This window comes from Niallia sp. FSL W8-0177 (genome assembly GCF_038006285.1).
Classification (GTDB): domain Bacteria; phylum Bacillota; class Bacilli; order Bacillales; family Cytobacillaceae; genus Niallia; species Niallia circulans_A.
The window spans coordinates 922,743-1,038,085 of the sequence record NZ_JBBOUX010000001.1; the positions used below are offsets into that span (position 1 = coordinate 922,743).

A 115,343-nucleotide genomic window follows, 5' to 3' on the forward strand; every position below is an offset into this window, starting at 1 on the left:
ATAAAGTAATTTCTTCTCTAACAGAAGAGGACTTAAGAGAATTGTTAAGTTAATCCATTAAAAAAGGAGGCCATTATTTGGGCCTCTTTTTTTCAAAAGATAAGAAAGTATAAAAATTTGGGTCTACCACAGTCATTTAAGCTGTGGTATTTTCATTTTATGGAGACCAATATATTGAGAAGAATATTTTTTGATAAACACCAACATTGGGAAGCTTTCAAAAGAAAACACGGTGCTAAAATCCGCCCTATCGTAATTAAGGAGGTTGAGAAATTTCGAGATTGTGGGGATATCAAAAATGGATTTAAGTTATTTGTGTGTGAAGGTTGTCATGATGTGCGAAAGGTTCCTTACCGATGTAAAGGTCGATTTTGTACCACGTGCTCTGTTGGAGAAAGTGAAGAATGGAGTAGGTTACTTACTGAAGATGTTCTTCAGGTTAATCATCGGCACGTAATTTTTACGATTGATGAAGGACTAAGAGATGTATTTCTCCTTCACCGACATCTATTAAAAGATTTAATGGATGCTTCTGCAAGACTACTTACTGACTTCTTCAAAAAGAAAGCAAAGGTAACACCTGGGATTATTGCTGGACTCCACACTTTTGGTTCAAGGGTCAACTTCAATCCTCACGTACATATGTTAGTTACAATGGGTGGATTAACAGAAAAAGGAGAATGGAAGCAGTATGATTTCTTGCCATTTACGATGCTTCGTAAACAATGGCAAACGGTCGTATTAAAATTAATTAGAAACGGAGTTTCACCAAGAGAAAAGAAAAGAATCCAACCAAGACTTCAAAAGGCGTTCACCAATAATGGCGAAGGCTTCTATGTGTATGCACCTAAACAGAGGGGAAAAATAAAAGAACAACTTCGTTATATTGGCCGTTATATTCGTCGACCAGCGATTGGAATCAATCGGATTGAGGCATATGATGGGCAATTCGTTACGTTCAAATATAAGGATAAAACTGACGGAAAAGACAAATCCGAAACCGTAAGTGTCGAAGAATTTATTTCACGTTTAATTCGCCATATCCCAGACGAGCAATTTAAAACTATTCGGCATTACGGTATGTATTCAAGAAGATCAAAAAACTTGTGTAAAAAAGTGTTGAGTACTTGGCAACAAAAAGCAAGACGTTGGGTTGTAAAAGTTAAGAAAACCTTACGTCGCCAGACGTGGCGTGAAAGAATAGTAGCCAGTGGCAAGAAAGACCCTCTCGTTTGTCAGAGGTGTGAATGTTACTATGAATACAAGGGAGAAGTCTGCCTTGAAAATGGTAAATTAGAAATAAAGGTAGCCTTATGCAAAACTACAAGAGCTTATTTAGAAAGGATGATTAACGATCTCACCGGTATCAAAAACCCGCAAAAAGGGAAAGAAAAAGAAGAAAAACATAAGCCTAAACCAGTCCAAGCAACAGAGCGTCAGCTATGTTTGTTTGGCGTGTCATGAGAAAGAAGAGATTCCTATTAACGTGGTAAGGGATTTCGATTTAATGGATGATGGAGATCCGACAACTCCTCCTATGTTTGCATGTGAAAAATGTGGGGGTGAAATGTATCCTGAGTATTATAAAGGGGTACATGGCATAGAGTACAAATTATCGGATATTCTCTAACCATGAAAAGGACCGGGCTATGCCCGGTTTTTCTTATGTAAATCAATTTTCTTTTTGTTTTGGATACCGCTTGGCTTTTTTGGCAGCTTCACGAAGTAAATACTCAATATGACTATTTATACTGCGGAAATCATCCGCAGCCCATTTTTGCAGGACTTCGTATAGCTCTGGATCAATGCGTAATGGAAAGCTTTTTTTCTTCGTCATTTATACCACTCATTAATATAAAGTACCTGTATTAATTACAGGAGTCGTAGGATTTTCAGAAACAATCGCTACTAGTAAATTATTTACTAATTGTACCTTTCTTTCATCATCTAATTCAATGATTTTATCCTGTTCCAGTTGATTAATGGCCATTTGTGCCATTCCAACTGCTCCTTCGACGATTTTCTGACGAGCAGAAATGATAGCGGAGGCTTGCTGACGCTGTAACATCGCTTGGGCAATTTCAGTAGAATAAGCTAAATGAGTTAATCTGGCTTCAATTACTTCGACTCCTGCGAGATCTAGACGAGCTTGTAATTCGGTCGTTAGTTCATTGGAGACTTCCTCTGCATTTCCCCTTAAGGTTAGTTCTACATTTTCAAATGTATCATATGGATATTTTGTTGCAACATGGCGGATAGCTGTTTCACTTTGTATTTCAACAAATTCTTCGTAATTATCTACATCAAAAATGGCTTTTGCAGAATCAATGACTTTAAAAACAATAACGGCAGCAATTTCAATTGGATTTCCATCAACATCATTTACTTTCAAACGTTTACTATTGAAATTACGCACGCGTAAGGAAATAGTTTTTCGTAAAGTAAGAGGGGTGGTTAAAAATAATCCGCTGCTGCGAATCGTACCAAGGTATTTTCCGAAAAAGGTTACAACAACAGCCTGATTAGGTTGAATAATTGTTATCCCGGTGCCTAGAAGAACAGCTATAAGGAAGAAGGGAATGGCAGCTCCTGGAATTTCCTGTACAAGAAAATAAACTCCAAGAAAAAGGGATATGGCAATAAGTAAAACCCCAATAAACCCATTAAAATGAATCGCATTTTTTTCTTTCAACTGAATCACTCCTATAATTTCAATTTGATATAATTATGATATCACTTCTGTATAAAATTGTAAATCGATTAATGCCAAGATCTTCATAAAAAAAGGAGATAGCTATTAACTATCCCCTGAAAGTTGTACTTTAACTTATTTCTAACAATTCCATTAGTGTTTTGCCAATTATTGTACCAGCCGTTTTTGGTGCAACCTTTGCCGGTAAACCAAGTGCCCAAAGTGTTTCGATATTGTGTTCCTTGGCAGCTGCAAAATCGGTCCCCCCAGGTTTGCTGGCTAAATCAATAATTAAAGCAGTGCTCGATAATTTCTTTATGAGACTAGAAGTTAGAAGCAGTGCTGGAACAGTATTAATAACAATCTGCTGAAGAGGGATTTCTGATTCTAGTGAAGGTTCAAAAATTGCAACTAACCCCATTTCTATCACTCTTGCTTCATCCTCTTTTTTTCGAACTAGAACAGTTACTTTTGCACCGACAGCAGAAAATAGACGAGCGACAGTTTTACCGACTCTGCCAAAACCGAGTACGAGCACTTGAGAATTATGTATTGTAATATCCGTATGCTTGATGGCGAGCATTAGTGCTCCCTCTGCAGTTGGGATGGAATTATGGATGGCCACATCATTTCTTGCAAAAAGAGCAACCAAGTTTCGATGTGTTTCTGTAGCCAATTGTTTTAAATAAGGAGTGATAATGCCGGAATACATAGTACAATTAGTTTTTGTTTTATTAATCATCTCTTTTGTTAAAAAAATCGCCTCTTTAGAAAATAGTGATTCAGCGATACCATCTTCTTGAATGCCCGGAATGGGCAGTAGAATACTATCCACTTCATGAAGCGGAGCTGTTTGCCAATTTACTTTCCTTACATTTTTATAAGAAACAGAGGCATCTTTAAAACCAATTAAATAAATTTTGTTTAGCTTTGGTGCAAGAAGGCGGATTACTTCGAGCTGTCTAGAGTCACCACCGATGATTAATAATACATGATTTTCGTTCAATTTTTTGCACCCTTTCCTTTGTAAATAGTACACCTCCATATAGTAAATATATGGAGGTGTATAATGGTTCAGAATAATTTTTATTGATAGCTAATAGAAAAAAGTGGTGTACTAGGTGGTATGTTTTATTCATTACTCCTAATGTTATGTTATAAGACGCTTGCATTTAACATCCTATTTTTAAATGCTTTAGGCGAGCATTGATTTTCTCTTTTAAAGAGTTTGTAGAATTGCGCCATATTTGTTATGCCGACTTCATAGCTTATTTCTAATATACTTTTGTCGGTTGTTAAAAGTAATAATTCAGCTTTTTTTATTCGCTTTATATTTATATAATCGACAAACGACAATCCCATTACTTTTTTAAAGTACTTGATAAAATAATGATAGCTAAAATTCAGTAGCTTACTGACATCTTCGACAAGTATTCTTTCTTCTAAATGGCTGTCAATATAATCTAAAACGGGTTTAAGTTTGGCAAGGTCTTGTTCTTCTGAATATTGGAGCATATTTTTAGTATCGTTTCTTACACATAAAAGAAGAAGTCGTTTGATGGAATAATTGATAGCAATCTCATAGCCCTTTTCTTTCGTTTGACTTTCTCTATGAATCTCATTTATTAAGGAATGTACTTCTTGTTTTATTTCCTTATTATCTTCAAATATGTAATTTATCTTATCTAATGGATGTGTTAATTCTGAAAAACAATAGAAATAAGGAAGGATACTTTGATCAAAGTGTTTATGTAGATCGATTTGTAAGACAATATAACGCAATTTGCCTTTCTTCACTTTACTTGTTCTGTGTGGTTGTGACGCTCCCATAATAAGAACATCTCCTGAAGTAATCGATAGATACCTCTCTTTTGTTTGTACCGCCAAATCTCCATCAATCATGGCAAGTAATTCTACTTCTTTATGGTAGTGCCAAGGGTAATCATCAACTGGAGTCATTACATGTTCCCTCTCATCATTTATCTCCCACACTTTTAAAGACAATAGAGGGTTTTGATAAATTACTTTTTCATTTACTGGCTGCTTAAAGGTGTGCTTTGTCTCCATTTCCATTTTATGTTCCCCTCCTATTCGACGAGACTATATGGTAAGGTGCTCTTTTCTATTTTAGCAAAAAGCAAGCAAGCAAATGACATAATTGCATAAAAAAATGACAAGATTAAGCATTTTTTTATACGCTTACATTTCATATAATGGAGCCATCATACTGTAAGGGAGAAGGAGTGTTACATAATGATCACAATTTGGAATGAAAATCGGCATGAAAAGAAAAATCCGACCGTAGCAGAAATATATCCAAATGGCATTCATGGTGCGATTGCAGCGTTTTTGGAGAAAGAAGGTTATGAAACACATACTGCAACATTAGATGAACCAGACCATGGATTAACGGAGGAAGTTTTGAATAATACAGACGTATTAGTATGGTGGGGGCATTTAGCACATCACGAGGTAGAAGATGAAATTGTGTTAAAAGTAAAACAGCGTGTTTTAGATGGTATGGGATTAATTGTTTTACATTCTGGTCATTTTTCCAAAATATTTAAAACATTAATGGGTACAACCTGTAATTTAAAATGGCGAGAAGCAGATGATCGCGAACGTTTATGGGTAGTAGCACCTAATCATCCGATTGTGGAAGGAATTAATGAATATATTGAATTAGAAAAGGAAGAAATGTATGGCGAACATTTCGATATACCTGCACCAGATGAATTGATCTTCACAAGCTGGTTTGAAGGTGGAGAGGTATTCCGGAGTGGCTGCACATATGCAAGAGGAAATGGGAAGGTGTTTTATTTTAGACCAGGGCATGAGACATACCCAACCTATCATCATCAAGAAATTCAGCAAGTTATTATTAATGCAGTCAAATGGGCTGCACCAGTGAAAAGAGAAAAGCCTGTTTATGGCAACGCTCAGCCTTTAGAGACAATTTCAGATAAATAATATAGAGGGGGAAAATATAATGGCTTCATTAAAAGTAGGCGTAATTGGATGTGGAAGTATCGCACAACATCGTCATATTCCTGAATATCTATTGAATAAACAAGTGGAATTGGTTGCTGTCTGTGACATCAATGAGGAAAGAGCAACTGAAATTGCGGAAAAATATCAAGCGCAAGCATTTACCGATTATAAAGAATTATTAAAAATGGATGGGATAGATGCGGTTAGTGTGTGTACGCCAAACTATCTTCATGCCCCTATTTCTATTGATGCTTTGAATGCTGGCAAAAATGTTCTTTGTGAAAAGCCAATGGCAACATCAAAAGAAGAGGCTGAGCAAATGATAAAAGCTGCTAAAAAGAGTGGAAAAAAATTGATGATTGGACATAACCAACGTTTTGTTGCATCCCATCAAAAAGCACATCAATTAATTAAAAGCGGAGAAATTGGTAAGGTGTACAGTTTCCGCACAACATTTGGTCATGGTGGTCCAGAAGGCTGGAGTGTTGATGGTAAAGAGAGCTGGTTCTTTAAAAAAGAAGAAGCATTTATTGGTGCTATGGGAGATTTAGGTGTTCATAAAGCAGATTTATTAAGATTTGTATTAGGAGAGGAATTTACAGAGGTGGGAGCATTTGTAGAAACGAATGCAAAAGACTTCTCTACTGTAGATGATAATGCTGTTTGTATATTAAAAACAGATAGCGGCATAATTGGAACGTTGACTGCAAGCTGGGCTTATCGTGGAAAAGAAGATAATTCAACTGTTATTTATGCAGAAAAAGCCGTCATTCGTTTAGAAGATGATCCAAACTATTCGTTAATTATCCAATATACCAATGGGGAAAAAGTAAATTATGAATTAGGCAGAATTCAATCAAATAGTGATGGTGGACAAAATAAGACTGGTGTTATAGATCATTTTGTGGAAAGTATTTTAGAAGATAAAGAGCCACTTATTAGTGGAGAAGAAGGAAAAAAATCTTTGGCGATCATTCTCGCAGCCTTGGAATCACAAGCAACGAAGACTATTACCAAAATATAGTGCATATATAGAAAGAATACAGGAAAATTGGAAGGAATGGGGAGGAGTTCACATGAAATTAGGCGTGTTTACCGTATTATTTGCAGACAAATCATTTGAAGAAATGCTTGATGCAGTAAAAGAAGCTGGCATTCAAGCAGTTGAAATAGGTACTGGCGGTTATCCTGGAAACAAACATTGTAATGTAGATGAATTATTAGAATCAGAAGAAAAGAGAAAAGAATATCTAGAAAAGGTGACAGAACGTGATTTAATCATAAGTGCATTCAGTTGTCACGGAAATCCAATCTCACCTGAAGAAGCATTTGCAAAGGAATCGCATGAAACACTGCTTAAAACAATCAAACTAGCATCTTTGATGAATGTTCCGGTTGTAAACTGCTTTTCAGGAACGGCTGGGGATCATGATGGTGCGAAATATCCTAACTGGCCAGTTACGCCATGGCCAAATGAATATTCTGATGTGAAAAAATGGCAATGGCAAGAAAAGTTAATCCCTTATTGGAAAGAAGTAGGGCATATTGCAAAAGAAAGTGGTGTGAAGATTGGTTTAGAGCTCCATGGTGGATTCCTAGTGCATACTCCATACACCTTATTAAAATTACGAGAGGAAACTTGTGATGCGATTGGTGCAAACTTGGATCCAAGTCACTTATGGTGGCAAGGTATTAATCCAGTTGCGGCGATTAAAATTTTGGCAAAGGAAAAAGCTATTCATCACTTTCATGCAAAAGATACGTATATTGACCAGGATAATGTTAACATGTATGGCTTAACAGATATGCAGCCATACGGTGAAGTTCAGACAAGGGCTTGGACATTTCGTTCCGTTGGATGTGGACATAGTGTTAGTGAATGGTCAGATATGATGAGTGCTTTAAGAACATATGGGTACGATTATGTTGTCAGCATTGAACATGAAGATCCAATTATGTCGATTAGGGAAGGATTAACAAGAGCGGTTACTAATTTGAAATCTGTTTTAATTGAAGATGCTCCTTCTCAAATGTGGTGGGTTTAGATTTATTAAGTATATTTAGAAAATACTTGAACAAATAGACATTCGTTAAATAGTGGAAACGGGGGAGAGAAACATGTCCAAATTAAAGGTAGCGATTATTGGTTGTGGTAATATTTTTCCTATGCATGCTCAATCAATTGTCTCAAGAGAGGATGCAGAGTTAGTAGCAGTTTGTGATGTAAAGCCTGAACGAGCAGAAGAAAAAGCCAAAATTTATGGCTGTGCCGCTTATACAGACTATAAGGAAATGTTTGAACAGGAAAGCTTAGATGTGTTGCATATTTGTCTGCCACATCATTTGCATGCACCAGTGACAATTGAAGCTGCGAAAAAACAGATTCATATATTAACAGAAAAACCAATGTCTATTCATTATGATGATGCTGTTGAAATGGTGGAAACAGCGAAGGAGAATAAGGTTACCCTTGGTGTCATTTTTCAAAATCGTTATAATCCTGGCTCCCAGCTCATAAAGAAAATGTTGGATAATGGAGAACTTGGCAAGATCAAATCAGGAAAACTATCTGTTACATGGGACCGTTCTGATGAGTATTATCAAAAAAGTGATTGGAAAGGGACATGGGAGAAAGAAGGCGGCGGAGTTATAATTGATCAAGCAATTCATACAATGGATTTGATGAGATGGTTTGTGAATGCCGACATTAACTATGTAGATGCATCAATAAGCAATCGTGCACATGAAATTATTGAGGTGGAAGATGCAGCTGAAGGAGTTATAGCATATAAGAATGGCATTGTTACTGCTTTTCATGCTATAAATTATTATACGTACGACGCGCCAGTTGAAATTGAGCTGCATTGTGAAAAGGGAATTGCCAAAATGGTTGCTGATCGGGCAACTGTACGATTAATGGATGGAAGAGAATTTATCGCAGATAATAATCCTCAAGAAACTTTTCATTATGAAAATGGAGTCAAAGGGTATTGGGGAGTTAGTCATGTAAAGCAAATCAATAATTTTTACGATTCGTTGGCAACAGGAATTCCTTTAGATGTCACGGGGGAAGAAGCATTAAAAACACAAAAAATGATTTGTGCCGTATATGAATCAGGAAAGAAAAAAGAACGTGTTTACTTTAAATCGACGGTAGAATCCATACAATAGCAGCATTTTGAAAAAGGCTATATGGCTTCCAGCTTTCTAGGGAGGATATAGCCTTTTGCTTTTAAAGTCAATTTACATGCTTTTAAACATTTGTTATAAAAAACACTTTACAAATCGTAATGGTTACGGTTAATATAATAAAGTCGATAGAACAATCTTTTATATGCTCCATCTAATTTTATAAATCGTAACAGTTTCGATCTGATTGTTTTAAAGTTTATATGGTTAAATAAAATTACATTTGCACGAACAGATGATAGGAGTTAAATTGAGGATAAAAAACTGTCGAGAGATTAAGTGACTTTCTAGTTCTTCCGGAGGATAGTGTAAGGCAAACTGAGAATAGAAGTTTTTGAACAATTGCTATATCCATTGTTTTCATACATAATTTTAACTTTGATCTTACAGCACTTCTTATATCTTGGGTATGAATAAATAAAGGTTTGGTCATTATGTGAGTAAAAAAACACTGGTTTGTACAGAAACAGAGATCGCAATTAAAATTAAGGAGAACAGAATAATCCAAATCGAATGTAGTTTATATTGTTTAATATTATAGAGAAATGCATAAAGAAAGTAAATAAAAGGCAGGGGGATAAAAATGGGAAAAAAATTTAAATTAGTAACGATTATGTTACTTGCAATATTGGTGATAGCTGCATGTGGCAAAGGAGAAAATAATGATTCGAACGGGGCAAATAAAGAGAAACTAAAAATCATGACTACCTTTTATCCTATGTATGAGTTTACAAAAAATATAGCTGGTGACAAGGCAGATGTAACATTACTTATTCCTTCGAATCAAGAACCACATGGATGGGAGCCAACACCAAAAGATATCGCCAATGTGCAAACTTCAGATTTATTTGTTTTTAATAGTATATATATGGAAAATTTTGTAGATACAATTAAATCTGCTGTTGATAATAAAGAAACAGTATTTGTTGAAGCAAGCAAAGGTATTACCTTAAAAGAGGGATTAACAGATGAGCATGATCATGAAGGGGAAGAAGCTGACCATGACCATGAAAGTGAAGAGGCGGAAGATGGGCATAGTCATGAGAAAGATCCTCATGTTTGGTTAAGTCCAGCGTTAGCGATTAAAGAAGTAGAAACAATTACGGAGAGCATAATCAAAGTAGATCCTGATAATAAAGAAACATATCAAAAAAATAGTGAAAAATATATTGCAAAATTAACAGCACTTGATCAAAAATATAGTGATGATCTTAGCAAAGTAGCGAAAAAAGAAATGATTACACAACATGCTGCATTTGGATATTTAGCAAGTGAATATGGATTAACTCAAGTACCAATCTCTGGGATATCACCAGACCAAGAACCGAATGCACAAAGATTAGCGGAATTAAAAGATTTTGCAAAAGAACATGATATTAGCGTTATTTATTTTGAAGAAACGGCTTCGCAAAAAGTTGCAGATACGCTTGCCACTGAAATTGGGGCAAGAACAGAAGTACTAAGCACTTTAGAAGCACTAAGCAAGAAAGATGAAGAAAGTGGAATGGATTATATTAAGGTAATGGAACGTAACTTAGAAAAAATTGTCCAGGCACAACAATAATTGACTCTTCTCTTATAGCCTCTCTTGGAGTTTTTTAAATTCCAATTGAGGCTTTTTGTATGGGAGAAATCGATGGTTGCCTTGCGAAAGAACCACATGCTATTGTATAAATGAAAACGTTCTATGGAGGGATGATTGGGATGGAAGCAAATAAACGATTCTTGTTTATAGGAGATAGTATTACACAGGCGGGAAGAATGGAAGATAGGGAAGGCATTGGTTATGGCTATGTTCGTTATATTAAAGACTACTTTACTATTAATCAACCAGAAGTCTTGCCGAATATTGTTAATAAAGGGATAGATGGAAATAGAATCACTGACTTAGAACAACGCTGGGAAGCAGATGTTCTCACCTTACGTCCAGATCTAGTTTCTATATCAATTGGAATTAATGATGTATGGAGACAATTAGACCAACCTCAACTAGAACAGGTTACTCCAGCTAAATTTAGCGCTATTTACGAACGTTTATTAGAAAAAGTAAAAAAACATACAAATGCCAGTATTTTTTTGATGGAGCCAACCATTATTGAGGAAGCGATTGAAGCAAAAGGCAATATTCTTTTAAAAGATTATGTAACAGTCATTCATCATATAGCAGCCAAATATGATGCAGTGGTTGTGCCTACACATCAAGTATTCATGGAGTATTTACAAAAACAAAATAATCAAGTATTAACGACAGATGGAGTACATATGAATTCTGCTGGTAATATGCTAATGGCGCAAACATGGTTACAGGTATACAAAAAGTTTAAGGAAGATAAAAGTAGTTTTAGATAATCGATAAAAAGAGGAAAGGATTGAAAACATGTCTCTTATCCATAGACTAACTAATTTAAAATCTATTTAAAAGGATATAGAGACATCATCATAATAGAAAAGAAAGTCTTTCCTAAACCGAAATATCAAGGTATGATAGGGGAAATAAATAGAAAGAGAGTGACAACTATCATGACGATGCGACTTAGAGATTGGGATCGGAATTTAAAGATTCGTCTTGCTGGTGAATCAACTGTTAATGTAACATTTTGGATGTTTTTCCCATTTTTAGCGATATACTTTACAGAATCCTTTGGGAAATCAATTGCAGGATTCTTATTAATACTTTCTCAAGCCTTTTCTGTTGTTGCCAATTTGCTTGGCGGCTATTATGCTGATAAATTCGGTAGAAAGAAAATGATGGTAATATCAAGTCTTGCCCAAGGAATTGCCTATTTAATCTTTGCTTTTGCTAGCTCTCCGTGGCTTGATTCCCCAGCTATTAGTTTTATCTGTTTCACTGTTATCAGCTTGTTTACTAGTATTTATTGGCCAGCAAGCCAAGCGATGGTTGCCGATGTAGTAAAAGAAAAAGACAGAAGCAGTGTTTTTGCTATTTTTTATACTTCTACCAATATTGCAGTAGTAATTGGTCCGATTCTTGGCGGTTTCTTTTATAAAGATTACCGTTTTTTCCTCCTTTTAGCAGCTGGACTATTAAATATTATATTGAGTATGGTATTAAAAATTTGGATTGCTGAAACGGCTCCGCCATATAAAGAACTAGATAATAAGAAAAAGAATTGGGCTATGGCGCTTGGGGCACAGTTAAAAGATTATCAGGTGATAGTAAGAGACCGAACTTTCTTACTGTTTATTTTAGCGGGAGTATTAATAGGGCAAACCTTTATGCAACTAGATTTATTATTACCAGTCTATGTAGATGAAATGGTTGTTACACAAAACTTATTTTCTCTTGGCAATTGGTCTCTAGAAATTCAAAGTACACAAGCTTTTGGATTAATACTTGCAGAAAATGGCTTGGTCGTAGCCTTATTTACCATAATTGTTACAAGATGGATGTCTAAATTTAAAGAGAAGAATGTTTTTATTATTTCCTCCTTTATTTATGCGATTGCAGTTATCATGTTTAGCCAAACTAATTTAATTTGGGGGTTAATGTTCGCCATGCTCTTATTTAGTTTTGCAGAGTTGATGACAGCAGGAATTCAACAAAGTTTTATTTCTGAGATTGCTCCCGAGGATCAACGTGGTAAATATTTTGCGGCAGCAAGTCTGCGGTTCACTTTTTCAAAAATGATTGCTCCATTATCCATTCCGATGAGTGCCTGGTTCGGATTTAAATGGACATTCTTCATTATTGCTATATTAGCGATAATAAGTGCGTTCATTTATCAAGTGATGTTCAAACAATTTGAAACAAAAAAAAGAAAGTTAAATATAGTGAAACCACTATGAGGAGTATAAAGGATGGAAATTTCCAGCTTGGACGTGGGCTTTATAATCTGATCATTTTCTAATATAACACTTTCCTAATGGCTATTTTTATAACTAATTAGGAAGGTGTTTTTTCTTTTAAAGGCTTTAATTCTAATAAGGGGATTGATTTACATGATTTTATCCAAACCTTTTTCTCCTGTATGTCGTCTAATTATTAGGTAAGGAGGTTTATTGTTTTGGAAGAATTGTCAGCATGCTGGAAAGAAATAGACAATAAAGAAGAAGTATTTGATGAAATTATGACTACATATGGACAAGAGCTATTACATTTAGTCTTTTCTTATGTCAAAAATGAAGCGATCGCAGAAGAATTAACACAAGATATTTTTGTGAAAGTATATTATTCCATCCATAAATATAAAGGGAAATCTAGTTTTCGAACATGGATTTGGAGAATTGCTATTAACCACTGTAAAGATTATTTGAAAAGCTGGTATACAAAAAATGTTATAAAAGTGGATGACGAATATATTTATGGAGAAGACAGTAAAGAAAATATTGAACAAACCATTGTTCAAAAAGAGGAAGAACAATGGCTTGTGCAGGCTGTGATGAGTTTACCTATTCTGTATCGAGAAATTATCTTCCTCTTTTATTTCGAAGAATTAACGATAAAGGAGATTGCCAGGATAATAGGGGTTAATGAAAATACGATCAAAACCCGATTAAGAAGAGCGAAGCAATTATTAAAAAAGATTGGAGATGAAGAAAAATGGAAAAACGACTAAAAAACCTTCAAGCTGGTTTGAAAAATACTTATTTTAATCATCTTTCATTTACTGCTGAGCATCGCAAAGAAATTATGAAAAAAATTCAAATAAAGAATAAGGAAGAGGAGATTCTTTTAGCAGCTTTGCAATTACTTCATACTAGAAAAACTGGTTTTGAATTAACAGAGTTGTTACGTGCTCGCGGCTTTCAAAAGTTTGAGAATCAAGAAGGATTTATCTATACTTTTCTGCATCGATTGGAACAGAGAAATATAATTGCATCAGAGTGGGACAATAACAAGGTAAAATATTACCATATAGACCGTAAAGGAAAAAAGCTCGAAAAAAAGTTGGCAGCAGAAGGGGGACGCAGCAAAAATATTAGAGAACTGATAGATTGGGTGTACGTAAATGAATAATAAACATTTATTTTTAGATAAAGTGACGGAGCAAGTGAAATCGAAAGAAGCAAAGGAATCGATTAAATTAGAAATGGAGTATCATATCCAACTTGCAAAAAAGGGATGGATGAAAAAAGGGTGGACAGAAAACGAAGCAGAAGAAAAAGCAATTAATGAAATGGGAAGTCCTTCCCAATTGGGACGAGAGTTAAGTGAAATCTATCGTCCAACGATTGATTGGGCTATCGTTATTTTAACAGTGAGTCTGTTAATGATAGGAATATTGCCAGCATTATCTTCTTCTTTTCATTTTATCACGCTAAAGTTATTAATGACTTTCTTAGGGATTGCAATAGTCATTGGTTTTATGTATGTGGACTATCGTAAATTTGCTGATTTTGGATATTTATTTTATTCAATAGGATCGTTGTTATTGATATCTATTATTTTCTTTGGCAATCTTATGATTAATGGAATGAATTATATAAAAATTGGACCAATTATACTCCAAGGCATAATGGCCATCCCCTTTTTTTTATTAGCCTGGGCTTCCTTTTTTAGTAAGAAAGAATTTACATATGTTTCTTTCTTGTGCTTATTTTTCTTTTCATGTGTTTTATTTCTCTTCGGATTTGATAGTATTTCTACTGTTTTTATTTATATTTTTACAGTCGCAATCATGCTATCTTGGAGCCGCTTTTCTAAAAGGAAAGTCCTTATTACATATGGAATAGGAACAATCCTTCTTTTAGGGCTTCTTTTTCTTACAAGAGGAAGTTATCAATTAAATAGACTAATGGCATTTCTATTTCCTGAAAGATATGCCGAAGAAGCTGGTTATTTTTATTTATATCGCCAAAAAATGTGGGCTGATTTAAAATGGGTTGGTTCACCAGATATGGAAGTATTAACTTTTATTAATAATACAGACACAGTTTTTCTGCAAATCACCTATCAATTTGGATACATGATGGCTGTAATTCTTGTATTGTTATTCGGAGCACTTATTCTAAAGATGATCGCCAATGTCAAAAAAATAAAGCATCCATATGCGAAATTTCTATTAATAGGATCTATTACACTGTATAGTGTTCAAGTTGTTTATAATCTAGGAATGTGTGTAGGACTTCTACCGGTTATTTCATTATCCTTGCCATTCATAAGCTATGGTCTTGTTCCAACCGTTATTAATGCTTTATTAATTGGTCTTATCTTAAGTATTATTCGTAGAAAAAACTTTCAATAATGTGTGGGGGGCACGATATGATTAGAATGTATCTTGAGTCAATGATTATTTACATATTGATTGGATCACCAATTTATCTGTTAAGTCGATATTTATACGTTAAATATAAAACACAACAAATAGTATGGATGAAAGAAACCCTCCTCTTCCTGTTTGTGATGTTCTGCACAGGGGTAGCATCCCAGACCATTATTCCCCATTGGTATTTGATAGTGGAGGATGGTAAGCAGCAGCTTTCTATTCAATGGTCTGAGGGATTAAGAAGTATTAATCTTATCCCTTTTGCCACGATCATTTCCTATTTTGCCCTAGAAAATGATCAAGTAAGTAATTGGAATGAAGTGTCACGGATCAATCTATTAGGGAATATTGTTATTTTTGTCCCTTTTGGTATTTTTCTCCCATTATTATGGAAAGCATTCAGAAAGTTTTCCTCCTTATTTTGGATAGCTATTGGTATTCCTCTTTTAATAGAAATCCTTCAATTATTCATAGGGAGAAGTACGGATATTGATGATGTAATATTAAATGCCTTAGGGATTATGTTTGGGTTTAGTCTTTATAAAATCTTCCAGAATTTTTTTCATAAAGGGAAAGATTCTGGCGTGAGAAAGAATAGTAAATAATGCAGCAGGCAATAGGCTAACTTTATGTCAGCCTATTTAAGAACTCTTTAGCTACCTTAGAAATACCTTTGTCTATTGGATAAATATATCCAAAGTAATAGGTATTTATTATGGTATCAACGAAAGGCAGAGTTACATAGCTATCATTGTTTGCTAACCCAGTTATTGTTTTAAATGCATAATCATAGCCAATGTTAATGGCTGTATTTCTTTCTAAGGCATACCGAATAGTTTCCACATTGTTGGTTGTAAATAGAATTTCCATGTCATTTTCGACAATAGCTAAATTTTGCACGAATTCTAAAATAGAATGATCATTATACAAAATAATTGGCTGGTTTATTAACATTTTCTCTGTAATATATTCATTGTTTGCTAAAGGTGAGTTTTTATTTACTGCTACAACCATGCATCCATCATATAGTTTATGGAAACGCAAGCTACTGTTTTTCTTGATATCCTCCGCTGTATAAATAATGAAACCGATATCTACTTCTTCTTTTTTTACTTTTTCAATAATATGCTGTGAGTTATCTTCCTCAATAGATGCCTTTATGTAAGGGAATTCTTTTTTGTATAAAGTAATCTGATCAGCTAATAAATCCAGAGGTCCAGGGAAAGTTGCAATTTTTAACTCACCTTTGAGGATATGGACAAAGCTTTCAGCTTCATCTAAAAACTCTTGTAATTTCTCTAGTACGCCGTTAGCTTTTTGGATGAGTATTTTTCCTTCCTCAGTTGGATAGGTTCCCTTTCTAGAGCGATGGAAAATTTCAATGTTCAACTCTTTCTCTAGCTTTGTTACGGACTGACTAAGCGCAGGTAAAGAAATATTCAACTTAGTTGCAGCTGTCTTTAAAGAGCTGGAATGAGAGATTTCAACAATATATTTTAATTGTTCTATATTCATATGTAGCTCCTTTCTTAAAAACTAGAATATAGTTAAGTAATCGTTAACTATAGTTAATTATAATATAATTTTAAATTAATCATATAAGTACTATAATTAAATTGTTTCTGAAACTTAAGTTTTTTAAGGCCTTAAATAACAAGTTGCTCAAAATAAAAGATACGGCTATAAACCTATTAAGGTCAAAGGGGATGGATGGTAAAAATGAAAGCATTAAGATGGCATAACCAAAAAGATATTCGCTTAGAGAACATAGAAGAACCGCAAGTAGCGCCAGGAAAGGTAAAACTTAAAGTAAAGTGGTGTGGAATTTGCGGCAGTGATTTACATGAATATTTAGGAGGTCCTATCTTTATACCAGTGGATCAACCACATCCTTTAACAAATGAAGTGGCTCCTGTAACATTAGGACATGAATTTTCTGGAGAAATAGTAGAAATTGGAGAAGGCGTAACTGACTATCAAGTGGGAGATCGTGTGGTGGTCGAACCTATTTTTGCTACACATGGTCATCAAGGTGCTTATAACTTAGATGAGAATATGGGATTTCTTGGTTTAGCAGGTGGCGGAGGAGGTTTCTCTGAATATGTTTCTGTCGATACAGAATTACTGCATAAATTGCCAGATGAATTATCCTACGAACAAGGCGCATTAGTAGAACCTTCTGCTGTTGCTTTATACGCTGTAAGATCAAGTAAAATACAGGCAGGGGATACGGCAGCAGTTTTTGGCTGTGGACCAATTGGACTGTTAGTAATAGAAGCTTTAAAGGCAGCGGGAGCAACAGATATATATGCAGTTGAGCTTTCTCCTGAACGCCAGGCAAAAGCAGAAGAACTTGGTGCAATTGTTGTAAATCCAGCTGATTATGAAGATGTAGTTGCAGAACTTGTTCGCCGTACAAATGGTGGAGTAGATGTCTCTTTTGAAGTAACTGGTGTTCCAGTAGTTTTAAGACAAGCCATTCAATCTACTACAATTTCTGGAGAAACTGTTATAGTAAGTATTTGGGAAAAAGGGGCTGAAATTCTCCCTAATGATATTGTTATTAAAGAACGTACTATTAAGGGGATTATTGGTTATCGAGATGTATTTCCAAGTGTGTTAAATTTAATGAGAAAAGGCTATTTTTCAGCAGATAAATTGGTAACTAAAAAGATTAAATTAGATGAAGTGGTTGAAGAGGGTTTCCAATCGCTGATATCTGAAAAAAATCAAGTGAAGATATTAGTAAGTGCAGAATAAACAAAGTAATGATAGCAAACAAGGATGTCCATTAAAGGAACATCCTTGTTTTTTATACAAAAACAGTCAGCGGTTGACGCTGACTGTTTGTTTATTCTACTGCTTCTTTCATTTTCGCTGGACTAGTTTGCTGCTCTGCATCTTTTGGCGGAACAGCACGCTTTACAAATGCTGCGAGAACAAGTGCAACGATGACAATTCCAACAGAAATAAGGAAAGCATCATTAATTCCTTCAAGCATTGCTTGCATTCCCAGCTGCTCCTTCATAGTAGCAATTGCTTCGGGGGTTGGCTGAGTGGTTGTATTACTCATTTCTTGCATTGCTTTAGCAGCCAGTTCCTCACCATGCGTTTTTGTACGTTGTGACATGAATGTAATCATAACTGCAGAACCAATCGCCCCAGAAACTTGAGACAATGTATTATTTAAAGCAGTCCCATGTGGATTCATTCGAGACGGTAATTCATTTAAACCATTTGTCATAATCGGCATCATAACCATAGACATTCCAAACATACGCAAGGAATAGATAAGAACAAGTGTAGTTATCGTAGTGGTCATGGATAATTGACTAAACATATATGTTGTAATGGCAGTCAATGTTAAACCAACTAAGGCAAGCGTCCTTGCTCCATATTTATCAAAAAGTCTTCCTGTAATAGGAGACATAATCCCCATAATAATCGCACCAGGCAATAATAAGAGACCAGAGTGGAATGGTGAAATGCCTCTTACGGTCTGAATATACATTGGCATTAACAACATGGCAGAGAATAGTGCAATGTTTACCACAACAGTAATTACTGCTGATAAGGAGAATAACGGATACTTAAAGATTCGGAACTCTAGCATTGGAGTAGTCATTTTTAATTGACGCAGAACAAAGAAAATAAGGGCTATCACACCAATAATTAAAGTTCCATAAACATGAATATTACTCCAGCCTTTTGTGCCGGCTGAACTGAATCCGTATAGTAATCCGCCGAAACCTAAGCTAGACAATATGACAGATAAAAGATCGATATGAATATCTACTTTTTCCTTTTTGTCTTTAATTTTAAAAATTGCTGATATTAACACAATGATAGCAATTGGTGAAACAACATAGAACAACATTCTCCATTCATAATGCTCTACAATATACCCTGATAATGTTGGGCCGATTGCTGGAGCAAAAGTCATGATAAGACCAAAAACACCCATAGCACTTCCACGTTTTTCAACTGGAAAGCTGGTAAGTAAGAAGTTCATTAAAACAGGCATCATAATGGATGAACCAGAAGCCTGTATCATTCTTGAAAGCAATAGTACTGGGAAAGAATGAGCCATGCCAGCCATTAATGTACCAATTGTAAAAAGGGACATTGCTATTATAAACAATCTTCTCGTTGAATATTTTTGAATTAAAAAGGCAGATGTTGGAATCATAATTCCATTTACAAGCATATATCCAGTTACTAGCCATTGGCCAACAGAAGGATCAATTTTGAAATCCGCACTAATAGATGGTAAAGCGATATTTAAAAGCGTTGAATTTAAAAATGCGACAAAGGCACCTGCCATTAAAATAACGATAATGCCATATGGCGGTTTTTTTTCATTCGATGTTGCATTTGTGTTCATTAAAACAATTCCTCCCTATGAACTTTACGTTCTTTTTATCCATTGGATCTAAGCTTAAATAATAATATACCTGTAGTATAAATAATGCAATAAAAATGTTTAGAATCCCTAAGTAAAAAATAATTTCTTATTAATTCCACTTTTTTTCTTTAGTAGAAACCTTGCTATCACAATAATCCAACGATTCTTTTTTATTGGGATGATTGTAAATCTATTCTAAATGACCTACTATATAAATTGAACCGGTAGTCTAATTTTATATTCAAGGTGGTTAAATGAATAAACGTAAAAAGCAAGTAATGGATAAAGCACATGAATTATTTATTGAAAAGGGATTTCAGCAGACATCGATCCAAGACATATTAACTGCAAGTAAAATTTCAAAAGGTACATTTTATAATTACTTTTCCAGTAAAAATGAATTGTTAATTTCAATTTTTAAAAATATTTATACGGAATTGGAATGGCAAAGAAAACAATTACTAATGGGGCAAGACGAAACAGATAGCACCCTGTTTATCAAACAAATTGAAATGTTGATTCGAACAAATAACCAATATAAAATCATTTCTTTATTTGAAGAAATTCTTTTTACAAAGGATGAAGAATTAAAAAATTATATTAAAAATAGAAGAATACATGAGCTCAGCTGGATTTATAATCGGTTAGTTGATGTATGTGGTGCACAAAATAAAACGTATTTATTAGATTGTTCTATTATGTTAATGGGAATGATTCATTCTAGTATTTTTGTGCATTCATTAATCTATCAAGATCACGCAAATATACATCAAATTGTGCAATACTGTGTAAATCGGGTGCTTGATATGGTTAACCATCTATCTAAATCTAATGAAGTCCTTATAAAACCAGATACGCTTTATAATTGGATTGCCCTTCAATCCATGAGTGATGAGGATGTGGGAAAGAAGGAAATTCTTTGTATGATTTATGCGTTTAAAGCAGATTTAAAAAAAGATAAAGAATTGCTTTCTAGTCAAGAGAAAATAGAACAATTGTTAACATTTATCGAAGAAGAGATAGAGATCAAATACCCGAGGTATTTTTTAATGGAAAGTGCATTAATGTCTCTGATGCAAGAGGTAAAAGAGACACCATATGCTAAAAAGGTCCAAAAACTTAGAGATAGTATAAAAAAGGTATATTCCAAACGGAATCAATGACAGGGTAGAAGGAAAAGTCACAGCTTAAACGTTGACTTTTCCTTGGTTTATTCTGTTTTATAAATTGAAATTTTGTTTATTTTGCACAACCCGCCTTGTTTTTCCCCAATTTATGTCGCATGAAAAAAGTTGCTGATGCGATAATTAGGACAAATGCTAAGCTTACAAAAAAACCGATACGGACTTCTTTTTCAATAATGGTACCTGCGATAGCTGTGATAATAAGTAAAATCCCAAAGGAAGACTTTAGTTTATCCCATAGTTTTCCTTTAAGTATTTTAAAGGAAGAAAGAAGGATAAAAGTCCAGTTATATAGTAAAAGAATTCCAGCAGCTGTTGTAATATATTCGAATATTTTCCCGGGTAATAAAAGGGCAGCAACAACAGATGCAAAGAGCCCTATTCCTCCAAGAATAAAAGAAGGGAGAGGCAGCTCGTTAAACTTTTTAAGTTTTTTTTGGAAAATTCTCGGAGCGTCTCCATCCTTTGCTAAAGTTACTAATAGACTGGTTACACCGAATAAAGAAGCTGTCATGGTAGAGAATCCTGCAATAATGATAGCACCATTAAAAACATGTGGGAAAAAGGTTAAGTGATACTCCGATAACGCTGTTACGAAGGGACTTTCTTTTTCGGAAAATTGATCGAGCGGTGCTAATATTGTTGCTAATCCTAATGAAAGAACATAGATTATGACGAGAATGATGAGCATATTTGTACCTGCTTTTGGTGCATCCTTCTTATCTTTCAATTGCATTGCCATTAACCCAATAACCTCAATTCCTCCATATGCATAAAATGCAAATAGTAAAGAAATCCAAAAGCCTTTGTAGCCTTTAGGAAAAAGGTCGTCTATAGATTTAGGGACAGAAACAGCACCATTGCCTCCATGAATCCAACCGAAAACAGCAGCAGCAGCTAAACCAATAAACATTATAATGGCTGCTGTCTTAATAATAGCCAAATAATTTTCTACACGATCGAATCCTTTTGTTCCTAGAAAAACAACAAACAAAGAAAGAACAGCGTAAATACAAGCGAATACCCATAATGGGACTTTAGGAAACCAAAATTGAGATAACAGGGAGAGAGCGGTTAGTTGGCTTCCCATGATTAGAATGTTAGAAAACCAATAATTCCAGCCACAACTAAAGCCTGCCCATGGGCCAAATGCTTTATTTGCATAATAACAAAACGACCCTTCCTGTGGATCCTCCGCCGTCATTTTTGCCAATTGATTAAAAACAATATACGTACCAATCGCTGCTAAAATGAAGGTGAAAACAATGGATGGGCCTGTTTCCATTATTCCAAGGCTGGAACCAAGAAAATACCCTGTTCCAATCGTACAGCCCACACCAATTAATGATAACTGCCACCATTTAAGATTTTCTGATTTTGAATCTGCTTTTTTATTTGTCATTGTGTTCTCCTCTTTAAGTAATAATGAAGGAATTACAAAATAGATAGTGTAGCCTTTATTAGTATGTCAGCTTTTTCGGCAATTATTTGTATAACTAATAAACATTAAAAAATAGATTAAACTATAGCAACTTTGTAATAAAAAAGAATAATATTTACTGATGAAATAATAGTGGAATGATGGTAACTTAGATACAGGGAGATATTATTTTAGAGGAGAAAAAATGATTAGATTTGACAATTATTTATTTGTTTTATTATTGAATGTCGTACCAATTTTTATTTATTTCTATTATTTTCATAAAATGAAAATTAAGAATACTCGTCTGTTTACAGCTTTTTATTGTTCAACGATATTAATTTTAGCCATGGCATTGTCATTAGAAATTGCTCCAGGACATATTTATGATTTAAGGACGATTCCATGGTTGGTCGCCTTTTTTTATGGGGGCTTACCGGCTGGGTTATTAACTACTATGGTTATGGCGATTTACCGATATATGATTGGATGTAATGAAGGGCTAATGATTACTATTATCATTGTTCTATTAACAGTGCCAGTCTTGTGCTATACGATAAAAATATACAAGCAGGCTAAAACATATGGAAAAAAAATAATGATTGCTTGTTCCACATCACTTATCCCAATAAGTATTGATGTAATTGCTACTTCATTTTTTACAAATAAACTAACTATTATGTTTGTGATTTACTTGTATTTATCACATCTTGTTACCCTTAGTATCGCAATTTATTTAATAGAATCACTTTCTTATCAAGAACGAAAGCAAGAGCAAATGCAACAAACTGAACGTATACGACTGATTGGCGAAATGGCTGCATCTGTAGCTCATGAAATACGTAATCCGTTAACAGTAGTAAAAGGGTATACACATTTATTAAAAGAAGATTCTAATATTACTGGGAAACAACAAGAAATGCTTTTACTTATATCTTCAGAATTGGTGAGAGCTGAAAAAATAATAAATGATTATTTATCACTTGCTCGACCAAATCAAGGGAAAAAAGAACAGATCGAGCTAGCGAAGATTATCAAAAAAGTAGAAGAACTGATGTATCCATATGCTCTTTTAAATAATGTGAAAATTTATAATCAAGTTCAAACAACTTGTATAATTGAAGCTGGGCATGATGAAATCTTGCAATTATTTATTAATATGATAAAGAATGCGATTGAAGCAATCGAAGACAAAGGGGAAGTGATTATTTCTGCAAAACTGTCAGAAAATCATTTAAGGATAAATATTAAGGATAATGGCAAAGGAATGTCGGAAGACGAACTTCAGAGACTCGGAACGCCTTTTTACTCAACAAAAACACAAGGAACGGGAGTTGGAATGATGGTATGTTTTAATATTATTCATCATTTGAATGGCAAAATTAAAATCAACAGTAAAATAAATAAGGGAACGACTTGCTCTGTAATTTTTCCACTTAACCATAAATAAGGAAAAAGGAAGGGGCAGAGATTAAGAACTGCCCCTTCCTTTTTTGTGAAAATAGTGGTAAACGATTACAGGTATTTGTAAGTAGTTTATAGAAGTTTAAAGGAGTAATGGGTACAGTTTGTCGACAGGAAGAGTTTTAATATCCTATTTAAACTTTCGATTATCAAGAGGGGGGTCTACAGATTAAATGAATAGTAACTTGTTTTTTTAGCATAATAGTTTATAGAGTAAAAAATAAGACAATTTTGATTAATAATTTATTTTGTTGGTTTTATGACTTTATTCTCTCTTTTCGTGATAAACATCACTTTTCTTGAAAAAAACTCTGTTTTTTTGTCAAACTTACATTTATTTTTGTTCAAAAAGTGGTATTATATTAGAGGAGTTTAATAATGGAGAGGTTGTACATCTTCTTTTAGTTTGTAGAAAAAGAGACTCAAAAAGTTTTGTACATACCTTCATTTATTCTAACTAGAGTTAGTAAAAATTATCTTTTTGCAAAGTTTTGTGCATAGAATCACAAAACATTTGTTAATAACATTTAAGCTAAGTGCTTATAGTAAAGGAGAATCAGTTATGTCAGAAACTACTGCGCAAACCAATGCTGAAAAACAACTGACTGCAACAAATCAAGACCTATTGGATCAGTTGCTAAAGCCTGAGGTACAAGAATCATTGACAACATTAATGGAGCAACTACCAAAGTTAACTGAAATGGTTAATGGTTTATCTAAAACTTATGATGTTGTTCAATCATTATCCCAAGATGAAGTATTTAAAAGTGATATCGTTGGGGCAACAACGGAAATGTTCGAACCAGTTATTCATTCTGTTAAAGGAATGGCATCCGCTGCTATCGAAGCAAAAGATCGTGCAGATGCAAGCAATGAAACAATTGGTGTATTCGGTTTAATGAAAATGTTAAAAGACCCACAAGCACAAAAGATGTTCCGTTTTTTACAGAGCTATCTTCAAATCATGTCAGAACGCAATAATAAATAATCTTTCAAGTAGTCTTCCTTTAGTCAGTAATGGCGTTAATAAAAGAATTTATTTATGTGAAAACTGACAGGGGAGCCTGCCAATACTTTTAAATGTAATAAGGACGGGGGATTTACTATGTCAAAACATATTGTTATTTTAGGTGCTGGATACGGTGGCCTGTTAGCAGCTTTAAATGTTCGTAAATTTTACAGTAAAGCGGAAGCTACAGTAACCGTTATTAATAAATATCCAACACATCAAATCATTACTGAATTGCATCGCTTAGCAGCAGGTAATGTTTCTGAAAAAGCTGTTGCTATGCCACTAGAAAAATTATTTAAAGGCAAAGACATCGACTTAAAAATTGCTGCTGTTGATTCTTTCAATGTAGATACAAAAGAAGTTGCTTTAGGCGATGGAACTAAATTATCTTATGATGCATTAGTAGTAGCGCTAGGAAGTGTAACAGCATACTTCGGTATCCCTGGTCTTGAAGAGAACAGTATGGTTCTTAAATCAGCAGATGATGCAAACAAAATCTACAATCATGTAGAAGAGCGTATTCGTGAATATGCTAAATCAAGAAAACAAGAAGATGCAACAATATTAATTGGTGGTGGCGGACTAACAGGTGTAGAACTTGTTGGTGAACTTGCTGATATCTTACCAGGATTAACAAGAAAATATGGCGTTGATTTCCGCGATATTAAATTACTATTAGTAGAAGCTGGTCCGAAAATTCTTCCTGTTTTACCAGAAGACTTAATCGAACGTGCTACTAAGAGTTTGGAAAACCGTGGTGTTACTTTCTTAACAGGCTTACCAGTAACAAATGTGTCTGGCAATGTAATTGATTTAAAAGATGGTCAACAAATTGTTGCTAATACATTTGTATGGACTGGCGGCGTACAAGGAAATCCACTTGTTGGAGTTTCTGGATTAGAAGTAAATCGTGGTCGTGCAACTGTAAATGATTTCCTACAATCTACTTCACACCCTGATGTATTTGTAGCTGGTGATAGTGCTGTTTACTTCCCTGCTGATGGGGATGGTCGTCCAGCACCACCAACTGCTCAAATTGCTTGGCAAATGGGAGAATTAATTGGATATAATCTATATGCTTACCTTGAAAATAAAGCATTAGATACATTTAACCCAATTAATTCTGGTACACTTGCAAGTCTTGGTAGAAAAGATGGTGTAGCAATCGTTGGAGGCAGCTCGACTCCATTAAAAGGATTACCTGCTTCCTTAATGAAAGAAGCAAGTAATATTCGTTACTTATCACATATTAAAGGGCTATTCAGCTTAGCTTACTAATAATAAAGAAGAAAAAGATGAGAGACAGTGTATTAGCCCTGTCCTCATCTTTTTTATTTGTATCCACTTGAGAATGGACTATTCCTCTTATTGTCACAACTATCTCTGTTATTTATGTCATTTTCTTAATAGAATTGTAAGGATATAAAGGATAATTTTCGTTCTTTTTCACAAACTATTATTATCTTTGAAAAAGGGGTAATTGTCTGTTTTTCTTGATTCTCTATCATACTAATTAGTGATAGAGGAAGGAAGATATTGACGATACAAAGGGAGTAGTCTAAAAATATGAAGCGCTGTTTATTATGTATATCTATTGTATCCATCTTGTTTTTAGCTGGTTGTTGGGATCATTCGGAATTAAATCAAAATTCGATTGTAACGGGGATAGCAATAGATAAGGGGAAAGAACATAAATACAAACTTTCGATAGAGAGTACTTCTGCTGCTGAATTAAATCCAAGAACTGCTCAAGGTTTAGCCCCTGCGATTGTCTACTCGATAGAAGGAGATACGGTAGGGGAGATTACCCATAAGTTTAATACAGCAATATCAACCCATTTAGTTTTTTCACATACGAGATTGCTTATTATCGGGGAGGATATTGCCAGAGAGGGTATTCTAAGTTTTATGGATTATTTTGATAGGGACAGAGAGATAAGAGATGACTTTAATATAGTTGTAGCAAGGGATACAGAGGCAGTAGATTTTTTGCGAATAACGAATGATTATCAAAAAGTTTCTTCATTGAAAATATTTCCCCAAATAGACAATATGTTAAAGGAATGGGGAGGAACTCCAGGCATTAAATTAAATGATTTTATCCGTACCTATTCATCACCTGGACAAGTTCCTGTTTTGTCCGCTATGAAAATTGACGGGGAAAAAGAAAAAGGGTGGAACCTTGATAACATTAAAACAACAGTACCAGGGGCGATGGCAAAAATTGATTCATTGGCAATTTTTAAAAATGGAAAGCTGCAAGGATATTTGGATTTAAATGATACAAGGATGTTAGTGTGGATTCAAAGTAAGTTGGAACAGACCTCCTTGAGCATCCCCTATGAGAAGAACAAATTTTTCGGCTTGCGTGTTATGCATTCTAAGACAAAGATTAAAGCTAGACAAGTGAATGGCCGACCTCAATTTGATATATTTATTAAAGCTGAATCCATTCTAGATGGCTCTGAGAAAGGGATAAAAGCTGCAAAAGCAAATGCGTTTGAAGATTTTGAAAACAAAACAAACCGTTATCTTGAAAAAGAATTTAGTAAGTTGATTGAAAAAATGCAAAAAGAATATGTCGCAGATATATTTGGATTGGGAGAAATATTTAGAGATCAAGATTACAAGCATTTTAAACAATATGAAGATAATTGGGATACAGGTTTTAAAGATGCGAAGATTAATGTGCACGTAAATGTAGAAATAAAAAGGAGTGGATTTCGAAACAATAGCAATAATATAAAATAAGCAAATGGCTTATTTATAGAAAAAGTTGTTCAGGGAGTCGACTTAAGAAACGTTTTAGTCACAATTAGGATATTTGTCAACGTTCTGAAGGTGATTTTTTTGTATTTTTAGAAAGAGGAATTATTTAAAAAAGTAGAAAATAGGATTATTATAATAAAGAGAAATAAGCAATACTTCACAAAAAGGGGAGAGTTAAAAGTGAATATATCTGAATTAATTACAGGGAGAAGAACAGTAAAAAAATTCAAAACGAAAGATGTAGAGAATTCTATTATTTTGGAATGGCTTCAACAGGCAAAATTTGCACCGAATCATAAAATGACAGAACCATGGAGAATTCTTTTTGTTGGAGAGAAAACCCGAGCAGAACTAAAACATAAAACAAATTTTGGCGGAGCTTCTAAGGTTATTGCTGTTTTATCGCATAAAGGAAGAAACCAAATCGAAAGGGATGAAAATTTAGCAGCAGTTTCCTGTTTTATCCAAAATTTTATGCTGCAAGCATGGGATGCGGGAGTAGGTACGTTTTGGAGTTCTGTCGGATCTTCGGCTTTAGGAAGAAAATCGTTAGGAGTAAGCGAGGACTATGAAGTGGTCGGAGTACTTGCTATTGGCTACCCGGAAGAAATTATGGAACCAAAAGCACGCACGTCTATCGAGGAGAAAATTACCTATTTAGATTAAAACGTGATCTATTAATTTTCGATAAGCGAATAAAAGGCCAAACAATCATACGAATCTGTTTGGCCTTATTTTTGGTCGGACATCTCTGTTCCAGCCATTTTTTTATGTTGCTTTCAGCTAGGAAAATAGAAATAGAGAGAAATAATTTTTTCTGATAAAATGGATAGCATCCTCTTATTGCGGAAATTTCTTTAAGTATATATAATAACGTGGTATATATCGAAAAAGGATATATTTTAAGGCGTATGGCATTTAGGAGGACTGTAAATGAAAAAATTGCTTTTACTTGCAACCGGCGGGACAATTGCCTCAATAGAAGGAAATGAAGGACTTGTTCCTGGTTTGTCTGCAGAAGATCTCCTTCAATATTTTAAGAATGATATTTTAGAAGTTGATGTAACTTGTGAAATCATTATGAATAGAGATAGTACTAATATGCAGCCGGAACATTGGGTTATGATGGCTGAGACCATTGCTGAGCGGTATCATGAATTTGATGGTTTTATTATTACACATGGTACAGATACATTAGCGTATACATCAGCAGCACTTTCTTATATGCTTCAAGGTCTCGAAAAACCTGTTGTAATCACTGGATCACAAGTCCCGATTAGTTTTAAACAAACAGACGCTAAGAAAAATGTTATAGATAGCATTCGCTTTGCGAAAGAAGAGATAGGCGGAGTTTTTGTCGTTTTTGATGGACGTGTTATTATCGGTACAAGAGCAATGAAAATGCGAACAAAGAGCTATGATGCATTTGCTAGTATCAATCATCCATATGTAGCGACGATCGAAAAAGATCAAATTCACTTTTTATGGAAGCCTGACAAGACGACAACTGATTTGCTGTTGAATACAAGCATATGTCCTGATGTTTTTTTATTAAAATTGCACCCAGGTACAAAGCCGGAGATATTTAATTTTATTAAACAGCATTATAAAGGGGTCATTATTGAAAGCTTTGGTAATGGGGGCTTACCTTTTGAGGAAAGAAATCTATTACCAAAGATTGAAGAAATGGTAGAGGAAGGAATTGCTGTTGTTATCACAACTCAATGCTTGGAAGAAGGACAAGACCTCCTACTATATGAAGTAGGAAGAAAAGTGGCGCAATACAATATTATATTATCCGCAGATATGAATACAGAAGCAATTGTGGCAAAATTAATGTGGGTATTAGGAAATGAAGCATCATTAAATGAAATAAAAAATCGCATGGAGAGCCAAATAGCTTATGATTTATCAGTTGATTGGGAAGGGGAAAGATCCAACTACTGAGTGATGAAGCTTCCAATCTATCTTTTTGGTGATAGATTGGAAGCTTTTTTCATTCAGTTTTTGGAGAAATACGGTCTCAATTTCAAGTAGTCCATGATGCCTATTTTTGTTTTTTGTGGTCTTATCTAAATCTTCATGACTATTTATTTCTAGTTAATAATGTTACTATTAGATTAGGTGTGCTAGGTGTATTTGGTATTAGGATGAAACCTTAGACCTAATAAATAAGGGTGTAATAAAAAAAACGTGACTATAGGATTATATACTAGTAGAATAATAGATAATATCATAGGTACTAAAGAATATATAATAGGGGTAATAGAGTTTAGTAGTAACAAGATGATAGATTCAAGAATAACCAAATAATGAACTAAGCAAATAGATCTAGGAGGTATGTAGTGGTGAAAAAAGTAGTTGTACCTGGAATATTTCTAGCAGCATTATCTTCCCCACTTTTTATGGATGAGGCTCACGCAGCTTCCGTTACGAAGTATGTAGAAGTGAATAAAGGATCGGTATTGAATGTAAGAGTCGGTCCATCAATCAGTACAAGTGTGGTAACCACTTTAAAGGCAGGAGAAAAAGTTAGTGTCCTTTCGGAAACGAATGGCTGGTCAAAAGTGGATGTGGATGGAAAGATTGGATATGTATCATCAAGTTATTTGAGAACAAAGCAAGAGAGTTTCGTAAAATATGTTTCTATTGATCCGTCTTCTACTTTAAATGTAAGAGAGTCAGCTTCGACAAAAGCAAATGTAGTAACAAAGCTTAAAAACAATACAAAAGTCGAAGTTATTTCAGAGTCCAATGGCTGGGCAAAAATTAAAGTAAATGGAATAAATGGATATGTATCATCTCAATACATAAAAGCTGTACAATCAGAGGAAAAGAAAACAACGAATAGTTCAAACAAGCAACAAAAAGTGACTAAATACGTTAATGTTGATACTGGTTCCAGTTTAAATTTAAGAAACAGTCCGTCCAATTCAGCTTCCATTATTGTAAAATTGGCTAAAGATGTACCTGTAACGGTTTATTCAGAATCCAATGGCTGGTCGAAAGTAGAAGCGTATGGAAAACAAGGATATGTAGCAACACAATATCTAGCAGAGAAAAAGGGAACTTCAAGTACAGAGAAGAAAGATGAAACTAAAACAAGCGCTAGTAAAGAGGCAACGGCAAAAACAACGGCGAAATATGTCAATGTTGAAAAAAAATCTTCCCTTAATGTTAGAAAGGAAGCGAGTACGAATAGTTCCATCTTAACAAAACTTTCTAGAGGAACAGAGGTAAAAGTTCTGTCGAGTGCAAATGGATGGGATAAAGTAACTGTATCTGGAAAAACAGGCTATGTAAGTAGTAGTTATCTATCGGAGAAAAAAATTACAGAAGCAACAACTAATAATAATAAAGCAACTGAAAAGAACAGCGGTAATACACCAACATTAGTAAGTAAGAAAGTCAACGTTCAGGCGGGTTCTAATTTAAATGTAAGATCTACTGCATCAACAAGCGGATCGATCAAAGGAAAGCTTTCAGCGGGTACGGTGGTAACAGTACTATCCGAGAAAAACGGCTGGTCCAAAATTAAAACGAGTAAAGCAGAAGGCTATGTAAGCAGCGAATACTTAACAAGCATATCTACTCCAGATAAAGGAACAGACAAGAACGAAGCGAAACAGCCAGAAAAAACACCAACTGGAAAAGAAATGAAAGTCAACGTTCAGGCGGGTTCTAATTTAAATGTAAGATCTACTGCATCAACAAGCGGATCGATCAAAGGAAAGCTTTCAGCGGGTACGGTGGTAACGGTACTATCCGAAAAAAACGGCTGGTCCAAAATTAAAACGAGTAAAGTAGAAGGCTATGTAAGTAGCGAATACTTAACAAGTATATCTACTCCAAATAAAGGAACAGACAAGAACGAAGCGAAACAGCCAGAAAAAACACCAACTGGAATCGAAAAAATTGTAAATGTTCAAGCAGGTTCTAGTTTGAATTTGCGATCCACACCATCAACAAGTGGGAAGATTCTTAGTAAGCTCCCAGCAGGTACCGTGGTTATTGTACAAGCGGAGGGAAATGGTTGGTCTAAAGTAAAAGTTAATAATTTAGAAGGCTATGTCAGCACAGAATATCTATCTACCAAAGGCAATGGATCAGCTAATGCAACGATTAATAAAAATTATGTGAATTATAATCTCACACTAGAAGAAATGACAAATATTCAATTAAGTGTGAATCCACAAACAGATAAAAAATATGACACATATATAAGAGAAGATGCGATTGCTTTTAAAACAGCAGATTCAACAAAGGGTACTGTAATCGGAAATGGCTGGAGATTACGCGGAGGTGCTGGAACCGATTATTCTGTTGTCAGTACCTTGACTAGTGGCCAAGTATTAACGATTACTTCTAAAATCAAAGGAACAGATGGTTACTACTGGTATAAAGTGAATTATTCACAATCATGGGTTACTGCTAGTAAGGAAGACACTGCTTACTACCTTAATCCAGACAATTTTATTAATAGTGATACACAATCACTGCAATTTCTAAAATTATCTGCAAAAGCAAACGTAGATGATAAAGAAGTAGATAGTAAGATTTTAGCTGGAAAAGGAATTTTAGCTGGAAAAGCTTCTGCCTTTGTAACTGCCGCTAATGCTTATGGAATTAATGAAATTTACTTGATATCACATGCACTTTTAGAGACTGGAAATGGAACGTCCACTTTAGCAAATGGTGTCAAGGTTAACGGTAAAACTGTGTATAACATGTATGGTATTGGTGCCTATGATGGATCTGCCATTTCAAGCGGTGCACAATATGCTTATAATGCAGGATGGTTTACGCCAGAGGCAGCCATTATAGGTGGTGCCAAATTTATTGCCCAAGGTTATGTTAATGCTGGACAAGATACTTTATATAAAATGAGATGGAATCCTGATGCAGCTGAGAAAACTGGAAATGCAACGCATCAATATGCTTCCGATATAGGCTGGGCTACTAAACAAGTGGGCCAAATTTATAACTTATATAATCTGTTAAGTTCCTATACATTAAACTATGAGATTCCAACTTATAAAGTAAATACAAAGTAAAAATAAACGGTTTCATTGTTTTATAAATGGAAATAGATAGCTACATTTTCCATTTGTAAACATTAGAAGGTAAATCATTAGTCTAGTTAATGGTGTTTGGAAAGAGTGTTTGTAATCTTTCCAAACACTACCCAGATGCATTTATGACCATTCCGCAACTTTATTACTTTCAGGGATTAAATATAATTATAAGAACTGTCTTTTTGAAAAAAATTGATTCGATAATCTTTTTGCAGCAATTGTTACTTTCCTAACTTACCCATTCCCCTAAGTAATCGTTATAATTCTATCCATTTTAAAAATTCCTCGCTTCAAAATAACTGAAAGAAGAAGTATTTATTTGTTTTCTTTTCTAACAAGTAATAGGATAAAAACACAAACTAAAGTTTTCCTTCTGCAATCTATCATTTCTTCTCAGTAATAGAAGAAGATGAACGTTACATAGAATGAAAGTGAACGTAATACAGAACAATTTTAATACGATTATGGTTGAAGAACCATATGTAGAAACTACTATCTATTCTCGTGAGTTTCCAATATGAAGGCGTGTTTTACTCTTTTTTATGAAGAATTTGGGATTCGAAATGGGGAAATAGATGGATCTATAGTATTTAATAAGCAGTGTATGAAAGTGAGTTAGGGAATTTATGATTAGTAAGGTAAATAAAAAGATGAGAGAATATACCCAATAAAAGAAACACTTAACGTTAGTAATACAGAAAAACGTTAAGTGTTTTCATGTTTGAGGCTTGATAATGAAATACAATAAAGCGAATGTACATTATACCCATTCCTGATTCTATCGCTCTTGAATAGAACTATCGATAGAATAGGGAGAAAAGTCGATATCTGATTCAGAATGAAGAAGAAATTTAGCAAGCTGTTGCCCAATAAATGGTCCCATTGTCAGGCCAGATGCACCTAAGCCGTTAGCAAGGGTTAGCCCTTCATAATGCTTTACTTTTCCGAATACTGGAAGGAAATCGTTTGTGAATGGGCGGAAACCTACTTTTACTTCACTCCATATGCCTTCTGATATGCCTGGTGCAAACAGTAGAGCTTTATCAATTATTTCTTTTATTCCTTCAATTGTAACATCGGGAGATAATTCGGTTGTATTTTCGTGTGTTGCCCCAATTACAATCGTATTATTTTCTAAAGTTAATAAGTACTGGTCATGTGGTGGCATCACTACAGGCCAGTTGGAACATTGAATGTCCTTTAATTGGATATGAAGTATTTGTCCCTTTTGTGCTTTTACGTCAAAAGCTAAGTTTAGTGGCTCAAGCAATTCATTTGCCCAAACACCAGCAGCGATAACTACTTCATCTGCATAAATAGATGTGTTGTCACGAAGGGTAACCCCTTTAATTGCATGCCCCTCTTTCAACAGGGTACAAGATGAATGGATAAACCTTGCTCCTAATTGTTTGCTTGCCTCCATGAGGGCGTTTCGTAATGACCAGCCATTTACTCTTGCTGCACCACTTATATGCAATGCCCCATATCCAGGAGCTAATAAAGGGAATAGAGACTGAGCTTCTGAAGATGAAAGAATGTCAATATCTCCAATTTCTGGTGCATCTATTTTTCGTTTTAACGTTCTTTCTTTCATAGCTTCCAATTTAGTAATGTCTGAATGCAGACTAAGCGCACCAACTTTTTTATAGCCTGTATTTAGCTGACGATAGTTTTGTAAGTCATTTACAAGAGTGGGATAGTATTTTGCCCCTTCTCTAGCTAATAGATACCATTTTTTGTTTCTACGTTGGGAATTCCAAGGGCAAATAATTCCGGCAGCTGCTTTTGTAGCTTGTCCACGATCTTCCCTATCGATGACAATAACTTCAGCCCCGCGCTTTGCTAATTCAAAAGCAGTAGCAGCGCCAAGTATTCCGCCGCCCACGACCACTATTCTTTTCATATAATTATCAATTCCTTTTTTAGTTAGTTTCAAGCTGATTTCAAATGATTTTCTGTTTTAAACACAAGTTGGATTAGACAGATACTTTTCTATTTACAATTTCATCAAAAGTAAAAATTGGATAGATTAAATCCTGATTTAAGACAAAATAATATCAGTTTAAAAGAGTGCAATATTTCTGTAGAACCGCAGCTAAAATAAACAGCTATTACTAATATAACATAGTGCAAATATAGTTTGAATTCATCCTTTTGAGGCGGTTGTTCCATACAGTTAGATGTATTATTTAAACTAAAAAGATAATAAGTCTGTAGTCTGGTAATGTGTTGTCTAGTGTTTTGGAAATGGAGAGTAGGGCGAGAAACGTTAGAAAATGTCGATATCATGCGACAAAATACTACTATTAAGAACGACTTAGTACAATATGTTAATTATTAAATCTGCATTTTAATAGGGATTTAATGGAAGTGTATAGGGAAAAAGTTTGGAAAAAATGTGAACAAAGATAGAAAAAAGACATTTGAAACACAATTGTAATATTCCTATTACTTAAATGACAAATTATGATGTTATACTTCTATTTGTGGCGAAAGATGTTTTATATAAAGAACTTTCGTCGAAAGCGGGATTATCGTTTGATTTATAGAAGAGAGAATACTATATTAAAAGAGTCTCTCTACCAATTACAACCATAAACATATAGACAATACATAGACAATTAGATTATAAGAATTCTACATTAGATAAGTGCAGGGGGAAAATGGAAATGTTAAAAAAGAAACTAGTGGTACTAAATACAACGATATTACTTGGGTTAGGGACTAGCCTAGCTGTACCAGGAATAAATGCTCATGCGAATCAATCACCTAGCATTGTTCAACAAAAGGAATCTTTACAAGGCCAAATTTCAGACGCTCAAATTAAGATTGTAGAAACGCAAGAAGAATTAAAGAAACTAGAAGCACAAATTAAAAGAGTGGATAAGGCAATCGAGGAAAATAAAGCACTTATTGAAGAAACAAAAACAAAGATGGAAACAACAGAAAAAGAAATTGCAACCCTTGAGAAAAAGATAAAAGAATTAGAAGATAGAATTGAAAAAAGAAATGATGTATTAAAAGAAAGAGCACGTACCTTCCAAGAAAATGGAGGAAACGTTGATTATATTGAAGTCTTATTCGGTGCAGCTAGCTTTAAGGAGTTTGTTGACCGTGTAGGTGCTGTAGCTACAATCATGGAAGCAGATCAAGATTTAATCGCAAGCAATGAAGCGGATAAAAAAGATTTAGAAACGAAGCAAAACGAAGTAAAAGAAAAGTATGATGAATTGAAAAATACAAAATTAGATCTTGAAGAAATGCAAAAGCAAAATCAAGATAAAAAGAAGAAAAATGAGCAAGCAAAAAATGATTTAAAAGCAAAAGAAGCAGACAATAAAGAACGTAAAGCTAAATTGGAAGAAAAGTATGGTTCATTACAATCTGTAGAACCACAAATTAAAAAGATGATCCAACAAAAAGAACAAGAAAACTTAAATCAATTAGTTGCTACAACAGTTGGAACTAGTGATAATGGAAGTTCTAATAATTCTTCTTCCGCAAGTTCTAATAAATCTAAAACAAGTTCTGACAAAACTACATCAGGCTCAAAGAAAACAGTAAAAGCAAGTGGTAGTAAATCAAAAGCTATTACAGCAGGATATAAATATATTGGTAATTCTACTTATAAATTTGGTGGAGGAAGAACAGCATCTGATGTAGCAAACGGATTATTTGATTGCTCTGGTTTTGTTAGCTGGGCTTATTCACAGGCTGGATATAGTATTCCTGCAAGTACAGATGCTTTGAAAAACGCTGGAACTCGCGTATCTACAAGTGATATGCAGCCAGGCGATCTAGTATTCTTTAACACATATAAAACGGATGGTCATGTTGGAATCTACATTGGTGGAGGCAAGTTCATCGGTTCTCAAAGCTCTACTGGTGTTGCAATAGCATCTATGGACAGTGGATATTGGAAAACTGTATTTAATGGAAGAGTTGTTCGATTCTAATATTTTAGTTTTTATAAAGCATTACTTGATGAAATTTCATCAAGTAATGCTTTTTATTCTGATTCATTATATTTAATATATACCCCAGTATTTAAAATTTATGCATCATATCATAATTTTATTATGAATATTAGCAGAATAATAATAAGGCTGATTAATCATTGGAATCCTTATAATAATGGGGGAAATCGGGTATATAAGAAGTAATTCTTGACCAATAAACAATTTTATTATAAAATTTTTAATCGGAATCGTTTGGATTTATATTGACACTCAACAAGGAAAAGTCTATTATTAAGTGTCATGTATTATAGAAGGAAAGAAATGAAAACTGTTTATCTAGTGTTTAAATTATAATTTTTTCTATTTGAACAAATATTTTAGCCTTTAAATCGTAATGAGTACGAAATGACTGTTTTTGCATGAAACATTCCGAGAATGAAATATATCAATAAATCAAGAATAGATTGCCACAAATCGCAAAAGTTATTAAAGCTAGATAAATGAAGAAATAACAAATAAGTGCTTTGATAAAAATATTTCAAAAAAACTAACCTATCTTTATTTAAAACAGAATTTAAAGAGAAACGATTATAGAGGCGTTATGGATAAGGAAGATTATAAATAAACAAATGGAGAGGAGTAATTACTATATGAAACTAGCGACAGTATCAAAAATTACATTTGGTTATGAACATGTTCCTGCTCTTGAGGATGTATCATTTGAATTAGAATATGGGGAGTTTGTTGGGATTACAGGACCTAATGGCGCAAGTAAATCTACCTTATTAAAGTTATTATTGGGTCTACTAAAGCCATGGTCAGGAGAAGTGAATATAAGTAAGTTAAATGCGAGTGGAAAAAAATTAACAGTAGGTTATGTTCCTCAACAAATTTCTTCTTTTAATGTTGGCTTCCCAAGTACTGTAATAGAACTTGTTCGATCAGGCAGATATCAACGTAAGAAATGGTATGAAAGATTAAAGGAAGTAGATCATGAAGCAGTCAAGAAATCATTAGAAATGGTTGGAATGTGGGATTATCGAAATAAGAAAATTGGAGAGTTATCAGGAGGACAAAAGCAAAAGATTGTAATTGCACGTATTCTAGCGTCTGAACCTGATTTGCTGGTTTTAGATGAACCGACTACAGGAATGGATGCAGATAGCAGGAAAGGCTTTTATGAATTTATGAAGCATCAAGTAAATGAGCATAATAGAACAGTTGTTATGGTAACACATGATCAAGATGAAGTAGAAGATTATTTAGATAAAATTATTCATATTGAGAAAGGAGAAAAAGGCGGATGGAGATGTTTGAGCTTGAATTCATGCAAAGAGCATTTTGGGCAGGTGGGCTCATTGCAATAATTGCACCAATCATTGGAATTTATTTAGTCCTGCGGAGACAAGCATTGATGGCAGATACATTGTCACATATATCATTAGCAGGTGTGGCAATTGGTTTTTTCTTTCAAACGAATGTAACAATTTCTAGTCTCCTCGTTGTAATGGCTGGAGCAATTGGAATTGAATATATGCGACGAGCATATCATACTTATTCAGAAGTATCGATTGCCATTCTAATGGCTGCTGGATTATCGTTCGCTTTATTTCTCATGAGTTTATCTAGTGGCGGAATGACGACAAGCATGGATCAGTATTTATTCGGAAGTATTATTACGATTAGCAAACAGCAAGTAAATATATTAGCAATTGTTACTGGAATTATTCTTCTATTTTTTGTTTTCTTTACGCGACAGATGTATATTATGACTTTTGATCAAGATACGGCAACAACTAGCGGCATTAATACCAATATGTTATCCATAGCATTTAGTATTTTAACTGGTATCGCTATTTCAGTAATTATCCCAACAATCGGCGTGCTATTGGTTTCTGCTTTGTTAGTATTACCATCTGCCTTTTCCATCAAATTAGTAAAAGGCTTTAAATGGGTATTTATCGTGGCTATTTTAGTAGCAGCTGTTAGTATCTTTACAGGATTGTTTTCATCTTATCATTTAGGAACGCCTCCTGGTGCAACCATTACTCTATTATTAGTAGTTATTTTGCTAGTAGGCTTTTTAAGTCAAAGGATTTATATGATGGTTCGCCGTGCGACAAGTCAGAAGAATTATAAAAAGGTTGGATGATAAAAAGAGGAGTGCTTTTTAAGCGAACTCCTCTTTTTATATTTAGGATTAATAACCTTTTTGGTAATCCACAACATTAATTGCTAGATCTTTTTCTTTTAAATAATGCTTTGCATTAAGAAGGAAAATGTCTTCTATTACTCTGCTATTGTAATGTTCTGTAGAGCCCGAAGTGTGGGGAGTTATAATAACATTTTCCAAATCCCATAGTGGACTTGTCTGCTGCAATGGTTCATTTTCAAAAACATCTAAGCCCGCACCTAAAATTTCTCCGTTTTTTAAAGCGATGACCAAATCATCCTCTTTGACTATTTCTCCACGTCCAATGTTAATAAAAAAGGCGGAGTTTTTCATGTGTTGAAATTGCTCTTTTTGGAATAGTTGATATGTATCGTCTGTTAACGGCAGTGTGACTACTACATAATCACAGAGAGGAAGGACGTCGTTTAGCTCTTCAGATGTATATAACGCATCTACATAATCGGTTGGCTTACGTGAATTTCTTACTCCGATAACATGCATATCAAATGCCTTGGCAATTTTAGCTGTTTCTAGCCCAATTGCTCCTAAACCGATAATACCGATCGTTTTTTTGTGTGCTTCCAATTTAATGTCGGTTCCATCCCATTTTCTTTCAAGCTGATTTCGTACATATGTATGAATATTTCTTGTTAGACCAAGTAGGAGCGCAAAAATTGTTTCTGAAATAGGGTAGCCATGTACGCCATTTGCACTTGTAATAACGATATTCTTTTTTCTTAACTGTTCTAAAGGAAGGGAATTCACACCTGCACTCCAAGTTTGAATCCATTTGAGCTGGTCGTTGTCCATAATAGTTTTTAAATCAAAACTACTTCTCCAACCAAGAATGATTTCAGAATCAATCAAATGCTTTTGCCAATCATCTTGTTTTAATGCTTGAATGATTTCCCATTCAGAAAATGTGGACTGTATCTTTTTCAGAAGGGAAGAATGGAGAGAATGGGTAAGTAATAATTTTCTTTTTTTCATTTTGGAGAACACTCCTTTATTTTTAAAATTTATTATTCTATTGTAACAAATATATTGATAATTTGTACTATTTTGTTATTTACTACAATAAACACACATCAAAGAATGCTGATGTGTGTTTATTTGAAATATACTTTTTTTTCTAGGCAATCTTTCTTCTTAGAAATCCACTTATTATATCAATTATGGTTACCATGACAATAATCCCTAATAGGATGATACCAACTCGATCCCAATCTCTTGTACTGAGTGCGAAAATAAGTGGTGTTCCAATCCCTCCTGCACCGATAACACCTAAAATGGCAGCAGAACGAATATTTATCTCAAATCGATATAAGGTATAGGATAAAAAACCAGGTAGAACCTGCGGCAATACTGCAAACCATAAGACTTGCAATCTTGTACCACCGGCTGCTAGCAAGCTCTCTGTTGGTCCCATATCTAGATTTTCAATTTCTTCTGAAAATAATTTTCCTAACATCCCTATGGAATGTAGCCCTAATGCTAGTATTCCAGCAAATGATCCAGGACCAACTGCTTTAATAAATAAAATAGCCATGATAATTTCAGGAAATGTCCGTACGAAACTTAATACAAACTTCCCTGTGCTCGCGATTGTTTTTCCTTTGCTCATATTATTAGCAGCCCAGAATGCAAAGGGAATACAAAGAAATGCTGATATAAAGGTACCTAATATGGCAATTGCTAATGTATCAAGCAGACCACGTAATAAATCCTCGCCATCTGGCAAATATACATATTCCCAATCTGGATGAAAAATGCCTGTGAAGATGGCCTGAGAAATCTGTGCTGAACTATCCTTAATGGAAGTAACCGGTATATCAGAAAAAGCCCATATATATATAAGGATTAACAAGACGAATAGGGTAATATTTCTAAAAGATTTCTTTTTTGGCTTTGTGATTGTTTTTATTGTTTCACTCATAACAGTTTCTCCCGTAGTTTTGTACTACAATAATCGATAATTAAAACAACTAGTAAAGTAAGAATGATAATAGAAGAAGCTCTATCATATTGTAAAAAATTAAGTGTGCGATCATAATATTCACCAATTCCACCGGCACCAACTAATCCTAGTATTGCTGCTGCACGTACATTTACCTCAAATGTATATAATACATAGGAAGTAAAAGAAGCAGTAACCTGAGGAACAATACCAAAAAAAATCCATTGTATTTTGTTAGCACCTACAGCAGTCATTCCTTCTAGGGGGCCAGAATCAATAGATTCAATCGCTTCATATAAAAGCTTTGCGATCAACCCAATAGAGAAAATAATTAGTGCGATAATTCCTGGCAATGATCCAATCCCGAATATAGCAACAAAGATGGAAGCAAGTAATAGGTCCGGAATAGTTCTAATCAAATTTAAGATCATTCGAAATGGATAAAAAATAAATGCGGAGCGTACAATATTACTAGCGCAAAAAATAGCAAGAGGAATGGCTATTATAGCGCCAAAAGTAGTTCCGATTACGGCCATTCGTATTGTCACTAATAATGGTTCCATAATTTTTTGGAAATATTTCCAATCTGGTGGAACCATTTGTAAGAGTACATCAAATATATTGGGAAAGCCTTGAATTAATTCGGTAAGGCTCGCATCTGTTTTATAAGCGCTCCACCATAATAAAACAAGAAGAAGCAAGATGGTTAGTATCAATTTGTTTTTCGCTGGAGGAGTGGGCCTATTTAATAAGGGTTGTTTTATTGCTTTCTCATTCATATCGATTCCCCTAGTAATTCATCTTTTTTTATTTCACGTCCATATATTATTTTAAACACTTCATCGGTCGCCTCTTCTACGGGGCCGTCAAATACTACCTCACCTGCACGAAGACCAATAATTCGTGTCGCATATTGCCGAGCAAGGTCAATGAAGTGCAAATTGACGATGGTTGTAATACCATCTTCTACATTAATTCGTTTCAAATCATCCATAACTTGTTTAGTAGTTAAAGGATCAAGAGAAGCTACTGGCTCGTCTGCTAAGATGATTTCTGCTTCTTGTGCTAATGCGCGTGCAATTGAAACACGCTGCTGCTGGCCTCCAGAGAGTTCATCTGCACGCGAATATACCTTTTCCAATATATTGACTCGATCTAATGCCAGAAGACAAAGATCTATATCCTGTTTCGGGAAAAAGCCTAGAATAGTTCTTAAGGTACCGTGATAACCAACCCGGCCGGATAGTACATTGCGAAGAACAGTTGAACGCTTGATAAGATTAAAATTTTGAAAAATCATTCCGATATTTCTACGTATTTTTCTTAATTCAGAACCCTTCGCTGCGGTAATAGATTGACCATTAATGACAATATTTCCTGCGCTTATTTCATGAAGCCGGTTAATGGAGCGGAGGAAAGTAGATTTTCCTGCGCCAGAAAGACCAACAATGACAACAAATTCTCCTTTGTTAATCGTAATATTAATGTCATTTAATCCTTTAGTTCCATTTGGATAAATTTTAGTTACTTTTTTAAACTCTATCAATTTTTTACCAACTTTCTAATAAAAATTGAAAAAGAAATCAGATTTATATAGAGAGACTTCTTTTTTCTAGTAAAAGTCGGAATAAAGATATAATAATCCGACACTTACTAGAAAAAAGTCAACCATTTAAAATTTAAATGGTTGGCAAAAAATATTATTCTGCTACTTTTTCGTTATATTCACGGACGATATCAAATTTACTATCATCTGATACGACATATCCTTCATGTGTATAGATATCTCGAATGATTTGATGTCCTTCCTCACTTTTTCCTATTGCAATGAAAGCTTCTTGAAGTTTCTTTCTCCATTTATCACTCATATCAGAGCGAACAGAGATTGTGTCATTTGGAATATCTTCTGTATACTCAAGTACTTTTGTATCTTCAAAAACAGTTGGGTAATCTGCTTTCACAATATTACGAGCATCTTGGAAGATGACAGCCGCATCAACATCACCATTTAATAGAGCAATAACGGCTTGGTCATGTCCTTTGACCGTAACTGTTTCAACATCTCCAGGAACATTAATATCATTTTCCATTAGTTTACCAACAGGCCAAACATAACCAGCAGATGAGGTAACATCTTGCGTTGCGATTTTTTTCCCTTTTAAATCAGCTACTGTTTTAATATCAGAATCTGCCTTCACAATAAAAAGGCTTTTATAAAAATCTACTAATTCATCATTTTCACTGCCATCGTCGTTAATTCCAAAGCGTTGTGCTTGCAGAATAACATCAGCAGAACCTTTATCATGGGCAAGGACATATGCTGTAGGAGGTAAAAAACCAACATCAATTTTCTGTGAATCCATTGCTTCGATAATCGTGTTATAGTTAGTAGAAACACTCACTTTAACAGGTATCCCTAGCTCTTTAGATAGTAAACCTTCCAACGGTTTAGCTTTTGCTTCTAAAGTATCTGCATTAGAAGATGGCACGAATTGTACTGTTAATTCCTTTGGGTCATATCCATCTGTATTGCTTGTAGTTTTTTCTTCCGATCCACAAGCTGATAGTATCCCTGCAGTTAAAGCAAGGGAAAGTCCGAGCGTAGCAAATTTTTTTAACATTTTTAGACCTCCGAAGTTATTAATGTGTTACTTGTAAAAATATATAATAGATTTGTCATAATTAAAGTGGGAATAATGTTAAGAATTGCAAATTTATTGTAAAGAAGTACTAAAAAACTTTTAATAGGTTTAAGAAAAAGAGAGTTAGAGGAGAAAGAAAAGAAATTATAGGTAGTTAAGGTAGAATGAACTTGTTATAATGAACTTGCTTAATGGAGGAATAAAACGCAGCTTCGATTATACTACTTTATTCGTAAAAATTGGAAATTTAGATACTGGAGATGAAATCTTGAATACAGAAGTAACTATATTATTAACAAGTGATGTACATGGAAATGTTTTTCCATTGAATTATGGGAATAATGCCCCTGCAGATGTTGGTCTTGGTAAAATTGCTTCTATAATAAGGAATGAAAGAGCAAAGAATGTACATACCATTGTAATTGATAATGGTGATTTAATACAGGGCACGCCGTTAACCTACCATTATGCGAATTTTTTAGCAGATAAAAAAAATCCAATGATAACGATATTAAATGAATTAAAGTATGATGCAGCTGTTATTGGAAATCATGAATTTAATTATGGCTTAGATATTTTAAAATCCGCAGTAAAGGAATCAAATTTCCCTTGGTTGTCTGCAAATATTGTCGATGTAAAAACGAAAACACCATTTTTAGGAATTCCTTATGTAATTAAGAGAATAAATGGTTTTAAGATTGCTATTCTAGGTATAACAACCCATTACATTCCCAATTGGGAAAATCCTCAGAATATCAGAGGACTGCAATTTAATGATGCATATGACAGTGCAAAAGAATGGGTAGAGCTGATTAAGAAGGAAGAGCAGCCAGATGTTCTTGTTATCTCTTATCATGGAGGATTTGAAAGGGATCCTGAAACTGGTGAGCCATCCGAAGTATTGACTAGAGAGAATCAAGGATATACCATTTGTAAACAAATTGACGGGGTAGATGTACTTTTAACAGGGCATCAACATAGAGAATTAACCGGTAATATCAATGGAACAGAAATTATTCAACCAAGCAATAATGGAAAGTATGTAGGAAAAATAACATTATTACTAGATGATAAAGGCGAAGTAATCGAGAAAAGCTCTGAACTATTATCTGTTGCTGAAGTAGAAGCTGATGAGGATATTCTATTATTAGTAAAGGAAAATGAGGAATGGACACAGGAATGGTTAGATACGCCGATTGGCTATATTGATGGGGAAATGTTAGTAACAGATCCGATGCAAATTCGCTTAAAGGACAGCGCGCTTATCGAATTTATTAATAAAGTACAAATGGATGCAGCGCAAGTGAAAATCAGTAATACTGCACTTTTTAATAACGAATCACCGGGATTTAAGCCCAATGTAACAATGAGAGATATTGTATCCAATTATATTTATCCTAATACATTTAAAGTGCTTGCTCTAACTGGAAAGGATATTCGTCGTGCGCTCGAACAAAGTGCAAAATATTTTGCTTTAAATGACGAGGGAGAGCCGATTGTCAATCCTTCGTTTGTTTATCCTAAACCCCAGCACTACAACTACGATATGTGGGAAGGAATTGAATACACACTCGATCTAACTAAGCCAATTGGACAGAGAGTTGTTCAGTTAGATTTTGAGGGGGCGCCAATAGACGAGGAAGGTGTATATGAAGTAGTAATGAATAATTATCGAGCAGGAGGCGGTGGAGATTTCTTTATGTTCAAAAATAAGCCTGTTATCCGTGAAATTCAATTTGACGCTTCTGAATTAATAGCTAATTATATTATGGAGAGAAAGGTCGTACCTGCGACTTGTAATCATAATTGGAAAGTCATTTGGTAAGAGGAAGATACTATTTACACTTATAACAATAACATAAACGATAAAAACAGCTAAAACGGTAGACCGATGATCGTTATGTAGCTGTTTTTTCTGCTTTTATTTATAGAAAGTTAATTGACAAGCTCTTTTATTTCCTTTTTAATATTGTTAATATTGAAAAAATTAAATAGTGTCAGGGGATGGAGAGCGTTGAGTAAACCGGTAATAGGGATAACAGGTGCATACGTATTTAAAAATAAATTTATGGAAGGCACATATGTGCATCATGATTATCAAAAATCCGTTGCAGTCAATGGAGGATTGCCAGTTATCTTGCCGTTTGTAGAGGAGGACCTGGCAAGAGAAATGGTGGATCTTTGTGATGCTGTGATTTTGAGTGGAGGAGAGGATGTAGATCCGAGTTTATTTGGAGAAGATCCACATCAAAATATAGGGGACACCATTATTTTGCGTGATAAAGTGGAAATACAAATAATTAAAAGGGCGATGGAAACGAATAAACCAATACTTGCAATTTGTAGAGGAATTCAAATTTTAAATGTTGCTTTAGGAGGAACATTAATACAAGATATTCCTTCGCAAATAAAAGATAGTATTAAACATACTCAATCTGTGAATAGAAATTTAGACACCCATTTTATTTCTATTGAAGAAAAAAGTAAGTTAGCAAATATAATTGGCGAAACAAAAACAAGAGTAAATAGCCTTCATCATCAAGCTATTGATGGTTTAGCAGCAGGCTTAGAAATAGTTGCCACTAGTAGCGATGGTGTAATAGAAGCTGTTGAGCATAAGAGCTATCCTAACTTTTTACTAGGGATTCAATGGCATCCAGAATCAATGGCGTCTACTAATGATAAAATGAATCAGATTTTTAGAGAATTCATAAAAAGTGTAAAAAAGCAGAGGGTAATGGGGTAGAAAATTTGTCTAATAAATGAAAAAATATCGAGAGTTACACAAATAGAAAGCTTAAAACTGAAAAAGATGAAAAAAAAAGTTAGTATTAAGTCCTAAAATCAGCTAAAATAGTAGGGTAAGACAATTTTTTCTTTGGAGGTATAACAATGAGCGAAAAAACATTTACAGTAATTGATGAAACTGGTATTCATGCAAGACCAGCAACATTATTAGTTAGCACTGCTAGCAAGTTCAAATCAGATATGCAAATCTCTTTCAAAGGGAAATCTGTGAACTTAAAGTCTATTATGGGCGTAATGTCACTAGGTGTACCTAAAGGTGGAGAAATTACTATTTCTGCAACTGGTGAAGATGAAGTAGAAGCAGTTGATGGTGTAGAAGCTGTCCTTAAAAAAGAAGGATTAGTTGGTTAATTTTTTACCCATGACCCTCATTTATGAGGGTCTATCTCCAGTTATTTTTTTGTCATCAAATTAAAGCGTTTACACATTCGGTGGTAACTGAATATGGGGTTATTAATTTAATGTATGTACCACATAAAGATTTGACCCTTAATCAGAATGAATCTATTTTGATTAAGGGTCAAGTCTTTTTCATTATCTTTCTTCTTTGTAATATGAGCAATGAAAAATACAAATTTCTTTGATTCCTCATTCTGTACAAATTATATGAATTTTTAGTAAAATGTAGAGGAGATAGGGGGATTAGTATGGTTGTTAAAATAGAAGAGGTTGGCTTAAAAAGAAATGGTCAGTGGATACTGAAAAATATTAATTGGGAGATTAAAAAAGGAGAAAATTGGATTCTGTATGGTCTAAATGGGGCCGGAAAGACAGCTTTGTTAAATATGATTTGTGCGTATTATCATCCGACAGTTGGGGAAATGGAAGTATTAGGAAAAGTGTTTGGGAAGTCAGAGTTAGGAGGAGCGCTAAGGCGAAAGATTGGACTAGTATCCAACCGGCTACAACAAAATTTATATGCGTCAGATAGCGCATTTGAAATTGTACTTAGCGGCGCATATGCTTCGATTGGATTATATGAGTCACCAACAACGGAAATTAGAAACAAGGCAATTGAAATAATGGAGAAGCTAGGTAGCTTGGATTATGCAGATAGACCATATAGTAGTTTATCACAAGGAGAGAGACAAAGAGTATTAATCGGAAGAGCGCTAATGGTAAATCCCGAACTAATTATTTTAGATGAACCTGCTACAGGCTTAGATTTTTTAGCAAGAGAACAATTATTAGATACCATTTCTAGTTTGGTATCTGAAAATAGTAGCATCATTTACGTTACACATCATGTTGAGGAAATATTACCAGTGTTTTCCCATACCTTTCTGTTGAAAAAGGGAGAGGAATTTATCTCAGGATATACAAAGGAAGTATTAACCAGCAAGAACATGAGCAGCTTTTTTTCGTTACCGGTAGAAGTCATTTGGAATAATGAAAGACCACTATTAGCCAGAAGTAGCTCATTAATAAAGAAATAATAAAGGAGAAAGAATTTTGGCATATAAAATTGTATTTATTGATATTGATGGTACATTAGTAAATGAAGAGAAACAAATTCCTAGTGACGCGAAAGCAGCCATTAAGGAATTAAAGAAGCGGAATATCCCAATTGTTTTAGCAACTGGAAGAGCACCTTATTTCTTTTCTCATATTTTAGAGGAGCTTGGTTTATCGTCTTTTATTTCTTTTAATGGCTCATATGTTGTCCATGAAAAAGAGGAAGTTTATAAAAAACCAATCCCAATGGAGATACTAGAAATGCTAGAAAATACTGCCTTAAAAAATAATCATCCAATCGTTTTTCAAGGGAGCAAGGAAGGCTGCGCTAATCATAAGGAGCATGCACATATTATTGAATCATTTCAATCATTAAAATTAAAGGCACCTTCTTATCGAAAAGATTTTTGGAAGGAAGCTGATATCTATCAATGCTTGCTTTTTTGTGAGGAAAGCGAAGAAAAGGTATATGAAGAAGCGTTTTCCAATATACATTTTGTTCGTTGGCATCCTTTATCCATGGATGTTATTCCAACAGGTGGGTCAAAAGCAGCTGGGATTGCACAAATTTTAAACATACTAAATATCGATCCAAAGGAAGCTGTAGCATTTGGAGATGGATTAAATGATAAAGAAATGCTTTCGTATGTAGGAATGGGAATAGCTATGGGGAATGCCCATAAAGATATTAAGCCATATGCAAAATTTGTTACAAAGCATGTAGATGATGGGGGACTAGCTTACGGATTACAAAAAATAAGCCTCCTTTAACTTTTGATCAGAAAAAAGAGAAGATACATATATAAAGAAGCTGCCAAATATTGATCATTTTTTTTGGCAGCTTTTTAGTACTATCCTATTTGGTTGTAAGAGAGAGATTGATGACGATATTCCATAAAAATAAGTTTGATTAGTCTTCCCAGTTTTCATAGACAACAACTCCTCCTGATAAATCGATTGTATTACGTTCTCCTTTATAAAGAAGTTTGCCATCCTCTTCTACAATTAGATTTTCATAAGTAAATACTTTTTTTCCGTTTGGCAAGGTAATGACTACTTTGTCTCCATATTCTTCTGTTCCTGTTTTGGGCTCACTAGCAAAATATCTATCTGAAAATATATAACCTCCGAAAATTGTGGTAAGCAGTAAGATAGAGCCTAAAAAATACATCACTTTTTTACCTATCCTATTTTTATTTTCAATTTCCTCATGTTTATCTGTACGTTTCATATGCTCTTCCACAATATCACCTTTTCATAAAGTTTTATTGCTCAAACGGTAACAATGGTATATACAAAATATTTCGTTGATATAGATGAAATTCCCCTTAAACTATGATATGAAACAAATTCTTAAAGATGACGAAATATTAATGGAAGAATGATTTTTTTGCATGCTTGATAAGCTGATGCTAAAAAAGGGTATTAGTTCTTTATTTCTGTATGCCAGTTCATACAATATAAGTATAATTTAGATTTTTTCTAAAAATTCCTGAAACCTTTCTTCGTCTAAGTCGTATGTATGGTAAGTACTAAAATGAAGGAGGTCTGATTTTAGTGAATACATAACAAAATTAAATTTTTAGAAAGTGAATGATGTGTATGGAATTATTCGGCTTTGATCTTCCCTCCATTTATTTAACTGTTTTAATTGGTTCGGGAATATGTGTCATATTAACCTTATTACTATCAGACTTATTTGGTGGAGACGTGGGTGTATTTAATCCTACTTTAATCCTTGCTTTTTTTACGATATTATCAGCAAGTGGTTATCTTATGGAGAAGTATTCTTCTATCAATAGCTTCATTATTCTTTCCATTTCAGCAATAATCGCACTTATTATTTCTAGCTGCTTACACTTTTTTGTTTTTATTCCTCTTGCTAATGCAGAAGAATCATTAGTTTATAGCGATGAATCACTTAAGGGAAGAATTGGCAAAGTCATTACAGCAATTCCGCAGGATGGCTATGGAGAAATATTGATCGAAAGCATCAGTGGAAATATCTCAAAAACTGCAGCAAGCTTTTATAACGAAGAAATTGGATTTGGCGAAGAAACGGTTATAGTAGAAATTAAAGAAAATGTTGCTTATGTTGTTCGCAAGGATGGCATATAGTAAAGCAAACAAAAGGAGGAAAAATGAATGGCAATTGAGATTTATATTGTAATAGGAATTGTAGCATTTTTATTAATCGCACTTATTAGTATTTTTATGGCGAAATATAAGACTGCAGGACCAGATGAAGCACTAATTGTAACAGGTAGTTATTTAGGTTCTAAAAATGTTCATGTCGATGAATCAGGAAATAAAATTAAAATTATTAGGGGCGGAGGGACATTTATTCTCCCGGTTTTCCAGCAATCAGAACCTCTGAGTTTATTATCTAGTAAATTAGATGTTTCAACACCAGAAGTATATACAGAACAAGGCGTTCCAGTTATGGCAGACGGCACAGCTATTATTAAAATTGGTGGTTCTATTGGTGAAATTGCCACTGCAGCTGAACAGTTTCTAGGAAAAACAAAACAAGATCGTGAAAATGAAGCAAGAGAAGTATTAGAAGGCCATTTACGCTCTATTTTAGGTAGTATGACAGTCGAAGAAATTTATAAAAATCGAGATAAGTTTTCGCAAGAGGTCCAAAGGGTTGCTTCTCATGACTTAGCAAAAATGGGTCTAGTCATTGTATCCTTCACGATTAAAGATGTCAGAGATAAAAACGGATACTTAGAATCGCTTGGTAAACCAAGAATTGCCCAAGTTAAACGCGATGCAGATATCGCAACAGCTGAGGCAGATAAAGAAACAAGAATCAAAAAAGCCGAAGCAGATAAAGATGCTAAAAAGGCAGAATTAGAAAGAGCAACAGAGATTGCCGAAGCAGAAAAAGAAAATCAAATGAAAATTGCTGATTATAGAAGAGAGCAAGATGTTGCAAAAGCACGTGCTGACCAAGCATATGATTTAGAAAGCGCTCGATCTAAGCAAGAAGTTACTGAGCAAGAAATGCAAATTAAGATCATTGAAAGACAGAAACAAATTGAGTTGGAAGAAAAAGAGATTTTAAGAAGAGAAAAGCAGTATGATTCAGAGGTTAAAAAGAAAGCAGATGCAGATCGTTATGCAATGGAGCAGGCTGCCGAAGCGAATAAACGCCGTGAAATTGCCGAAGCGGATGCGAACCAATATCGAATTGAATCACAAGCAAAAGCGGAAGCAGAAAAAGTGCGAGTAGATGGTTTAGCAAAAGCGGAAGCAGAAAAAGCAAAAGGGGAAACAGAAGCAGAAATTATCCGCTTAAAAGGTTTGGCTGAAGCGGAAGCAAAACGCAAAATTGCCGAAGCATATGCACAATATGGTCAAGCGGCAATCTTGGATATGGTACTTGATATGTTACCTGAATACGCAAAACAAGTGGCTAGTCCATTAGCTAATATCGATAAGATTACGGTTGTGGATACTGGAAGTGATGGCAGCAACGGTGGAGCAAATAAAGTGACAGGCTATGCAACAAACTTAATGTCAACAATGCAAGAATCATTAAAGGCATCTGCTGGAATCGATGTAAAAGAATTACTTGAAAATTTATCAGGCAAAGGAAATATTCGTCAGAGTATTAATGAGTTAAATGATAATTTAAGTAATAAAACAGAATAAAGAAAAAAAGACTCATCTGAAATAAATTTCAGATGAGTCTTTTGGTGTTACTCTTTTTCTTTTAAATCTTCAATTGAATTAATATCTTTCATATAGCTTGGTACAACAAGACCTAGTTTTGTTCCTTCTAAGTTAGGTCCTAGGTCTTCGAATTGACCTTTGAATTTGTTTGCATAATCTTCATGCGTAATTGGTAACCAACCTGCAATATGTGCATCTAGGCTGCCATCTGCTACACCAGTCCACATTGGACCTGCTTCAACTTGACTTAATGTTACCTTATAACCTAAATCTGTTAAAACTTTGCCGATAACATTGGTACTTGCAATTTCACTATCCCATGCTACATAACCGATTTTAATTTTGTCTCCGTCTACTTTGCTCACGCCTTTTGTCCATTCACTAACTTTATCAGCGTTATCTTTTATCCATTTTTCAGCGGCTTTTTCAGGATCTTCGCCATCATAGATATCCATCATAACAACACCCATGTCATCTGTTGTCCAGTGGAAATTATCTAGTACCTGATATGCTTCAGGCATATCTTCTTTTAATCCGTTACGCGCAATGGAATGAATATTCTCATTTTCACCAAAAGAGCCCTTTGGATCTTCCAAGTATTTTAAATCATATGCAGTGAACATCCAATGTGGAGTCCAGCCTGTTATGATAATTGGTTCTTTTTTGTCATACGCTTTTTTTAGAGTAGCCGTCATTGCTGCGCTTGAACCTTCTACCAATTTCCAATCCTTTAAGTCATAGTCGCTAATCGCCTTATTAGCTGCTTTCATTATACCTGCACCAGGATCGATACCGATAATTTCATAATCAACTTTTTCACCAATTGTGGCATTCGGATCGTCTGCGCTGTTAGAACCACAGGCAGCTAACCCTAAGGTAAGAGTGATTGCTCCTAATAAACTAGTCATTTTTTTCATATTATTTTGCCCCCTTTTTCTTTGTTCCCACATTTTGGGTAATTCTATCTAAAATGATCGCAAGTACTACAATAGATATACCAGCTTCAAATCCACGTCCAATTTGAATTTGAGTTACAGCACGATATACATCAGCACCAAGTCCTGGTGCACCAACCATTGCAGCAATAACTACCATTGATAGTGCAAGCATAATACTTTGGTTAATACCAGCTAGTATTGTTGGCATAGCAAGTGGTAATTCAACCTTTAATAATTTTTGGCTAGTTGTACTACCGAAGCTTTCTGTCGCTTCTCTAATATCGCTAGGAACCTGTTGGATACCAAGAATAGTCAAACGAATAGTAGGTGGCATAGCAAATATTACTGATGCTACCACTCCAGGTACGACCCCGATACTAAAGAAGAAGATAGCAGGAATAAGATAAACAAAGGCTGGCATTGTTTGCATAAAGTCTAATATTGGGATAACAATATTGCGGACAGTGCTATTTTGTGAAGCCCATATTCCTAGTGGAACACCAATTATTATGGAGATAAATACAGCAGAGAGTACAAGAGCTAGTGTATCAATCATTGGTTCCCAGTAGCCTAAATTATCTACTAGTAATAATCCGATAAGAGTAAAGAGTGCAATCTTCTTATTCGCTAATTTCCATGCAAGTAATGTAAGTAAAATAATTAATAAAATAGGAGGAATAAACCCAAAGAAGCCTACTAAAATATTTACAACAAATTCTAATACAGCAGTGATTCCATCAAATAATACTTCGAAGGTAGTTGTCAACCAGGCGACAAAGGAATCAATCCAATCTGCAACTGGTAATTTAGGAATTAGATTATTCATTATTCATTCCCCCCAACTAATACTGATTCTTCTGTTGGTGGAGTATTAATAAGCTCGTTGTTACCAGCAAGGGCTCCAATAACTGCACCTCTAACGAGAATCCCTTTTAATCTCTTCTGCTCATCTATTACTGCAACTGGAATGATTGCAGTTGATACCTTATCAAAGAGATCAGCTAATAATGTGTCACCTGTAACCGTAATTACATCTTTTTGTAAAATGGTTTCAATGCCTTCATTGTTTTCGGCAGCTGCACGGGCATCGTCAGCTGTAATTGCTCCGAGTAATTCTCTTTTCTTGTTCACGACATAAATGCTGGAAATTCCAAGTTTCTTCATCATTTGTAACGCGACACGAGGACCTTTTTCAATCGTGACTGCTTCTGCGCGTTTCATTATATGATTGGCAGTTAATACTTTCGATAAATCTACATCTTCGACAAATCGTTCCACATAATCATTGGAAGGATTCATTAATATTTCTTCTGGTGTTCCGACTTGAACAATGGTTCCATCTTTCATTAGCGCTATACGATCGCCAATACGAAGTGCTTCGTCTAAATCATGTGTAATAAAAATGATTGTTTTTTCCATATTTGATTGCAAGTCTAATAATTCGTCTTGCATATCTTTTCGAATGAGGGGATCAAGGGCACTAAATGCTTCATCCATTAGAAGAATATCAGGGTCATTAGCTAAAGCGCGAGCAAGACCGACTCTTTGCTGCATTCCACCACTCAATTGGTCTGGATATTGGGATTCATACCCTGATAATCCAACTAATTTAAGTGATTCAAGTGCACGTTCTTTTCTTGATGCTTTATCAATCCCTTGAATTTCTAAACCATATTCTGCATTTTCCAATATTGTTCGATGAGGGAGTAGAGCGAATTTTTGGAAGACCATACTTATTTTTTCTCTGCGTACTTTACGTAAATCTTCTTTTGACATTTTTACGATGTCTTTCCCATCAATATAAATGTTCCCGATTGTAGGATCAATCAGACGATTAAACATACGTACTAATGTTGATTTACCACTACCGGATAGTCCCATGATAACAAATATCTCACCAGGATTTACTTCAAAACTAGCCTTGTTTACACCGACTGTTGCTCCTGTTTTTTTGAGGATATCTTTTTTTGATTCACCACTATTTAATAGTTGAATTGCTTTTTTTGCGTTTTTGCCGAAAATCTTTGTGACATTTTCGACTTTTAATTTTGCCATACTTTCCATTCTTTCACCTCTTTAATTCTAAACGCTCTGTAAAGCGAGCCTACATATATTATAGAAGATAATCAACAGACACTTCAAACTGTATAATCAGTTAAAATGATTCATTCTGAACGTACAGAAAAAACTGAATGAACCGTAGGATGTATATTCTTAATAATGCGCTCAAATGCTTCCATATACTATCTAGGTTGTTACTTTACATTTTTTTTATTCATGTTAATCTATAAACAGAAAAAGCATTTAAGTACTTGATTATTGATTCACCTTGATTATTGAAATAATCATTATTACAATGTATAAGTAAACATATAATATGGATGTGAATGATAAATGACGGATAGGGAGCAGTTAAATATTGCTCGAGAGAGAGTGATTGATTCCGTAGCCCAAAACATGGATTTATATGGAGTGACTGAATCGATTGGTAGATTATATGGGATGCTATTATTCCAGAAAAATCCGATGACGCTTGACGAAATGAAAGAAGAGCTAGGAATGAGTAAAACTAGTATGAGTACTTCGGTTAGAACCTTGCTTGAATTGAAAATGGTGGACAAAGTATGGCGAAAAGGTGTTCGAAAAGATTTATATAGAGCAGAAGAAGATTGGTATCAAACATTTATCGATTATTTCACGATTAAATGGCGGTTAGCAATTACTGAAAATATATATGCAATTGAGAAATCAATGAATGAAATAAAAGTATTAATGAATAAAGAAGGAATATCTGAAGATGTTATAAAAGATGCAACCAATGATTTAGAGAAAATGAAATATGCGCTTGATTATTATGATTGGCTTGAACGTTTTGTAGATAGTTTAGAATCACATGAAATTTTTAATTTCATTCCCAAAAATAAAGAATAAAAGAATAGTTAAAGGTGCTATCTTCTAAGCTTTTTATTAAAAAACTTAGAAGATAGCACCTTTTTGTAGTCTAAATAGATGTATGAAGAAAATTTGACAATCAAATATGAAACGAAAAAAATATCACAATAGCCTAAGGATAACTGGTTAAAAAACCTAAAAAATGTGCATTTGTCTATCGCACATTTTCAATTCTTGAATAGGATATATGGAATCAAAAAAAGGAGGTTTTTATTCATGGGTGAAGTTGGAGTAGGTTACGGCGGAGGTTTCGCTCTTTTAGTAGTATTGTTTATTTTATTGGTGATTATTGGTGCTTCTTGGGGTTACGGCGGATTTTATTAATCCGTAACGAAACAGATATTAAAAGGAGGAAATAGAATGTACGGATATGGTTGTGGATATCCTGGCTATGGTTATGGCTATGGTGGTGCAGGTTACGGCGGAGGTTTCGCTTTAATCGTTGTTTTATTCATTCTTTTAATCATTGTGGGTGCAGCTTGCTTTAAATGGTAAAATAATGAAAAAAAGAAGGCTGATTCGATGAGTCAGTCTTCTTTTAATGGTAATAAGTAAAGCGAATAAAGTACATATTATTATATTTGAGGAGTCTTAACTATTTGCTAAAATAAAGAGAGAAGATGTGTGTTAGGGGGAAATGAATAGATGGATTCCTTAGTTTCATTAATAAAGTCTGCTAATTATTTTGTTATATTTACTGGTGCTGGGATGTCAACAGAGAGCGGATTGCCTGATTTTAGATCTGCTAATAAAGGATTATGGACTGCTGAAAAGAAACAATATCTTTCCAGTACGAGTGCCTTAAATAATCATGTGCAAGAATTTATTGAGTTTTATCGAAATCGAGTTCAAGGCATTCATGAATTTAAGCCGCATAATGGCTATTACATACTAAGTGATTGGGAAAGAAAAGGCTATTTAAAACAAATCATCACACAAAATGTGGATGGGTTTCACGAAGAAGCTGGAAATGAGAAAGTTGCTGAATTGCATGGAACATTAAAAAAGGTTCATTGTGAAACGTGTGGAAAGAATTATCCTAGTGATGAATATTTACATGACAATTATTTATGCAGTTGTGGAGGGATACTAAGACCTTCCATTGTCCTTTTTGGAGAAATGCTCCCAGAACAGCCATTTTTTACAGCGGAAGAGGCAGCCATAAATTCAGACGTCTTTTTAGTTTTAGGGTCATCTTTATCCGTTTCACCAGCAAATCAATTTCCATTACTTGCAAAGCAAACAGGTGCTAAACTAATCATTATCAATAAAGAGCCAACCCAAATGGATGGTATTGCTGACATTGTCATTCATGAATCAATTGGAAAGGTATTAGAAGAAATTAATCTTAAGCTATAATGTCCGTCAAGCGGTTGAAAATAAATAAGATGGATGGATTCTCATGAAATAAAAGAAAAATAGTAAAAATAAAAGTAGCCGAATACATTTAAATCCATTGCAAACTTTGATATATCGAGATAATATAAGGGAATGGACTAAATTTGAATGCGTAAAAGAGAGGAAAGTAACATGTCAAAGAATTTTAAACAGGATGTACTATCTCGTCGCACCTTTGCGATTATTTCCCATCCAGATGCTGGAAAAACAACGTTAACGGAAAAGTTATTATTATTTGGCGGAGCAATTAGAGATGCTGGAACAGTAAAAGGGAAGAAAACAGGAAAATATGCGACAAGTGACTGGATGGAAATAGAAAAGCAAAGAGGAATTTCTGTTACATCAAGTGTGATGCAATTTGACTACAAAAATGCACGAGTAAATATTTTGGATACACCTGGACACCAAGACTTTAGTGAAGATACTTATCGTACTCTTACAGCTGTGGATAGTGCTGTTATGATAATTGATTCGGCAAAAGGAATAGAGGAACAAACGTTAAAGTTATTTAAAGTGTGTAAGATGAGAGGTATTCCTATTTTTACATTTATTAATAAATTAGATCGCCAAGGGAAGCCGCCTCTTGAATTACTTGCGGAATTAGAAGAAGTAATGGGGATTGAGTCTTATCCAATGAATTGGCCGATCGGAATGGGTAAAGAATTTTTAGGTATATATGATCGTTTTTACAATCGAATTGAGCAGTTCCGTGTAGAAGATAAAGAACGATATGTTGATCTAAATGAAGATGGAGAGATTGAAGGGGATCATCCAATTAAACAGGATTCTTTATATGATCAAACATTAGAAGAAATCATGCTTTTAAATGAAGCGGGGAATGAGTTTTCGGAAGAGAAAATTAATAATGGTGATTTAACACCTGTATTTTTTGGTAGTGCATTAAGCAACTTTGGGGTACAAACATTTTTAGAAACATATTTGCAATTTGCACCGTCTCCACAAGCTAGAAAATCTACCATTGGAGAGATCGATCCTTTATCAGAAGAGTTTTCAGGGTTCATTTTTAAAATTCAAGCGAATATGAATCCGGCTCACCGTGATCGTATCGCGTTTTTACGTATTTGTTCTGGGAAATTTGAAAGAGGAATGATGGTTAATTTACCAAGAACAGGGAAGCAAGTAAAGTTAGCGCAATCTACACAATTTATGGCAGATGATCGAAGTACCGTTAATGAGGCGGTTAGTGGAGATATTATTGGGTTGTATGATCCAGGTTTTTATCAAATTGGCGATACGTTAACGGTTAGCAAGAATGCTTACCAATATGAAAAACTACCTCAATTTACACCAGAACTTTTTGTAAAGGTAACGGCAAAGAATGTAATGAAACAAAAACATTTCCATAAAGGCATTCAGCAGCTCGTACAAGAAGGTGCAATTCAGTTATATAAGACTGTCAAAACAGAAGATTATTTGCTGGGAGCAGTTGGTCAGCTACAATTTGAAGTATTTGAGCATCGAATGAGAAATGAGTACAATGTAGAAGTAATTATGGAGCATGTAGGTTCGAAAATTGCCCGTTGGTTAGTGGATGAAGAGGTAAATGAAAATCTTTCTAGTGGAAGAAGTCTGCTAGTAGAGGATCGCTACGGCAAAAAAGCATTTTTATTTGAAAATGAATTTGCATTAAGATGGTTCCAAGATAAAAATCCAGAAGTAAAATTATATAATCCGATGGATGAACAAGAATAATTAAGTAAAAGAAGAGATTATTGCAAAAGGATTCTACCTGTTTTAAATGGAGATTCTTTTGTAAATAGTCTCTTTTTTGATGTAATGGAAAATAGCTCTATGTTGAAATCATGTCAGATTTTCGAACATAAGAAAAAGGGAAGGAAGGAGAAGGGACAAGTGTTTATTATAAAAATTCAACTTTTTGTTATTCTGAAATAATTTTATTTGATGGGAAGTAGATATATACTATCTTTTTTCTGAAATAAAAGCAGGTGGATGGTTTTTGTAGCGAGTAAAAAAGAAAGTCTTTCGGTATACGAATTACTGATATATAAGGTTTTTGTAAATATAAATAAAAACGAAAATGTTTAAAATGTTTTCATAATTAAAAGTTTTCGAAAAACTATTTGTAATTCTAATAAAAATAGGTATAATAAAAACATGATGTTATAAAAGTTAACAAACAATTGTTAATGAGTTGGCTTTTTAACATCTAATAGGGCTGATACTAACATTCGATGTGATAAGAGTATTCTTGTAAGATAAATAGATTGAATATTCTTTTAATTAGAGTTTGCTAGTATCATAAAAACAAGATATAGGGGGATATATTGTATGAAGAAAAGTTTGTCGCTTACTTTTAGTATTTTATTAGTGCTTGTTCTAGCTTTAGCTGGCTGCTCAAGTAAGTCAGGATCAGATGGGGAAAGTACTAATGGTGCAAAAACAAGTTCTTCTAAAAGTTTACTTGAAACCATAAAAGAAAGAGGGACATTAAAAGCAGGTGTTAATGATGCTCTTCCTGGTTTTGGCTACATAGGTTCAGATGGGAAAAATACTGGTTTTGATGTTGATTTTGCAAGAGCGATTGCAGCGGGAGTTCTTGGAGATCCTTCTAAAATTGAATTTAGACCTCTATCAGCTACAGACCGCTTTACGGCAGTTCAATCTGGTGAAGTAGATGTGTTAATTCGTAATACAACTTGGACAACAAACCGTGATGCTGAAGTGGGGCTAAGTTTTGCTCCAGTTACTTTCTATGATGGTCAAGGAATTATGGTTCCAAAGGATAGTGGAATCAAAACACTAAAAGATTTAGAGGGTAAAACAATTGGGGTAGAAACGGGAACAACAACCGAATTAAACTTAGCTGATCAGATGAAAGCAGCAGGTGTTAACTATACAGCACAAACATTTGATAATGCAGATGCTGTAATTGCTGCATATGAACAGGGTTCTATTGATGCTTGGACAACAGATAAATCGGGATTAGTTTCTCGCCAGTCTACTTTGCAGGACCCAGATGCTCATATTATTTTAGAAGAAACATTATCAAAAGAACCACTAGCTCCAGCAGTTAAAGATGGCGACGAAAAGTGGGCAGATGCAGTATCATGGATTGTATTTGCAACCATTCAAGCGGAAGAATTCGGTATTACCTCTCAAAACGTAGATGATTTCTTAACCAGTGAAAACCCAGAGATTAAGCGTCTTTTAGGAGTGGAAGGCAATCTAGGAGAACAGCTAGGATTAGCCAATGATTTTGCCTACCAAGTAATTAAACAAGTTGGTAACTATGGTGAAATTTACGAGCGGAATTTAGGTCCTGACACAGTGTTCAAATTAGAGCGTGCACAAAATGCGTTATATACTGATGGGGGATTATTGTACTCTATTCCATTCCGTTAATAGGTAATAACAGATAAAAATATGGGGGGTCTCAAAAACCAAAGTGTCTAATCTATTTGAGATACCCCCTATTCTTTTAAGTGAGAGGTGAGAAATAGTGGAAATGAAAAAAACAACATCGACTCCTCTTTGGAGAAATAGAAAAGTGGTCCCGATAATTAGTCAAATTATTTTTGTTCTAATCGTAGGAATAGTAATTGCCTTTATGGTGAGAAATGTAATATCAGGTCTCGAACAAATAGGTTTAGTATTAGGATTAGACTACTTAAATCTAAAAGCATCTTTCCCTATAGCAGAATCTATTATTAGTTATACACCTGACGATCCTTATACACGTGCTTTATTAGTAGGATTATTAAATACACTTAAGGTTTCCGTTTTTGGGATTATCCTTGCAACTATTATTGGAGTCATTGTAGGAGTTGCAAGATTATCGAACAACTGGTTAGTCCGTAAAGTGGCAACAGTATATGTTGAAGTTTTTAGGAATACACCATTATTGGTTCAAATTTTCATTTGGAATTTTGCTGTTTTTTTACCAATGCCGAAAATTCAAGATGCTATATCGGTTGGGCCGTTTTATTTTTCAAATAGAGGTGCCTCTATTCCGTGGTTTACCTTACAGGATAATACGCTGATCTGGCTTGTCATTCTAATTTTTTTAATCGCAGGAAGCATAATTTTATTCAAAAAATTAACAAAAGTATCGATAGAATCAGGTAAGTCTACATATCCGTTCATTTCAAGTGTGGGATTAATAGTAATTGGAACGATAATTATCTATATTATTTTAGGAAATGGACCACTTGGTTTTTCTGTTCCTGTATTTAATGGCAATTCATTTGAAGGAGGAACGTCATTATCCATCGGGTTTATGTCTGTTTTAGTTGCCTTAACAATCTATACATCAACCTATATTTCGGAAATTGTTCGTGCAGGAATAATGGGGGTTCCAAAAGGGCAGACAGAAGCTGCTAAAGCGCTTGGGTTTAAAAGTCATACAGCACTTCGTTTAATTATTTTTCCGCAAGCAATTAGAATCATTATCCCGCCATTAACAAGCCAATATTTAAATTTAATAAAAAACTCAAGTTTAGCAATGGCTGTAGCATACCAAGATATTGTTGGAATCGGAAATACAATTATTAATCAGACAGGACATACATTAGAAACTTTATTAATTGTTATTTCTGTGTATTTATTATTTAGCTTAACTACATCACTGTTAATGAATATTTTTAACAAAAAATTCCAGCTGGTAGAAAGGTAGGGAGGTAAATGGATAATATACAACTTAATACGGAACCAGTTATGGAAACGAAAAAATTGGCTAATCAAAAGAAATTACAATTATGGCTGAAAAATAACTTATTTAAGGATTGGAAAAATGCTATTTTAACGATTGTCACATTAATGTTTACTATTTATTTGCTTACTAGAATAGGTAAGTTTTTATTCGCAAGTGAATGGGGAGTTGTTACTGACAATTTAAGGCTCCTCTTTGTCGGACAATTTCCACTAGAAGAAATATGGAGATTGTGGGTATCTCTTCTGTTACTATCAGTATTTTTAGGAACTACTTGGGGAGCGTGGAGAGGGATTATCGGACATGTTGCCATTAGTCTCAGTGTTCTTCTAGTTATATTTGGAGTAATTCCTTATACAGAAATGGAATCGAAAGTATATTTATTTACGAGTGCGGCTGTGATATTCCTTTTTTACTTTATCGGAAAATATGTTCCGAAGTTAAAAATCCCCCTCCTTCTATTATGGATTTTATATATACCGATTACCCTTTCTATTATTAATGGGTTTGGTGTACTTGAGCCAGTAAAAACAAATATTTGGGGAGGATTTTTATTAACGCTTGTTATCGCTTCGGTTGCAATTATTTGCTCTTTCCCATTAGGTTTACTCCTAGCAGTGGGGAGACGAAGTAAACTGCCTATAATCAAATATTGCTGTATTCTTTATATAGAATTAATTCGAGGAATGCCGCTGATTATGGTGTTATTTATTGCCCAATTATTGCTGCCGATGTTCCTTGGGGGAATCGAACTAGATAATGTAGTCCGGGCAATGATAGCATTCACTTTATTCAGTGCGGCCTATTTAGCAGAAAATATTCGCGGAGGCCTGCAATCAATACCGAGAGGACAATTTGAAGCAGCGCAAGCTCTAGGATTAAATAATTTTAAGGTAATGTTTTTTGTCATATTGCCACAGGCTTTAAAAGCAGTTATCCCAGCTATGGTTGGTCAATTTATTTCCATCTTTAAAGATACATCTCTAGTTGCGGTTATTGGATTAGCCGATTTTCTTGGAATGGGAAAAAAAATTGCTGCAAATCCGGAATATTTAGGAAAATATATGGAGTTATATATTGTGATTGCTTTTATATACTTCATCTTTTGTTTCTTAATGTCGCATGTAAGTAAGCATATAGAAAAATCACTTGGTGTAGGGACGAGATAGAAAGGAGAATGAGAGGATGGAAAGTGTCTTTGGTATAAATAAATTATCGACACCTCTAGATGAGAGAGAGGATATTATTAAGGTTACTAAATTGAATAAATGGTATGGAGATCACCATGTATTAAAAGATGTAAATCTTACAGTAAAGCAAGGGGAGGTAATTGTCATTCTAGGACCATCAGGTTCTGGTAAGTCAACCTTTATTCGTACGATAAATGCTTTAGAGGAATTTCAAAAGGGGCATATAACGGTTGATAATATTGCATTAACAGATGATTTGAAAAACATTGAAGAAATTCGGAAAGAAACGGGAATGGTGTTTCAGTCATTTAATTTATTTCCTCATATGACTATCCTGAAGAATATCTCTTTAGCACCAATGTGGGTGAGAAAGTGGAAAAAAGCAAAGGCAGAACAAATTGCCAAAGAATTACTTGAAAGAGTTGGTATTCCAGAACAAGCAAATAAGTATCCAGGACAATTGTCAGGTGGACAACAGCAACGTGTTGCAATTGCACGGGCATTAGCGATGCAACCGAAGATTATGCTGTTTGATGAACCTACTTCTGCCCTGGATCCTGAGATGGTAAAGGAAGTATTAGATGTTATGAAAACTTTAGCAGAGTCAGGAATGACCATGTTGGTGGTAACACATGAAATGGGTTTTGCAAGACAAGTGGCAGATCGCATTATCCTTTTTGATAAAGGAGAAATTGTAGAAACGGGAAAACCAGAAGAACTATTTGATCATCCGAAGCATGAACGGACAAAAGCATTTTTATCTCAGATATTATAAAAAGAGCCCTAGGGCTCTTTTTTAGTGGTCCAATCATATTTGATATGGATTGCTTATAAGCAGTATTTCCATTTAATATTTTGTTTTGTAAAAATATAACAATTTATTTTGTATAAAATATCAAGATTTCGCTAAAAATGTAATAGTAGGTATAGAAAAATAGATGGTGATACCAATGAAGGGCCTAAGTAGATTGGAAGCAATTATGTGGAGTATAGCTCTACCTGGTTTTAGTCAGTTATTATTGAAAAAATATTGGAAAGGAACACTGTTAGTTATCTTAGAATTTATTATAAATGCGCAAAGTAATTTTAATTTAGCCATTATGCTGAGTTTTTGCGGCAATATCCAAGAGGCAATAGAGATTATCGACTTTCAATGGATATTGTTTTATCCGTGTTTATATATGTTCGCAATGTGGGATGCCTATAAGGAAGTTATGGAAACAGACAATGAATATGCTTTTTTACCATTTGTATTTTGCGCATATTTTGTTACCGTAGGTGTTTTTTATTCGACACAAATGAAGTTATTTGGAGTGTTGTTAGGTCCTGTATTTTTGCCGATGGTATTCTTGATACCGGGAATCATTAGTGGTTTTGTAGTTAAGTATTGCTTAATTTATTTTAGGAAAAAGAAACATTCTTAAAGTGATAAATGATGATTGGCTAAGGAAAAACGATAAAAGAAATACAGATAAAATAAAATTATCAGTAAAATTAAAAAATATGTAAAAAACCATTGGCAAATAGTTCAATATTGTATATAATTAATACATATTAATATTTGTATACTACTCAAAGGGGAGTAGCTTTTAGGTTTAATACCTAAAACAAAGTCGTCAGTTCATGGCATATGCCATCGGCTTTGTTGGCATATTAGTGCTTAGCAAGACCTTTGCCTATTTGGCAAAGGTCTTTTTTTGCGCACTTTTGTACATAATAACGAAAGTCGTAGCAAAACCTGCTAATAGGAGTATACAAATAAAAACCTAAAGGGGGAAATTTTATTGGATGCAAGCATGTTACTAGAGTATGGGTGGGTTTTACTGATTCTTGTTGTTTTAGAGGGGTTACTGGCTGCTGATAACGCGGTTGTAATGGCTGTTATGGTCAAGCATTTGCCAGTAGAACAACAAAAAAAGGCGCTTTTCTACGGATTATTAGGTGCTTTTGTATTTCGTTTTGCTACTTTATTTATGATTTCTTATTTAGTGGATGTTTGGCAAGTTCAAGCAATAGGGGCGCTTTATCTTCTCTTTATTGCAGTGCATAATATTTATGGAAAGTATGCGAAGAAGAATGAAGCCGATAAAGACAAGAAGCCGAAGAAACAATCTGGTTTCTGGATGACTGTTTTTAAAGTAGAGTTAGCAGACATTGCTTTTGCGATTGATTCCATGTTAGCAGCGGTTGCACTTGCGATTACATTACCAAAAACAAATTGGTTTACGCTAGGTGGCATTGATGGAGGGCAATTCTTAGTTATGTTTCTTGGGGGATTAATTGGATTGATCATCATGCGTTTTGCTGCAAACTGGTTTGTGAAGTTACTTCATTCTCGTCCTTCTCTAGAAACAGCAGCCTTTTTAATTGTAGGATGGGTTGGGGTGAAATTAGCCGTATTTACGTTAGCACATCCATCGGTAGGATTCTTAGATGAACATTTCCCAGAATCGAAACTATGGAAAGGAATCTTCTGGTTTGTGCTAGTAGCTATTGCGGTTGGTGGATATCTCTTCTCCAATAAAGAAGCAGTTAAAGCAAAAGAAAGTAATGCATAAATATGATGAAAAAGCCATCCATTTGGAGTGGCTTTTTCTTTTTGATCAGGACTTTAGTTCAGCAGATTTAACTTATTGCGTTTTTCCAGATAACTCAGCCTGTGCTTGTTGGACAAGTCTTTTTGTTATTTCTCCCCCAACAGAACCATTGGCACGTGAAACAGTATCAGATCCTAAATTCACACCAAATTCTTGGGCAATTTCATACTTAACACTATCTAGGTATTGTTCAATTCCTGGAACTAATAATTTATTTCGAGAAGCCATTTTTGTTTCCTCCTTATCCAATATATAGTACAGTGATTATTTATCAATTAATTGTTTCCAAAATAGGAATGATAAATGATTCTGTATTTATAATATGTGGATTTATTTTAAGTTCATTAGTGGTAAAGTTTGTGTATAGGGGAGAAAATAGGATTTATTGTTGTTTATAGGTTAGCCTAGCCTATTGGTAAACCTCCATTACTTCATTAATTGATAGTACTTAAAAATATTCAAGCTAATCTTAAAAGTTTCCTAAACATTTAAGATTAGCTTGAACGTCGAGGGATAGATAACTTATACTGTTTAATATCTATGATAATAAGGCATCATTATATAGGATATATGGGTAGCTTTAAAGAAAGGAATTGTTTTTTAATGGGCAAGAAGTTTAAGTTAGTCCTTCAAAATTTAACTCCTGCGCAGATGATAACCAGTTATTATGGTTTAGCTGTTAGCATATCGGTTTTATTATTAAGTTTACCAGGAGTACATAAAGAAGGAGTAACAGTTTCCTTTATGGATACATTGTTTACTGCCGTAACGGCAGTAAGTGTAACAGGACTTACTGTTATTAATATCGCTGAAACGTATAGTACATTTGGAATAATAATATTAATGTTTGTTCTTCAATTTGGCGGTATTGGAGTAATGGCAATAGGTACATTCTTTTGGATGATTCTTCGTAAGAAGATTGGTTTAAGAGAAAGACAGTTAATAATGATTGACCACAATCAATCTAATCTTTCCGGTCTCGTCAATTTAATAAGAGAAATTATCAAAATCATTCTTATTATTGAAGTATTGGGTGCTATTATACTCTCAATGCAATTTCATAATTATTATCCTACCTGGGGGGATTCGATCCTACATGGCACTTTTGCATCTGTTAGTGCCACAACAAATGGAGGATTAGATTTAACAGGAGAATCACTTACTCCATTTAAGGATGATTATTTTGTCCAACTTGTTAATATTATTTTAATTACATTAGGAGCGATTGGATTTCCAGTACTTATCGAAGTGAAAAATTACCTTTTTCCAAAAGAAGGAAAAAATCATCTGAAGTTTTCATTATTCACTAAGTTAACAACGATTACTTTTGGTTTTCTTTTACTATTTGGAACGATTATGATTATTATTTTAGAATGGGGTAATTATTATGCGGGAATGAGCTGGCATCAAATATTCTTCAATGCCTTTTTTCATTCTACCTCCACTCGAAGTGGTGGTTTAGCAACAATGGAATTAAACGAGTTTTCTATGACAACTTTACTTATCTTTTGTTTTCTTATGTTTATCGGTGCTTCCCCAAGTTCTGTTGGAGGAGGTATCAGAACAACAACCTTTGCATTGAATGTCTTATTTATTTATCATTATGCAAATGGAAACAGATATATTAAAATATTTAAACGAGAAATTCATGAAGAGGATATTATAAAATCATTGGTTGTAACGATATTTGCGATTGGTATATGTCTCGTCGCTGTCATTGCTTTATCTATTTCTGAAAAGGCGTCCCTTATTGTGATCCTTTTCGAAGTTTGTTCTGCATTTGGAACAACAGGACTTTCTCTAGGATTAACACCAGAATTATCTACCTTTGGTAAATGTGTAATTATGCTGCTTATGTTCATCGGAAGAATAGGGTTGACTTCTTTCATCTATATTATTGGAGGAAAAGAGAAAAAAGATAACTTCCATTATCCAAAAGAACGAATTATTATCGGATAAGGATAAGGAAGATGTGAATGGAGCTGGCTATTTTGCCAGCTCCATTTTTTTATGAGTGCTTGACAAAAGTAGGAAAGCATATCTTTTATTCACATGCGGATAATAATGATGTAATGGAAAGGAGAGATCATAATGGCTAAAAGAAAAGCTGAAGTTAACAGTCTAGAAAAATACAGCAAAACGCCAAAGAAAAATACGCAGGAAACAGAATTTTCCGCTGAATTTAGTAGGGGCGAAAACCCAATCAAAGGTGCCAATCGTAATGCAAAGCATGGAAGAGAGGGACAATAAATGGCGAAAAAAATAAAAAAACGACAACAAACAGAGGCTTCAAATATAGAATTTGGCCAAGAGTTTGGTGATGTTAATGCAAGTAAATTCTATGATACAGGAGCTTTAACAAAAGATAAAACAAAGAGTGCTACTAGAAGAAAATAAAAAAATTTCCCATCAGTAAATTCCTTCACTGATGGGAACAAGTTATCTATTTGTTTGAAGAGAGCGCTGTACTCTTGAAAAAAGCTTTTTTAATTTAGAACTTTTTAATTCAATAATAGGCTGTGTAAAGGAAATAATTATATTGCTTGAAAGCAGTACTGTAATTAAGAATGATACAATTACAATCATAACATAGGACCTAGGTGATTCAAAAATAGCGGGTAAGTCACTTTGTCTAAAAAGACGGATAAAAAAGCCATGCAGTAAATATACATATAATGTTGATTTTCCAAGCTTAGTAAAGAAATATTCCTTTTTTGGTACACAAGCAAAAAAACAAAAAATCATCAGAAAACTTAATAGATAGAAAAATAATCGAATAGCCATTCCTATAAAATAACCTTCTCCAAGGGCTTCATAAGATTTTGAGCCGAATAGCCATTGATAATTAACGGTAGGGAATAGGTGAAATCCTATAAAAACAATCGTGAAAATAACAATAGCAAGGATGGTTGCTTTTCTTGTTTTTACTAAAGCAAAATGTTCTTTTTTCATATAAAATCCTATTAAGAATAGAGGGAAGAACACAAAGGTTCTCGTTAAGCTTAAATAGCTAGACGTCCAATCGACCATTCCAATCGCTAATCCTAGTACAAAGGAAAGTAAAATTCCATGTATAGGCTTTAACTTTACAAACACTAATAAAAAGATGTTCCAAAAAAACAAACTAATTAAAAACCATAAGGACCAATGTGGGGTCAACGGTTCAATGGCAAAAGTTGATTTACCATATAGAAAATAATAAAAAATGCTATATACAAGTTGGAAGATAAGGTAGGGAATGATTAATTTTTTTGCATATTTTTTTATATATCCCTTTTCTGCTATACCTTTGGCAAAAAATCCTGAAATAAGAATAAATGCTGGCATATGGAAAGTGTAAATTACTTTATATAACGTATAAATATTTTGATTGTCATTTATGAATGATTGGATAAAATGACCGAAGACAACGAAAAAAATCAAAATAAATTTTGCATTATCAAAATAGTAATCCCGTTGTTTCATAAGCTCATCCTTTCATGAACGGAAATATCGTATAGTTCATTTCACTAACTATATATAACACAAATTCGATTGTTTTAATCCCCTGTCGTTAATCTGTTAACTAAATAACTTTTGTTTATTACATAATTGAAATGTACGTTAGACGAAAGAAAAATAAAAATCCTTATTAATAATAGGGAAGGCTTAATTTTTTGTTTGAATTTTAAGGGGAAATAAAGGGAGAGGTAGATATTAAAATGAATATACTTGCGATCAGAAATACATCGGTTGCTATATTGAGGGAGGGACATAAATATTTTAATCAAATATAAACCCGAACAATAATTAATTTTTAAGAAAGATGGAACGATTGATTTCACCACTAAATTAGAGATTGTTTGTCCTTATCCGTTATATATTTTATTTTCTCAGCAGTTGACTAATCTTAGTATGTTTTTTTCTTTAAATTCTTCAGAAGGAAAGGAAATTCAAGAATAATGTAGAATTATGTAATCACTACGTTTGAAAAGGGGGGTATCCATAAAGATGGATAGTATATCCTATTCTGAAGAATATCGACAATTACAAAATAAACTGAGGGAATTGGAAAGAGAGAATACCCTTCTAAAGGAAGAATTAGAAGAAAATAAACTTGTCCGGGATAGGAGATTCATTGCTTTCCAAACAATAAATGTAGGGATGGTTATATTTGATAATAATGGAGTGATTCGAGATATTAATCCATGTCTTTGTGATTATTTTAACGTGAATATGAATCAAGTAGTTGATAGGAATATAACGCATTTTGTGAAGCAGGAAGAACGTTCGGTGATAAGGGAGCATATGGAAGCTATAAAAACCAAATCAGGTACTTTTCAAAGCGTATTCCTATTAACTATTAATGGGCGAAAACGCTATTTTGAAACGCAAACTAGTCGCTTGCCCGATGAGCTGGGATTTATAACAATTATTGAAAAGATAACAGAGGAATTTGAAAGAGAAAAAGAGAAAGAAGAAGCACAAAAGCTGTATAATGATTTTTTTACAGAAGCACTCGATGGTATTGTTCTTTGGAAAGAAACAGGGCAAATTATTGCAGCTAATGAATCAGCTTTAAAAATTTTTGAAAGTTCTGAAGAAAAGTTACTAAAATCAAGGATTAGTGATTTTATTTATAAAAAAGATAAACGCTACGTGGATATGATTACAAATCTCTATTATAAGAAATCTAATCGAGAAGAATTGATGTTTTTGATGCCAAATGGACAGAAAAAAATACTAGAATTTACAACCAAACTTCATTCGGTAGAAGGGTTAAACATGAGTATTTTCCGTAATATTACGGAACGTTATAAAATGGAAGAAGAATTACGTGAAAGTAAGGCGATGTTTGAGAATACTTTTGAAGAAGTTTTTGACGGTATTATCATTTGGGATCAAAACTATCAAATAATTGATATGAACAAAGCGGCTGAACGTCTTCTTCATAAAAGTAAAGAGGGTTTAATCGGTGCAGATTTAATATCCTTTTTCCCTCCTGCAAAAACAATTGGAGAAGATATAAAGCCAAAATTATTAAATGTGGACAAAGATGGACAAAATAGGGGGCTTTATACAGTAAAGTTTCCTAATAATAGAGAATATACGCAGCTTGAATATCGTAATAAATTTAATATTTATTCAGGACTAAGTATTACTACATTACGTGATGTTACAGAAAATGCCTTGTTGGAAGAACAGCTGAGAAAGTCATCTACTTTAAATGTAGTAGGAGAATTGGCAGCGGGAATAGCTCATGAAATTCGAAATCCAATGACAGCTTTAAAGGGATTTATTCAATTGTTAGAAGATGGAGTTGCCTCAAAGGAAAATGAAATGTATTTTTCTGTGATAAAAACAGAGCTTACTAGGATTGAATCCATTATTAATGAATTTTTATTACTTGCTAAACCACAAGCTGTTCAATATGTAAAACGAGATATAAGACAAATTATGAATGATACAATCGAATTGCTGTATGCACAAGCGGTGCTACAAAATGTTCAAATTATAAAAATGTATGCAGAAGATATGCCGATTATCTATTGTGAACCAAATCAAATGAAACAGGTATTTATAAATATTATAAAAAATGCAATAGAGGCATTAGAAGACGGTGGGGAAATAGCTGTTTCCATTGAATGTAAGCAGGATTACTTTCAAATAGCAATCCGTGATAACGGAAGAGGAATGGGCAAGGAAATACTTGCAAGAATTGGGGAACCTTTTTATACGACCAAAGAAAAAGGAACAGGCTTAGGTTTACTAGTATCGTATCAAATTATTGAAGAGCATCAAGGGAAAGTGACAGTTGAGTCAGAGCTAGGGGTTGGTACGACGTTCTACATTGTACTTCCAGTCAAACTAAATGAATGATCATTAGACCTGGTAGAGTAACTTTTAAGGAATGGGCTTATATTAGGCCCTTTTTATTTTTGGTTGTTTTGAATTGTTAGAGGAGTAGATAGAGGGAAACTCAGAAGGATTTGTCTAGTGGTCTTCTCAACGGAAAATGTAGACTTAGAAAATATTATACCATATCTTGACATCATCACCTACTTTGATTATTATCTAATTAGATGATAATCAAAGTAGGTGATCGAATGCAATTAGATAAAATGGTTGCATTTCATAAAACCATGGGGGATCCCACCAGAATTAAAATAATTTCCTTGTTAGCAAACAAACCATGGAATGGTCAAGCAATCGCAGAAAAACTGGGTCTATCTGCTCCAACCATTACTCATCATTTAAAGAAATTGCGTGACATAAATGTTGTGTATGAACGCAGAGATAAAAATACGATTTATTTTTTCTTGAATAAATCAGTCATTTTACAACAAAACGAGTCTTTAAGAAAATTAACAAATGGAATGGAGGAGAGTATTATGACTGTTACTAAAGAGGAACAAGCAAAAATCATTGAGAACTTTTTTACTAAAGAGGGGAGACTTAAAAATATTCCTTCGCAAAGAAAGAAAAAGTTAATAGTGCTCAAATACATGCTTGAGGGGCTGGTTTTTGGCAGAAAATATGAAGAAAAAGAAATAAATGCTTATATTCAACAATATTTTGATGACTACGCGACAATAAGAAGAGAATTTATTATTAATCACTTTATGTATCGAGAAAAAAGTATATATGAACTCAACCCTGAGGAAATGTGGGCGAAGTGAAGAAAAAGGACTGTTTATCACTTATCTGATATAAACAGTCCTAGGTTAATATGTATAAAAATCACGTATAATATGCTGGTTTTCGATCAGCAAATATTGGGATGGTTTTACGTACCTCTGTTACTTTATCTAAATTAATCGCAGCTGTTAGAATTTCTTCCTTCTCCCCGGCTTCTGCAATAATTTCTCCCCATGGGTCAATAATCATGCTATGCCCAGCAAAGATATTATTTGGGTCATTTCCGACACGATTACAAGCAATTACATAACATTGATTTTCAATGGCTCGTGCAATAAGCAGGCTTCTCCAGTGTGCCAATCTTGGTTTTGGCCATTCAGCCACTACAAAGATGGCTTCAGCTCCTTTTGTTGTATGTGCTCTTATCCACTCTGGAAAACGAATATCGTAGCAAATCATACTAGCAAAATTTCTATCCTCTAAAGAAAAAAGGCCATTAGATGTCCCGCTCTTTAAATATAAATGTTCATCCATCAGCTGAAAAAGATGAAGCTTATCATACGTATGTACCACATCACCAGATTTATTTATCACAATAAGTGTATTATAAACCCCTTTTTCTTTATTATTAGCAATAGATCCGCCAATGATATGAACATTATATTTGGAGGCTAATTTACTTAAAAAAGAAATAGTATTTTGAGCTTGTTTATCAGCAATCGCAGCTAATCTTGTTAAATCATAGCCGGTTGACCATAACTCTGGCAGTACAATGATATCACTATTATCCTTACACGCAGCAATTTTTTTCTCTACCTGTTTAAAATTCTCTTCAGGCCTGCCAAATGCGATATCCATTTGAATTAAACTAATCTGAAATTTCAAATGATTACACCTCTATTCATCTTCGTTAAATTCCGTTATAATGTTAACCAACAAAAAAATTCAATTATTATATTAATTTCGTTATATCATAAAAAAGCGAATTATTAAACGATTATTTCTATTTTAATCGCTTATGGAATGTTTATAATCGAATTTTCTAATAGAAGTTTATCCAATAATAATTGGAAGGTTTTATCATTGAAGAAGGTGTGAGTACATGAAGAAATATGATCAATCTCAATTATTAAAGAATTTACCAGAGCAGTTTTTTGCTTCATTAGTTAGTAAAGTTAATAGCTATATTGAAAAAGGATATGATGTGATTAATTTAGGGCAAGGAAATCCAGACCAACCGACACCTTCTCACATTATCAAGAGCTTGCAGATGGCTGCCGAACAGCCTAAGAATCATAAATATTCTCCATTTCGAGGATATAAACATTTAAAGGAAGCTATTAGTGAATTTTATAAAAAAGAATACGATGTTGACTTAGATCCTGAATCAGAGGTGGCGATATTATTTGGAGGAAAGGCCGGCCTTGTAGAGATACCCATATGTTTATTAAATCCAGGCGAAACAGTAATGGTTCCAGACCCTGGTTATCCGGACTATTTATCTGGGATTGCTTTAGCGAATGCAGAGACGGTTTTCATGCCATTGCGTGAAGAAAATAACTTTTTACCAAACTACAAGGAAGTGAGAAAGGAAGAGTTAGAAAAAGCACAGTTAATGTTCTTAAATTATCCTAACAATCCTACTGGAGCAATAGCAACAAAAGAATTTTTCGCTGAAACAATTTCTTTAAGTAAACAGCATGATATATGTGTTGTCCACGATTTTGCATATGGAGCGATTGGGTTTGATGGAAAAAAACCGCTTAGCTTTTTACAAGTAGAAGGTGCCAAAGACATTGGTGTTGAAATTTATACTTTATCTAAGACATTTAATATGGCAGGTTGGCGAGTTGCCTTTGCAGTTGGAAATCAAAGTGTCATTTCCGCTATAAATCTTTATCAAGATCATTTATATGTTAGTTTATTTGGAGCGATTCAAGAAGCTGCCTATACGGCATTAACAGAATCTTTAGCGTGTATTAGAGATATGAATCAGCTTTACGAACAAAGACGTAATATCTTCATAAATGGACTTAAAAAAATTGGATGGGAAGTCAATGCGCCTGAAGGTTCATTCTTTGCATGGTTAAAAGTACCAGATGGATTTACTTCACAAGAATTTAGTGATTATTTATTAGAAACGGTACATATTGCAATGGCTCCAGGCTCAGGATTTGGTGCATTTGGGGAGGGATATGTCCGAGTTGGTCTATTGACAGAAGAAGAGAGATTGCAAGAGGCGGTTGATAGATTAAAAACACTCTCGATATTTAAGTAATTCCTCGATAATGGATAAGAATTCAGTCGAAAAAAGGCAAAGAATCATGGGAAACAACAACTTCATATGATTCTTTGCCTTTTTGCTCTTAATAAACTAATTTCCAGAAGGGTTGATGCTCCTTCATACTAAGATGTTTTCTATTAGGCGAAAGTGACTAAAAAGAAAACGCTTTCTATTATTGCGAGTTGTTTTCGACTCTTTTCATCAGTGGTTTTGTCGAAAAAAAGAAGCGGAATCAAGAAAAAATAAGTACAAATACCTATTTTGACTTAGAAAAATGTCTAATATTGCGAATCTATTTACTTTTATTTGTTTTATTGTAATAATTCATCAAGTAAACAAATAATGCATTGTTTGTAAGTAAGGAATTTGATTAGGAGGAAGTAAGGTGTATTGTAAGAAAACAGAATTATTATTTGAAATTCAAGATAAAAGGGAGGTAATGATTAAAACAGCGAAAGAGCGTGGAACTATTGATGAAGAGACCATTAGATTGAGTCAAGAACTCGATAAATTAATCTATGAATATCAGCTTGTATTTCGCTATGAAAGTGAGAAAAGAAAACAAATAAAAAGACTATATAAAAACACGCGAATTTTTTGGTCCAATGCTAACCGATATAAGCGGAAAAATTATTCCGAGGTTGTATATAGATAACTAAATATGGCGAAGGGTAATGGCAGTGATTACCTTAATAATATTTCATCCAAATCAATGCCCTTCTTTAAAGAAAGATGTGACCTCCATTAAATTACTTATCCTATTATCCACCAATATTTTGACAAAATAAAAAACGCTTCTTTTGTTCAAAAGCTACTATTCTTCTTTTAAGAAGAATAATAGAAAATGAACAGCGTTTATGATGCAAGAAGCGAATAGATAAATAATTATTCCATAATAGGTAAGATTATATTTACCTTTGTGCCTTTCTTTTCCCTACTGGATATATGGATTTCACCATCGAATGATTCAACGATTCTTTTACATACAACGAGCCCCAAGCCAGTCCCTGTTTCCTTCGAAGTATTAAATGGCTCAAATATTTTCTTTAACTGTTGATTGGACATGCCAATGCCATTATCGGTGATTGTAATGATTACGTTTGACTTAACGGAACGTATGGAAAGTTCTAACTGCCCGCCCTTTTCCATCGCTTCAAGCGCATTTTTGGTTAAATTAAGTAATACTTGTTTCATTTGATCGGCGATTCCGAGAATATAAATGTCTTGGTCAGATATCTTTTCTGTATATTTTACATTATATAAATTTGCTTCCGAAACGATAAGCGGATTAAGTTCTGCGATGATTAATTTTAAGTTTATTTTTTGCTTATTTTGTGCAGTTGGCTTTCCTAAGATAAGGAATTGACTTACGATTTCATTTATCCGTACAATTTCTTTTTGGATAATAGAAAAATAAAGCTGGTCTTGCTGATCATGATATTTCTCACTTAATAATTGAATGAGACCTTTGATACCAGTTAGAGGATTCCTAATTTCATGTGCAGAACTAGCGGCTAAATTGCCGACAAGTTCTAATTTTTGAATTTCGTTTTGTTTTGCTTCTTCTTCTCTTATTTTACGATGATAGTAAAGAATTAAAAGCATATAAAAGAAATGGAAAATCACCATAAAAAAAAGAAGGACCCATATTTTCGATTTTACGATGTTCCAAATATGTGGTTTTTCTAATTCCACAATGATGGTCCAAGGCAGGCGATCAATGGGCATACTTATAACTTCTTTTTTATTTATTGATGCACCATCATTTATATAAAAAATGCGTTCTTTTTGTTCATTCATAATGGCGATGTTTTCCTCTGAGGATAGCATTTTCGTGATATTTATTAAGTGATCGACACGGAGATAAGCAGTTATAATTGAATTTAATTGATTATGGTCACTGATAATAGGCATGGCAATACCGATTACTTTCTGACCGTTGCTTAATACTTCCTCTCTATTAGAAATCACTAAGTCCTTTGAATTAATAACTTCCATTATATAATCCTCTTCAGAGATATCAATCGAATCATACGTATCATTAACCCCAGCAATTGTTTTACCTGAACTATCAAGTAAGAATATACCACCATAAATATGCTCATTCGTAAACACTTTTTTTAATAGGTTATTAATTTCTTCTGCTGAATCGGTATTAGTTTGAATGGAGAGACTTAGAATATTTAAAGAAGAGACGATTTTGTTTATATAAGAGTCCCATTGTCTTTGGTGAATAGAGGCCACCCATTCTGCATGAGCCTTATTTTTTGCTTCTTCTCTATTTACTTGGTAATAAAAAAATAGAATAGTTGTAATAAGGATCGGAATAACGACAATTGCAAAATATAAAAGCTTTTTGTGTGTGTTTATTTTCATCAATAGATTCTCCATAGGGTAATTCCAATATATAGATATAATTATAACATGAAATAGAGAAAGCTCAATGAAGGGGAAGGTTTTCATCTGGAAATTGACAAAAGACCTAGGGAATAATATAATTTATCTGAATTCGAGATAGTGAATTATATACTAATAAGGGAAGTTTATAAATGGCAAAAAAAGATATCGATCAATCATTAAAGTTATATATTGTATTATCACGTGCTTATCGAGCAATAAATGAAAATGTTAATAAGGCAATCACGGCAAACGGCTTGAATCCGACAGAGTTTGCAGTCCTGGAATTGCTGTATCATAAAGGCGATCAGCCGCTACAGCAAATTGGGGGAAAGATTTTGTTAGCAAGTGGGAGTATCACTTATGTGGTAGATAAATTAGAGGAAAAAGGATATTTAAAAAGGGTTGCCTGCCCAACTGATAGACGAGTTACATTTGCACAAATTACTGATAATGGTAAGGGATTAATAGAGAGTATTTTCCCAAATCATGAGCAAAGAATTCATGAAATCATGTCTGAATTGACACCAGATGAAAAAGATACTGCAATTGAATTAATAAAAAGACTTGGATTATCTGTTGGGGATAAATAGGACAAGAAAAACTTATTATAAGCGAGTATTTCAGAAGGAAGATTTATTTTGATAGGAAATAAATCTTCCATTATGAATATTCGCTTTTTTGTATTGGTCTTCCTAGATTTCATGTATAATTAGAGAAGCTAGTTAAAAATGGAGGGATATAAAAGAATGAAGTTTTCGGAATTTACATACAAAAGACCAGATATAAATGAATTTACAATTAGAATGGACGAATTATTAGTACAGTTTAATCAGGCAGAGCATTTAGATCAACAAATGGCAGCAATGGAAAAAATAAATGAGCTTAGAAATGACATTTCTACTATGTTTAATTTATGCTATATTCGCCATTCTGTTGATACAAATGATGAGTTTTACCAGCAAGAACAAGATTATATCGATGAGATATCACCAAAGGTAGAAGGGCTTATTACAAAGTATTATCAAGCGCTTGTTCAATCTAAATTTAAACCAGAATTAGAAGAAAAATGGGGCAAGCAATTATTTGCATTAGCAGAAGCGCAACTAAAAGTATTCTCAGAGGATATCGTTGAATTACTTCAGCAAGAAAATAAACTCTCTACTGAATATACTAAGCTTGTTGCCTCTGCCAAGATTTTGTTTGAAGGGGAAGAAAGAACACTGGCACAATTACAGCCATTTACAGAATCAAAAAATCGCGAGACGAGAAAGGCAGCAAGTGAAGCCCGGTTTGCTTTTTTCCGTGAACATGAAGAGCAGTTAGATAGAATATACGATGATATGGTGAAGGTTCGGACAGAAATTGCTAATAAGCTAGGCTATAAAAACTTCGTCGAGTTAGGTTATGATCGTATGTATCGCACAGATTATAATGCAGATATGGTTGCGGCTTTTAGAAAACAAGTTGAAGACTATATCGTCCCCCTTGCAACTAAATTAAAAGAAAGACAAAGGGAGAGAATCGGAGTTGACTCCTTAAAATTTTATGATGAACCATTCGAATTTGTAACTGGAAATGCAGCTCCTAAAGGAGATTCAGAGTGGATCGTTGAAAATGGGCAAAAGATGTATAATGAATTATCAAAAGAAACGGGTGATTTCTTCTCTTATATGAGAGAAACAGAATTAATGGATTTGGTCGCTAAAAAGGGAAAAGCTGGTGGTGGCTATTGTACTTTTATCGAAAATTATAAAGCACCATTTATTTTCTCAAACTTTAATGGTACATCAGGCGATATTGATGTCTTAACCCATGAAGCGGGTCATGCATTTCAAGTGTATTCTAGCGGCGGCTTTGCTATCCCAGAATACTATTGGCCAACATATGAAGCAGCAGAAATTCATTCCATGAGTATGGAGTTTTTCACATGGCCATGGATGGATTTATTCTTTAAAGAAGATGTAGAAAAATATAAGTTTTCTCATTTAAGTTCTGCCCTGCTATTCCTTCCGTATGGAGTATCAGTTGATGAATTTCAGCATTGGGTTTACGAAAACCCGACGGCTACTCCATCAGAAAGGAAGCAAGCATGGAGAAAGATAGAAAGAAAATATAGTCCTCATCTTGATTATGATGGAAATGAATATCTGGAAAATGGAGGTTTCTGGCAAAAACAAGGACATATTTATAATTCTCCATTCTATTATATTGATTATACATTAGCACAAATATGTGCCTTCCAATTTTGGAAACGTTCAAGAGAGAATAAAGAAGAAGCTTGGGAAGATTATGTCGAGCTTTGCGGCTTGGGAGGCAGTATGCCATTTACAGAATTAGTCAAAGCAGCTAATTTAATTTCTCCTTTTGAAGAAGGCTGTGTGGAATCTGTAGTAGGGGAAATCGATGAATGGTTAAATTCAGTAGATGACCGTAATTTATAAAAATAAAAACCGTGGGAATAATTCCTCCCACGGTTTTAGCTATTTATTTTTATGATAATGTTTTAGAGAGAACTGGTTTTATTTTAATTTGGTCATCCTCTAGAACAGCTGTTAATTCTGTTACAGATGGATCATCAAGAATAACATCTGCCAGTTGATCTTCTAAATGTTCTTGAATCACTCTTCTTAAAGGACGAGCTCCGAAGCTTGGATGGGTACCGAGTTCAACAATTTTCTCTTTTGCAGTGTCCTCTACATGTAAAGTAATATTCTGTTCTTGCAAGTTTTGAGCAAGTTCTTGTATCAATAAATCAGTAATGCGAAGTAAGTGTTCTTTTTCCAGTGTTTTAAACTCAATAATCGCATCAAAGCGGTTAAGAAATTCAGGTTTAAAGAAGTTTCCTAATGTTTGTAATAAATTACTTTCTTCAATGGCATCATTATTTCCAAAGCCAACCACTTTGTGCTTATGACCAACACTAGCATTACTTGTCATGATAATAACAGAATCTTTGAAGCTTACTGTACGTCCTTGACTATCTGTTAAACGTCCATCTTCTAAAATTTGCAGGAAGATAGATTGGATATCAGGATGTGCTTTTTCGATTTCATCTAGCAGGATAATGCTATATGGATTTCTTCTTACTTTTTCCGTTAATTGTCCTGCTTCTTCATGACCGACATAGCCTGGAGGAGAACCAATTATTTTACTAATACTATGTTTCTCCATATATTCACTCATATCTAATCGAATCATGCTGTCTTTGTTGCCAAATAATTCTTCTGCAAGTGTTTTAGTAAGTTCCGTTTTTCCGACCCCAGTTGGACCGACAAATAAGAAGCTTCCGATTGGTCTTGTTTTTGATTTTAGTCCTGCTCTACTACGCTTAATAGCTTTCGCCACTTTGCGGACTGCCTCGTCCTGGCCAATCACTTTTGCAGCTAAACGTTCACTCAAAAACTTCATTTTTTGTTGCTCATCTTCCTGTAATTTTCCAACAGGAATCCCCGTTTTCTTTTCGATAAGTTGTTGAATAAGGGTAACATCGACAATCGGTTTTTCTTCTATATTTGGTTCGTTTATAGCTTTTTCAAGCTGTTGCTCTTCTTTACGTAATTCTGCTGCTTTCTCGTAATTTTCTTCTTTCAATGCTTGTTCTTTTTCTTTTGCTATCATAGCAAGACGATTTTCAATTTCTTCTGTGTTTTGATAAGTAGAAGAAAGATTCATTTTAGAACCAGCCTCATCCATTAAATCAATTGCTTTATCTGGTAAAAAGCGATCTTGGATATAACGATGAGAGAGCTCTGCACATGCTTTAATCGCATCCTCAGTATAAGTAACTTCATGGAACTTTTCATACTTATCCTTAATACCATTTAAGATGGAAAGAGTTGCCTCAACAGATGGCTCACTTACCTGTACCGGCTGGAATCTTCGCTCTAATGCAGCATCTTTTTCGATTTGACGGTATTCTTTTAAGGTAGTTGCCCCAATGATATGCAATTCGCCACGAGCGAGTGCTGGTTTTAGAATATTACCTGCATCCATTGATCCTTCTGCAGAACCTGCCCCAACTAACTGGTGAATTTCATCGATAAAGACGATTACATTCTTTCGAGCTTGTACTTCTTGAATTACTTGCTTCATTTTTTCTTCAAATTGTCCTCGAATTCCAGTATTCGAAACAAGGGAAGCAACATCCAATAAATAAATTTCTTTGTTTTGTAATTTTTTTGGAACATTACCTTCTATAATTTTTAATGCTAAGCCTTCCGCTATTGCTGTTTTTCCGACACCAGGTTCGCCAATTAGCACAGGATTGTTTTTATTTCTACGATTTAAGATTTCAATAACACGTTCGATTTCATTTTCTCTGCCGATAACGGGATCAATCAAACCAGCGTTCGCCATTTGATTTAAATTTTTTCCGTGTTTATCAAGAATACCTGCTTTTTTATGGTTGTTAGTAAAAGGAGCTTCCTTTGAAGTACTAGCTCCCCCTAATGGATTTGATTGGTTAAATGATTGAAATAACTCATCAAAAGGGGAAGGTTGGAAAAACATTGGGCCACTTTGTGCTGTCATTTTTTGCTTTTCTTTTTGATAGCATGCATGACATAGATTCATTGTGCTTTCCATATTGTTAAAAACAAATCGTAAACTGATTGTTGCATTATTTTGTTGGCACATTTCACATTTCATTATAAATATCCTCCTTTTGAATTTGACTAATATTGACCTTTTGTAATTATGATTATACTTTGACCTTTTTTGACTTTCAAGTATTTTGCTTCAAAATAAAATTTAGAAATTTATGTATATAGGAAATTTCTTTGTGTCTATACCAATTTTCCTATTTTAAAAGGGTTAAACGTCATGGATAAAATAAATTTTTAATAGGCTAAAATGCTCGTCATTGTTTGTCCATTTCTACATATAGTTGATGTAAGGAGGGAAATATGTGAAAAATAAATGGAGTGCTGCAATTCAGCTTGCGGCAGTTTATGTAGGCACTGTAGTTGGTGCTGGCTTTGCGACAGGGAGAGAAATAGTGGTGTTCTTTTCACAATATGGATTTATCGGCTTTTTAGGGATACTGTTAAGCGGGATTATTTTTGCCTATTTCGGAGCAAAATTAATGAGGATATCTGTCAAAATAAAGGCATCTTCCTATCAAGAATTTACCATTTACTTGTTTGGTAACATTGTTGGAAACATGATTAACTTTCTATTATTATTAATGCTTTTAGGTGTTTGCGCCGTGATGTTTTCAGGAGCGGGTGCTGTATTTGAAGAGCAGCTTGGGCTGAATAAAAGCACTGGTGTCATCTTTACTATTATTCTTTCCTTACTTGTTATGAGAGTTGGTACAAAGGGATTGTTTGCTGTAAACACTTTTGTTGTACCTATTATGATTACTTTTAGTTTTATTTTATTTCTACTTTCTATATCTTTGCCTGGGTTTTTTGGTGAGATATTTCAGATGGAGAATATTTCATGGAAAACGATCAGTTCTCCATTTTCGTATACTGCTTTAAATTTAGCTTTGGCCATTGCGGTTCTAGTACCTGCTGCCTCTGAAATCGGCGATGAAGAAGTGGCAAAATGGGGAGGGATATTAGGTGGAATCGCTTTAATGCTTATTTTAATATCTAGTCATTTTTCTCTTATTATGCTATCAGATGTTTACCGGTATTCCATTCCGATGGCTGTCATTATGAAAAATTTGGCTCCTCAGCTTTCATGGGTATATATATTAGTGATTTATGGAGAAATTTTCAGTTCTGTTATTGGGAATATCTATGGATTAGAGAGGCAGTTGCGCAGTTTTATTCCTTTACCAAGCATGGTTATAATTGGAGGAATTATTTTAATTTCTTATCTAATTAGTTACGTCCAATATGGTACGCTATTATCCTTTTTATATCCTATATTTGGATATATAAGTTTAGTTTTCTTACTATTCTTATGGAGAAAGCCCATACCAAAATGATGAATAGCAAGACAAGAAGTTCCCTATTGCTCAGGAAAAGATAGGGATACTTCTTGTCCAGTATATAATACTAATTAATTAAAGCTTGTAGAGGAGATGGAATACGTCCACCACGATTAATTAATTTATCAGAGCTATATAGATTGACACCCATAACAGGTGCTCGACCTAATAATCCGCCGAATTCAACGATTTCTCCTTCTTTTTTCCCTGGAACAGGAATAACGCGAACAGCTGTTGTTTTTTTATTAATCATCCCAATGGCTGCTTCATCGGCAATTATGGCAGATAAAGTAGCAGCTGTAACATCTCCAGTAAGAGCAATCATGTCAAGGCCAACAGAGCAGACACATGTCATTGCCTCTAATTTAGACAGGGTTAAGCTATTGTCTAAAATTCCTTTAATCATTCCATTGTCTTCGCTCACTGGAATAAAGGCTCCGCTTAATCCGCCCACATAGCTGCTTGCCATTGCACCACCTTTTTTTACTGCATCATTCATTAAGGCGAGGGCAGCAATAGTGCCATGAGTTCCAACTCGTTCTAAGCCGATTTCTTCTAATATCTCTGCAACACTATCGTTAATAGCGTTTGTTGGAGCAAGAGATAGGTCCATAATACCGAAAGGCACGTTTAATCGTTCCGCAACGACACGACCTATTAATTCACCAGCACGAGTAATTTTAAAGGTTGTTTTTTTGATGATATCTGATACTTCGCCTAAATCTGCTGCAGGATATTTTTTTAGTGCACTTAAAACGACTCCAGGACCACTAACCCCTACATTGATAACAACTTCTCCTTCACCAGCTCCATGGAAAGCACCTGCCATGAAGGGATTATCCTCCACAGGATTACAGAAGACAACGAGCTTAGCGCAAGCTAAACCATTTGTATCTTTCGTATTTTCTGCTGCTTTTTTGATAATTTCTCCCATTTGTTTGACAGCATCCATATTAATTCCTGTTCTTGTCGTAGCAACAGAGACAGAAGAACAAACACGTTCCGTAACAGAAAGTGCTTCTGGGAGAGCGTCTAATAATGTTTGATCCCCTTTAGAAATCCCTTTATGAACAAGAGCAGAATATCCACCAATGAAATCTACATTTAAATCTTTTGCTGCTTTGTCTAGGGTTTTGGCAAGCGTTACAGCCTGTTCTACTGAACTATTTCCAAGTATTTCGGCAATAGGGGTGATGGAAATCCGCTTATTAATAATAGGAATTCCATACTCCTTTTCTACCGCATTTGCTACTTCTGTTAATTTGCTTGCATAAGTTGTAATTTTTTTGTATACAGAATCATTTAATTTTTGGAAATCAGAATCAGCACAATCATAAAGACTGATTCCCATTGTCACAGTACGAATATCAAGATTCTCCATCTGTACCATGTTGATTGTTTCCATCATTTCATTTAATGCAATTTTCATTATTGGACCCTCTTTTCTTAAACGCGGTGCATAGATTGGAAGATTTCTTCTAATTGGATATTTATTTTTAAATGAAGTTGCTCGCTTAGTTCGTCAAACTGTTTTGTTAAGTTATCTAAGTTTTCTTTATCAGTGATATCTACGAGCATCATCATCGTAAAGAAATCCTGGAGAATGGTTTGACTTATATCTAGGATATTGATGTGATTATTAGAAAGGATTGTTGTAACCTTACTGATAATCCCGATTTGATCTTTTCCAATTACGCTGACAACTGCGCGACGTTGTTGAACCATCATTTCACCTCATAATTTCCTATTGTTTTACATCTTAAATAAAAGAGTAGGGAAGAATGTATGAAAAAAACAGATTGGAGACACCAATCTGTTTAAAAGGATAAGAAGAACCAGGACATGATAACTTTAAGTATGTATTGGTTGATCTTCTGTCCTTTTACCTGAGATTGTGAATCCTTCGGTGCCGTTTTTTTACAGAACGGTCTCTCCAGAAGCTGCTCCTGTTATAGTTTGATCCATAACATTCATAGCATGCAATTATTTAAGAAATATAATGTGATGTTAACAGTTTTTTATCAAGTGGTCAACAGAATATTTGCAAACATAGTGTCATTTAGATGGGGGAGAATAAGTCTTAAAACGTTAAGAAAGAAATGGATAAAAAACGAAATACTGTTCATGATAAAACGGAAAGGATGGAGGTGAGAAAAGTGTCAAAAGCGCAGAGCGAAAAAGAAAGAGAATGGACTGTACGTAAGCAGAAACAAAAGCCGCATGGAAAAGTAAAAACGAAAAAGGAATTAGCAGTAGAGTAGTCTCTTCTTTATAATATAGAAGTTAGGTGTAAAGCGCATACAAAAAAGAAGTCAATAAGTGGGGAAATTCCCAATCTGACTTCTTTTTTAGGTTTCTTGATTATTTTATGATACGATAATTTTTATGGTTAACAACAGTTCTTTGCTCTAGCTCTAAATCGCGATAATTACTCATATAAGTCAAATCAACAATAACTGAATTTTCATTTACTTTTTCTACAATGCCTTGCAAGCCTCTAAATTCAATAATATTTCCAACCTCAGCTATTTTCACGCACAATCTCTCCTTATCATTCCAAAATTTATATAAATTCTGAATATAGTTTTCACTACTTCGAACTTATTCGTAAACATATAAGTATATAAACTTACTAAATATATACTATGAAAATATGAATAAAATGTGTGTTACTAACTTTTTTGAAATAGGTTTAATGCTTGTTACTAAATAATTAATTCTCCTTCATTAATAGGGAAACGCTGGTTTATCGAAAAATTATGTATTTTATGTGAAAAGAAAGTGGTATAAGGAACCATTTTCTCGAATAACCGATTATTCGACTATCCTTGATGATTAAAATGCATACACTTTTCTGATATTAGATGATATTATAACATAATTAGTAGAATTATACATAATAATATCAGAAATAGTTCCATAAAAAGGAATTATGCAGAATTCTTTACTTAAAGTCAAAAAGTAATTTAAAATATGGTCAAAAAAATAATGGAAAGGTTAATTGGTGAAATGGATGAATAAAGAAATAGTCGAAGAAATTTTAGATAAGTTAATGAAGAGAGAAATAGAAAGCTATCGAGTGAAAAAAGAAGATTTTCTTGCATTCCGATCAGAATTAGTAAAGAGGGAAGATTTTAAACATTTTAAAGGAATTGCCGAAATAGGAGGAGATGTTACGTATAAATATATGGATGAACCGAGAAGTTAAACTGTTGAAATAAATCGTTTCTATAGTATACATAGTGCATACAAACAAACCTCGCTTTTTCATAAGCGGGGTTTGTCAATAGATGTAAACGAAAATTTATTACTTGTGCTATTGAGGTGTATCTTAGTTCTCTATTCGTGAAAGTTCCTTCAGTCCCCTGATGATCTGCTGCTTGGCTTCCTGGGCTCCTGTCCCTTCAAAGCCATATTCATATAGGTTCCCGATCTTTTTCTTCCGCGATATATGACCAGGCATTACTATTTCCCTTCCATTTAGAGGGAACTGTAGTTGTAAAAGTAATCGTGTATCATCAGCTGGTAAGTCATATTCTGTTCGAAAACGTAACCCATTGGGGCTTATATTATTTATAGAAGCATGACCTTTACTAGAAAGAGTAGCTTCGTCAACTTTTACAGTAAATGTAGCATCTATAAAATCAGTTAATTGATATCGAAAAGATTCTTTCCGGTTGTATCTCATAATTCCCCTCACTTTAGTCCATGATCCAGTTAAAGCATTAATGCTTGTAGAAAAATGGCATTAATCTTGATAACGATTTAGTTTCCATTCTAAGTACATCTTAATAATGTTTACATAGAATTTACGTAACATGAAAGTTTTAATAATATTTAAGCTTGTTTAAGGAAATAATGCAATATATTTTTCAGTTTAAATTGGTTTCTATGCAAATCCGTAACTGAATAAAAGTTTATAATGTGGGGATTTTATAAAACAGGAATTAATCCCAAAATGGACTAATTTCCCTAAAATTCCCCATAAAGTTAACTATTTTTTGTCGTTTAGTAAATTTTGATTGTCTATATAACAAAGAAATGCTATTCTTTCATTTGAGATGTCTTTTTCAAAAACTTAAATTACCTGCCTATTTTGAACACTATCTTACATGTTCTCATCTTTTTAGAAGATGCTATAAATGGTTGTAAAGAAAGTTTGTGTGCATAGACAATTAATTTTTTTTCGACAAAATACATAGCTTTCAGTTTACAATTGTAATATATAAATTATATATTATTTATGATAAACAATTGTTGGTTTATAATTAAGGTTGTTTAAGTTTGAAAAGTTTAGCTTATGTTAACATCTTATAACTTAATCGATAAAGGAGAATGATTTTATTATGGTAGAAAAACAATTTAAAGTTATTGCAGATACAGGAATTCATGCTAGACCGGCGACTCTTTTAGTACAAGCTGCTAGCAAGTTTGATTCAGATATTCAATTAGAATATAAAGAGAAAAAAGTGAATCTTAAATCGATTATGGGTGTTATGTCATTAGGTATTGCTCAAGGTGCTGATATTAAAATTATTGCTGAAGGTAACGACGAACAAGAAGCAATTAATGGATTACAAGAAACTTTAAATAAAGAAGGTTTGGCAGAATAATGAGTTTTTTACAAGGAATTGCTGCATCTAGTGGAATAGCCATTGCTAAAGCTTATCGCCTAGTTGAACCAGATCTTTCTTTTGAAAAGACTAGTGTGGAAAATGCAGAAAGTGAAATTTCTCGTTTTCAAGAAGCTTTAAATAAAGCGAAATCAGAATTAGAAGCTATTCGTGAAAAAGCTAATAAAGAGCTTGGTGCAGATAAAGCTGCTATTTTTGAAGCGCATTTATTAGTATTAAGTGATCCAGAATTAATTGCACCTATTGAAGACAAAATTAAAACAGATCTAGTGAACGCAGAATTTGCATTAAAAGAAACAACAGACATGTTTATTACGATGTTTGAATCAATGGATAACGAGTATATGCAAGAAAGAGCTGCAGATATTCGTGATGTAACAAAACGTGTAATGTCTCACCTTTTAGGCGTACATTTAGCAAATCCAAGTATGATTTCTGAAGAAGTAGTTGTAGTTGCAGAAGATTTAACACCATCTGATACTGCACAACTTAACCGTCAATTTGTTAAGGGATTCACAACAGATATTGGTGGAAGAACATCTCACTCAGCTATCATGGCTCGTTCTTTAGAAATTCCTGCTGTTGTAGGGACAAAAAAAGCAACAGAAGAAATTAATAATGGCGATTTAGTCATTGTTGATGGATTAAAAGGAGAAATCCATGTTAATCCAACACCTGAAGTAGTCGAAAGCTATAAAAAAGTTGCTGAGCAATATGAACAGCAAAAAGCAGAATGGGCTAAGTTAGTGAATGAACAAACAGTAAGCTCTGACGGTGTTCACGTTGAACTTGCAGCAAATATCGGTACACCTAATGATTTAGAAGGGGTAACGAATAACGGTGCAGAAGCTGTCGGTTTATATCGTACAGAATTCTTATACATGGGAAGAGATCAGCTTCCAACAGAAGATGAGCAATTTGAGTCTTATAAAGCTGTTCTTGAAGGCATGAAAGGGAAGCCAGTTGTTGTTCGTACATTAGATATTGGTGGAGATAAAGAATTACCTTATTTAGATCTGCCAAAAGAAATGAACCCATTCTTAGGTTTCCGTGCAATTCGTCTTTGCTTAGAGGAGAAAGATATTTTCCGTACGCAATTAAGAGCATTGCTGCGTGCAAGCTCATATGGAAATCTAAAAATCATGTTCCCAATGATTGCTACATTAAATGAATTCCGCGCAGCTAAAGCTCTTTTAGAAGAAGAAAAGGCTAATTTAGTGTCTGAAGGCGTTAAAGTTGCAGACAAAATCGAACTAGGAATCATGGTGGAAATTCCTTCTACAGCAGTGCTTGCAGATCAATTTGCGAAAGAAGTTGACTTCTTCAGCATTGGAACAAATGATTTAATCCAATATACAATGGCTGCAGACCGTATGAACGAACGCGTTTCATACCTTTACCAACCATACAATCCTTCTATTCTGCGTCTTGTTAAAATGGTTATTGATGCAGCACATAAAGAAGGTAAATGGGCAGGTATGTGTGGAGAGATGGCAGGAGATGAAACGGCTATTCCTTTATTATTAGGATTAGGCTTAGATGAATTCTCTATGAGTGCTACATCCATCTTAAAAGCGAGATCACAAATTCTAAATCTTTCTAAAGCAGAAATGGAAGAATTAGCAGCAAAAGCATTACAAATGTCTACAACGGAAGAAGTTATGGAAGCAGTTAAAGCTGCTGCAAAACTTTCTTAAATAAACAGGTTTATCCTTAAAAATAGTGGGTATAAATAAAAATAGCATAAGCTCTTTTTACAAGTTAGCTTAACGCTATTCTCATTTTCCCCTTATTTGAACTGACTAGATGACTCTAGTCAGTTTTTTTTTTCCTATCTTTAACGTTTCATCCATACATGAAAAGGAAAGACGGAGGCAAAATACAAATATTCTATTGTTTTTTTAGACAGGTTTATAGAAATTAAATAATGGGAAGGGGTTTTAAATAGAAGTATGCCACTATACATATGAACAGAGAACAGTTTATTTGTTCCATTTCATCATTGTCAAAAAAGGAGTTAATAAGGCGGAACAATAAGGAGTTGAATAAAGTCACGTGGAATTTTATCAAAAGGATAAAGAAGCAGTATTAAAAAATTTACAGTCATCTGAACAAGGACTATCAACAGACAAAGTAAAAGAAATTTTGGAAAATGAGGGTTACAATGAGCTTCAAGATAAAGAAAAAGTACCAACTTGGAAGCTCTTTTTAGAAACATTTAAAGACCCAATGGTTATTGTCTTATTACTAGTAATTATTATCCAATTAATCATGGGTAAATTTGTAGAATCTCTTATTATCTTTTTAGTGTTATTGCTAAATTCTGTTATTAGTGTGATTCAAACAAAAAAGGCAGAAAGTTCTTTAGATGCTTTGCGTAATATGAGCGCACCGGAGGCAAAAGTAAGGCGAGATAATACCAATATCACCATTCCTGCACGGGAGTTAGTTCCAGGAGATATCGTCTTTCTAGAAGCTGGTGATTTTATCCCCGCAGATGGACGTATTTTAGAAAGTGGTTCTCTGAAAGTAAATGAAGGAATGTTAACAGGGGAATCAGAAGCTATTGAAAAACAAGAAAAAGTAATAGACGAGGAAGCAGCACTTGGCGACCGGATTAATATGGTATACAGTAGTTCACTAGTCGTTTATGGCCGAGGGATCTTTGTTGTAACCGGCACTGGGGAAAAAACGGAAATTGGTAAAATTGCTGATATGCTTAATAAAGCAGAGGAAAAGCAAACACCATTACAACAGAAGCTTGCAGAATTTAGTAAAAAATTAGGAGTAGGAATACTTCTCTTATCTATTCTTATTTTTGCTATTCAAGCATTAAGGATATGGTTAGGAGATGGAAATGTTGATGTTACAACTTCTATTCTTAATGCGTTACTATTTGCCGTAGCCGTAGCCGTAGCGGCTATTCCAGAAGCTTTATCATCTATTGTAACCATTGTCTTGTCGGTTGGAACCAATAAAATGGCAAAACAGAGTGCTATTATACGAAAATTGCCTGCAGTCGAGACGCTAGGTTCTACCAGTGTGATATGTACAGATAAAACTGGAACACTGACACAAAATAAAATGACTGTAACCGATTATTTTATACCGGAAGGAGAAAGAGAACATTTACCACCAGATCCTTCCCAATGGAATCATTCAGAAACTTTTTTACTAAATATAGCTGTATTATGTAATGATTCGTACATTAATAAAGAAAATAGAGAAGTGGGAGATCCCACAGAAGTAGCGCTTATTAACTTTTATAATGATGGTAAAAGAAATTATGAACAAATTCGCTCTAGATATCCTAGAGAAGCAGAATTACCGTTTGATTCGGATCGCAAACTAATGTCTACGATTCATACCATTGATAATAAACGTTTCATGCTTGTAAAAGGTGGCCCAGATGTTATGTTTAACCGGGCGACAAAAATATTAGTAAATGAAAGGGAAGAACCTTTTACAAATGAATGGTTAAAGAAACTGCAGGAGGCTAATGAGGATTTTTCCAATCAAGCTTTAAGAGTTCTTGCATATGGATATAAGCATGTACTTGAAGATAAGACAATTATAACGGAAGAAGATGAATCGGAACTCATCCTTGTTGGTTTAACGGCGATGATGGATCCACCACGTGAAGCTGTTTATGGATCGATTGAGCAAACAAAAGATGCGGGGATTCGAACAGTAATGATTACAGGAGATCATAAAACTACCGCACAAGCCATTGGTCGTAAAATCGGCTTGATGGAGGATAATGATATTGCTTTAACGGGCCAAGAATTAGATGCATTATCAGAAGAAGAACTGAATCAAAAATTAGAACAAATTTCTGTCTATGCACGTGTTTCTCCAGAAAATAAAATTCGCATTGTGCGAGCTTGGCAAAAGAAAAATCGAATTGTTGCTATGACAGGTGATGGTGTTAATGATGCCCCAGCATTAAAACAGGCAGACATCGGTATTGCAATGGGAAGCGGGACAGATGTTGCCAAAGATTCAGCTGACATGATTCTTACGGATGATAACTTTGTTTCGATTGTAAATGCTGTAGGAGTAGGAAGAACTGTTTTTGACAATATCAAAAAATCAATTGGCTATTTGTTTGCAGGGAACTTCGGCGCTATTATAGCGATCTTGTTTGCAGTGATTGCAGGATGGGCAAATCCCTTTACAGCATTACAATTATTATTTATAAACTTAGTAAATGACTCCTTACCAGCCATTGCTCTTGGAATGGAGAAATCAGAGCCTGGTGTAATGAAGCGAAAACCTCGAGACGTCAAAGAAGGAATTTTTGCAGGTGGGACGCTTCGGGCGGTTGTTGTAAGAGGGGTATTAATTGGGATTGCGGTAATTATCTCTCATTATATTGGTTTACAGCATTCAGATGAATTAGGAGTAGCGATGGCTTTCACCACGTTAATCCTTTCTCGTTCCTTGCAAACCTTTGCTGCGCGTTCTAGCACCCAAACAATCATTGGAGTCGGATTATTTTCTAATAAATATGTATTAGGAGCAGTAGGTATTTGTTTCTTACTTTATTTAGTTACTATCCTGCCTTTTGCTAGAGAAGTGTTCGCCATTCCTGATTCCTTTGATTTAAATGAATGGTTAATTGCAGCTGGATTGGCCATCGGAGCAGTAATAGCAATGGAAATACTGAAAGTGCTTCTTGTGCGGGTATTACGTAATAAGTAAAAGAAAAAACTACCTAGTATTATCCAACTGGTTTAGAAAGATTGGGATATTGGGTAGTTTTTTTCTATTAGCAGTTTTCAATCTTATATAGAAGAATTATACATGCTTTCATGATACTATTAGAAAAAGAAAGTTATTTGCCAAAAAAGGGAGAGGATCGGATGTTGGCGAAAGAAACAACTATAATTGGTTTTATTGGTACTGGTGTAATGGGAAAAAGTATGGCAAGCCATTTATTGCATGCAGGATATCCTGTTATGGTGTATAACCGTACGAAAGCAAAGGCAGACGAACTAGTAGCTGCTGGAGCAGAATGGGCAGACAGTCCCTATGAAATTGCTTTAAAAGCAAATGTCATTATTACAATTATTGGTTATCCGAAAGATGTAGAGGAAATATATTTAGGAGAACTAGGATTAATTAACAATGCCAAAGAAAATACATATTTAATCGATATGACCACCTCCACTCCTAGTCTTGCTAAGAAAATATATGAAGAGGCGAAAAAGAAAAATATATATGCAGTAGATGCCCCTGTAAGTGGTGGAGATGTAGGGGCAAGAGAAGGAAAGTTATCCATTATGGTAGGTGGGGAAGAAGCGGTTTTCCAACAGCTTCTGCCTCTATTCGAGATACTGGGCACTAATATTGTCTATCAAGGGTCTGCAGGTTCTGGTCAACATACGAAAATGTGTAATCAAATTGCCATTGCTTCTACAATGATTGGTGTAAGTGAAGCCATCGTTTATGCTCAAAAAGCGGGACTAGATCCTGAAAAAGTATTGCAGAGTATCTCAAGCGGAGCCGCGGGGAGCTTTTCCTTAAGTAATTTAGCACCTAGAATGATAAAAGGGGATTTTGAACCAGGATTTTATATCAAGCATTTTATAAAAGATATGAGAATTGCCCTTAAAGAAGCAGAGGAAATGCAAATGGAAACACCAGGATTATCTCTTGCGGAAACATTGTACAGCCGCTTGTCAGCAAAAGGAGAAGATGAGAGCGGAACACAAGCTTTATATAAATATTGGGATTGAAAAAACAGCTTCTAATCGGTGAAAGCCAAGATTAGAAGCTGTTTTTTATTTTGCTAGATGTAGTTTTATATATTCCTCTAATCGATTACATGCCTCTTCCAATGTTTCCATAGAATAGGCAAAGGAAATTCGAAAATATCCTTCCCCTAATTCCGAAAAAGCACTTCCAGGAACAACCGCTAGATTTACTTTATCGACTAGATCAAGGCAAAAATCAAAAGAATTCAATTTAGTTGTTGGAACTTTTATGAAGAAGTAAAACGCCCCATCTGGCATGACTACATCCAATCCGATAGAGGACAAGCGATCATACACATATTTTCTTCTTCTTTGATAATCTTCTCTCATAGGTGCTGCATCATTAATACCAACAGTTAAAGCTTCTAATGCCGCTCTTTGCGAGATAGAAGAAGCACAAGTTACATTATATTGATGGACTTTAAGGATTTGTTGACAAAGATAGGAAGGAGCAAATAATAGACCAACTCTCCATCCAGTCATGCTATGTGATTTAGAAAGACCATTAATCACAATAGTTTGTTCGCGTAGATATTGAGCAATGGATACATGCTCTTGATCATATAATAATTCACTGTATATTTCATCGGCTAAAATAAAGATATCTTTTCCTTTAATTAGGGCTGCAATCTCCTTGATTTCTTCTTTTGTTAGGCTGACACCTGTTGGATTTGATGGATAGGGTAAGACGATACATCTTGTTCTTTCCGTGATATATTTTTTTATGACCTCAGCTGTAAAGCGGAAAGACGTATGACGAATATCAGCATGCACTGGAATTGCACCACATAAACGAATAATTGGTTCATATCCAGGATATACAGGTCCTGGCAGGATTACCTCCACTCCATCGTCGAGAATCGTTCGAAATGTAACATCAATAGCTTCGCTAGCTCCCACAGTAACAATCACTTCTTTGGAAGGATCATAAGAAAGATTATATTTTTTATTTACAAATTGAGATGCCGCTTCCCGTAACGCAAGGTCTCCAGCATTATGTGTATAGGAAGTATAGTTTTCATCAATGGAGGTTTTTGCTGCCTCTTTAATATGTAGTGGAGTAGGAAAATCAGGCTGGCCAATGGTTAAAGAAACCATTCCTTTTTTTCCAGCGACCATATTAGCGAACTTTCTGATACCAGAAATCTCAATATTTTTAACTTTTTTATTGATTAAATGTTCCATAACAAGTCTCCTATCGTAACGTATTCTATTATGATATCAAAAGCGATGATTGTTTTAAATACATAAACAAATAAAAAGAGCAGGGTATAGAAGAATCTATCCCTGCTCCAAGCTTGCTCTAATATATATTTAATTAGTAACCATAATCCCAATCAACGTATTCCTCCATTAATAAAAGTTGTTCATGGTTTGATTGATTCAGATGATTTTCTAAAGGCTGTTTCCGTTGTCCATTTTATCTGTTTTTTTCCATATCTCTAAATCGATATTTTCTAGAAAAGTTACCGTTAAGTCATCGTGAAAAAGAATTGCAGTACCCTTCATTGTGTACTCTTCCTCTCTTTAATTAGTTAAATAATTTACGGTTTTCTTCCTTCACAACTTACACTATTAGCGTATTCTAATAACATAAAATCGTCTAGGTTTTTGTTTGATATTTCACAAATTAGAAAAAAACAAATAAACATTTTATGAACTTTTTAAGCAAAGAAGCAGGATGGTTTTTCTAATGTTTATTAATTGTAATTCAACCAGTCATTTCATAAAAAAGGTTGTTTAGAAAATAAATACCATTTATCATATTAGAAGGAGGGGAAAATAAATGGTAACAACTATACAAATAGAAGAAAAGGAAAATCATCCTCAATATGCAGGATTTTGGATTCGTTTTGGAGCATGGGCAATCGATAGTATCATTTTAGGTCTTCCTTTATTATTTTTTTCTAATATCATTTTTGCTTTATTTATCAGTTCAATGGAAATACCTAATGAATTATTGTTGGATCCAGCAAGTATAAATGCATTATCTGATTCTGAAATTTTATCTCTATTAGGCTCCATAATGACCGCTTTTTTTGGAACGATGGCAGTATGTATGTTTATTAGTCTTTTTTATTATTCACTGTTTCATGCTTCTAAATGGCAAGCGACAATTGGAAAGAAATTATTAGGTTTAAAGGTAGAGGATTTGAAAGGAAATAAGCTTTCTTTCTGGAGAAGTTTAGGAAGATACATAGTATCAAGTCTCCTTTCAGGAATTTTATTAATTGGCTTTATTTTGGCAGCGTTCACGGAGAAAAAACAAGCGTTACATGATTTAATTGTAGGTTCCATTGTTGTAAGAAAATAATTCATAAACTCTGTGGGCTTATCTATAATGTGAGTGAGACGACAAACATTATGGATAAGCCAAATGGTTCTTAAGGGAAACAAACAGGAGTATGTTATTTTATCGCTACCATACCCGCTATTTGAGAGGAGAGCTTGATAGATGGAACCGATAACCAATAAAACAGAAATGAAAAAAAGAGGGTTGGCATTATATTTTACTTTGCCCATAATATCATGGGCCCTTTATGATGCGGCTAATACTATTTTTTCGTCTAATATTAATACAATCTTTTTCCCCTTGTATTTACAAGATATGGTTGGTTCGAATGAAGTAACCAAACAGATTGCTTCGACTTTTATTACATATGCGAATGCATTAGCAAGCTTTCTGTTAGTTATCTTTACACCATTATTTGGCGTAATGATGGATCGAACTGGAAAAAAGAAAAAATATATTGTTATTTTAACATTATTAACTGTATTTGGAACCATTGCTATGGGGTTTTTCTCTTTTATCCCGTCTACACAACAAATATTTGGGATTCCGATATCCTTAGCACTTGTTATCCTCTTTTTTGTTTTATCTAAATTTACTTATCATTCTAGCTTAGTGTTCTATGATACGATGATTTCTGATTTAGGAACAAAGGAACAGATTCCATTAATCTCTGGATTTGGTGTAGCCATAGGTTATATTGGAACACTGATTGGATTAACTGTTTATCTCTTTATAGATGAAGGGGCATATAATCAATCCTTTATTCCAACTGGTATTCTTTTTTTACTTTTATCCTTGCCATTATTTTTTTTCATTAAAGATACACCAAAAGAAAATATCCAAAAACAATCTGTTCTTTCTGGATATCGAGAAATAATAGAAACTTTTAAACAAATGAAAAGTTATCGGAAAATTTTCACCTTTATGCTTGCTTACTTTTTTCTAAATGATGCATTAGCCACTACTATTGCGACGATGTCTGCATATGCCAATGCGGTTATTGGATTAGATACTGGTAAATTTATTGTTCTTTATCTTGTGTCAACCATTGCAAGTATTATTGGTTCCTTTGTTTTTGGTTATATAACGAAAAGTGTTGGTGCATACAGAGCTGTTCGTTATGTGGGGATACTATTAGTTATTGCGATTATTATTGCAACGCTTGCTAAAAATGAAGGGTTATTCTGGGTAGCTGGCAGTTTATTTGGAGTGGCGCTTGGAAGTATGTGGGTAACAACAAGAACCTATATCGTTGAAATTACCCCAGAAGAGAAAAGAGGACAATTTTTTGGTCTGTTTGCTTTTTCTGGAAAAGTATCATCTATTATCGGTCCTTTAATATATGGGACAATTACATTGGTTTTTGCTGAGTACGGTAATATTGCAAGTAGATTTGCGCTAAGTTCTTTAATCATTCTAACTATTATCGGATTAGTGATTCATGCACGTATAAAGGAAGACTGATGGAAAAAAGATTTCTTCCTTCCAAATAGAAGAGGAAAACGAAGCTGTTTATGAAAGCTAACAAAAGCAAATATTCCGTGAGAAGGTGGAATATTTTCATATTGTTCTTTCATGAATAGCCTTTTTTGCAAAAAAATGGATACTAAAAATACTATCGGTTGTAGAATAACTTTTCTTCACCTCAAAATTTAGGAAATTTAAAGAGCCTTACTTTAAGAGTAGATAAAAAGTCCGATATAAAAGATAGGTATAAATAATTTGATGTAGTCTGGCTAAATAAGTGAATTTTTAGGCGAGCGAAAGGACAAACAGAAATGAAAAATGATAAAGGGATACTTTTAGAAACGGGAACAAATGAATTAGAAATTGTAGAATTCAGCGTAGGAAAGAACCATTTTGGAATCAATGTGATTAAGGTTAAAGAAATCATTAATCCAGTGCCAATCACGCCAATCCCACACGCACACCCATATATAGAGGGGATTATGGAGTTAAGGGGAGAAGTATTAACTGTTGTTAATCTTGCAAATGTACTTGGTTATCCTCCTTCTGATACTCCTGAAAAGGACAAATATATTGTTTCTGAATTTAATAAAACAAAAATAATTTTCCATGTTCATAATGTAACACAAATTCATCGAATATCATGGGAAAACATTGAAAAACCATCTGAAACGTACTATGGAACGGACAGCCAGATTATCGGAGTAGTAAAATTAAAGGGAGAAATGATTTTATTATTAGATTTTGAAAAAATCGTTGTTGATATTAATCCGGAGTCGGGAATCAATGTTCAACAAGTAAAAAAATTAGGTGATAGAAAAAGAAGTGACAAGAAATTAATTGTTGTGGAAGATTCTGCCCTGTTAAGAAAATTATTAGAAGATACTTTAAATGCTGCTGGATTTCAGGAGATCACCTTTTTCGAAAATGGGCGTGAAGCTTTAGCCTATTTAACAAAAACTATAGAGGATGGTCATTCGGTTGAAGAAGTGGCTCAATTAATGATTACCGATATAGAAATGCCGCAAATGGATGGACATCATTTAACAAAAGTAGTAAAGGACAATCCTAACTTAGCAACATTGCCAATTGTTATATTTTCTTCGTTAATCACAGATGATTTAAGACATAAAGGTCAAGTAGTAGGAGCAAATGCTCAAGTAAGTAAACCTGAGATTAATGAATTAATTCATATTATCGATAACATCATATTATAAATGCTGATGAATTAGCAGTCTGCATGGGAGTTGCCTTTTTGCTTAAGAGAAGGGAAGCGAATCCAGCTTCCTTTGTCTTTAAGAACTACTTTGAGAGACTGGCACATGGGTGACCCAACCAATTATACGGAGAGGTTAATAAAGATTTCGTATAATTGGTTGGGTTTTTATTCTTTTTAGGAAAGAAGGCTTGTGGTAAATACCACAGACTTAAATACACTTCACTTTTCATGGGCTATACCTGTATTATTTCCTGGAGCCTCTTTACAAATAAATTCTTTTCACTATTTTATATTCAAATCAAGCATTATATTATGCATTATTATTTTGCATAATATCTTTATGTATTTTCTCAAATAGTTCTACTGGTAGGGAGTATTTAGTTGTTTTAAAGTTTTGCCAATTAGTAATGATTTCTACCATATTACCCTTTTTCTCAACTTCTAGAAGGGCATTTTCGCCAATATCCCTTACAGATATGAGCCTGTCTCCGTTTTTTTTCTCCGTCTGTTTATATTCATAATTAATACCAAATTTACGCATAATACCTCTCCTTTAAAATAGTTTTATAGTATTACCTTATCATAAGTTATATGTGTGGAGACTAAACAAACATTAAGATAGCCGTAAATAAAATATTATTATTCGGGTTACGGTTTACGTAACAATATTTTTTGAAACACCCTTTTTATACCGTAAAACAGCCACCCCATCATTCCAACTTATGTATGGGGTGGCTGTTTCTTAGGTGAAATGTATCCTAGCTGCATTATAGTATTAATTGCTCTCTTTTAGTTGATATAATCGAGGGGATTACCGTTTTCATTCAAGGTACATTAAAAATTAATAGCTTTCACCAAGTTTTTTAAAAACAGGCTTTTGGTATTTCTTTTTGCGGATTGAATGATTAGGTGGCGTATCTTCTTTTAATCCAGTATAAGTGGATAAAAGCTTTTTAGACTGTGTTAAGGAAAGAGTAGATTTGGGATTTCGAATACTTTGATTGAGAGATCCTAAATGTGGCAATTCCTCAAAATCCTTTTTAGTCGGAGGCAAATGAAATGTATAGTTTTCACACGCAATCAATAAATCTGATTGTTGTTGACTATATTTTGGATTATTTGAGAAGTGTAGACCGATTTTCTTTGCTTTTCCTTCTGCTAATAGTTTATGTAAACTGTCATGCTTTAATTTATATAAAAACTTTGGGTTTGGAGCAGTTTTTGCATGACGGTTTACAACTGAGATTGCTTGAAGAAGATTTACAACAGTAGGTTGTATTGGCGGCGGATATTGTTGCTGCTTATTCAATTGTTTTAACTCTCCCTTCTATTGTTTAGTACAAGTTATTATACTATTTTTTGCGAAAGAAGGAAATAAAAAAGAAATATCTTGTCTATCAAGTGTGCTCCTGAAGCAAGGTTAAGATAAATTTTATTTTAAGAATAGACATAATTTTTTATCTATTTGAGTACAGAAATGGATTCACATGCCGATAATAGTAGTAAAAGAAAAGTTGATAGGTTGTGTACATTTTTTTAGAACAAATTATTATATTGCTGCATGTAAGGAATGAGATGGATGGACAAATATAATGAGAATAGCACAAGTAAGAAAATAATCGCTCAATCCAAATCAAATATAGAGAATATTATTTTTGAAATTATTTTTATGTATATTAAAGATATGGTCTTTATCATGAAAGTAGAGAAAGGGGAAATTTTTCGCTATATTTTTGTAAATGAAGCTGCATTCTTGTTCGCTAAATTACCAATCAACTTTATAGGGAAAAAAATCCAAGATGTTAATTCTGCGTACATATCTGCTAGATTACAAAAGGAATATTCTACAGTGTGTAAGAGGAAGGAAAATCATAGTTATACAGATCAAATCAAGCTTAATGATGGAGAGCTTATCTATGCAGAATCTGTTTTAACGCCTATAAAGGATGATAAAGATGAGGTGAAATACATTGTTTCTATAACGAGAGATATTACAGAATCCATCAAGGAAAAACTTTTATTATATGAAAGTGAACAACGATATCGTTCATTAGTAGAGAATAATTTAGATGCTGTTCTCACAGTCAATTTAGATGGCGTTATACAGGAGGTGAATCCTGCTGGGTTGAAATTAATTGGTTTTAGTGACGAAGCTAAAACGATTTTTTCGCTTTATGATCTAATAGATGAGGAGAATACACTTTTTTATGGTAGTTTTAAAAAGTGTAAACTGACAAAAACATCACAATCAGTTGATTGTAAATTAATAAGTAAAAATGGAAACGAATTATCTGTTCATTCGAAATTCGTACCTATTATAGTGAATCATACCATTAAGGGGATTTATGTCATCTTAAGAGATATTTCAGAAAAGAAGAAGACAGCAGAAAAGATTCAGTTTATGTCTTTTCATGATCAGCTGACAGGACTTTATAATAGACGGGCTCTAATGGAGGCTATAAACCTTGAAATAAAAAGAGCGGAAACAGACCAAGCTGCTTTCGCTTTAATGACCATTGATTTAGACAGATTTAAATATATTAATGATACATTTGGTCATATTGTTGGCGATCAAATTCTTGTAAAAGTCGCGGAACGCTTATTAGAGTTTAATAATTACAAATGCCATGTGTATCGTCAAGGAGGAGATGAATTTAATATTCTTCTTTCGCAAACGAATAGACAAGAAGTAGCAAGTATTGCTCAACAAATACTTTCAACCTTTGCTAATTCTTTCTATCTAGATTCTCAGGAATATTATATAAGTCCCAGTATAGGAATTAGTATGTATCCACAGGATGGAGAAGATATTGAAATATTGATTAAAAATGCTGATGAGGCACTTTTTCGAGTAAAAGAAAGAGGCAAAGCACACTATCAATTTTATCGTTCCGATATGACAACAGCTTTAACTAATATAGTATCAGTTGAAACAAAATTGCGAAAAGCTGTTCAAAGGAATGAACTGAAATTGTATTTTCAGCCGCAAATTGATTTGAACAATTATACTTTCAATAGCTTTGAAGCGCTATTACGGTGGGAGAGTCCCTCCTTAGGCTTGGTTGCTCCCAATGACTTTATACCCCTTGCGGAGGATACGGGTCTCATAATATCGATTGGCAATTGGGTTATTGAAACGGCGTGTGAGCAGATAAAAATTTGGAAGTCACTTTACAATCTAGATGTCAGAATCGCTGTGAATATTTCTCCCAAGCAATTTCAACAACCTAATTTTGTAGAAGTGATTCGCGAGGCTATCAAAAAATATAACATTCAGCCATTCCTCTTAGAAGTGGAAATTACAGAAGGGGTTATGGAGAATATTAAAGAAGCAGTTCCTATTTTGCGGAATTTAAAGGAGTTGGGTGTTATTATTTCTGTTGATGATTTTGGAACCGGCTATTCTTCTCTTAGCTATATAAAGCAATTTCCCATCGATGTGTTAAAAATTGACCAGTCTTTTATTAAAGATGCTGTGACAAACGCAAAGGATGCTGCCATTACAACCACTATTATTCACTTAGGTCAAAACTTAGGAATGGAAGTAATTGCAGAAGGTGTCGAAAATAAAGATCAGGAAGATTTTTTAAAGAAGGCAAATTGTCAGAAAGCACAAGGTTATTATTATTCAAAGCCATTGACTTGTGAAGACGCAGAACAATTTCTTAGGCAGTTTTAAACATGATTGATGAGCGGAGAACATAAACTTTTAGGAGGGAAGGATGGTTGGCAAATTTGCCATTATAATTTAAGTGTATAGTTAAGACTGGATTTTTATTAGGAATAATAGGGAGGAGAGTAAGCCAGCCTGAATACACGATCCTTAGCGCGTCAAGAAGACTCATACCGGTGTTTGCCCGCATACAAAGTAAAGTGTATTCAAGCTGCTTGCTTATTACTTGCAGCAAATAACAAAGGGAATCAGTCAGCCCACTAAGAGTTATTCAGCTTTAACCAATATTAAAGTGAAAAAAACTTTTTGGCTTTACCGATAACTAATTGCTCTTGACTTTAAAGCATGCCAGGAGTCAATAAAGTTTTTTTTATTTACCTTGACGTTTTTCTTACCAGATAAAGGATCATTTAAGTAAACATGCTCTTTACTGAACCCGACTAAAACAACTGCATGTAAATCTAATGGCGTTTTAATTGTTCTTCCATTATGTTCCCATGATTCCCATCTATCAGGTAAACGATAATCCCCTGTCGTCCATACGACAATTGGGTAACCATTCTCAACATGTTTCTCTAAGTCATGAAAAGAGGAATTTGTTAAATTAACTGCTCTTTCAGGTAAAAATTTGTTAACAAGGTCTTCCATCGGTCTATCAAACACAGCATAACCAGCCTTTTTCCCAGTCATATCTCCAACAAATCCAGTAGAAGGATCTCCCCATTTAATAATATTTCCGTTTTTTCGGACTAATGGATCTAAGTCCTTCTCTATGTCTTTAAAAAGGTCCATTTTCGTTACTTTAACACCAGCATAATTTAAGACCATGGTTAAACTTGTTACCTCACATCCATATCGTAATTCTGGATTTTGTTTTACCAAAGGAACATCTAATAGTATTTTATTAGAGGAGCTTGATACTTGACTTACTATTTCGCTTTTTTGTCTTGGATGGTCATCAATATGGAAGTATTCCCAAACTTGCTCCGAACCAAAAAAGGGAGCGAGCAAAAGTAATAGTTTCAACAACTGCATATGACTGCCTCTTTCTTGCCAACTCCTAACGTTATCATACGAAATTCTCATCAAAATATGAGGGCATATTATTACCAAAAAGGTTAAATTAAGTTGATTCAAATTTAGACTTCATCCATAATGATAGGGTTGAATAGAAAGAATTTTCTATCATTATTTCGAAAGCTAGGAGTTTATATGATATAATTAGGCTTATTTAAATTTCTTAATATAAAGTGAAGAACCTTTGCTAACTAATTAATAAATCCATTTAAGTATAGGGGTTTTTTATTTGAAAAGCGTCGATTTGACAAAGTTTAATTATGATATGCAAAGGAGCTTGCTTTTCTTATAGGGAGGCGATCAAAATATGGATGCTTTGGATATTTTGACTGATTTAGAAAATGTCATCCCTTATTTTCAAGCTATTTTTAGCGCTGATGAACATCGGGTTATTGGATATGAGGTATTAGGTAGATATAATGGGCAAGATGGAGCGGAAAGTCTTGGTGACTTTTTTGCAGATGAAGGAATTCCAGATGAATACAAGCTTGAAGTAGATCAAGTTATTTTGACAAAAGCTTTAGATAAAGCTTTATCTCTTGATGAGGACGTATTGCTTTTTATCAATAGAGATGCTGAAATGCTGATGAAGGATGATGGAGAAGCCTTTTTAGATACCTTATTGGAGTACGAAGGGAAAGGTATCAAGCTGAATCGAATCGTTCTAGAGCTATCCGAAAGAAATTATCAAGGACAATTTGATCATTTAGATCATTTACTAATTTACTATCGCACATATGGTATAAAGATTGCGATTGATAAAATGGGAAGCGATAGCAGTTATCTTGACCGTCTAAGTGATTTAGGACCTGATATTTTGAAAATTGATCTATTGGCTTTGCGGTCTACGTCCACCTCACATACTTATCAAGATGTATTGTATTCATTATCTATGCTTGCTCGAAAGATTGGTGCTACTTTATTATTTGAAAATATCGAGATGGTTTATCAGCTTCAATTCGCTTGGAAAAATGGAGGAAGATTTTATCAAGGGTATTACTTACATTATCCAGAGGAGAATTTCGTTGAACGTAATAGTAGAAAAGAAACATTGAGAAACATGTTTCATGAATTTATCCTTTCAGAAAAGAAGAAATTAGCGACGATTTATGATTTAACAGAAGAGTTTCAAGGTCAATTACAAGCATTGCTTGTCAAATACAAGAAATATTCTTCCTATGAAGAGTTATTAAAATTATTGTCAGCTGAGTTAACAGAGGCTGCTTTTCGAATGTATGTTTGTGATGAAGATGGGTTTCAGAAATCTGCCAATATTATTAAATATGAGAATGATTGGCTTATACAACCTGAATATGCACATAAAAATTGGAGTTGGAGACCATATTTTTTAGAAAATATTATGAAGATGCGAAATGAAAAAAAAGGGATATTATCTGATCTATACAGTGATATTGAAACCGGCGAAACGGTTAGGACGTATTCTTATCCGTTAAATTCAAAAGAATATTTATTTATTGATTTATCCTATAATTATCTTGATCGAATGAAATTATTGCTTCCTTAACAACAAGCTGAAGAGATTTTCTCTTCAGCTTGTTTTATTAGGAATAGAAAGGGTATGGAAGAGTAATGAAGTGGTAGAGCAATTAGAGAAGGGAAGGATTTGATGAAAAAAAGCTTCTTTATCTTATTGATTATTTCTATGTGGAGTGTTTTTCCGTATTCCATTGACGCCGCCAGCCGTTTGACAAGTAGAGAGGAAGTATTCGCTTTTGTAGAAAAGGCATTCCGGGCACAAGTATCATTAAGTAAAGAAGCGAGAGAAATGGAGGAGATAGAAGAAATCTTAACGCCTTATTTTTCAGACAAACTAATTTATTTATTTCTTAATGAAAACCTGAAGGGAGAACAAGGGAACTTTTTTACATATGGTAATGAATTTGGTAAATATTATCTACCTTTTTATCAATTATCAGAACAAACTTTTGTAGAACAAGAAGAGAATAGTATACTTCTATATGAATATTATGAACCAATTGTTATTGGAGAAAAAGTATATGAAGGTTCTTATGAAGGGATTTTGATCAGAAAGTTGAATAATAAATGGCTTATAACAAATATGTTTTCAGATAAAGAGGTAAGGTCCATTTTAAAGAGTAAAGAAAAAAACTATAGTACATTAGTGTATATGCCGTTATTTTCCATTGATAATCAAGTTACTTATATAAAGAATGAGAATAAAAACTATAATGATGTCAACACAAATCATCTCTAATATAATCATTTTAAAGTTTATGGCGCACATTAGGTGCTGTACGCCACAATAAGTATTAAGAAAGATTCAAAGCTTCCTTTAGCTTTTCCAAATCAAATCCATAAATGACCGTTCCATCAATTACGAATGTTGGAGTGGAAAAAGATTGATATTTCTTTATTAAGTCTTTTTTGGCATGAGGGTCCTTTTGAATATCTCTCATTTCGAAATCAAAACCATGTTCTTTTAAGAATAGCTTTGAATATTCGCAAGGGGGACAATCTGGTTGAGTAAACAATGTGATTTGATGCATAATGCTCCTCCTACTTTTATCTTTAACTAAAATCATACAAAGAAAGTTATTATCATGCAATTCTTTTGAGTGATAAAAGAAGTTCTTGTCATCATTTTAGCAAGAAATTATGCTCCTAAGGAAAGTGTGTATGTTAATTTGTGAAATGGTAAGAATATTCAGAGGAAATAAATAATAAAAAAACACCGAGTTTTTTTCAGTTTTACTTGGACAAACTCTCGATAATCTTTTATTCTGTTAGTATTGGCATTTTACACAAGAGGCGAATTGTAACTAAATTAAACGAAGAAAGTGTATAGAAACATGCTAATAGTGAAACCTATGCTTAATAAAGGTTTGTTTGAAAGGAGAGAGAGCATGTCACAATTACAAGGCATATTAACAAGATTGAAAAATCTACAAGAGCAGGCAACTGGGGGAGAACCAACTCAACGTTTCTTTGAGGTAAATGGAGAGAGAAAGTGTCAAGTAACATTTCATCCGAAAACTGAGACGTTTGAACTAGAAGTATATAATGACAAGGAAAAACCAAAAAGATATCAATTTGATAATGTTGATATGATTACGATTGAGATTTTTGATTTAATTCAGTAATCTTATTTAAAAAAATCTTCAGCAAGGTGGAACAGTCCATTTTGCTGAAGGTTTTTTTAGTTTTTAGTACTAACAGCTAGTAATTCAGGAGAATTTAATCAATATTAGGATAAAAAGCTCTAAAGATTGAAAATATTTCCTACATGAAAAAAACATGAGAATCCATACTAATGGTTGAGGTGATAAACATGATGCCAACGGTTATTTGTCCAGAATGTTCACAGGAAGAAAAACTGGAAAATGTCTTAACTGCTCAATCTAATCAAAATGTGATTTTTCGATGCCCACATTGTCAACTGCTTGTAAGGAATATAAAAACGAGTAAGGGTTAAAAGAGCATAATGCCGAGAACTATGATAAAATGAGATATAAATATATTTTGTGAGGAGTTTTCGGCTATGATAAGTATGCACAGCGAAGAGTTTTTAAACATTACTTTACAGGACTTATTAATTCCATCTGAACGAGTAGCACATGTGCAGATAGGAAATAGTTTAGAACACGCTCTGCTTGTCTTAACAAAAAGTGGATACTCAGCAATACCAGTATTAGATGCTCATTATAAACTCCATGGCTTAGTCAGCACTCCGCTCATCATGGATAGCATATTAGGCTTAGAAAGAATTGAATTTGAGAAGCTTGAAGAAATAAAAGTGGAAACAATTATGAATAAGGTAATACCAAGAGTGAAGAGCAATAGTTCTGTATTACATACGATAAAATATTTAGTAGACCATCCTTTTATTTGCGTGGAAACAGACGATGGCTATTTTGATGGAATTTTAACAAGAAGATCCATACTAATGCGACTTAATATTTATTTGCATCAACTCAATCAAAATGAACGCTAAAAGTAATATTCCTTCATCTACGGCTACCGCTCTTGTCTGCCTCTTCATTAGAGATGTATCCCTCTTTTGATAACAATTTTTATTTTATGAGGATAATGTCATGTCAACGATTTCTGAATTACAACTATTAACTGTACTTTCACAGGAAATGAATATGCGCAAAGCAGCAGAGAGATTATTTGTCACCCAGCCAGCTCTTTCTCAAAGGCTGCAAAATATTGAGAAAGACTGGGGAACCCCGTTATTTATTAGGTCACAAAGAGGCCTTTCTCTTACTGCAGCTGGCGAATTAGTAACGACATTTGCAAGGGAAACATTAAAAAAAGAAGAAGAAGTAAAAGAATCCATTCATGCATTTAAAGAAGAAGTATATGGAACATTAAAAATAGCTGTCGCAAGTATAGTTGGACAAAATTGGCTTCCAGAAGTATTAAAACGATTTGTTGAGCGCTATCCACAAGCAAAAGTATCATTAGTAACTGGTTGGAGCAGCGATATGATGAAATCAGTTTCAGAGGATAATATGCATATCGGTATCATAAGAGGTGCATCTGATTGGAAAGGGATAAAAATGCATTTATTCGATGATCCACTTTATTTAGTGGATCGAGAAATTGCTAAGTTAGAAGATATTGCCTTAACTGATCGACCGTTTATCCAGTTTAAAAGTGATTCTAACTATTACGAAGAAATACAAGTTTGGTGGCATCAGAATTTGCAAATGCCTCCTAAGAATACTATTGTTGTAGATCAAATTGAAACATGTAAACAGCTTTCTTTTAATGGCATTGGATATAGTATCCTACCTTCCATTGCCTTAAGAAAAGCTGATGAGTCACTATCAAGAATACCATTATTTAATGATAATAATAAACCTATTACAAGAGGGACTTGGTTAATTGGCTATGAAGCGAATTTTCAATTAAAGCAAGTTCAAGCGTTCATAGAGATTGTCAATGAATACCTTGAAGAAGAAAAAGTGAAAGCAATTAATCCTTAATATTATAATAATAATTGCTTGTTTTCATAACTTTTGTTTGGTAAAGTAATTTTTATATTGTAATTTATACATAACTGGAGGTAAAGAAATGAAAATGATGGATGCAAATGAAATTATTTCATTTATTCAAAATAGTACAAAATCTACACCTGTTAAGGTATATGTAAAAGGGGATTTATCAGCTGTTGAATTTGGTGAGAATATCCAAACCTTTATTAGCGGGAATTCTGGTGTGATTTTTGGAGAATGGACAGACATTCAAAGTGTAATTGAAGCTAATAAGGATAAAGTAACAGATTATGTAGTTGAAAATGATCGTAGAAATTCCGCTATTCCTTTATTAGATTTAAAAAATATTAAAGCTCGTATTGAGCCAGGCGCAATTATTCGTGACCAAGTTGATATTGGTGATAATGCTGTTATTATGATGGGTGCTGTTATTAATATTGGTGCTGTTATCGGCGAAGGCACAATGATTGATATGGGAGTTATTATGGGTGGACGAGCTACTGTCGGTAAAAACTGTCATATTGGAGCAGGTGCAGTATTAGCTGGTGTAATTGAGCCTCCATCTGCTAAACCAGTTATAATTGAAGATGATGTATTGGTTGGTGCAAATGCTGTTATTGTAGAGGGTGTAACTGTAGGAAAAGGGTCTGTAGTTGCTGCAGGAGCTATCGTATTAGAAGATGTTCCAGCGAATACATTAGTAGCAGGAGCTCCTGCACGAGTAGTAAAAGAAATTGATGATAAAACAAAATCAAAAACAGAAATTATGCAAGAGTTACGTCAATTATAATTTTGATGAAAAGCGTGGAGAAACTTCCGCGCTTTTCTTGTAGGTAATCTAATGAGCTATGTAAAATTGTATAAAAAAGGAAGAGTAGGGGAGCTATATGGGGAATACGATAGATTTAGTTACTATTCGCAGACAGCTGCATAGAATTCCGGAGCTTGGATTTAAAGAATTTAAAACACAGCAATATTTACTACAGATGATTCAAAGCGTCGCAGATGAACGTGTAGAAGTGAAAACATGGAAGACTGGGATTATCGTAAAAGTGAATGGACTTAATCCAACAAAAACGATTGGCTATCGTGCTGATATGGATGGATTACCGATTGTGGAAGAAACATCATTATCCTTTGTATCAGAGCATCCGACTGAAATGCATGCTTGCGGTCATGATTTTCATATGACGATCGCATTAGGTGTGCTAACTAATATTATTAATAATCCAATTAACGATGATGTGGTATTTATCTTTCAACCTGCAGAAGAGGGACCAGGCGGTGCTGAACCGATGTTGAAAAGTGAGGAGCTCCAAGCATGGAAGCCAGATATGATAATAGCTCTTCATGTTGCTCCGGAATATCCTGTAGGGACGATTGCGATTAAGCCTGGCTTATTATTTGCGAATACATCAGAACTCTTTATTGATTTAAAAGGGAAAGGGGGACATGCAGCCTATCCTCATTTAACAAATGATATGGTTGTTGCTGCATGTACATTAGTATCCCAGTTACAGTCCATCGTGTCTAGAAATATAAATCCACTTGAAAGTGCTGTTGTAACGATTGGGAAAATCACAGGCGGAACGGTTCAAAATGTTATCGCCGAAACAGCAAGGCTAGAAGGAACGATGCGTACGCTTTCTAGTGAAGCAATGGAAAAAGTAAAAAAACGCGTTCAATCTTTAGTAAAAGGAACTGAAATCGCCTATGACTGTGAATGCACCATTGATTTCGGAAGTGGTTATTATCAAGTCTATAATAATGAGTTATTAACGAAAGAGTTTATGGATTTTATTATAGAGGAAACAGAAGCAACCTTATTTGAATGTAAAGAAGCCATGACAGGGGAAGATTTCGGTTATATGTTAAAGGAAATCCCAGGATTTATGTTTTGGCTAGGAGTTGACTCTACCTTTGGATTACATCATAGCAAGCTTAATCCGAAAGAGGATGCTTTACAGTTGGCTGTAAATGTATTAACAGCGTATTTAACCAAAAAAGGCAATTAAGAATAGAGGAACTCTGTTTTATATAAAAGAGAAGGCTTACTGCAAAATGGACAGTAAGCCTTTTTTTAACTCTTTTTATCTACTATAATCGGAGTTTCTGGAAGTTTAATACCATTTTCATCAAGTGCGATTTTTACTTCTTGTCTGATTAATCGTTCGACACCCCATTGCTCCATATTGATTGTTTTGGCTAGTATTCTAATAGTAAGAGTATTTGGTCCCATGTTTTGTATGCCAACCACATCTGGTCCATCCGTAATGACTGTGTTTTCTTTGGCGATATGTTCACATAGAGCCTTTAAAATTTCTAATGTTTTTGGTATATTATTATGTACAGAAATTTCTATATCGACTAAAGCTTGCATTTCTCCCCGAGAATGGTTACTAAGCTGTGTGATTTCTCGATTAGGAATAAAGTGTAATGTTCCATCAGCACCTCTAATTTGTGTTGTTCGCAGCCCTACTTGTTCGACAGTACCTGAAAAATCCCCTATCGATACAAGTTCCCCCACATCTAACTGTTTTTCTAATAACAAAAAGAATCCTGATACTAGGTCACTTACTAAACCTTGTGCACCAAAACCAACTGCTAATCCAATAATACCAGCTCCAGCTAATATGGCTGTTGCATCAATTCCTAGCAATTGAAGAATAGTAATAATGAGTATAAAAAATAATACATAGGTAATTAGATTATTCGTTAAGCTTTCTAAAGTGAAGGCTCTGCCACGTGAGATAGAATGCTTTTGAATATAAGTTTCGAATAATTTATTTATTACCTTTTTAGCCATCTTTTTGATGAAAATATAACTTAACAGAATCAAGATAATTTTTAACGCTAATAGAGAAGATTCTAGAAGGAAATCTCCCCATTCTATATTTTGGATATACGTTTTTAGTTTATCAACATAAATCATTAGAAATTGTACTCCTTTTAATGAAAAATAAGTTTTTTCTTTTTATTCCCTTTAAAGTATTTGATAAACTAGGAGATGGATCTATTAAGCTTCGGATAAGTTAGTTACTTGATAGATTTGCAAATAAGGATACTCTGTTTATCTAAAAGCGGGGAGACATGATTCACTAACTTTTTATGTGATTAGTTCAGCAAAAAATATGCGTATAGGAATAAAAAGAAAGAAGGTAACGAATCATTGAAAATAGGTGAGCAACTTCCAAACTGGAATACTCCGACCATATGGATTAACGGGGAAACAAAGCTTACAAATGAAATAGGCGATAAGCTGATTTTAATTCACTTTTGGTCTGTAAGTTGTTATTTTTGTAAAAGGGCTATGCCCGAATTAAACCAATATAGGGAGTTATATCAAGATAATCTTCTAATAATATCTGTGCATTTCCCTCGAACAGAGCGAGATTTAGATATTGATTTAATAAAAAAGACTGCCAAGACGTATAGTATGACACAGTCCATTTATGTAGATCATGATTTTCAGCTAGCCAAGGCATTTTCGAATGAATATGTTCCCTCCTACTATTTATTTGATAGGGAAAGAAAGCTGCGGTACTACCAGGCGGGCGGAACTAATTTAAAAATGTTAAATACACGCATCAACCGTGTCATAAATAATCAACAATAACTGGCTGGAAAACAATCATTAGCTTTTATATATTAATCAAGTGGTTTAATGTTATAATAAGGACGATTTATTTAGGTGAAATTTTTATAATTGTTGGAGGATTTTATTGTGAAAAGAGCATTTGCGGTTATTGGCCTTGGAAGATTTGGTGGTAGTATTTGCAAGGAATTGACCGAACTAGGTATGGATGTAATGGTCATTGATAAAAGTGAAGAAAAAGTAAATGAATACGCAAATCTAGTTTCGCATGCAGTGGTAGGTAATGCGGTAGATGAAACAGTATTGAAAGGTCTTGGGATCCGTAATTTTGACCATGTTATTGTTGCAATAGGGGAAGATATCCAAGCAAGTATTTTAACAACTTTAATGCTGAAAGAATTAGGTGTGCAAAATATAACGGTAAAAGCCCAAAATGATTATCATGAGAAAGTACTAAGTAAAATTGGAGCAGATGCAGTTGTTCATCCTGAAAGGGATATGGGCAAGAGAATAGCTCATAATATTGTCTCTAACAATGTCCTTGATTATTTAGAGCTATCGGATGAGCATAGTATTGTGGAAATTAAAGCAAGTCATAAATTAGATGGTCGTTCGATCATTGATTTAGATATTCGTGCCAGATATGGAATCACTATTGTTGCCATAAAAAGAGGGAAGGAAATTATCGTTTCTCCTCAAGCATCAGAATCAATTAGAGAAAAGGATATCTTAATTGTAATTGGAGCTGACTCGGATATTAATCGTTTTGAGAAAAAGGTTATGTCTTAACAAGAAAAAGGAGCTATTTGTTCGATATAGAACAAATAGCTCCTTTTTACTTATTTTACTCTTTTTAAACCACAGGCTCTGCCTGTGTGAAAATAAAACTTGTAGAGTCGTATTAGAAAAAAACTCCAATCGTTATAATAGAAGATGGCCGTCAAACCAACTTCAAATAACGAGAGGAGTTCTGCTCATGTCGAGCGACAATAGTTTATCACATACAAGATGGAATTGTAAGTATCATATCGTATTTATTCCCAAATACAGAAGGAAAGTAGTATATGGGAAATTAAGAAAAGATATAGGTGCTATATTGAGAAAACTATGTGAAATGAAAGATGTAGAAATAATGGAAGCACATGCCATGCCAGATCATATACACATGCTGGTAAAAATACCACCGAAAATGTCTGTTTCGTATTTCATGGGATATTTAAAAGGTAAAAGTTCATTGATGATCCATGATAGACATGCAAATTTAAAATATAATCATGGAAATCGAACGTTTTGGGCGAAAGGATATTACGTAAGTACGGTTGGATTAAACGAAAAAACAATTGCAAAGTATATACGAGAGCAAGAAGCAGAGGACCGTTTGCGAGATAATATGAGCAAACGAGAATACGTCGATCCATTTAAAGATAAGTAGGGAGAGTAAACGGTTGGCGGTCAATTTAGAGGTCCCTTTAGGGGCTTCGTTGGTAAAGTGCCCTTATAGGGCGAAATTAAAACCGCCGGTTCTACCGGCGGATACTTACTTTATACTTCCATGATAATAGGAAGGATCATTGGGCGACGTTTTGTTTTTTCATATAGGAATGGAGAAATAGTATCAATTATTTCATTCTTTATTTCTGACCATTGTGTCGTTTTGCGTTCCATTACTTTATTTAAATGTTTACTTATTAGTGTTTGTGCATCATTGATTAAATCACCAGACTCACGCATGTACACAAATCCTCTTGAAATAAGATCAGGTCCAGCGGCGATTCTAAAATCAGTCATATTAATACTCACCACGACAACCACTAAGCCTTCTTCTGAAAGAATTCGACGATCACGTAAAACAATATTTCCAATGTCGCCAATTCCGCTTCCGTCAATATATACATTTCCAGATGGAATTTTACCTGCAACCTGTGCTGAATCGCTTGAAAGTGCTAATACTTCACCATTATCCATAATGAAGCAGTTCTCTTCTTTGACGCCACAATCAACAGCAGTTTGAGCGTGTGTTTTTTGCATTCTAAACTCACCATGGATTGGCATAAAGAATTTAGGTTTAATTAATCGAAGCATTAGCATTTGCTCTTGTTGACCACCATGACCAGAAGTGTGAATATTGTTAAGTGGTCCATGAATTACTTCCGCACCTGCTCGGTAAAGTTGATTGATTGTTTTATTAACACTTAATGTATTACCTGGTACTGGATTGGAAGAGAATACCACAGTGTCACCAGGGATAATCTGGATTTGTCTATGCGTACCATTAGCAATTCTTGATAGAGCTGCCATTGGTTCACCTTGGCTTCCTGTACAAAGTATGACCACTTGATTAGCTGGCAGTCGGTTAATTTGTTGCGGATCAACAAAAGTTTCTTTTGGTGCTTTTATAAAGCCAAGTTCCAAACCGATGTTAATAGCAGCTTCCATACTGCGTCCAAAAACAGCTATTTTGCGGCCAAATTCTACGGCTGCATCTGTTACTTGCTGTAAGCGATAAATATTGGAAGCGAAAGTAGCAAAAATCAATCTACCGTCCGCCTTTATAAAAGTATCATGGATGCTTTTTCCGACTTTTTTCTCCGACATAGTAAAATTAGGAACTTCACTATTTGTACTATCAGATAATAAGCACAAAACGCCTTCTTTCCCTATTTCAGCCATTTTTGTTAAATTGGCAGGTTCCCCAACTGGCGTAAAGTCAAATTTAAAATCTCCAGTGTGTACAATGTTCCCAGGTGGTGTTTTGACAACAATCCCATAGGAATCAGGTATACTATGAGTAGTTCTAAAGAAAGAAACCGATGTTTTTCTAAATTTAATGATATCGTCTTCTTGAATTTCATGCATCGTTGTTTGGCGCAATAATCCATGCTCTTCCAATTTGTTACGAACAAGTGCTAATGCCAGTTTGCCTCCGTAAAGAGGGATATTAACTTGTCTTAAAAGGTAAGGAATACCACCAATATGATCTTCGTGACCATGCGTGATAAATAAGCCTTTAATTTTGTCTACATTCTTCTCTAAAAAAGTATAATCAGGAATAACATAGTCAATTCCTAAAAGCTCGTCCTCAGGAAATTTAATTCCAGCATCAATTAAAATAATTTCATCTTGAAACTGGACACCATACGTATTTTTACCGATTTCCCCTAATCCTCCTAGGGCAAATACAGCAGTTTGATCATTTTTTACAAATTTCATTATTCAATCTCCAATACTGTAAAGTCTTCGTTTTGTTGTTCATATTCTAAGAATGCACCTTCTACGCCAGTAATAAACTCGATATTATATGGTTTTTCTGCTAATTTTGTTCGAACATCTCTTTCTGATGAACCTTTAACGAAAATAGTTCGCGTATTTTCTCTTACTGGTACCTCTGTTTTTAAATCTTGAAAATATACTTTAAATATCATTGTAAATCGCTCCTTAATCATTTGTTTCTGAAATTTATTATATAAAAAAATAACATGGTTTTCATGTTTTTTCTTTTAATAGCCATTATATTAGAAAGGTTCTTTTCTCAGTGAGTTTATGTGAAACTGATGGATGGAAAAAGATATTTACCCTCTATATATTATTATGAAACATATTAATATTACATAAGTTTATGTATGATCATTCTTATGAAATCGTTATTAAAACAAAAGGTCAGACTCAATACCATAATGCTTGGTTTGTATAGCGGTATAATAACCACTATATTTAACTAAGCGTGGTATTGGCCGGACCATAAAAATACCCTTCAATTTTTTAAGCTATTGTTTTTTTGCGAAGTAAATCTTTCCACTGTTTTAAAAGCTTCTTTCTTAGCTTCTTTAACATAGTGGATCATCTCCTTAATTCTATTTTAAACCATTCTTGTACAAAGTAAAGTCATCTTCTCATTTTATATTTCTTTTTGTAAAAAAATAGTTTATTAAATGGTGTTTTTTCAATCCGATCATTCAAAATTGAAGGCGGTTTTACATTATTTGGATACGAAAGAATGGTTTATTCCTTTTATTTGGCTAATTTCATAGTGGGTCGTTAGATAAGAGTATTTAGGAAGCGTCAATTTTCTATCTTAGTGTGAAGCTAATAGAAAGAATCGTTAACTAGACATGTTTTAGAGACGATAAGCATTCCTTTTATTTTCTATGAAAACAGCCTTTTATATAAATAGTATATGAATATTTTTGTAAGATTCTCATGGATAATGTTGGTAATTGTAAAATAGGCTGAATGGAGAGCGATCCTCTGTAGCAGGATAAAACCTTATTTAGTATAAAACAGGGAAGTAGAAGGGAAAGAAGAAGAGGCTCGAATAGTAATGATCGAACCGTTTCTTTCTATAAAAAGTTATCTTTCAATAGGTAATGCGTTATCAATAGGAAGAAAAGGATCTTTTTCATTGATATGATCATAAAACATCACGCCGTTTAGATGATCAATTTCGTGTTGGAAAACAATTGCTGGTAATCCTTTAAGGCGTAATTTTACTTCTTTTCCTTCTAAATCAATCCCTTTCAAAGTAATTCTTGCATA

The 115,343-nt window shown here is 34.0% G+C and carries 109 protein-coding genes and 2 riboswitches (2 of these 111 cut by a window edge); of the genes, 74 read left to right on the forward strand and 35 right to left on the reverse strand.

The genetic code is table 11. The annotated features are described in order from the left end of the window. From NST77_RS04385 to NST77_RS04395, 3 genes are all read left to right on the forward strand, one after another. Positions 1-53 carry the 3' end of a DEAD/DEAH box helicase gene (locus tag NST77_RS04385; protein WP_163188233.1) on the forward strand. The gene continues 3,130 nt to the left of window position 1, outside the view, so the window shows 53 of its 3,183 coding nt (coding positions 3,131-3,183); the start codon falls outside the window, past its left edge; its stop codon occupies positions 51-53. Positions 54-159: 106 nt separating this feature from the next. After that, complete coding sequence (locus tag NST77_RS04390) at positions 160-1,464, forward strand: IS91 family transposase (RefSeq protein ID WP_083967595.1); 1,305 nt, start codon at positions 160-162, stop codon at positions 1,462-1,464. Positions 1,465-1,486: 22 nt separating this feature from the next. Beyond that, on the forward strand, positions 1,487-1,630 hold the full coding sequence (locus tag NST77_RS04395; RefSeq protein WP_341122616.1) for a hypothetical protein: 144 nt from the start codon (positions 1,487-1,489) through the stop codon (positions 1,628-1,630). A 42-nt stretch (positions 1,631-1,672) separates the two neighbouring features. Here the strand turns inward: NST77_RS04395 and NST77_RS04400 are convergent, their stop codons facing one another. The 4 genes from NST77_RS04400 to NST77_RS04415 all read right to left on the reverse strand — a co-directional run bounded on the left by NST77_RS04400 (position 1,673) and on the right by NST77_RS04415 (position 4,765). Beyond that, positions 1,673-1,837, reverse strand: a complete 165-nt coding sequence (locus tag NST77_RS04400; protein WP_047942897.1) for a ribbon-helix-helix domain protein — start codon at positions 1,835-1,837, stop codon at positions 1,673-1,675. Between the two features lie 12 nt (positions 1,838-1,849). Beyond that, positions 1,850-2,692, reverse strand: coding sequence for an SPFH domain-containing protein (locus tag NST77_RS04405; RefSeq protein WP_095333120.1), 843 nt, complete (start codon positions 2,690-2,692; stop codon positions 1,850-1,852). Between the two features lie 130 nt (positions 2,693-2,822). Next, positions 2,823-3,698, reverse strand: coding sequence for a dipicolinate synthase subunit DpsA (gene dpsA / locus NST77_RS04410; RefSeq protein WP_235973243.1), 876 nt, complete (start codon positions 3,696-3,698; stop codon positions 2,823-2,825). A gap of 149 nt (positions 3,699-3,847) precedes the next feature. Next, positions 3,848-4,765, reverse strand: coding sequence for a helix-turn-helix domain-containing protein (locus NST77_RS04415; RefSeq protein ID WP_123257376.1), 918 nt, complete (start codon positions 4,763-4,765; stop codon positions 3,848-3,850). 180 nt (positions 4,766-4,945) lie between these two features. Between NST77_RS04415 and NST77_RS04420 the strand changes: the two genes are divergently transcribed. The 11 genes from NST77_RS04420 to NST77_RS04470 all read left to right on the forward strand — a co-directional run bounded on the left by NST77_RS04420 (position 4,946) and on the right by NST77_RS04470 (position 15,704). Then, positions 4,946-5,662 (forward strand): ThuA domain-containing protein, encoded by a 717-nt coding sequence (locus tag NST77_RS04420; RefSeq protein ID WP_095333114.1) that lies wholly within the window; start codon positions 4,946-4,948, stop codon positions 5,660-5,662. 19 nt (positions 5,663-5,681) lie between these two features. After that, complete coding sequence (locus tag NST77_RS04425; protein WP_163188229.1) at positions 5,682-6,707, forward strand: Gfo/Idh/MocA family protein; 1,026 nt, start codon at positions 5,682-5,684, stop codon at positions 6,705-6,707. Positions 6,708-6,759: 52 nt separating this feature from the next. Beyond that, on the forward strand, positions 6,760-7,728 hold the full coding sequence (locus NST77_RS04430; protein ID WP_163188227.1) for a sugar phosphate isomerase/epimerase family protein: 969 nt from the start codon (positions 6,760-6,762) through the stop codon (positions 7,726-7,728). Between the two features lie 73 nt (positions 7,729-7,801). Beyond that, complete coding sequence (locus NST77_RS04435) at positions 7,802-8,854, forward strand: Gfo/Idh/MocA family protein (protein WP_163188225.1); 1,053 nt, start codon at positions 7,802-7,804, stop codon at positions 8,852-8,854. 601 nt (positions 8,855-9,455) lie between these two features. Then, entirely contained in the window at positions 9,456-10,436 is a 981-nt protein-coding gene (locus tag NST77_RS04440) for a metal ABC transporter substrate-binding protein (protein ID WP_123259650.1), read from the forward strand. A gap of 140 nt (positions 10,437-10,576) precedes the next feature. Then, positions 10,577-11,221, forward strand: coding sequence for an SGNH/GDSL hydrolase family protein (locus NST77_RS04445; protein WP_171509500.1), 645 nt, complete (start codon positions 10,577-10,579; stop codon positions 11,219-11,221). A 177-nt stretch (positions 11,222-11,398) separates the two neighbouring features. Further along, positions 11,399-12,679: an MDR family MFS transporter gene (locus NST77_RS04450; RefSeq protein ID WP_163188251.1), complete on the forward strand. Its 1,281-nt coding sequence runs from the start codon at positions 11,399-11,401 to the stop codon at positions 12,677-12,679. A 218-nt stretch (positions 12,680-12,897) separates the two neighbouring features. After that, positions 12,898-13,449, forward strand: a complete 552-nt coding sequence (locus NST77_RS04455; RefSeq protein ID WP_095333104.1) for a sigma-70 family RNA polymerase sigma factor — start codon at positions 12,898-12,900, stop codon at positions 13,447-13,449. Then, a complete protein-coding gene (locus NST77_RS04460; RefSeq protein WP_163188223.1) occupies positions 13,434-13,850 on the forward strand; it encodes a PadR family transcriptional regulator in 417 nt (138 codons plus the stop codon). Before NST77_RS04455 ends, NST77_RS04460 begins: the two co-directional genes overlap by 16 nt. After that, positions 13,843-15,078, forward strand: coding sequence for an FtsW/RodA/SpoVE family cell cycle protein (locus NST77_RS04465; protein ID WP_095333100.1), 1,236 nt, complete (start codon positions 13,843-13,845; stop codon positions 15,076-15,078). The genes NST77_RS04460 and NST77_RS04465 overlap by 8 nt, the downstream gene beginning before the upstream one ends. A 17-nt stretch (positions 15,079-15,095) precedes the next feature. Further along, positions 15,096-15,704: a VanZ family protein gene (locus NST77_RS04470; RefSeq protein WP_163188221.1), complete on the forward strand. Its 609-nt coding sequence runs from the start codon at positions 15,096-15,098 to the stop codon at positions 15,702-15,704. A 22-nt stretch (positions 15,705-15,726) separates the two neighbouring features. On the opposite strand, the gene NST77_RS04475 is transcribed toward NST77_RS04470, so the two are convergent. Then, on the reverse strand, positions 15,727-16,614 hold the full coding sequence (locus NST77_RS04475) for a LysR family transcriptional regulator (protein WP_095333096.1): 888 nt from the start codon (positions 16,612-16,614) through the stop codon (positions 15,727-15,729). 204 nt (positions 16,615-16,818) lie between these two features. Between NST77_RS04475 and NST77_RS04480 the strand changes: the two genes are divergently transcribed. Beyond that, entirely contained in the window at positions 16,819-17,859 is a 1,041-nt protein-coding gene (locus tag NST77_RS04480; RefSeq protein WP_095333203.1) for a 2,3-butanediol dehydrogenase, read from the forward strand. 91 nt (positions 17,860-17,950) lie between these two features. Here the strand turns inward: NST77_RS04480 and NST77_RS04485 are convergent, their stop codons facing one another. After that, positions 17,951-19,483 carry a DHA2 family efflux MFS transporter permease subunit gene (locus NST77_RS04485; RefSeq protein WP_095333094.1) on the reverse strand — a complete coding sequence of 511 codons (1,533 nt, stop codon included), beginning with the start codon at positions 19,481-19,483 and terminating at the stop codon, positions 17,951-17,953. A 275-nt stretch (positions 19,484-19,758) separates the two neighbouring features. Here NST77_RS04485 and NST77_RS04490 point away from each other — a divergent pair, with 275 nt between their 5' ends. Next, positions 19,759-20,667 (forward strand): TetR/AcrR family transcriptional regulator, encoded by a 909-nt coding sequence (locus NST77_RS04490; RefSeq protein ID WP_163188219.1) that lies wholly within the window; start codon positions 19,759-19,761, stop codon positions 20,665-20,667. A 76-nt stretch (positions 20,668-20,743) separates the two neighbouring features. Here the strand turns inward: NST77_RS04490 and NST77_RS04495 are convergent, their stop codons facing one another. Further along, positions 20,744-22,090, reverse strand: a complete 1,347-nt coding sequence (locus NST77_RS04495) for an amino acid permease (RefSeq protein ID WP_095333090.1) — start codon at positions 22,088-22,090, stop codon at positions 20,744-20,746. Positions 22,091-22,313: 223 nt separating this feature from the next. Here NST77_RS04495 and NST77_RS04500 point away from each other — a divergent pair, with 223 nt between their 5' ends. From NST77_RS04500 to NST77_RS04530, 7 genes are all read left to right on the forward strand, one after another. Then, positions 22,314-23,558, forward strand: a complete 1,245-nt coding sequence (locus NST77_RS04500) for an ATP-binding protein (protein ID WP_341122758.1) — start codon at positions 22,314-22,316, stop codon at positions 23,556-23,558. Between the two features lie 576 nt (positions 23,559-24,134). After that, complete coding sequence (locus NST77_RS04505; RefSeq protein WP_095333086.1) at positions 24,135-24,560, forward strand: DUF1641 domain-containing protein; 426 nt, start codon at positions 24,135-24,137, stop codon at positions 24,558-24,560. A gap of 117 nt (positions 24,561-24,677) precedes the next feature. After that, the gene (locus NST77_RS04510) at positions 24,678-25,862 is read left to right on the forward strand and encodes an NAD(P)/FAD-dependent oxidoreductase (protein WP_095333084.1); all 1,185 of its coding nucleotides are present in this window, start codon (positions 24,678-24,680) and stop codon (positions 25,860-25,862) included. Between the two features lie 288 nt (positions 25,863-26,150). Further along, positions 26,151-27,335 (forward strand): Ger(x)C family spore germination protein, encoded by a 1,185-nt coding sequence (locus tag NST77_RS04515; protein WP_163188215.1) that lies wholly within the window; start codon positions 26,151-26,153, stop codon positions 27,333-27,335. A 198-nt stretch (positions 27,336-27,533) separates the two neighbouring features. After that, positions 27,534-28,019 (forward strand): nitroreductase family protein, encoded by a 486-nt coding sequence (locus NST77_RS04520; protein ID WP_163188213.1) that lies wholly within the window; start codon positions 27,534-27,536, stop codon positions 28,017-28,019. A 267-nt stretch (positions 28,020-28,286) separates the two neighbouring features. After that, a complete protein-coding gene (locus NST77_RS04525) occupies positions 28,287-29,300 on the forward strand; it encodes an asparaginase (RefSeq protein ID WP_095333076.1) in 1,014 nt (337 codons plus the stop codon). Between the two features lie 401 nt (positions 29,301-29,701). Further along, positions 29,702-32,407: an SH3 domain-containing protein gene (locus NST77_RS04530; RefSeq protein ID WP_163188211.1), complete on the forward strand. Its 2,706-nt coding sequence runs from the start codon at positions 29,702-29,704 to the stop codon at positions 32,405-32,407. A 799-nt stretch (positions 32,408-33,206) separates the two neighbouring features. Here NST77_RS04530 and NST77_RS04535 read toward each other — a convergent pair. Beyond that, positions 33,207-34,331, reverse strand: coding sequence for an NAD(P)/FAD-dependent oxidoreductase (locus NST77_RS04535; RefSeq protein ID WP_163188208.1), 1,125 nt, complete (start codon positions 34,329-34,331; stop codon positions 33,207-33,209). A gap of 766 nt (positions 34,332-35,097) precedes the next feature. Between NST77_RS04535 and NST77_RS04540 the strand changes: the two genes are divergently transcribed. The 3 genes from NST77_RS04540 (at position 35,098) to NST77_RS04550 (ending at position 38,539) form a co-directional block, all read left to right on the forward strand. Then, positions 35,098-36,384 (forward strand): C40 family peptidase, encoded by a 1,287-nt coding sequence (locus NST77_RS04540; protein WP_163188206.1) that lies wholly within the window; start codon positions 35,098-35,100, stop codon positions 36,382-36,384. A 653-nt stretch (positions 36,385-37,037) separates the two neighbouring features. Beyond that, on the forward strand, positions 37,038-37,754 hold the full coding sequence (locus tag NST77_RS04545; protein WP_047942923.1) for a metal ABC transporter ATP-binding protein: 717 nt from the start codon (positions 37,038-37,040) through the stop codon (positions 37,752-37,754). Continuing rightward, positions 37,691-38,539, forward strand: coding sequence for a metal ABC transporter permease (locus NST77_RS04550; protein WP_163188204.1), 849 nt, complete (start codon positions 37,691-37,693; stop codon positions 38,537-38,539). Before NST77_RS04545 ends, NST77_RS04550 begins: the two co-directional genes overlap by 64 nt. A gap of 48 nt (positions 38,540-38,587) precedes the next feature. On the opposite strand, the gene NST77_RS04555 is transcribed toward NST77_RS04550, so the two are convergent. The 5 genes from NST77_RS04555 to NST77_RS04575 all read right to left on the reverse strand — a co-directional run bounded on the left by NST77_RS04555 (position 38,588) and on the right by NST77_RS04575 (position 43,138). After that, complete coding sequence (locus tag NST77_RS04555; RefSeq protein WP_163188201.1) at positions 38,588-39,550, reverse strand: D-2-hydroxyacid dehydrogenase; 963 nt, start codon at positions 39,548-39,550, stop codon at positions 38,588-38,590. Between the two features lie 142 nt (positions 39,551-39,692). Next, positions 39,693-40,496 (reverse strand): phosphonate ABC transporter, permease protein PhnE, encoded by an 804-nt coding sequence (phnE, locus tag NST77_RS04560; protein WP_095328986.1) that lies wholly within the window; start codon positions 40,494-40,496, stop codon positions 39,693-39,695. After that, positions 40,493-41,296: a phosphonate ABC transporter, permease protein PhnE gene (gene phnE / locus NST77_RS04565; RefSeq protein WP_095328987.1), complete on the reverse strand. Its 804-nt coding sequence runs from the start codon at positions 41,294-41,296 to the stop codon at positions 40,493-40,495. The genes phnE (NST77_RS04560) and phnE (NST77_RS04565) overlap by 4 nt, the downstream gene beginning before the upstream one ends. Beyond that, positions 41,293-42,063: a phosphonate ABC transporter ATP-binding protein gene (phnC, locus tag NST77_RS04570; RefSeq protein ID WP_095328988.1), complete on the reverse strand. Its 771-nt coding sequence runs from the start codon at positions 42,061-42,063 to the stop codon at positions 41,293-41,295. The genes phnE (NST77_RS04565) and phnC overlap by 4 nt, the downstream gene beginning before the upstream one ends. A 154-nt stretch (positions 42,064-42,217) precedes the next feature. After that, positions 42,218-43,138: a phosphate/phosphite/phosphonate ABC transporter substrate-binding protein gene (locus tag NST77_RS04575; RefSeq protein ID WP_123257381.1), complete on the reverse strand. Its 921-nt coding sequence runs from the start codon at positions 43,136-43,138 to the stop codon at positions 42,218-42,220. A 199-nt stretch (positions 43,139-43,337) separates the two neighbouring features. Here NST77_RS04575 and NST77_RS04580 point away from each other — a divergent pair, with 199 nt between their 5' ends. The 5 genes from NST77_RS04580 to NST77_RS04600 all read left to right on the forward strand — a co-directional run bounded on the left by NST77_RS04580 (position 43,338) and on the right by NST77_RS04600 (position 48,193). After that, positions 43,338-44,984: a bifunctional metallophosphatase/5'-nucleotidase gene (locus NST77_RS04580; RefSeq protein ID WP_164463604.1), complete on the forward strand. Its 1,647-nt coding sequence runs from the start codon at positions 43,338-43,340 to the stop codon at positions 44,982-44,984. Between the two features lie 189 nt (positions 44,985-45,173). Next, positions 45,174-45,905 (forward strand): gamma-glutamyl-gamma-aminobutyrate hydrolase family protein, encoded by a 732-nt coding sequence (locus NST77_RS04585; RefSeq protein ID WP_095328990.1) that lies wholly within the window; start codon positions 45,174-45,176, stop codon positions 45,903-45,905. 146 nt (positions 45,906-46,051) lie between these two features. Beyond that, positions 46,052-46,318 carry a phosphocarrier protein HPr gene (locus NST77_RS04590; protein WP_016200885.1) on the forward strand — a complete coding sequence of 89 codons (267 nt, stop codon included), beginning with the start codon at positions 46,052-46,054 and terminating at the stop codon, positions 46,316-46,318. A gap of 296 nt (positions 46,319-46,614) precedes the next feature. Beyond that, the gene (locus NST77_RS04595) at positions 46,615-47,403 is read left to right on the forward strand and encodes an ABC transporter ATP-binding protein (protein ID WP_163188199.1); all 789 of its coding nucleotides are present in this window, start codon (positions 46,615-46,617) and stop codon (positions 47,401-47,403) included. A gap of 16 nt (positions 47,404-47,419) precedes the next feature. Continuing rightward, the gene (locus NST77_RS04600) at positions 47,420-48,193 is read left to right on the forward strand and encodes a Cof-type HAD-IIB family hydrolase (RefSeq protein WP_095328992.1); all 774 of its coding nucleotides are present in this window, start codon (positions 47,420-47,422) and stop codon (positions 48,191-48,193) included. 139 nt (positions 48,194-48,332) lie between these two features. Here the strand turns inward: NST77_RS04600 and NST77_RS04605 are convergent, their stop codons facing one another. Continuing rightward, the gene (locus NST77_RS04605; protein WP_095329003.1) at positions 48,333-48,653 is read right to left on the reverse strand and encodes a hypothetical protein; all 321 of its coding nucleotides are present in this window, start codon (positions 48,651-48,653) and stop codon (positions 48,333-48,335) included. 371 nt (positions 48,654-49,024) lie between these two features. Between NST77_RS04605 and NST77_RS04610 the strand changes: the two genes are divergently transcribed. Then, positions 49,025-49,540 carry a hypothetical protein gene (locus NST77_RS04610; protein ID WP_095328993.1) on the forward strand — a complete coding sequence of 172 codons (516 nt, stop codon included), beginning with the start codon at positions 49,025-49,027 and terminating at the stop codon, positions 49,538-49,540. Positions 49,541-49,567: 27 nt separating this feature from the next. Further along, positions 49,568-51,082 carry a flotillin family protein gene (locus NST77_RS04615; RefSeq protein ID WP_095328994.1) on the forward strand — a complete coding sequence of 505 codons (1,515 nt, stop codon included), beginning with the start codon at positions 49,568-49,570 and terminating at the stop codon, positions 51,080-51,082. A gap of 47 nt (positions 51,083-51,129) precedes the next feature. Here NST77_RS04615 and NST77_RS04620 read toward each other — a convergent pair whose 3' ends face one another. The 3 genes from NST77_RS04620 to proV are packed head-to-tail and all read right to left on the reverse strand — an operon-like array spanning position 51,130 to position 54,105. Then, a complete protein-coding gene (locus tag NST77_RS04620; protein WP_095328995.1) occupies positions 51,130-52,020 on the reverse strand; it encodes a glycine betaine ABC transporter substrate-binding protein in 891 nt (296 codons plus the stop codon). 1 nt (position 52,021) lies between these two features. Continuing rightward, on the reverse strand, positions 52,022-52,867 hold the full coding sequence (locus NST77_RS04625; protein ID WP_095328996.1) for an ABC transporter permease: 846 nt from the start codon (positions 52,865-52,867) through the stop codon (positions 52,022-52,024). Beyond that, positions 52,867-54,105: a glycine betaine/L-proline ABC transporter ATP-binding protein ProV gene (gene proV, locus NST77_RS04630; protein ID WP_095328997.1), complete on the reverse strand. Its 1,239-nt coding sequence runs from the start codon at positions 54,103-54,105 to the stop codon at positions 52,867-52,869. Before proV ends, NST77_RS04625 begins: the two co-directional genes overlap by 1 nt. A 330-nt stretch (positions 54,106-54,435) precedes the next feature. On the opposite strand from proV, the gene NST77_RS04635 reads away from it, so the two are divergent. The 11 genes from NST77_RS04635 (at position 54,436) to NST77_RS04685 (ending at position 64,829) form a co-directional block, all read left to right on the forward strand. After that, entirely contained in the window at positions 54,436-54,972 is a 537-nt protein-coding gene (locus NST77_RS04635; protein WP_095328998.1) for a GbsR/MarR family transcriptional regulator, read from the forward strand. A gap of 237 nt (positions 54,973-55,209) precedes the next feature. Continuing rightward, positions 55,210-55,317, forward strand: a complete 108-nt coding sequence (locus NST77_RS04640) for a YjcZ family sporulation protein (RefSeq protein WP_082138357.1) — start codon at positions 55,210-55,212, stop codon at positions 55,315-55,317. 36 nt (positions 55,318-55,353) lie between these two features. Beyond that, positions 55,354-55,488, forward strand: a complete 135-nt coding sequence (locus NST77_RS04645; RefSeq protein WP_082809995.1) for a YjcZ family sporulation protein — start codon at positions 55,354-55,356, stop codon at positions 55,486-55,488. A 150-nt stretch (positions 55,489-55,638) separates the two neighbouring features. Continuing rightward, positions 55,639-56,352 (forward strand): NAD-dependent deacylase, encoded by a 714-nt coding sequence (locus NST77_RS04650; RefSeq protein ID WP_095328999.1) that lies wholly within the window; start codon positions 55,639-55,641, stop codon positions 56,350-56,352. 171 nt (positions 56,353-56,523) lie between these two features. Next, positions 56,524-58,104, forward strand: a complete 1,581-nt coding sequence (locus NST77_RS04655) for a peptide chain release factor 3 (RefSeq protein ID WP_095329000.1) — start codon at positions 56,524-56,526, stop codon at positions 58,102-58,104. Positions 58,105-58,701: 597 nt separating this feature from the next. Continuing rightward, complete coding sequence (locus NST77_RS04660) at positions 58,702-59,775, forward strand: amino acid ABC transporter substrate-binding protein (RefSeq protein ID WP_095329004.1); 1,074 nt, start codon at positions 58,702-58,704, stop codon at positions 59,773-59,775. A 103-nt stretch (positions 59,776-59,878) separates the two neighbouring features. Beyond that, positions 59,879-61,045: an amino acid ABC transporter permease gene (locus tag NST77_RS04665; protein ID WP_171510304.1), complete on the forward strand. Its 1,167-nt coding sequence runs from the start codon at positions 59,879-59,881 to the stop codon at positions 61,043-61,045. 8 nt (positions 61,046-61,053) lie between these two features. Further along, entirely contained in the window at positions 61,054-62,250 is a 1,197-nt protein-coding gene (locus NST77_RS04670) for an amino acid ABC transporter permease (RefSeq protein WP_095329006.1), read from the forward strand. 16 nt (positions 62,251-62,266) lie between these two features. Continuing rightward, entirely contained in the window at positions 62,267-63,046 is a 780-nt protein-coding gene (locus NST77_RS04675; RefSeq protein ID WP_095329007.1) for an amino acid ABC transporter ATP-binding protein, read from the forward strand. Positions 63,047-63,209: 163 nt separating this feature from the next. Next, positions 63,210-63,695, forward strand: a complete 486-nt coding sequence (locus NST77_RS04680) for a hypothetical protein (protein WP_286167804.1) — start codon at positions 63,210-63,212, stop codon at positions 63,693-63,695. Between the two features lie 141 nt (positions 63,696-63,836). Beyond that, a riboswitch (yybP-ykoY riboswitch) is annotated at positions 63,837-63,933 on the forward strand. A gap of 122 nt (positions 63,934-64,055) precedes the next feature. Then, positions 64,056-64,829, forward strand: a complete 774-nt coding sequence (locus NST77_RS04685) for a TerC family protein (RefSeq protein ID WP_095329009.1) — start codon at positions 64,056-64,058, stop codon at positions 64,827-64,829. A 72-nt stretch (positions 64,830-64,901) separates the two neighbouring features. Here the strand turns inward: NST77_RS04685 and NST77_RS04690 are convergent, their stop codons facing one another. After that, a complete protein-coding gene (locus NST77_RS04690; RefSeq protein WP_047942948.1) occupies positions 64,902-65,096 on the reverse strand; it encodes an alpha/beta-type small acid-soluble spore protein in 195 nt (64 codons plus the stop codon). 375 nt (positions 65,097-65,471) lie between these two features. On the opposite strand from NST77_RS04690, the gene NST77_RS04695 reads away from it, so the two are divergent. The 3 genes from NST77_RS04695 to NST77_RS04705 all read left to right on the forward strand — a co-directional run bounded on the left by NST77_RS04695 (position 65,472) and on the right by NST77_RS04705 (position 67,265). Next, a complete protein-coding gene (locus NST77_RS04695) occupies positions 65,472-66,827 on the forward strand; it encodes a TrkH family potassium uptake protein (RefSeq protein WP_095329010.1) in 1,356 nt (451 codons plus the stop codon). A 132-nt stretch (positions 66,828-66,959) separates the two neighbouring features. Then, positions 66,960-67,118 (forward strand): hypothetical protein, encoded by a 159-nt coding sequence (locus NST77_RS04700; protein WP_171509506.1) that lies wholly within the window; start codon positions 66,960-66,962, stop codon positions 67,116-67,118. After that, positions 67,119-67,265 (forward strand): hypothetical protein, encoded by a 147-nt coding sequence (locus NST77_RS04705; protein WP_171509507.1) that lies wholly within the window; start codon positions 67,119-67,121, stop codon positions 67,263-67,265. A 42-nt stretch (positions 67,266-67,307) separates the two neighbouring features. Here NST77_RS04705 and NST77_RS04710 read toward each other — a convergent pair whose 3' ends face one another. After that, positions 67,308-68,333 (reverse strand): acyltransferase family protein, encoded by a 1,026-nt coding sequence (locus tag NST77_RS04710; RefSeq protein WP_095329011.1) that lies wholly within the window; start codon positions 68,331-68,333, stop codon positions 67,308-67,310. A gap of 525 nt (positions 68,334-68,858) precedes the next feature. Here NST77_RS04710 and NST77_RS04715 point away from each other — a divergent pair. Together NST77_RS04715 and NST77_RS04720 are read left to right on the forward strand one after the other, a co-directional pair. Beyond that, complete coding sequence (locus tag NST77_RS04715) at positions 68,859-70,727, forward strand: PAS domain S-box protein (RefSeq protein WP_095329012.1); 1,869 nt, start codon at positions 68,859-68,861, stop codon at positions 70,725-70,727. 227 nt (positions 70,728-70,954) lie between these two features. Beyond that, on the forward strand, positions 70,955-71,527 hold the full coding sequence (locus tag NST77_RS04720) for a DUF2087 domain-containing protein (protein WP_095329013.1): 573 nt from the start codon (positions 70,955-70,957) through the stop codon (positions 71,525-71,527). Between the two features lie 61 nt (positions 71,528-71,588). Here the strand turns inward: NST77_RS04720 and NST77_RS04725 are convergent, their stop codons facing one another. Beyond that, positions 71,589-72,371, reverse strand: coding sequence for a carbon-nitrogen family hydrolase (locus NST77_RS04725; protein WP_095329014.1), 783 nt, complete (start codon positions 72,369-72,371; stop codon positions 71,589-71,591). Positions 72,372-72,588: 217 nt separating this feature from the next. Here NST77_RS04725 and NST77_RS04730 point away from each other — a divergent pair, with 217 nt between their 5' ends. Together NST77_RS04730 and NST77_RS04735 are read left to right on the forward strand one after the other, a co-directional pair. Next, complete coding sequence (locus NST77_RS04730; protein ID WP_095329015.1) at positions 72,589-73,764, forward strand: pyridoxal phosphate-dependent aminotransferase; 1,176 nt, start codon at positions 72,589-72,591, stop codon at positions 73,762-73,764. Between the two features lie 391 nt (positions 73,765-74,155). After that, complete coding sequence (locus NST77_RS04735; RefSeq protein ID WP_095329016.1) at positions 74,156-74,425, forward strand: aspartyl-phosphate phosphatase Spo0E family protein; 270 nt, start codon at positions 74,156-74,158, stop codon at positions 74,423-74,425. A gap of 230 nt (positions 74,426-74,655) precedes the next feature. On the opposite strand, the gene NST77_RS04740 is transcribed toward NST77_RS04735, so the two are convergent. Continuing rightward, the gene (locus NST77_RS04740) at positions 74,656-76,146 is read right to left on the reverse strand and encodes a PAS domain-containing sensor histidine kinase (RefSeq protein ID WP_163188197.1); all 1,491 of its coding nucleotides are present in this window, start codon (positions 76,144-76,146) and stop codon (positions 74,656-74,658) included. A gap of 173 nt (positions 76,147-76,319) precedes the next feature. Here NST77_RS04740 and NST77_RS04745 point away from each other — a divergent pair, with 173 nt between their 5' ends. Further along, positions 76,320-76,760: a MarR family winged helix-turn-helix transcriptional regulator gene (locus NST77_RS04745; RefSeq protein ID WP_095329018.1), complete on the forward strand. Its 441-nt coding sequence runs from the start codon at positions 76,320-76,322 to the stop codon at positions 76,758-76,760. A gap of 156 nt (positions 76,761-76,916) precedes the next feature. Further along, on the forward strand, positions 76,917-78,611 hold the full coding sequence (locus tag NST77_RS04750) for a M3 family oligoendopeptidase (protein ID WP_095329019.1): 1,695 nt from the start codon (positions 76,917-76,919) through the stop codon (positions 78,609-78,611). A gap of 49 nt (positions 78,612-78,660) precedes the next feature. On the opposite strand, the gene NST77_RS04755 is transcribed toward NST77_RS04750, so the two are convergent. Beyond that, positions 78,661-80,817 carry an ATP-dependent Clp protease ATP-binding subunit gene (locus NST77_RS04755; protein WP_095329020.1) on the reverse strand — a complete coding sequence of 719 codons (2,157 nt, stop codon included), beginning with the start codon at positions 80,815-80,817 and terminating at the stop codon, positions 78,661-78,663. Positions 80,818-81,076: 259 nt separating this feature from the next. Here NST77_RS04755 and NST77_RS04760 point away from each other — a divergent pair, with 259 nt between their 5' ends. After that, positions 81,077-82,108, forward strand: coding sequence for a YkvI family membrane protein (locus NST77_RS04760; protein WP_095329021.1), 1,032 nt, complete (start codon positions 81,077-81,079; stop codon positions 82,106-82,108). Positions 82,109-82,178: 70 nt separating this feature from the next. Here NST77_RS04760 and NST77_RS04765 read toward each other — a convergent pair whose 3' ends face one another. Both NST77_RS04765 and NST77_RS04770 read right to left on the reverse strand, forming a co-directional pair. Beyond that, positions 82,179-83,540 carry a PFL family protein gene (locus NST77_RS04765; protein WP_163188195.1) on the reverse strand — a complete coding sequence of 454 codons (1,362 nt, stop codon included), beginning with the start codon at positions 83,538-83,540 and terminating at the stop codon, positions 82,179-82,181. 17 nt (positions 83,541-83,557) lie between these two features. Next, on the reverse strand, positions 83,558-83,836 hold the full coding sequence (locus tag NST77_RS04770) for an ACT domain-containing protein (RefSeq protein ID WP_031534154.1): 279 nt from the start codon (positions 83,834-83,836) through the stop codon (positions 83,558-83,560). Positions 83,837-83,975: 139 nt separating this feature from the next. Further along, positions 83,976-84,058: riboswitch (glycine riboswitch) on the reverse strand. Between the two features lie 209 nt (positions 84,059-84,267). Here NST77_RS04770 and NST77_RS04775 point away from each other — a divergent pair. Beyond that, positions 84,268-84,372: a DUF6254 family protein gene (locus NST77_RS04775; protein WP_249937926.1), complete on the forward strand. Its 105-nt coding sequence runs from the start codon at positions 84,268-84,270 to the stop codon at positions 84,370-84,372. 100 nt (positions 84,373-84,472) lie between these two features. On the opposite strand, the gene NST77_RS04780 is transcribed toward NST77_RS04775, so the two are convergent. Continuing rightward, positions 84,473-84,646, reverse strand: a complete 174-nt coding sequence (locus NST77_RS04780; protein WP_095329023.1) for a YkvS family protein — start codon at positions 84,644-84,646, stop codon at positions 84,473-84,475. 478 nt (positions 84,647-85,124) lie between these two features. Here NST77_RS04780 and NST77_RS04785 point away from each other — a divergent pair, with 478 nt between their 5' ends. Further along, positions 85,125-85,319, forward strand: a complete 195-nt coding sequence (locus tag NST77_RS04785) for a hypothetical protein (RefSeq protein ID WP_095329024.1) — start codon at positions 85,125-85,127, stop codon at positions 85,317-85,319. A gap of 123 nt (positions 85,320-85,442) precedes the next feature. On the opposite strand, the gene NST77_RS04790 is transcribed toward NST77_RS04785, so the two are convergent. After that, positions 85,443-85,799, reverse strand: a complete 357-nt coding sequence (locus NST77_RS04790; protein ID WP_341122759.1) for a PilZ domain-containing protein — start codon at positions 85,797-85,799, stop codon at positions 85,443-85,445. A 658-nt stretch (positions 85,800-86,457) separates the two neighbouring features. On the opposite strand from NST77_RS04790, the gene NST77_RS04795 reads away from it, so the two are divergent. From NST77_RS04795 to NST77_RS04810, 4 genes are all read left to right on the forward strand, one after another. Continuing rightward, positions 86,458-86,724 carry a phosphocarrier protein HPr gene (locus NST77_RS04795; protein ID WP_016200927.1) on the forward strand — a complete coding sequence of 89 codons (267 nt, stop codon included), beginning with the start codon at positions 86,458-86,460 and terminating at the stop codon, positions 86,722-86,724. Continuing rightward, positions 86,724-88,442 carry a phosphoenolpyruvate--protein phosphotransferase gene (gene ptsP, locus NST77_RS04800; protein WP_163188191.1) on the forward strand — a complete coding sequence of 573 codons (1,719 nt, stop codon included), beginning with the start codon at positions 86,724-86,726 and terminating at the stop codon, positions 88,440-88,442. Before NST77_RS04795 ends, ptsP begins: the two co-directional genes overlap by 1 nt. Positions 88,443-88,800: 358 nt before the next feature. After that, the gene (locus NST77_RS04805; RefSeq protein ID WP_163188189.1) at positions 88,801-91,449 is read left to right on the forward strand and encodes a cation-translocating P-type ATPase; all 2,649 of its coding nucleotides are present in this window, start codon (positions 88,801-88,803) and stop codon (positions 91,447-91,449) included. 161 nt (positions 91,450-91,610) lie between these two features. Continuing rightward, positions 91,611-92,486: an NAD(P)-dependent oxidoreductase gene (locus NST77_RS04810; protein WP_095329050.1), complete on the forward strand. Its 876-nt coding sequence runs from the start codon at positions 91,611-91,613 to the stop codon at positions 92,484-92,486. 45 nt (positions 92,487-92,531) lie between these two features. On the opposite strand, the gene NST77_RS04815 is transcribed toward NST77_RS04810, so the two are convergent. Next, the gene (locus NST77_RS04815) at positions 92,532-93,689 is read right to left on the reverse strand and encodes an aminotransferase A (protein WP_163188185.1); all 1,158 of its coding nucleotides are present in this window, start codon (positions 93,687-93,689) and stop codon (positions 92,532-92,534) included. A 601-nt stretch (positions 93,690-94,290) separates the two neighbouring features. Between NST77_RS04815 and NST77_RS04820 the strand changes: the two genes are divergently transcribed. From NST77_RS04820 to NST77_RS04830, 3 genes are all read left to right on the forward strand, one after another. Continuing rightward, positions 94,291-94,818: an RDD family protein gene (locus NST77_RS04820; protein WP_163188183.1), complete on the forward strand. Its 528-nt coding sequence runs from the start codon at positions 94,291-94,293 to the stop codon at positions 94,816-94,818. Positions 94,819-94,959: 141 nt separating this feature from the next. Further along, positions 94,960-96,261 carry an MFS transporter gene (locus NST77_RS04825; RefSeq protein WP_095329031.1) on the forward strand — a complete coding sequence of 434 codons (1,302 nt, stop codon included), beginning with the start codon at positions 94,960-94,962 and terminating at the stop codon, positions 96,259-96,261. A 314-nt stretch (positions 96,262-96,575) separates the two neighbouring features. Beyond that, positions 96,576-97,481: a chemotaxis protein gene (locus NST77_RS04830; RefSeq protein ID WP_095329032.1), complete on the forward strand. Its 906-nt coding sequence runs from the start codon at positions 96,576-96,578 to the stop codon at positions 97,479-97,481. A gap of 312 nt (positions 97,482-97,793) precedes the next feature. Here the strand turns inward: NST77_RS04830 and NST77_RS04835 are convergent, their stop codons facing one another. Both NST77_RS04835 and NST77_RS04840 read right to left on the reverse strand, forming a co-directional pair. Further along, positions 97,794-98,024, reverse strand: coding sequence for a hypothetical protein (locus NST77_RS04835; RefSeq protein ID WP_217279723.1), 231 nt, complete (start codon positions 98,022-98,024; stop codon positions 97,794-97,796). Positions 98,025-98,324: 300 nt separating this feature from the next. Beyond that, the gene (locus tag NST77_RS04840; RefSeq protein ID WP_095329033.1) at positions 98,325-98,792 is read right to left on the reverse strand and encodes a YkyB family protein; all 468 of its coding nucleotides are present in this window, start codon (positions 98,790-98,792) and stop codon (positions 98,325-98,327) included. A 270-nt stretch (positions 98,793-99,062) separates the two neighbouring features. Here NST77_RS04840 and NST77_RS04845 point away from each other — a divergent pair, with 270 nt between their 5' ends. After that, positions 99,063-101,162 carry a sensor domain-containing protein gene (locus tag NST77_RS04845; RefSeq protein ID WP_172859387.1) on the forward strand — a complete coding sequence of 700 codons (2,100 nt, stop codon included), beginning with the start codon at positions 99,063-99,065 and terminating at the stop codon, positions 101,160-101,162. A gap of 306 nt (positions 101,163-101,468) precedes the next feature. On the opposite strand, the gene NST77_RS04850 is transcribed toward NST77_RS04845, so the two are convergent. Further along, entirely contained in the window at positions 101,469-102,191 is a 723-nt protein-coding gene (locus NST77_RS04850) for a C39 family peptidase (protein WP_123257399.1), read from the reverse strand. Between the two features lie 349 nt (positions 102,192-102,540). Here NST77_RS04850 and NST77_RS04855 point away from each other — a divergent pair, with 349 nt between their 5' ends. Both NST77_RS04855 and NST77_RS04860 read left to right on the forward strand, forming a co-directional pair. Then, positions 102,541-103,758, forward strand: coding sequence for an EAL domain-containing protein (locus tag NST77_RS04855; RefSeq protein ID WP_163188179.1), 1,218 nt, complete (start codon positions 102,541-102,543; stop codon positions 103,756-103,758). A gap of 102 nt (positions 103,759-103,860) precedes the next feature. After that, a complete protein-coding gene (locus tag NST77_RS04860; RefSeq protein ID WP_123257401.1) occupies positions 103,861-104,469 on the forward strand; it encodes a DUF3993 domain-containing protein in 609 nt (202 codons plus the stop codon). Between the two features lie 55 nt (positions 104,470-104,524). Here the strand turns inward: NST77_RS04860 and NST77_RS04865 are convergent, their stop codons facing one another. Next, entirely contained in the window at positions 104,525-104,761 is a 237-nt protein-coding gene (locus NST77_RS04865; protein WP_095329037.1) for a glutaredoxin family protein, read from the reverse strand. A 357-nt stretch (positions 104,762-105,118) separates the two neighbouring features. On the opposite strand from NST77_RS04865, the gene NST77_RS04870 reads away from it, so the two are divergent. The 5 genes from NST77_RS04870 (at position 105,119) to NST77_RS04890 (ending at position 109,230) form a co-directional block, all read left to right on the forward strand. After that, positions 105,119-105,355 carry a YkuJ family protein gene (locus NST77_RS04870; protein ID WP_016200943.1) on the forward strand — a complete coding sequence of 79 codons (237 nt, stop codon included), beginning with the start codon at positions 105,119-105,121 and terminating at the stop codon, positions 105,353-105,355. A gap of 398 nt (positions 105,356-105,753) precedes the next feature. After that, complete coding sequence (gene cbpB / locus NST77_RS04875) at positions 105,754-106,206, forward strand: cyclic-di-AMP-binding protein CbpB (RefSeq protein WP_095329039.1); 453 nt, start codon at positions 105,754-105,756, stop codon at positions 106,204-106,206. A 100-nt stretch (positions 106,207-106,306) separates the two neighbouring features. Further along, positions 106,307-107,206 (forward strand): LysR family transcriptional regulator, encoded by a 900-nt coding sequence (locus NST77_RS04880; protein ID WP_095329040.1) that lies wholly within the window; start codon positions 106,307-106,309, stop codon positions 107,204-107,206. Between the two features lie 88 nt (positions 107,207-107,294). Further along, positions 107,295-108,005, forward strand: coding sequence for a 2,3,4,5-tetrahydropyridine-2,6-dicarboxylate N-acetyltransferase (gene dapD, locus NST77_RS04885; RefSeq protein WP_095329041.1), 711 nt, complete (start codon positions 107,295-107,297; stop codon positions 108,003-108,005). A 97-nt stretch (positions 108,006-108,102) separates the two neighbouring features. After that, positions 108,103-109,230 (forward strand): N-acetyldiaminopimelate deacetylase, encoded by a 1,128-nt coding sequence (locus NST77_RS04890; RefSeq protein ID WP_095329042.1) that lies wholly within the window; start codon positions 108,103-108,105, stop codon positions 109,228-109,230. A 65-nt stretch (positions 109,231-109,295) separates the two neighbouring features. Here NST77_RS04890 and NST77_RS04895 read toward each other — a convergent pair whose 3' ends face one another. After that, positions 109,296-110,147: a mechanosensitive ion channel family protein gene (locus tag NST77_RS04895; RefSeq protein ID WP_095329043.1), complete on the reverse strand. Its 852-nt coding sequence runs from the start codon at positions 110,145-110,147 to the stop codon at positions 109,296-109,298. A 237-nt stretch (positions 110,148-110,384) separates the two neighbouring features. Here NST77_RS04895 and NST77_RS04900 point away from each other — a divergent pair, with 237 nt between their 5' ends. The 3 genes from NST77_RS04900 to tnpA all read left to right on the forward strand — a co-directional run bounded on the left by NST77_RS04900 (position 110,385) and on the right by tnpA (position 112,242). Continuing rightward, positions 110,385-110,831, forward strand: a complete 447-nt coding sequence (locus NST77_RS04900; protein WP_171509508.1) for a TlpA family protein disulfide reductase — start codon at positions 110,385-110,387, stop codon at positions 110,829-110,831. A 108-nt stretch (positions 110,832-110,939) separates the two neighbouring features. Then, positions 110,940-111,599 carry a potassium channel family protein gene (locus tag NST77_RS04905; protein ID WP_095329045.1) on the forward strand — a complete coding sequence of 220 codons (660 nt, stop codon included), beginning with the start codon at positions 110,940-110,942 and terminating at the stop codon, positions 111,597-111,599. Positions 111,600-111,786: 187 nt separating this feature from the next. Then, on the forward strand, positions 111,787-112,242 hold the full coding sequence (gene tnpA / locus NST77_RS04910) for an IS200/IS605 family transposase (protein WP_095330205.1): 456 nt from the start codon (positions 111,787-111,789) through the stop codon (positions 112,240-112,242). A 110-nt stretch (positions 112,243-112,352) separates the two neighbouring features. On the opposite strand, the gene rnjA is transcribed toward tnpA, so the two are convergent. From rnjA to def, 3 genes are all read right to left on the reverse strand, one after another. Then, positions 112,353-114,020: a ribonuclease J1 gene (rnjA, locus tag NST77_RS04915; protein WP_095329046.1), complete on the reverse strand. Its 1,668-nt coding sequence runs from the start codon at positions 114,018-114,020 to the stop codon at positions 112,353-112,355. Next, the gene (locus NST77_RS04920; RefSeq protein WP_095329047.1) at positions 114,020-114,232 is read right to left on the reverse strand and encodes a DNA-dependent RNA polymerase subunit epsilon; all 213 of its coding nucleotides are present in this window, start codon (positions 114,230-114,232) and stop codon (positions 114,020-114,022) included. Before NST77_RS04920 ends, rnjA begins: the two co-directional genes overlap by 1 nt. 925 nt (positions 114,233-115,157) lie before the next feature. Further along, positions 115,158-115,343: the final stretch of a peptide deformylase gene (gene def / locus NST77_RS04925; RefSeq protein ID WP_163188094.1), read on the reverse strand. It continues 369 nt past the right edge of the window; only the last 186 of its 555 coding nucleotides appear in the window; its start codon lies beyond the right edge, outside the window; it ends in the stop codon at positions 115,158-115,160.

Coding starts and splice junctions, on each gene's coding strand:
- NST77_RS04810 (WP_095329050.1), top strand. CDS start 91,611: ATGTTGGCGAAAGAAACAACTATAATTGGTTTTATTGGTACTGGTGTA.
- NST77_RS04820 (WP_163188183.1), top strand. CDS start 94,291: ATGGTAACAACTATACAAATAGAAGAAAAGGAAAATCATCCTCAATAT.
- NST77_RS04815 (WP_163188185.1), bottom strand. CDS start 93,689: ATGGAACATTTAATCAATAAAAAAGTTAAAAATATTGAGATTTCTGGT.
- dapD (WP_095329041.1), top strand. CDS start 107,295: ATGAAAATGATGGATGCAAATGAAATTATTTCATTTATTCAAAATAGT.
- tnpA (WP_095330205.1), top strand. CDS start 111,787: ATGTCGAGCGACAATAGTTTATCACATACAAGATGGAATTGTAAGTAT.
- NST77_RS04770 (WP_031534154.1), bottom strand. CDS start 83,836: ATGGTTCAACAACGTCGCGCAGTTGTCAGCGTAATTGGAAAAGATCAA.
- cbpB (WP_095329039.1), top strand. CDS start 105,754: ATGATAAGTATGCACAGCGAAGAGTTTTTAAACATTACTTTACAGGAC.
- NST77_RS04795 (WP_016200927.1), top strand. CDS start 86,458: ATGGTAGAAAAACAATTTAAAGTTATTGCAGATACAGGAATTCATGCT.
- NST77_RS04620 (WP_095328995.1), bottom strand. CDS start 52,020: ATGAAAAAAATGACTAGTTTATTAGGAGCAATCACTCTTACCTTAGGG.
- NST77_RS04590 (WP_016200885.1), top strand. CDS start 46,052: ATGAGCGAAAAAACATTTACAGTAATTGATGAAACTGGTATTCATGCA.
- phnE (WP_095328987.1), bottom strand. CDS start 41,296: ATGAATGAGAAAGCAATAAAACAACCCTTATTAAATAGGCCCACTCCT.
- NST77_RS04435 (WP_163188225.1), top strand. CDS start 7,802: ATGTCCAAATTAAAGGTAGCGATTATTGGTTGTGGTAATATTTTTCCT.
- NST77_RS04635 (WP_095328998.1), top strand. CDS start 54,436: ATGACGGATAGGGAGCAGTTAAATATTGCTCGAGAGAGAGTGATTGAT.
- NST77_RS04830 (WP_095329032.1), top strand. CDS start 96,576: ATGAAAAATGATAAAGGGATACTTTTAGAAACGGGAACAAATGAATTA.
- NST77_RS04445 (WP_171509500.1), top strand. CDS start 10,577: ATGGAAGCAAATAAACGATTCTTGTTTATAGGAGATAGTATTACACAG.
- NST77_RS04790 (WP_341122759.1), bottom strand. CDS start 85,799: ATGAGATACAACCGGAAAGAATCTTTTCGATATCAATTAACTGATTTT.
- NST77_RS04660 (WP_095329004.1), top strand. CDS start 58,702: ATGAAGAAAAGTTTGTCGCTTACTTTTAGTATTTTATTAGTGCTTGTT.
- NST77_RS04460 (WP_163188223.1), top strand. CDS start 13,434: ATGGAAAAACGACTAAAAAACCTTCAAGCTGGTTTGAAAAATACTTAT.
- NST77_RS04465 (WP_095333100.1), top strand. CDS start 13,843: ATGAATAATAAACATTTATTTTTAGATAAAGTGACGGAGCAAGTGAAA.
- NST77_RS04575 (WP_123257381.1), bottom strand. CDS start 43,138: ATGTTAAAAAAATTTGCTACGCTCGGACTTTCCCTTGCTTTAACTGCA.
- NST77_RS04510 (WP_095333084.1), top strand. CDS start 24,678: ATGTCAAAACATATTGTTATTTTAGGTGCTGGATACGGTGGCCTGTTA.
- NST77_RS04700 (WP_171509506.1), top strand. CDS start 66,960: ATGGCTAAAAGAAAAGCTGAAGTTAACAGTCTAGAAAAATACAGCAAA.
- NST77_RS04665 (WP_171510304.1), top strand. CDS start 59,879: ATGAAAAAAACAACATCGACTCCTCTTTGGAGAAATAGAAAAGTGGTC.
- NST77_RS04890 (WP_095329042.1), top strand. CDS start 108,103: ATGGGGAATACGATAGATTTAGTTACTATTCGCAGACAGCTGCATAGA.
- NST77_RS04670 (WP_095329006.1), top strand. CDS start 61,054: ATGGATAATATACAACTTAATACGGAACCAGTTATGGAAACGAAAAAA.
- NST77_RS04400 (WP_047942897.1), bottom strand. CDS start 1,837: ATGACGAAGAAAAAAAGCTTTCCATTACGCATTGATCCAGAGCTATAC.
- NST77_RS04610 (WP_095328993.1), top strand. CDS start 49,025: ATGGAATTATTCGGCTTTGATCTTCCCTCCATTTATTTAACTGTTTTA.
- NST77_RS04625 (WP_095328996.1), bottom strand. CDS start 52,867: ATGAATAATCTAATTCCTAAATTACCAGTTGCAGATTGGATTGATTCC.
- NST77_RS04675 (WP_095329007.1), top strand. CDS start 62,267: ATGGAAAGTGTCTTTGGTATAAATAAATTATCGACACCTCTAGATGAG.
- NST77_RS04475 (WP_095333096.1), bottom strand. CDS start 16,614: ATGAATATAGAACAATTAAAATATATTGTTGAAATCTCTCATTCCAGC.
- NST77_RS04540 (WP_163188206.1), top strand. CDS start 35,098: ATGTTAAAAAAGAAACTAGTGGTACTAAATACAACGATATTACTTGGG.
- NST77_RS04705 (WP_171509507.1), top strand. CDS start 67,119: ATGGCGAAAAAAATAAAAAAACGACAACAAACAGAGGCTTCAAATATA.
- NST77_RS04740 (WP_163188197.1), bottom strand. CDS start 76,146: ATGAAAATAAACACACACAAAAAGCTTTTATATTTTGCAATTGTCGTT.
- NST77_RS04480 (WP_095333203.1), top strand. CDS start 16,819: ATGAAAGCATTAAGATGGCATAACCAAAAAGATATTCGCTTAGAGAAC.
- NST77_RS04835 (WP_217279723.1), bottom strand. CDS start 98,024: ATGCGTAAATTTGGTATTAATTATGAATATAAACAGACGGAGAAAAAA.
- NST77_RS04710 (WP_095329011.1), bottom strand. CDS start 68,333: ATGAAACAACGGGATTACTATTTTGATAATGCAAAATTTATTTTGATT.
- NST77_RS04525 (WP_095333076.1), top strand. CDS start 28,287: ATGAAAAAATTGCTTTTACTTGCAACCGGCGGGACAATTGCCTCAATA.
- rnjA (WP_095329046.1), bottom strand. CDS start 114,020: ATGAAATTTGTAAAAAATGATCAAACTGCTGTATTTGCCCTAGGAGGA.
- NST77_RS04690 (WP_047942948.1), bottom strand. CDS start 65,096: ATGGCTTCTCGAAATAAATTATTAGTTCCAGGAATTGAACAATACCTA.
- NST77_RS04850 (WP_123257399.1), bottom strand. CDS start 102,191: ATGCAGTTGTTGAAACTATTACTTTTGCTCGCTCCCTTTTTTGGTTCG.
- NST77_RS04430 (WP_163188227.1), top strand. CDS start 6,760: ATGAAATTAGGCGTGTTTACCGTATTATTTGCAGACAAATCATTTGAA.
- NST77_RS04880 (WP_095329040.1), top strand. CDS start 106,307: ATGTCAACGATTTCTGAATTACAACTATTAACTGTACTTTCACAGGAA.
- NST77_RS04550 (WP_163188204.1), top strand. CDS start 37,691: ATGGAGATGTTTGAGCTTGAATTCATGCAAAGAGCATTTTGGGCAGGT.
- NST77_RS04860 (WP_123257401.1), top strand. CDS start 103,861: ATGAAAAAAAGCTTCTTTATCTTATTGATTATTTCTATGTGGAGTGTT.
- NST77_RS04680 (WP_286167804.1), top strand. CDS start 63,210: ATGGTGATACCAATGAAGGGCCTAAGTAGATTGGAAGCAATTATGTGG.
- NST77_RS04420 (WP_095333114.1), top strand. CDS start 4,946: ATGATCACAATTTGGAATGAAAATCGGCATGAAAAGAAAAATCCGACC.
- NST77_RS04470 (WP_163188221.1), top strand. CDS start 15,096: ATGATTAGAATGTATCTTGAGTCAATGATTATTTACATATTGATTGGA.
- NST77_RS04730 (WP_095329015.1), top strand. CDS start 72,589: ATGAAGAAATATGATCAATCTCAATTATTAAAGAATTTACCAGAGCAG.
- NST77_RS04545 (WP_047942923.1), top strand. CDS start 37,038: ATGAAACTAGCGACAGTATCAAAAATTACATTTGGTTATGAACATGTT.
- NST77_RS04870 (WP_016200943.1), top strand. CDS start 105,119: ATGTCACAATTACAAGGCATATTAACAAGATTGAAAAATCTACAAGAG.
- phnE (WP_095328986.1), bottom strand. CDS start 40,496: ATGAGTGAAACAATAAAAACAATCACAAAGCCAAAAAAGAAATCTTTT.
- ptsP (WP_163188191.1), top strand. CDS start 86,724: ATGAGTTTTTTACAAGGAATTGCTGCATCTAGTGGAATAGCCATTGCT.
- NST77_RS04825 (WP_095329031.1), top strand. CDS start 94,960: ATGGAACCGATAACCAATAAAACAGAAATGAAAAAAAGAGGGTTGGCA.
- NST77_RS04440 (WP_123259650.1), top strand. CDS start 9,456: ATGGGAAAAAAATTTAAATTAGTAACGATTATGTTACTTGCAATATTG.
- NST77_RS04645 (WP_082809995.1), top strand. CDS start 55,354: ATGTACGGATATGGTTGTGGATATCCTGGCTATGGTTATGGCTATGGT.
- NST77_RS04655 (WP_095329000.1), top strand. CDS start 56,524: ATGTCAAAGAATTTTAAACAGGATGTACTATCTCGTCGCACCTTTGCG.
- NST77_RS04640 (WP_082138357.1), top strand. CDS start 55,210: ATGGGTGAAGTTGGAGTAGGTTACGGCGGAGGTTTCGCTCTTTTAGTA.
- NST77_RS04695 (WP_095329010.1), top strand. CDS start 65,472: ATGGGCAAGAAGTTTAAGTTAGTCCTTCAAAATTTAACTCCTGCGCAG.
- NST77_RS04895 (WP_095329043.1), bottom strand. CDS start 110,147: ATGATTTATGTTGATAAACTAAAAACGTATATCCAAAATATAGAATGG.
- NST77_RS04415 (WP_123257376.1), bottom strand. CDS start 4,765: ATGGAAATGGAGACAAAGCACACCTTTAAGCAGCCAGTAAATGAAAAA.
- NST77_RS04750 (WP_095329019.1), top strand. CDS start 76,917: ATGAAGTTTTCGGAATTTACATACAAAAGACCAGATATAAATGAATTT.
- NST77_RS04765 (WP_163188195.1), bottom strand. CDS start 83,540: ATGAAAATTGCATTAAATGAAATGATGGAAACAATCAACATGGTACAG.
- NST77_RS04505 (WP_095333086.1), top strand. CDS start 24,135: ATGTCAGAAACTACTGCGCAAACCAATGCTGAAAAACAACTGACTGCA.
- NST77_RS04855 (WP_163188179.1), top strand. CDS start 102,541: ATGGATGCTTTGGATATTTTGACTGATTTAGAAAATGTCATCCCTTAT.
- NST77_RS04755 (WP_095329020.1), bottom strand. CDS start 80,817: ATGAAATGTGAAATGTGCCAACAAAATAATGCAACAATCAGTTTACGA.
- NST77_RS04555 (WP_163188201.1), bottom strand. CDS start 39,550: ATGAAAAAAAGAAAATTATTACTTACCCATTCTCTCCATTCTTCCCTT.
- NST77_RS04845 (WP_172859387.1), top strand. CDS start 99,063: ATGGACAAATATAATGAGAATAGCACAAGTAAGAAAATAATCGCTCAA.
- NST77_RS04605 (WP_095329003.1), bottom strand. CDS start 48,653: ATGAAACGTACAGATAAACATGAGGAAATTGAAAATAAAAATAGGATA.
- NST77_RS04865 (WP_095329037.1), bottom strand. CDS start 104,761: ATGCATCAAATCACATTGTTTACTCAACCAGATTGTCCCCCTTGCGAA.
- NST77_RS04715 (WP_095329012.1), top strand. CDS start 68,859: ATGGATAGTATATCCTATTCTGAAGAATATCGACAATTACAAAATAAA.
- NST77_RS04745 (WP_095329018.1), top strand. CDS start 76,320: ATGGCAAAAAAAGATATCGATCAATCATTAAAGTTATATATTGTATTA.
- NST77_RS04785 (WP_095329024.1), top strand. CDS start 85,125: ATGAATAAAGAAATAGTCGAAGAAATTTTAGATAAGTTAATGAAGAGA.
- NST77_RS04450 (WP_163188251.1), top strand. CDS start 11,399: ATGCGACTTAGAGATTGGGATCGGAATTTAAAGATTCGTCTTGCTGGT.
- NST77_RS04535 (WP_163188208.1), bottom strand. CDS start 34,331: ATGAAAAGAATAGTGGTCGTGGGCGGCGGAATACTTGGCGCTGCTACT.
- NST77_RS04485 (WP_095333094.1), bottom strand. CDS start 19,483: ATGAACACAAATGCAACATCGAATGAAAAAAAACCGCCATATGGCATT.
- NST77_RS04425 (WP_163188229.1), top strand. CDS start 5,682: ATGGCTTCATTAAAAGTAGGCGTAATTGGATGTGGAAGTATCGCACAA.
- NST77_RS04390 (WP_083967595.1), top strand. CDS start 160: ATGGAGACCAATATATTGAGAAGAATATTTTTTGATAAACACCAACAT.
- NST77_RS04720 (WP_095329013.1), top strand. CDS start 70,955: ATGCAATTAGATAAAATGGTTGCATTTCATAAAACCATGGGGGATCCC.
- proV (WP_095328997.1), bottom strand. CDS start 54,105: ATGGAAAGTATGGCAAAATTAAAAGTCGAAAATGTCACAAAGATTTTC.
- NST77_RS04500 (WP_341122758.1), top strand. CDS start 22,314: ATGATTAGATTTGACAATTATTTATTTGTTTTATTATTGAATGTCGTA.
- NST77_RS04515 (WP_163188215.1), top strand. CDS start 26,151: ATGAAGCGCTGTTTATTATGTATATCTATTGTATCCATCTTGTTTTTA.
- NST77_RS04920 (WP_095329047.1), bottom strand. CDS start 114,232: ATGATATTTAAAGTATATTTTCAAGATTTAAAAACAGAGGTACCAGTA.
- NST77_RS04595 (WP_163188199.1), top strand. CDS start 46,615: ATGGTTGTTAAAATAGAAGAGGTTGGCTTAAAAAGAAATGGTCAGTGG.
- NST77_RS04580 (WP_164463604.1), top strand. CDS start 43,338: ATGAACTTGCTTAATGGAGGAATAAAACGCAGCTTCGATTATACTACT.
- NST77_RS04495 (WP_095333090.1), bottom strand. CDS start 22,090: ATGACAAATAAAAAAGCAGATTCAAAATCAGAAAATCTTAAATGGTGG.
- NST77_RS04650 (WP_095328999.1), top strand. CDS start 55,639: ATGGATTCCTTAGTTTCATTAATAAAGTCTGCTAATTATTTTGTTATA.
- NST77_RS04615 (WP_095328994.1), top strand. CDS start 49,568: ATGGCAATTGAGATTTATATTGTAATAGGAATTGTAGCATTTTTATTA.
- NST77_RS04490 (WP_163188219.1), top strand. CDS start 19,759: ATGAATAAACGTAAAAAGCAAGTAATGGATAAAGCACATGAATTATTT.